General features: G+C 69.9%; 107 protein-coding genes, 1 other RNA gene and 1 pseudogene (1 of these 109 only partly in view). 51 read left to right on the top strand and 58 right to left on the bottom strand.

Annotation, left to right across the window (positions count from 1 at the left end):
- The 3 genes in view from ACYVBN_RS13210 to ACYVBN_RS13200 are tightly spaced (at most 45 nt apart) and all read left to right on the top strand, a layout consistent with a single transcriptional unit that may run on beyond the window.
- Positions 1-287 carry the 3' portion of a GNAT family N-acetyltransferase gene (locus tag ACYVBN_RS13210; RefSeq protein WP_440280673.1) on the top strand. The gene continues 235 nt to the left of window position 1, outside the view, so 287 of the gene's 522 nt are visible here — the last part of the coding sequence; its start codon lies beyond the left edge, outside the window; its stop codon occupies positions 285-287.
- Positions 288-332: 45 nt separating this feature from the next.
- On the top strand, positions 333-836 hold the full coding sequence (locus ACYVBN_RS13205) for a GNAT family N-acetyltransferase (RefSeq protein ID WP_440280672.1): 504 nt from the start codon (positions 333-335) through the stop codon (positions 834-836).
- Positions 837-879: 43 nt separating this feature from the next.
- Complete coding sequence (locus ACYVBN_RS13200) at positions 880-1,458, top strand: cysteine hydrolase family protein (protein WP_460600936.1); 579 nt, start codon at positions 880-882, stop codon at positions 1,456-1,458.
- A 78-nt stretch (positions 1,459-1,536) separates the two neighbouring features.
- Here the strand turns inward: ACYVBN_RS13200 and ACYVBN_RS13195 are convergent, their stop codons facing one another.
- A complete protein-coding gene (locus ACYVBN_RS13195) occupies positions 1,537-3,366 on the bottom strand; it encodes a bifunctional metallophosphatase/5'-nucleotidase (RefSeq protein WP_460600935.1) in 1,830 nt (609 codons plus the stop codon).
- Between the two features lie 118 nt (positions 3,367-3,484).
- Complete coding sequence (locus ACYVBN_RS13190; RefSeq protein WP_460600934.1) at positions 3,485-4,714, bottom strand: homogentisate 1,2-dioxygenase; 1,230 nt, start codon at positions 4,712-4,714, stop codon at positions 3,485-3,487.
- 103 nt (positions 4,715-4,817) lie between these two features.
- On the opposite strand from ACYVBN_RS13190, the gene ACYVBN_RS13185 reads away from it, so the two are divergent.
- Positions 4,818-5,006, top strand: a complete 189-nt coding sequence (locus ACYVBN_RS13185; RefSeq protein ID WP_460600933.1) for a hypothetical protein — start codon at positions 4,818-4,820, stop codon at positions 5,004-5,006.
- Between the two features lie 11 nt (positions 5,007-5,017).
- Complete coding sequence (gene fahA / locus ACYVBN_RS13180) at positions 5,018-6,244, top strand: fumarylacetoacetase (RefSeq protein ID WP_460600932.1); 1,227 nt, start codon at positions 5,018-5,020, stop codon at positions 6,242-6,244.
- Here the strand turns inward: fahA and ACYVBN_RS13175 are convergent.
- Together ACYVBN_RS13175 and ACYVBN_RS13170 are read right to left on the bottom strand one after the other, a co-directional pair.
- The gene (locus ACYVBN_RS13175) at positions 6,216-7,127 is read right to left on the bottom strand and encodes an RDD family protein (protein ID WP_460600931.1); all 912 of its coding nucleotides are present in this window, start codon (positions 7,125-7,127) and stop codon (positions 6,216-6,218) included. The genes fahA and ACYVBN_RS13175 overlap by 29 nt on opposite strands.
- Positions 7,128-7,228: 101 nt before the next feature.
- The gene (locus tag ACYVBN_RS13170) at positions 7,229-8,932 is read right to left on the bottom strand and encodes an APC family permease (RefSeq protein WP_460600930.1); all 1,704 of its coding nucleotides are present in this window, start codon (positions 8,930-8,932) and stop codon (positions 7,229-7,231) included.
- 213 nt (positions 8,933-9,145) lie between these two features.
- Here ACYVBN_RS13170 and ACYVBN_RS13165 point away from each other — a divergent pair, with 213 nt between their 5' ends.
- Genes ACYVBN_RS13165 through ACYVBN_RS13150 form a run of 4 tightly spaced genes read left to right on the top strand, consistent with a single transcriptional unit; the run spans position 9,146 to position 10,415 of the window.
- Entirely contained in the window at positions 9,146-9,619 is a 474-nt protein-coding gene (locus ACYVBN_RS13165; protein WP_460600929.1) for a DUF2269 family protein, read from the top strand.
- 15 nt (positions 9,620-9,634) lie between these two features.
- Positions 9,635-9,937, top strand: coding sequence for a hypothetical protein (locus ACYVBN_RS13160; protein WP_460600928.1), 303 nt, complete (start codon positions 9,635-9,637; stop codon positions 9,935-9,937).
- 53 nt (positions 9,938-9,990) lie between these two features.
- Positions 9,991-10,242, top strand: a complete 252-nt coding sequence (locus ACYVBN_RS13155; RefSeq protein ID WP_460600927.1) for an addiction module protein — start codon at positions 9,991-9,993, stop codon at positions 10,240-10,242.
- Positions 10,239-10,415 carry a hypothetical protein gene (locus ACYVBN_RS13150; protein WP_460600926.1) on the top strand — a complete coding sequence of 59 codons (177 nt, stop codon included), beginning with the start codon at positions 10,239-10,241 and terminating at the stop codon, positions 10,413-10,415. Before ACYVBN_RS13155 ends, ACYVBN_RS13150 begins: the two co-directional genes overlap by 4 nt.
- A 22-nt stretch (positions 10,416-10,437) precedes the next feature.
- On the opposite strand, the gene ACYVBN_RS13145 is transcribed toward ACYVBN_RS13150, so the two are convergent.
- A complete protein-coding gene (locus ACYVBN_RS13145) occupies positions 10,438-10,737 on the bottom strand; it encodes a type I restriction enzyme endonuclease domain-containing protein (protein ID WP_460600925.1) in 300 nt (99 codons plus the stop codon).
- Here ACYVBN_RS13145 and ACYVBN_RS13140 point away from each other — a divergent pair.
- From ACYVBN_RS13140 to ACYVBN_RS13130, 3 genes are all read left to right on the top strand, one after another.
- Positions 10,712-10,975 (top strand): hypothetical protein, encoded by a 264-nt coding sequence (locus tag ACYVBN_RS13140; protein WP_460601176.1) that lies wholly within the window; start codon positions 10,712-10,714, stop codon positions 10,973-10,975. The two genes, ACYVBN_RS13145 and ACYVBN_RS13140, sit on opposite strands and share 26 nt — an antisense overlap.
- Before the next feature lie 104 nt (positions 10,976-11,079).
- Positions 11,080-12,393 (top strand): HNH endonuclease, encoded by a 1,314-nt coding sequence (locus ACYVBN_RS13135; RefSeq protein WP_460600924.1) that lies wholly within the window; start codon positions 11,080-11,082, stop codon positions 12,391-12,393.
- Between the two features lie 83 nt (positions 12,394-12,476).
- Positions 12,477-13,325: a class I SAM-dependent methyltransferase gene (locus tag ACYVBN_RS13130; protein WP_460600923.1), complete on the top strand. Its 849-nt coding sequence runs from the start codon at positions 12,477-12,479 to the stop codon at positions 13,323-13,325.
- Between the two features lie 6 nt (positions 13,326-13,331).
- Here ACYVBN_RS13130 and hppD read toward each other — a convergent pair whose 3' ends face one another.
- Complete coding sequence (gene hppD, locus ACYVBN_RS13125) at positions 13,332-14,537, bottom strand: 4-hydroxyphenylpyruvate dioxygenase (RefSeq protein ID WP_460600922.1); 1,206 nt, start codon at positions 14,535-14,537, stop codon at positions 13,332-13,334.
- Positions 14,538-14,638: 101 nt separating this feature from the next.
- On the opposite strand from hppD, the gene ACYVBN_RS13120 reads away from it, so the two are divergent.
- Positions 14,639-15,112, top strand: coding sequence for an Lrp/AsnC family transcriptional regulator (locus tag ACYVBN_RS13120; protein ID WP_460600921.1), 474 nt, complete (start codon positions 14,639-14,641; stop codon positions 15,110-15,112).
- Between the two features lies 1 nt (position 15,113).
- On the opposite strand, the gene ACYVBN_RS13115 is transcribed toward ACYVBN_RS13120, so the two are convergent.
- Genes ACYVBN_RS13115 through ACYVBN_RS13100 form a run of 4 tightly spaced genes read right to left on the bottom strand, consistent with a single transcriptional unit; the run spans position 15,114 to position 19,307 of the window.
- On the bottom strand, positions 15,114-16,868 hold the full coding sequence (locus ACYVBN_RS13115; RefSeq protein ID WP_460600920.1) for a DEAD/DEAH box helicase: 1,755 nt from the start codon (positions 16,866-16,868) through the stop codon (positions 15,114-15,116).
- A gap of 50 nt (positions 16,869-16,918) precedes the next feature.
- The gene (locus ACYVBN_RS13110) at positions 16,919-17,230 is read right to left on the bottom strand and encodes a DUF3039 domain-containing protein (RefSeq protein WP_460600919.1); all 312 of its coding nucleotides are present in this window, start codon (positions 17,228-17,230) and stop codon (positions 16,919-16,921) included.
- 43 nt (positions 17,231-17,273) lie between these two features.
- Complete coding sequence (locus tag ACYVBN_RS13105; protein WP_440281215.1) at positions 17,274-17,843, bottom strand: YqgE/AlgH family protein; 570 nt, start codon at positions 17,841-17,843, stop codon at positions 17,274-17,276.
- Positions 17,844-17,888: 45 nt separating this feature from the next.
- Positions 17,889-19,307 (bottom strand): DEAD/DEAH box helicase, encoded by a 1,419-nt coding sequence (locus tag ACYVBN_RS13100; RefSeq protein ID WP_460600918.1) that lies wholly within the window; start codon positions 19,305-19,307, stop codon positions 17,889-17,891.
- 9 nt (positions 19,308-19,316) lie between these two features.
- Here ACYVBN_RS13100 and ACYVBN_RS13095 point away from each other — a divergent pair, with 9 nt between their 5' ends.
- Positions 19,317-19,949 (top strand): hypothetical protein, encoded by a 633-nt coding sequence (locus ACYVBN_RS13095; protein WP_460600917.1) that lies wholly within the window; start codon positions 19,317-19,319, stop codon positions 19,947-19,949.
- A 254-nt stretch (positions 19,950-20,203) separates the two neighbouring features.
- Here the strand turns inward: ACYVBN_RS13095 and ACYVBN_RS13090 are convergent, their stop codons facing one another.
- The 6 genes from ACYVBN_RS13090 to ACYVBN_RS13065 form a co-directional block, all read right to left on the bottom strand.
- Positions 20,204-21,622: an NAD-dependent malic enzyme gene (locus ACYVBN_RS13090; RefSeq protein WP_460600916.1), complete on the bottom strand. Its 1,419-nt coding sequence runs from the start codon at positions 21,620-21,622 to the stop codon at positions 20,204-20,206.
- Between the two features lie 7 nt (positions 21,623-21,629).
- Positions 21,630-23,054 (bottom strand): NAD(P)(+) transhydrogenase (Re/Si-specific) subunit beta, encoded by a 1,425-nt coding sequence (gene pntB / locus ACYVBN_RS13085; protein WP_460600915.1) that lies wholly within the window; start codon positions 23,052-23,054, stop codon positions 21,630-21,632.
- Complete coding sequence (locus tag ACYVBN_RS13080; protein WP_460600914.1) at positions 23,051-24,580, bottom strand: NAD(P) transhydrogenase subunit alpha; 1,530 nt, start codon at positions 24,578-24,580, stop codon at positions 23,051-23,053. The genes pntB and ACYVBN_RS13080 overlap by 4 nt, the downstream gene beginning before the upstream one ends.
- Before the next feature lie 117 nt (positions 24,581-24,697).
- Positions 24,698-25,065: a transfer-messenger RNA gene (gene ssrA / locus ACYVBN_RS13075) on the bottom strand.
- A 106-nt stretch (positions 25,066-25,171) separates the two neighbouring features.
- Positions 25,172-26,458 carry a class I SAM-dependent methyltransferase gene (locus tag ACYVBN_RS13070; protein ID WP_460600913.1) on the bottom strand — a complete coding sequence of 429 codons (1,287 nt, stop codon included), beginning with the start codon at positions 26,456-26,458 and terminating at the stop codon, positions 25,172-25,174.
- Positions 26,455-27,852, bottom strand: coding sequence for an FAD-binding protein (locus ACYVBN_RS13065; RefSeq protein WP_460600912.1), 1,398 nt, complete (start codon positions 27,850-27,852; stop codon positions 26,455-26,457). The genes ACYVBN_RS13070 and ACYVBN_RS13065 overlap by 4 nt, the downstream gene beginning before the upstream one ends.
- A 172-nt stretch (positions 27,853-28,024) precedes the next feature.
- Between ACYVBN_RS13065 and ACYVBN_RS13060 the strand changes: the two genes are divergently transcribed.
- The 6 genes from ACYVBN_RS13060 (at position 28,025) to ACYVBN_RS13035 (ending at position 33,197) form a co-directional block, all read left to right on the top strand.
- Positions 28,025-28,657: a TetR/AcrR family transcriptional regulator gene (locus ACYVBN_RS13060; protein ID WP_460600911.1), complete on the top strand. Its 633-nt coding sequence runs from the start codon at positions 28,025-28,027 to the stop codon at positions 28,655-28,657.
- Positions 28,658-28,855: 198 nt separating this feature from the next.
- Complete coding sequence (locus ACYVBN_RS13055; RefSeq protein ID WP_460600910.1) at positions 28,856-30,409, top strand: efflux MFS transporter permease; 1,554 nt, start codon at positions 28,856-28,858, stop codon at positions 30,407-30,409.
- A gap of 57 nt (positions 30,410-30,466) precedes the next feature.
- Complete coding sequence (locus ACYVBN_RS13050; RefSeq protein ID WP_460600909.1) at positions 30,467-30,751, top strand: biotin/lipoyl-containing protein; 285 nt, start codon at positions 30,467-30,469, stop codon at positions 30,749-30,751.
- 114 nt (positions 30,752-30,865) lie between these two features.
- Positions 30,866-31,606, top strand: a complete 741-nt coding sequence (locus tag ACYVBN_RS13045; RefSeq protein ID WP_460600908.1) for a hypothetical protein — start codon at positions 30,866-30,868, stop codon at positions 31,604-31,606.
- Positions 31,603-32,433: a hypothetical protein gene (locus tag ACYVBN_RS13040; protein WP_460600907.1), complete on the top strand. Its 831-nt coding sequence runs from the start codon at positions 31,603-31,605 to the stop codon at positions 32,431-32,433. Before ACYVBN_RS13045 ends, ACYVBN_RS13040 begins: the two co-directional genes overlap by 4 nt.
- Positions 32,430-33,197 (top strand): hypothetical protein, encoded by a 768-nt coding sequence (locus tag ACYVBN_RS13035; protein ID WP_460600906.1) that lies wholly within the window; start codon positions 32,430-32,432, stop codon positions 33,195-33,197. Before ACYVBN_RS13040 ends, ACYVBN_RS13035 begins: the two co-directional genes overlap by 4 nt.
- Positions 33,198-33,200: 3 nt before the next feature.
- Here the strand turns inward: ACYVBN_RS13035 and ACYVBN_RS13030 are convergent, their stop codons facing one another.
- On the bottom strand, positions 33,201-33,623 hold the full coding sequence (locus tag ACYVBN_RS13030) for a hypothetical protein (protein WP_460600905.1): 423 nt from the start codon (positions 33,621-33,623) through the stop codon (positions 33,201-33,203).
- A 310-nt stretch (positions 33,624-33,933) separates the two neighbouring features.
- Between ACYVBN_RS13030 and ACYVBN_RS13025 the strand changes: the two genes are divergently transcribed.
- Positions 33,934-34,182: a WhiB family transcriptional regulator gene (locus ACYVBN_RS13025; RefSeq protein WP_123270792.1), complete on the top strand. Its 249-nt coding sequence runs from the start codon at positions 33,934-33,936 to the stop codon at positions 34,180-34,182.
- A 1-nt stretch (position 34,183) separates the two neighbouring features.
- Here the strand turns inward: ACYVBN_RS13025 and ACYVBN_RS13020 are convergent, their stop codons facing one another.
- Entirely contained in the window at positions 34,184-35,653 is a 1,470-nt protein-coding gene (locus tag ACYVBN_RS13020; protein ID WP_460601171.1) for a sensor histidine kinase, read from the bottom strand.
- A gap of 33 nt (positions 35,654-35,686) precedes the next feature.
- Positions 35,687-40,513, bottom strand: a complete 4,827-nt coding sequence (locus tag ACYVBN_RS13015; protein ID WP_460600904.1) for an NAD-glutamate dehydrogenase — start codon at positions 40,511-40,513, stop codon at positions 35,687-35,689.
- Positions 40,514-40,711: 198 nt separating this feature from the next.
- Here ACYVBN_RS13015 and ACYVBN_RS13010 point away from each other — a divergent pair, with 198 nt between their 5' ends.
- Together ACYVBN_RS13010 and ACYVBN_RS13005 are read left to right on the top strand one after the other, a co-directional pair.
- On the top strand, positions 40,712-41,305 hold the full coding sequence (locus ACYVBN_RS13010) for a hypothetical protein (protein ID WP_460600903.1): 594 nt from the start codon (positions 40,712-40,714) through the stop codon (positions 41,303-41,305).
- Between the two features lie 49 nt (positions 41,306-41,354).
- Complete coding sequence (locus ACYVBN_RS13005) at positions 41,355-41,846, top strand: DUF2505 domain-containing protein (RefSeq protein WP_460600902.1); 492 nt, start codon at positions 41,355-41,357, stop codon at positions 41,844-41,846.
- 137 nt (positions 41,847-41,983) lie between these two features.
- On the opposite strand, the gene ACYVBN_RS13000 is transcribed toward ACYVBN_RS13005, so the two are convergent.
- From ACYVBN_RS13000 to ACYVBN_RS12975, 6 genes are all read right to left on the bottom strand, one after another.
- Positions 41,984-42,886: an endonuclease domain-containing protein gene (locus ACYVBN_RS13000; protein WP_460600901.1), complete on the bottom strand. Its 903-nt coding sequence runs from the start codon at positions 42,884-42,886 to the stop codon at positions 41,984-41,986.
- 416 nt (positions 42,887-43,302) lie between these two features.
- Positions 43,303-48,810 carry an ATP-binding protein gene (locus ACYVBN_RS12995; RefSeq protein WP_460600900.1) on the bottom strand — a complete coding sequence of 1,836 codons (5,508 nt, stop codon included), beginning with the start codon at positions 48,808-48,810 and terminating at the stop codon, positions 43,303-43,305.
- A gap of 112 nt (positions 48,811-48,922) precedes the next feature.
- Entirely contained in the window at positions 48,923-49,363 is a 441-nt protein-coding gene (locus tag ACYVBN_RS12990; RefSeq protein ID WP_460600899.1) for a DUF6912 family protein, read from the bottom strand.
- Positions 49,360-50,811, bottom strand: coding sequence for a WS/DGAT/MGAT family O-acyltransferase (locus tag ACYVBN_RS12985; protein WP_460600898.1), 1,452 nt, complete (start codon positions 50,809-50,811; stop codon positions 49,360-49,362). Before ACYVBN_RS12985 ends, ACYVBN_RS12990 begins: the two co-directional genes overlap by 4 nt.
- Positions 50,812-50,829: 18 nt before the next feature.
- Positions 50,830-52,167, bottom strand: a complete 1,338-nt coding sequence (locus ACYVBN_RS12980) for an AAA family ATPase (protein ID WP_460600897.1) — start codon at positions 52,165-52,167, stop codon at positions 50,830-50,832.
- Positions 52,167-52,853, bottom strand: coding sequence for a CpaB family protein (locus ACYVBN_RS12975; protein ID WP_460600896.1), 687 nt, complete (start codon positions 52,851-52,853; stop codon positions 52,167-52,169). Before ACYVBN_RS12975 ends, ACYVBN_RS12980 begins: the two co-directional genes overlap by 1 nt.
- A 245-nt stretch (positions 52,854-53,098) precedes the next feature.
- On the opposite strand from ACYVBN_RS12975, the gene ACYVBN_RS12970 reads away from it, so the two are divergent.
- Entirely contained in the window at positions 53,099-53,317 is a 219-nt protein-coding gene (locus ACYVBN_RS12970; RefSeq protein ID WP_440283595.1) for a helix-turn-helix domain-containing protein, read from the top strand.
- Positions 53,318-53,342: 25 nt separating this feature from the next.
- On the opposite strand, the gene ACYVBN_RS12965 is transcribed toward ACYVBN_RS12970, so the two are convergent.
- Positions 53,343-53,915: a hypothetical protein gene (locus ACYVBN_RS12965; protein ID WP_460600895.1), complete on the bottom strand. Its 573-nt coding sequence runs from the start codon at positions 53,913-53,915 to the stop codon at positions 53,343-53,345.
- A gap of 111 nt (positions 53,916-54,026) precedes the next feature.
- Between ACYVBN_RS12965 and ACYVBN_RS12960 the strand changes: the two genes are divergently transcribed.
- Complete coding sequence (locus ACYVBN_RS12960; protein WP_460600894.1) at positions 54,027-54,845, top strand: LysM peptidoglycan-binding domain-containing protein; 819 nt, start codon at positions 54,027-54,029, stop codon at positions 54,843-54,845.
- On the top strand, positions 54,842-55,381 hold the full coding sequence (locus ACYVBN_RS12955; protein WP_460600893.1) for an Rv3235 family protein: 540 nt from the start codon (positions 54,842-54,844) through the stop codon (positions 55,379-55,381). Before ACYVBN_RS12960 ends, ACYVBN_RS12955 begins: the two co-directional genes overlap by 4 nt.
- Positions 55,382-55,392: 11 nt before the next feature.
- Here the strand turns inward: ACYVBN_RS12955 and secA are convergent, their stop codons facing one another.
- Positions 55,393-58,122: a preprotein translocase subunit SecA gene (secA, locus tag ACYVBN_RS12950; RefSeq protein WP_440283591.1), complete on the bottom strand. Its 2,730-nt coding sequence runs from the start codon at positions 58,120-58,122 to the stop codon at positions 55,393-55,395.
- A 122-nt stretch (positions 58,123-58,244) separates the two neighbouring features.
- Between secA and ACYVBN_RS12945 the strand changes: the two genes are divergently transcribed.
- Both ACYVBN_RS12945 and ACYVBN_RS12940 read left to right on the top strand, forming a co-directional pair.
- Positions 58,245-59,945: a GNAT family N-acetyltransferase gene (locus tag ACYVBN_RS12945; protein WP_460600892.1), complete on the top strand. Its 1,701-nt coding sequence runs from the start codon at positions 58,245-58,247 to the stop codon at positions 59,943-59,945.
- The gene (locus ACYVBN_RS12940; protein WP_460600891.1) at positions 59,942-61,648 is read left to right on the top strand and encodes a GNAT family N-acetyltransferase; all 1,707 of its coding nucleotides are present in this window, start codon (positions 59,942-59,944) and stop codon (positions 61,646-61,648) included. The genes ACYVBN_RS12945 and ACYVBN_RS12940 overlap by 4 nt, the downstream gene beginning before the upstream one ends.
- Before the next feature lie 21 nt (positions 61,649-61,669).
- Here ACYVBN_RS12940 and ACYVBN_RS12935 read toward each other — a convergent pair whose 3' ends face one another.
- The 6 genes from ACYVBN_RS12935 to mtrA all read right to left on the bottom strand — a co-directional run bounded on the left by ACYVBN_RS12935 (position 61,670) and on the right by mtrA (position 68,357).
- On the bottom strand, positions 61,670-62,317 hold the full coding sequence (locus tag ACYVBN_RS12935; protein WP_460601170.1) for a transcriptional regulator: 648 nt from the start codon (positions 62,315-62,317) through the stop codon (positions 61,670-61,672).
- 111 nt (positions 62,318-62,428) lie between these two features.
- Entirely contained in the window at positions 62,429-63,070 is a 642-nt protein-coding gene (gene hpf / locus ACYVBN_RS12930) for a ribosome hibernation-promoting factor, HPF/YfiA family (protein WP_440283587.1), read from the bottom strand.
- 138 nt (positions 63,071-63,208) lie between these two features.
- Entirely contained in the window at positions 63,209-64,021 is an 813-nt protein-coding gene (locus ACYVBN_RS12925) for a ComF family protein (protein ID WP_460600890.1), read from the bottom strand.
- A gap of 105 nt (positions 64,022-64,126) precedes the next feature.
- Entirely contained in the window at positions 64,127-65,971 is a 1,845-nt protein-coding gene (locus tag ACYVBN_RS12920) for a GerMN domain-containing protein (RefSeq protein ID WP_460600889.1), read from the bottom strand.
- Complete coding sequence (mtrB, locus tag ACYVBN_RS12915) at positions 65,968-67,659, bottom strand: MtrAB system histidine kinase MtrB (RefSeq protein WP_440283584.1); 1,692 nt, start codon at positions 67,657-67,659, stop codon at positions 65,968-65,970. The genes ACYVBN_RS12920 and mtrB overlap by 4 nt, the downstream gene beginning before the upstream one ends.
- A gap of 11 nt (positions 67,660-67,670) precedes the next feature.
- The gene (gene mtrA, locus ACYVBN_RS12910) at positions 67,671-68,357 is read right to left on the bottom strand and encodes an MtrAB system response regulator MtrA (RefSeq protein WP_460601169.1); all 687 of its coding nucleotides are present in this window, start codon (positions 68,355-68,357) and stop codon (positions 67,671-67,673) included.
- A gap of 111 nt (positions 68,358-68,468) precedes the next feature.
- Here mtrA and ACYVBN_RS12905 point away from each other — a divergent pair, with 111 nt between their 5' ends.
- Positions 68,469-68,834 carry a pyridoxamine 5'-phosphate oxidase gene (locus tag ACYVBN_RS12905; protein WP_440283583.1) on the top strand — a complete coding sequence of 122 codons (366 nt, stop codon included), beginning with the start codon at positions 68,469-68,471 and terminating at the stop codon, positions 68,832-68,834.
- A gap of 234 nt (positions 68,835-69,068) precedes the next feature.
- On the opposite strand, the gene ahcY is transcribed toward ACYVBN_RS12905, so the two are convergent.
- The 3 genes from ahcY to ACYVBN_RS12890 form a co-directional block, all read right to left on the bottom strand.
- Entirely contained in the window at positions 69,069-70,505 is a 1,437-nt protein-coding gene (gene ahcY / locus ACYVBN_RS12900) for an adenosylhomocysteinase (RefSeq protein WP_460600888.1), read from the bottom strand.
- Positions 70,506-70,608: 103 nt separating this feature from the next.
- The gene (locus ACYVBN_RS12895) at positions 70,609-71,151 is read right to left on the bottom strand and encodes a DinB family protein (protein WP_460600887.1); all 543 of its coding nucleotides are present in this window, start codon (positions 71,149-71,151) and stop codon (positions 70,609-70,611) included.
- Entirely contained in the window at positions 71,141-71,695 is a 555-nt protein-coding gene (locus tag ACYVBN_RS12890; RefSeq protein WP_460600886.1) for a TetR family transcriptional regulator, read from the bottom strand. The genes ACYVBN_RS12895 and ACYVBN_RS12890 overlap by 11 nt, the downstream gene beginning before the upstream one ends.
- A 65-nt stretch (positions 71,696-71,760) precedes the next feature.
- Between ACYVBN_RS12890 and bioB the strand changes: the two genes are divergently transcribed.
- The 4 genes from bioB to bioD are packed head-to-tail and all read left to right on the top strand — an operon-like array spanning position 71,761 to position 75,980.
- Positions 71,761-72,843, top strand: coding sequence for a biotin synthase BioB (gene bioB / locus ACYVBN_RS12885; protein WP_460601168.1), 1,083 nt, complete (start codon positions 71,761-71,763; stop codon positions 72,841-72,843).
- On the top strand, positions 72,836-74,185 hold the full coding sequence (gene bioA, locus ACYVBN_RS12880; RefSeq protein ID WP_460600885.1) for an aspartate aminotransferase family protein: 1,350 nt from the start codon (positions 72,836-72,838) through the stop codon (positions 74,183-74,185). The genes bioB and bioA overlap by 8 nt, the downstream gene beginning before the upstream one ends.
- The gene (locus tag ACYVBN_RS12875; RefSeq protein WP_460600884.1) at positions 74,182-75,315 is read left to right on the top strand and encodes an 8-amino-7-oxononanoate synthase; all 1,134 of its coding nucleotides are present in this window, start codon (positions 74,182-74,184) and stop codon (positions 75,313-75,315) included. The genes bioA and ACYVBN_RS12875 overlap by 4 nt, the downstream gene beginning before the upstream one ends.
- On the top strand, positions 75,312-75,980 hold the full coding sequence (gene bioD, locus ACYVBN_RS12870; RefSeq protein WP_460600883.1) for an ATP-dependent dethiobiotin synthetase BioD: 669 nt from the start codon (positions 75,312-75,314) through the stop codon (positions 75,978-75,980). The genes ACYVBN_RS12875 and bioD overlap by 4 nt, the downstream gene beginning before the upstream one ends.
- Here the strand turns inward: bioD and ACYVBN_RS12865 are convergent.
- Positions 75,977-76,822 (bottom strand): alpha/beta hydrolase, encoded by an 846-nt coding sequence (locus ACYVBN_RS12865; protein WP_460600882.1) that lies wholly within the window; start codon positions 76,820-76,822, stop codon positions 75,977-75,979. The two genes, bioD and ACYVBN_RS12865, sit on opposite strands and share 4 nt — an antisense overlap.
- A 66-nt stretch (positions 76,823-76,888) precedes the next feature.
- Here ACYVBN_RS12865 and ACYVBN_RS12860 point away from each other — a divergent pair, with 66 nt between their 5' ends.
- The 4 genes from ACYVBN_RS12860 to ACYVBN_RS12845 all read left to right on the top strand — a co-directional run bounded on the left by ACYVBN_RS12860 (position 76,889) and on the right by ACYVBN_RS12845 (position 79,660).
- Complete coding sequence (locus tag ACYVBN_RS12860) at positions 76,889-77,260, top strand: nuclear transport factor 2 family protein (RefSeq protein ID WP_460600881.1); 372 nt, start codon at positions 76,889-76,891, stop codon at positions 77,258-77,260.
- A 10-nt stretch (positions 77,261-77,270) separates the two neighbouring features.
- Positions 77,271-78,296 carry an aminoglycoside phosphotransferase/kinase family protein gene (locus tag ACYVBN_RS12855; protein WP_460600880.1) on the top strand — a complete coding sequence of 342 codons (1,026 nt, stop codon included), beginning with the start codon at positions 77,271-77,273 and terminating at the stop codon, positions 78,294-78,296.
- A 71-nt stretch (positions 78,297-78,367) separates the two neighbouring features.
- Positions 78,368-78,742 carry a GNAT family N-acetyltransferase gene (locus ACYVBN_RS12850; protein ID WP_460600879.1) on the top strand — a complete coding sequence of 125 codons (375 nt, stop codon included), beginning with the start codon at positions 78,368-78,370 and terminating at the stop codon, positions 78,740-78,742.
- A 54-nt stretch (positions 78,743-78,796) separates the two neighbouring features.
- A complete protein-coding gene (locus ACYVBN_RS12845; RefSeq protein WP_460600878.1) occupies positions 78,797-79,660 on the top strand; it encodes an NUDIX domain-containing protein in 864 nt (287 codons plus the stop codon).
- Positions 79,661-79,665: 5 nt separating this feature from the next.
- Here ACYVBN_RS12845 and ACYVBN_RS12840 read toward each other — a convergent pair whose 3' ends face one another.
- Positions 79,666-80,592, bottom strand: a complete 927-nt coding sequence (locus tag ACYVBN_RS12840; protein WP_460600877.1) for a DUF808 domain-containing protein — start codon at positions 80,590-80,592, stop codon at positions 79,666-79,668.
- A 41-nt stretch (positions 80,593-80,633) separates the two neighbouring features.
- A complete protein-coding gene (locus ACYVBN_RS12835; protein WP_440283933.1) occupies positions 80,634-82,004 on the bottom strand; it encodes a mycothione reductase in 1,371 nt (456 codons plus the stop codon).
- Between ACYVBN_RS12835 and ACYVBN_RS12830 the strand changes: the two are divergent.
- Both ACYVBN_RS12830 and ACYVBN_RS12825 read left to right on the top strand, forming a co-directional pair.
- Positions 81,916-82,791: pseudogene (locus ACYVBN_RS12830) on the top strand (MFS transporter); the annotation flags it as partial. The gene ACYVBN_RS12835 and the pseudogene ACYVBN_RS12830 sit on opposite strands and share 89 nt — an antisense overlap.
- A 65-nt stretch (positions 82,792-82,856) precedes the next feature.
- Positions 82,857-83,297, top strand: coding sequence for an MFS transporter (locus ACYVBN_RS12825; protein ID WP_460600876.1), 441 nt, complete (start codon positions 82,857-82,859; stop codon positions 83,295-83,297).
- On the opposite strand, the gene ACYVBN_RS12820 is transcribed toward ACYVBN_RS12825, so the two are convergent.
- Genes ACYVBN_RS12820 through ACYVBN_RS12805 form a run of 4 tightly spaced genes read right to left on the bottom strand, consistent with a single transcriptional unit; the run spans position 83,291 to position 86,490 of the window.
- A complete protein-coding gene (locus tag ACYVBN_RS12820; protein WP_460600875.1) occupies positions 83,291-84,472 on the bottom strand; it encodes an SIS domain-containing protein in 1,182 nt (393 codons plus the stop codon). The two genes, ACYVBN_RS12825 and ACYVBN_RS12820, sit on opposite strands and share 7 nt — an antisense overlap.
- Positions 84,473-84,491: 19 nt before the next feature.
- On the bottom strand, positions 84,492-84,701 hold the full coding sequence (locus ACYVBN_RS12815) for a Trm112 family protein (protein WP_440283936.1): 210 nt from the start codon (positions 84,699-84,701) through the stop codon (positions 84,492-84,494).
- Positions 84,698-86,116: a phosphomannomutase/phosphoglucomutase gene (locus tag ACYVBN_RS12810; RefSeq protein WP_460600874.1), complete on the bottom strand. Its 1,419-nt coding sequence runs from the start codon at positions 86,114-86,116 to the stop codon at positions 84,698-84,700. Before ACYVBN_RS12810 ends, ACYVBN_RS12815 begins: the two co-directional genes overlap by 4 nt.
- An 11-nt stretch (positions 86,117-86,127) precedes the next feature.
- Complete coding sequence (locus tag ACYVBN_RS12805) at positions 86,128-86,490, bottom strand: DUF3499 domain-containing protein (protein WP_440283938.1); 363 nt, start codon at positions 86,488-86,490, stop codon at positions 86,128-86,130.
- A 90-nt stretch (positions 86,491-86,580) separates the two neighbouring features.
- On the opposite strand from ACYVBN_RS12805, the gene ACYVBN_RS12800 reads away from it, so the two are divergent.
- Positions 86,581-86,964, top strand: coding sequence for a metallopeptidase family protein (locus ACYVBN_RS12800; RefSeq protein WP_440283939.1), 384 nt, complete (start codon positions 86,581-86,583; stop codon positions 86,962-86,964).
- Complete coding sequence (locus ACYVBN_RS12795; protein ID WP_460600873.1) at positions 86,964-87,797, top strand: SDR family oxidoreductase; 834 nt, start codon at positions 86,964-86,966, stop codon at positions 87,795-87,797. Before ACYVBN_RS12800 ends, ACYVBN_RS12795 begins: the two co-directional genes overlap by 1 nt.
- A 20-nt stretch (positions 87,798-87,817) precedes the next feature.
- Here the strand turns inward: ACYVBN_RS12795 and ACYVBN_RS12790 are convergent, their stop codons facing one another.
- From ACYVBN_RS12790 to ACYVBN_RS12780, 3 genes are read right to left on the bottom strand one after another with little or no spacing between them, the layout of a single operon-like run.
- Positions 87,818-89,230, bottom strand: a complete 1,413-nt coding sequence (locus ACYVBN_RS12790) for a DUF5719 family protein (RefSeq protein WP_460600872.1) — start codon at positions 89,228-89,230, stop codon at positions 87,818-87,820.
- A complete protein-coding gene (locus tag ACYVBN_RS12785) occupies positions 89,227-92,445 on the bottom strand; it encodes a glycosyltransferase (RefSeq protein ID WP_460600871.1) in 3,219 nt (1,072 codons plus the stop codon). The genes ACYVBN_RS12790 and ACYVBN_RS12785 overlap by 4 nt, the downstream gene beginning before the upstream one ends.
- Positions 92,446-92,501: 56 nt before the next feature.
- On the bottom strand, positions 92,502-92,783 hold the full coding sequence (locus ACYVBN_RS12780) for a WhiB family transcriptional regulator (protein ID WP_440283943.1): 282 nt from the start codon (positions 92,781-92,783) through the stop codon (positions 92,502-92,504).
- A gap of 200 nt (positions 92,784-92,983) precedes the next feature.
- Between ACYVBN_RS12780 and cofD the strand changes: the two genes are divergently transcribed.
- The gene (gene cofD, locus ACYVBN_RS12775) at positions 92,984-93,964 is read left to right on the top strand and encodes a 2-phospho-L-lactate transferase (RefSeq protein WP_460600870.1); all 981 of its coding nucleotides are present in this window, start codon (positions 92,984-92,986) and stop codon (positions 93,962-93,964) included.
- Positions 93,961-94,995, top strand: a complete 1,035-nt coding sequence (locus ACYVBN_RS12770) for a coenzyme F420-0:L-glutamate ligase (protein ID WP_460600869.1) — start codon at positions 93,961-93,963, stop codon at positions 94,993-94,995. Before cofD ends, ACYVBN_RS12770 begins: the two co-directional genes overlap by 4 nt.
- A gap of 3 nt (positions 94,996-94,998) precedes the next feature.
- Here ACYVBN_RS12770 and ACYVBN_RS12765 read toward each other — a convergent pair whose 3' ends face one another.
- Positions 94,999-95,937, bottom strand: coding sequence for a DNA-3-methyladenine glycosylase family protein (locus ACYVBN_RS12765; RefSeq protein ID WP_460600868.1), 939 nt, complete (start codon positions 95,935-95,937; stop codon positions 94,999-95,001).
- On the bottom strand, positions 95,934-96,683 hold the full coding sequence (locus ACYVBN_RS12760) for a hypothetical protein (RefSeq protein WP_460600867.1): 750 nt from the start codon (positions 96,681-96,683) through the stop codon (positions 95,934-95,936). Before ACYVBN_RS12760 ends, ACYVBN_RS12765 begins: the two co-directional genes overlap by 4 nt.
- Before the next feature lie 63 nt (positions 96,684-96,746).
- On the opposite strand from ACYVBN_RS12760, the gene ACYVBN_RS12755 reads away from it, so the two are divergent.
- The 3 genes from ACYVBN_RS12755 to ACYVBN_RS12745 are packed head-to-tail and all read left to right on the top strand — an operon-like array spanning position 96,747 to position 98,805.
- Positions 96,747-97,382 (top strand): TIGR03089 family protein, encoded by a 636-nt coding sequence (locus tag ACYVBN_RS12755; protein WP_460600866.1) that lies wholly within the window; start codon positions 96,747-96,749, stop codon positions 97,380-97,382.
- Positions 97,383-97,405: 23 nt separating this feature from the next.
- Positions 97,406-98,179: a CoA transferase subunit A gene (locus ACYVBN_RS12750; protein WP_440283949.1), complete on the top strand. Its 774-nt coding sequence runs from the start codon at positions 97,406-97,408 to the stop codon at positions 98,177-98,179.
- Positions 98,179-98,805 (top strand): CoA transferase subunit B, encoded by a 627-nt coding sequence (locus ACYVBN_RS12745; protein ID WP_460600865.1) that lies wholly within the window; start codon positions 98,179-98,181, stop codon positions 98,803-98,805. Before ACYVBN_RS12750 ends, ACYVBN_RS12745 begins: the two co-directional genes overlap by 1 nt.
- A gap of 4 nt (positions 98,806-98,809) precedes the next feature.
- Here the strand turns inward: ACYVBN_RS12745 and ACYVBN_RS12740 are convergent, their stop codons facing one another.
- Positions 98,810-99,748, bottom strand: a complete 939-nt coding sequence (locus ACYVBN_RS12740) for a glycosyltransferase family 2 protein (protein ID WP_440283963.1) — start codon at positions 99,746-99,748, stop codon at positions 98,810-98,812.
- Between the two features lie 106 nt (positions 99,749-99,854).
- On the opposite strand from ACYVBN_RS12740, the gene ACYVBN_RS12735 reads away from it, so the two are divergent.
- Entirely contained in the window at positions 99,855-101,111 is a 1,257-nt protein-coding gene (locus tag ACYVBN_RS12735) for an LCP family protein (protein ID WP_460600864.1), read from the top strand.
- A 16-nt stretch (positions 101,112-101,127) separates the two neighbouring features.
- On the opposite strand, the gene ACYVBN_RS12730 is transcribed toward ACYVBN_RS12735, so the two are convergent.
- From ACYVBN_RS12730 to ACYVBN_RS12720, 3 genes are all read right to left on the bottom strand, one after another.
- Positions 101,128-102,297: an acyl-CoA dehydrogenase family protein gene (locus tag ACYVBN_RS12730; RefSeq protein ID WP_460600863.1), complete on the bottom strand. Its 1,170-nt coding sequence runs from the start codon at positions 102,295-102,297 to the stop codon at positions 101,128-101,130.
- A 59-nt stretch (positions 102,298-102,356) separates the two neighbouring features.
- On the bottom strand, positions 102,357-103,166 hold the full coding sequence (locus tag ACYVBN_RS12725) for a hypothetical protein (RefSeq protein WP_440283953.1): 810 nt from the start codon (positions 103,164-103,166) through the stop codon (positions 102,357-102,359).
- A gap of 119 nt (positions 103,167-103,285) precedes the next feature.
- On the bottom strand, positions 103,286-104,293 hold the full coding sequence (locus ACYVBN_RS12720) for an LLM class F420-dependent oxidoreductase (RefSeq protein WP_440283954.1): 1,008 nt from the start codon (positions 104,291-104,293) through the stop codon (positions 103,286-103,288).
- A gap of 64 nt (positions 104,294-104,357) precedes the next feature.
- On the opposite strand from ACYVBN_RS12720, the gene ACYVBN_RS12715 reads away from it, so the two are divergent.
- The gene (locus ACYVBN_RS12715; protein ID WP_460600862.1) at positions 104,358-105,539 is read left to right on the top strand and encodes a nucleotide sugar dehydrogenase; all 1,182 of its coding nucleotides are present in this window, start codon (positions 104,358-104,360) and stop codon (positions 105,537-105,539) included.
- Here ACYVBN_RS12715 and purE read toward each other — a convergent pair.
- Together purE and ACYVBN_RS12705 are read right to left on the bottom strand one after the other, a co-directional pair.
- A complete protein-coding gene (gene purE / locus ACYVBN_RS12710) occupies positions 105,536-106,051 on the bottom strand; it encodes a 5-(carboxyamino)imidazole ribonucleotide mutase (protein WP_440283956.1) in 516 nt (171 codons plus the stop codon). The genes ACYVBN_RS12715 and purE overlap by 4 nt on opposite strands.
- Positions 106,048-107,229, bottom strand: coding sequence for a 5-(carboxyamino)imidazole ribonucleotide synthase (locus ACYVBN_RS12705; protein ID WP_460600861.1), 1,182 nt, complete (start codon positions 107,227-107,229; stop codon positions 106,048-106,050). Before ACYVBN_RS12705 ends, purE begins: the two co-directional genes overlap by 4 nt.
- 58 nt (positions 107,230-107,287) lie before the next feature.
- On the opposite strand from ACYVBN_RS12705, the gene ACYVBN_RS12700 reads away from it, so the two are divergent.
- Positions 107,288-107,776, top strand: coding sequence for a GtrA family protein (locus ACYVBN_RS12700; RefSeq protein WP_440283964.1), 489 nt, complete (start codon positions 107,288-107,290; stop codon positions 107,774-107,776).
- Between the two features lie 34 nt (positions 107,777-107,810).
- On the opposite strand, the gene ACYVBN_RS12695 is transcribed toward ACYVBN_RS12700, so the two are convergent.
- The 3 genes from ACYVBN_RS12695 to ACYVBN_RS12685 are packed head-to-tail and all read right to left on the bottom strand — an operon-like array spanning position 107,811 to position 111,292.
- A complete protein-coding gene (locus ACYVBN_RS12695; RefSeq protein WP_460600860.1) occupies positions 107,811-108,797 on the bottom strand; it encodes a sensor histidine kinase in 987 nt (328 codons plus the stop codon).
- Between the two features lie 6 nt (positions 108,798-108,803).
- Positions 108,804-109,481: a response regulator transcription factor gene (locus ACYVBN_RS12690; protein WP_440283959.1), complete on the bottom strand. Its 678-nt coding sequence runs from the start codon at positions 109,479-109,481 to the stop codon at positions 108,804-108,806.
- Positions 109,478-111,292: a biotin--[acetyl-CoA-carboxylase] ligase gene (locus tag ACYVBN_RS12685; RefSeq protein WP_460600859.1), complete on the bottom strand. Its 1,815-nt coding sequence runs from the start codon at positions 111,290-111,292 to the stop codon at positions 109,478-109,480. Before ACYVBN_RS12685 ends, ACYVBN_RS12690 begins: the two co-directional genes overlap by 4 nt.
- Positions 111,293-111,588: 296 nt before the next feature.
- On the opposite strand from ACYVBN_RS12685, the gene ACYVBN_RS12680 reads away from it, so the two are divergent.
- Positions 111,589-112,206: a TMEM165/GDT1 family protein gene (locus ACYVBN_RS12680; RefSeq protein ID WP_440283961.1), complete on the top strand. Its 618-nt coding sequence runs from the start codon at positions 111,589-111,591 to the stop codon at positions 112,204-112,206.
- Positions 112,207-112,275: 69 nt separating this feature from the next.
- Complete coding sequence (locus ACYVBN_RS12675; RefSeq protein ID WP_460600858.1) at positions 112,276-113,097, top strand: serine/threonine-protein kinase; 822 nt, start codon at positions 112,276-112,278, stop codon at positions 113,095-113,097.
- A gap of 27 nt (positions 113,098-113,124) precedes the next feature.
- Here ACYVBN_RS12675 and ACYVBN_RS12670 read toward each other — a convergent pair.
- Positions 113,125-113,340: hypothetical protein (locus ACYVBN_RS12670; RefSeq protein ID WP_460600857.1), on the bottom strand; the 216-nt coding region annotated here is incomplete at its 5' end.

Here is a 113,340-nt window from a genome sequence, read left to right as displayed (position 1 = left end):
TGGTGGCGCGCACGCTGCCCGAGCTGCCGGCCGAATGGGTGCGCGATCACTTCGAACTCGTCGAGCTCGCTGTCGATCCCGGAGCCCGCCGGCAGGGCATCGGCGTCGGGTTGCACGATGCTCTCCTCGACGGCCTGACCGGCCGTGCGCTGCTCGGCACCACTCTTGCGGTGGACGACCCGGCGCTGCGGCTCTACAAGTCGCGCGGCTGGAGCACACTGGGCCATCTGCAGGACAACCGCCAGGTCATGGGCGCCTACCTCCCGCTGCCCCGGCACGCTCGCTGATCGAGCAGCAGGCGCGCAGATCGACTGCCCGGCCACGGACTACGCATGACCCGCATCGAGACCCTTGGCAGCGCCGCCGCCGAGCCGTATGCCGCACGCGTGTTCGCCTTGTACGACGCAGTGTTCGGCGATGTCTCGGACGAGGCGGAGTGGCGCGAGCAGATGTACGACCGACACCGGGCACGCGACGGTTACCGGCTCGCGGTCGCGGTCGAGGCCGACCGACTGCTTGGTTTCGCGTGGGGCTATCGCGGCGACCGGGGTCAGTTCTGGCCGGACCTGGTCGCCAATGCGCTGCCGGACGTGGACCGGGACTGGATCGGCGGGCACTTCGAGTTCGTCGAACTCGCGGTGGACCCGGCCGCGCGCCGGCGGGGTCTGGGTGGCCGGCTGCACGACGCGCTGCTCGAGGGGGTCACCGGCCGCGCCCTGCTCGGCACGACCAGTGACGGGGACGACCCGGCCGTCCGCCTCTACCGCGCACGCGGCTGGCGGACCCTCGGGCAGCTGGACGCCGAGCACCAGGTGATGGGCCTCCACCGCAACTGACGTCGTGTCCGGCCGGCTTGCGGCGCGGTCGTAGGCTGCACAGATGGCACGCGCGCTGGTGATGGTCGATGTCCAGAACGACTTCTGCGAAGGGGGCTCCCTCGCCGTCGACGGCGGCATCGGCGTCGCCGAACGCATCGCCGCGTATATCGACGGCCACGGCTCGGACTACGAGCACATCGTGGCGACCGCCGATTGGCACATCGATCCGGGCACCCACTGGTCGCAGACGCCCGACTTCGTCGACAGCTGGCCGGTGCACTGCGAGGTCGGCACACCCGGGGCGGACTTCCGGGTCGAGGTGCAGACCGTCCTCGCGCAGGCGTCAGCCGTCTTCCGCAAGGGACAGTACGAGGCGGCATACAGCGGTTTCGAGGGCGCGACCGAGGACGGGTCCGACCTGGCTGACTGGTTGCGCGAGCACGAAATCACCGACATCGACGTCGTCGGCATCGCCACGGATCACTGCGTCCGCGCGACCGCCCTGGACGGCGCGAAGTCCGGCTTCCGCACGCGCGTCCTGGTGGAGTTGACCGCGGGCGTCGCTCCCGAGTCGACCGCGCGGGCCGTGACCGAACTCCGCGCAGCCGGCGTCGAAATCGTCGAGCCGCCGGGGGCCTGAGCCGCGACGAGAGGTCGACGGATGTCGTGAAGGCACGTTCTCACGACATCCATCGACCTCTCGGTGGCACGCCGGTGGTCAGGAGACCGTGATCGGGGTGCCGCCCGAGACGAGCTGCCAGTCGATCGTGTGGAACGTCGACGGATCGATCACCTTGTTGGCGGTGACCCAATCGATGATCAGCTGCCGGATCTCGCGCTGCTCGTTGTAGACGACGGGCGCGGTCGTCACGTCCGGGAAACCGCCACCGCCGGACTGGCGGTAGTTGTTGATCGCAATGATGAAGGTGTCCTGATCACCGACGGCCTTGCCGTCATACGCCAGGTTCTTGATCCGGTTGCCGGGCGCGACCGTCACATCGATGTCGTAGGTGAGCCGCGCGTCGAGGCCACCCATGACGTCGTAGTTGTAGTCGGGCGTGCCGTTCGGCGCGGTCGGGGTCACCGCGTTCGTCAGATCGTCGATCGAGAACGGTCCGCTTCCCGAGACCTGCTTGAAGTACTCCGCGGACTTCTCCAGGTAGGCCTTGACCTGCGTGCCGGTGAACTTGATGCCCAGCAGCGTGTTGTCGTAGATGTAGAGACCCGCCACGTCGCGCACCGTCACGTCGCCCTTTGGGATGATCGCGGTGCGGCTGAACGGCGCCGCGATCGACAGCACCGGCGTGTTCGCGTCGGCGGTGCCCGCGAGCGCCGCCTTCACCGCTTCGGCCTGCACCTCATTGATTAGGTCAACCGCGGCGGCGTCCTCGACCACTGCGCGGGCACCGCTCATGTCCTCCAGGCAGGTGCCGATCACGCTGTTGACGTAGGTGCGCACCTTCTCGTGCGGGGTGCGCAGGATCCTGGCGATGGTCGGGTCCTCGGGTGCGGTGTTGGAGTTGAGCAGGGTCGCCGCCGAGCTCGCGACCTCCCACTGGCCGCGGTTCTTGCGCAGGTTGAGATCCATCACCGTGACGCGCTCGCCGAAGCACAGCGGCTCCGACAGCAGCACCTGCTTGCCGGTCTGCTCGTTGGTGACGAACCGCTGCGGGATCTCCACGTGCGCGTGTCCGACGAGGATCGCGTCGATGCCCGGAACTTGTTGCGCCAGCAGGGTGCTGGCGTTCTCCGGGAACGGCAGCGCGTCACCGTAGGACGACGACGTGTCGGCGCCGGAGTGGCACGACACCACGACGATGTCGGCGCCGCGGCGCTTCACCTCCGGTATGACGAGCTTCGCCTGCTCGACGATGCCGTTGAACTTGATCCTGCCCTCGACGTTGGCCTTGTCCCAGATGGCGACACCGGGGGTGACCAGCCCGACGATGCCGACGGTCACCGGCTTGTGACCGGGCACGTGCACGCGCTTCATGGTGTATGGCGGGAAGACCGACTTCCCGGTCTGCCAGTCCAGCGCGTTCGCTCCGAGCAACGGGTGGTGCAGCTGGCTCTGGAAGGTCCGCAGCAGATCGATGCCGTAGTTGAACTCGTGGTTGCCGAGCGCCGCGGCGTCATACCCGATCTGGTTCATCGCCAACGCCATCGGGTGTATGACGCCCTTGCCGATCGGCTCGATCTTGGCGTAGTAGTACGCCAGCGGAGTGCCCTGGATGGTGTCGCCGGCGTCCAGCGTGATGCAGGTGTGCGCGCCGCGCTCGGCGCGCACGGCCTGGATCAGCGTGGCGCACTTGGCGGCGCCGACGTCGTTGTGCTTCGCGTCGTCGTACTCGGTGTCCTTGAAGTAGTCCCAGTTGTAGACGTGCCCGTGCAGGTCGGTGGTGCCGAGCACCGTCAGCCGCAACTCCTTGCCGCCGGGAGCAGCGTCGGCCCGGGGCGCCGTGGCGGCGCCGACCACCCCCGCACCCCCGATCATCGTCATCGCCAGCAGTTGGCGGCGGCTCGTGGCATGTCGGACGACGGGGTGCATGGGATCTCCTTCAGGGGTGGGACGCCGGGCGGGTCACGCCCGGTAACTGCACCACGCTAGCGACCTTCGAAGGCGAAATGCCGGCAAACGCCGGAGGTCTTTGCGAGGAGTGTTCGGATCAGCGTCCGCCGACCCAGCTCCAGGCGTACTTGCCGTCGTCGGTGGCGGTGCCGGCCTCGCCCAGCTCCATCGGCCGGAAGGTGTCGACCATGACCGCCAACTCGTCGAACTGGTGCACCCCGATGGAGTTCTCGTAGGCGCCCGGCTGCGGGCCGTGCGCGTGACCGCCGGGATGCAGGGAGATCGAGCCCTTGCCGATGCCGGAGCCCTTGCGCGCCTCGTAGTCGCCGTCGACGTAGAACATGATCTCGTCGGAGTCGACGTTGGAGTGGTAGTAGGGCACCGGGATCGACGCCTCGTGGTAGTCGACCTTGCGCGGCACGAAGTTGCAGACCACGAAGCCCGTGCCCTCGAAGACCTGGTGCACGGGCGGGGGCTGATGCACCTTGCCGGTGATCGGCATGAAGTCGGCGACGTTGAACGCGTAGGGGTAGAGACAGCCGTCCCAGCCGACCACGTCCAGCGGGTGGTAGGGGTAGGTGTACACGGTGCCGACGATCTGCCCGCTGTTTCCCCGGTGCTTGACGTACACCTCTGTCGGCGTGTCGGATTCGGCACCGATGTCCTCGGCGAGCAGCGGACCTTGCGGGCCGCGCAGGTCGCGTTCGCAGTATGGCGCGTGCTCCAGCAACTGGCCGAAACGCGAGAGATACCGCTTCGGCGGCGCGATGTGCGAGTTGCCCTCGATCGCGTAGGCGCGCAGCGGCTCGGTGAAACCTTCGTCGCCGGCGGCCACCGGCAGCCACCGGTGGGTCGTCGCGCGCGGCACGATCAGGTAGTCACCCTCGGCGACGTCGAACGCGCCGAAGACCGTCTCCACCCGCGCCGCGCCCCGCTCGACATACACGCATTCGTCGCCGATCCCGTTGCGATACCAGGGACTCGGCGCATCGGCCACGACATACGAGATGCGCACGTCGCCGTTGCCGAGCACCAGCCGCCGACCGGTCACGACATCGACCCCGGTGTCGCCCTCGTCGAAGAGATCGTGCAGCTTCAGATGCCGCGGCAGCAACGGGTGGTTCGGTTGTGTCCGGAGCGACCAGCGGAAGTCCCACGCCTTCGCGTCGGAGATCGCCGACGGCAGACCCCGGTGATAGAGCAGCGACGAGTCGCTGGAGAAGCCCTCCTCCCCCATCAACTCCTCGTAGTAGACGCTGCCGTCAGGCCGACGCAGCGCGGTGTGCCGCTGACGTGGCAGCTGTCCCATCGATCGGTAGAACGCCATTGTTCTTCCCTCTTCCCCGTCGTGCTTCGGTTCGTGCCTCGTGCGCCGTTGCCGGCCGGTGACCCGTGGCGAGCGCGGCCGGGTTGCTGACTACGGTGGCACCATGGCCAGTCTGCCCACCCGAACGCTGTTCACGCAGTTGGTCGACGACGCTGCCGTCTTCCCTCCGGGAAACTTCTCGCTCACCGAGGCTATCGACCGCCGCTGCGCGCGTCGCGGCACCCCGGCGTCCGATGTCGCGGCCGACATCGGTGCTGCCATCCGTGGCCTGCCCGCGCTCGACCTGATCTGAGAGAGGACCAAATGAACGCCCCTGACGTGCACCCCGCCGGCGGACATTCCGATGGCGGGCTCTGGAGCATCGACAACCTTCCGTACGGTGTGGCCAGCACCGCCGACGGCAGCACCCAAGTGGTCACCCGGCTGGGCGACGACGTCATCCGGTTGGCGACGCTCGCCGCGTCCGACGGGGTGCGCAAATGGGCTCGCACGTTCGACCACAGTTCGCTCAATCCCTTCATCGGACAGGGCCGTTCGTCCTGGTCGGCCGCGCGCAGGTGGTTGCGCACGATCCTGCAGGACGACGCGCGCCGGGCCCTCGTGGCGGCGGCGACCACGCCGCTGGCCGACGTGACGCTGCACCTGCCGGTCCGGATCGCCGACTACGTCGACTTCTACGCCAGTGAGCAGCACGCCACGAACGTCGGCTCGATCTTCCGTCCCGGCGGCGCGGCGCTGACGCCCAACTGGAAACACCTCCCCATCGGTTACCACGGTCGGGCCGGCACCGTGGTCGTCTCCGGCACCGACATCGTGCGCCCGGTCGGGCAGCGCAAGGGCACGGAGGATGCGGCGCCGGTCTTCGGCCCCAGCGTCCGGCTGGACATCGAGGCGGAAGTCGGTTTCGTGGTCGGCGGCGAGACGGAGATCGGCACCCGCGTGTCGGTCGACGAGGCCGCCGAGCACCTCTTCGGTGTCGCGCTCTTCAACGACTGGTCGGCCCGCGACATCCAGGCCTGGGAATACGTGCCGCTCGGTCCGTTCCTCGGCAAGTCATTCGCCTCGACGCTGAGCGCCTGGATCACCCCGATGGAGGCCTTGCAGGAGGCGAAAACCGCTCTGCCCGCCCAGGATCCGCAGCCGTTGGAGTATCTGCGGGGCGAGGACCTCTTCGGTCTGGACCTGCAGCTCGAGGTGCGCCTGAACGACACCGTCGTGTCCCGGCCGCCATACAAGACGATGTACTGGAGTCCGGCGCAGATGCTCGCGCACCTCACCGTCAATGGCGCCGGCCTGCGCGACGGCGACCTCTTCGCCTCCGGCACGGTCTCCGGCGACGAGCGCGATCAGCGCGGCAGTCTGCTCGAACTCTCCTGGAGCGGCAAGGAACCGGTGGAGCTGTCCGACGGCACCACTCGCAGTTTCCTGGAGGACGGTGACACGGTGACGATCACCGCGGCCGCCCCGGCGGCCGGCGGCCGTCGTCTCGCGCTCGGCGAGGTCAGCGGCCGGATCCTCCCCAGCCGCTGACATCGGTCTTGCTGCGGCGCGCCGGGACGACATACGTCTGAGCGGCCTTGTCGTGCAACGCCTGGGCGCTGCGGTCGCCCAGCGGGATCAGACCGTCGACCAGGGTGAAGATCGTGCCCAGTGGCCCCAGGATCGGCAGCAGCGAGGTGATGTTGCCGACGCCCTTGACCACGGCGCGTATCGCCGCGGCACGCAGCGACGGCCTGGTGCTCGTGGCGGCCCCGCGCACCCGGATGCCGCAGATCAGGTGGCCGATGGTCTGCCCGCGCCAGGCGACGAGGCCGATCTCGTAGACCAGGTAGAGCGCCAGCGCGACAACGGGGAACTGCCACGGCACGTGATAGAAGCTGCCCGGGAGCGGAGGCTGCGACCGGCCGTCCTGTGCGGCGGCGATCGCGTCGTCGTACCAGTTGATGATCGTGCTGATCCACGGATGCAGCCAGCTCCACGAGATGGCGAAGGCCAGCAGTGACAGCAGCACGTTGTCGATCAGGTAGGCGAGCAGCCGGCGCCACCACGACGCCGTCGGCTCGCCGTCCGGGGCCGTCTTGACCGGCTGCGGCACATACGGCTGGCGGCTGTATGGCGACTGCTGCCCGCCCGCGTAGTGCTGTGAGGCCTGCTGGTGCGGCGCCTGCTCGTAGGGACGCAGCTGCGGCCGTTGTCCCTGGCGTTGCCCGTAACGGGCGGCCTGCGCCTCCTCGGCGGCGCGACGGCGTTCCTGCTCCTCTTCGTACTGCCGGCGGGCGTCGCCGATGCGGGACTGGTCGAGGTTCGGCTTGACCTTCGGCATGGTCCGGTCACTCCACAGGATGCCGTCCCAGTAGCGAAGCTGACTCGGGTCCTGGGGGTCGTCATACCAACCCGACGCTCGTTCGCTCATGATGACCCATCCTCTCATCACGACCGTCAACGACCGTCAACGACCACGCGCCTCCCTCCCCGTTGCCCGGGGAGGGAGGCGCGTGGTGTGAGGGGAGTGTGTCAGACCCCGGGGGCCAGCTTGCCCTCGTCCTCCTCGATGATGTCCTCGGTCTCATTGAGGATCGCCTCGACGCGCTCCCCCGGCAGCTGGCACTGCCAGGCGAGGGCGAGGATCACGGCGGTCAGGACGATGTTGGCCAGGATGCCGCCGTTGAAGCCGTAGACGTTGGCCTCGCCCGCGTCCTTGGCGCTGGTGCCGGAGTAGCTGCCGAGGTAGCTCACCAGCAGGATGCCGGCGAACCAGACCAGCACCCACCAGCCGTGCTTGAAGTCCAGCTGCGGCGAGCGGCCCTTGTCCATGGCCTCGAAGATGGCCAGGAACACGTAGCCGATGGCCACTGCCGCCATCATCTTCCAGACCTGGTCCCAGCCGGCCCAGTACATGATCAGGTTGGTCGCCAGCAGTGCCAGCGGACCGACGACCCACGGCATCCGGCTCTTGTAGGGGCGCTCCATGTTGGGCAGCTGCTTGCGGAAGGTCAGCAGCGCGATCGAGCCGCTGCCGAACGACAGCACGGTCAGCGAGGTGACGACGCCGACCAGCGCCTGCCAGCTCGGGAACGGCAGGAAGAAGATCGCACCGACGATCCAGGCGAGGATCAGGCTCGGCCACGGCACGCCGTTCTCGTTGACCTTGGCCAGCACGGCCGGGGCGTTGCGGTTGCGGCCCATGGCGTAGGACATACGTGCGGTGACGCTGGTGTAGATCAGGCCGGTGTCCCCGGGGCTGATGAACGCGTCCGCGTAGAGCAGACCGGCCAGCCAGCTCATCCCGAGCACGGTGGCCATCGAGGCCAGCGGGCTGAAGTTACCGGCGTCGCTGCCGGTCTTGATCGCGTTGCCGACGTTGGCCCAGCCGTCGTTGGCCAGGTGGGTCGGGTCCAGCCCGCCGATGAAGGCGACCTGCAGCAGGATGTAGAGCACACCGCAGATCAGTATCGAGCCGATCAGGGTCAGCGGGACGTTGCGCTTGGGGTTGTCGGTCTCACCGGCCAGCTCGATGCCCTGGCGCCAGCCGAGGAACGAGAAGGCGATGCCGGCCGCAGGGATGGCCTCCATGGCGCCCTTGATGCCGTTGGGGGCGAATCCGCCGCCGCCCTTGGCGTCGATGGTGAAGTTCCCGCTGTGGAACGACGCGATCATGATCGCGACGATCACCAGGACGATCATGAACAGCTTCCACCAGACCAGCACGTTGTTGATCCGGGCGAACCACTTCACGCCGAAGAAGTTGACCAGCACGAAGACGCCGAGCATCAGGATGGCGATGACCAAACCGGCGGGTGTCAGGGTGCCGTCGCTGTTCTCCAGCCAGCCGGCGTATGACGTGGCGTAGGTCAGCACGGCCGACACCTCGACGGCTGCGACGGCGGCACAGGCCAGCCAGGTCACCCAGCCGAAGGAGTAGCTGGCGAACGAACCCCACGCGTAGTGCGGGTAGCGCGCGACACCACCGCTACGCGGCATCATCACCCCGAGCTCGGCGTAGCTGAGGCCGATGAACAGGAACATGATGGTGCCGACGATCCAGGACAGGATCGCGGCCGGGCCGGCGAGGCTCGAGGCGTGCAGCGAGCTGAACAGCCAACCGGACCCGATGATCGAGCCGATGGCGGTGAAGAGCAGGCCGAGTGTGCCGAACTCCTTCTTGAGATGTGGGTCATCTCCGGCGACGTTGTTTACCTTGTCGGTATCGACGCTCATAGTTGTGCATCATCCCTTTCGGTTGCCATGCACGGTGCGATTTTCATGTCATGCTCCGCCGAGCACCACAACCTGTGAACTGTGACACACTCCGAGAGCGTTAGCACGCTAGTCCCGAAAAGTCCTGAAAGGTCAAGCGGCACACCGAAGTTCTGCCAAATTGAGACCTGGCAGCCGCGGGCCGCCGGGTGACCGGCGAGTAGGGTCACCCTCATGCTGAAGTTGATGCTCTTCCTGCACCTGTTGACCGCCATCTTCGCGGTCGGGCCACTCGTGCACGCGGTCACCACCGCCTCCCGCGGCCTGCGCACCGCCGACCCGGTCGCGATCGAGTCGTCGGCCCGGACGGCGAAGATCTATTCGATGGCGTCGGTGCTGGTGGTGATCTTCGGCTTCGGGCTGATGTCGCAGAAGCGTCGCGGCAAGGAGCTCGGCTCCTTCGGCGACACCTGGATCTGGCTGTCCCTGCTGTTGTGGGTGGTCGCCGTCATTATCACGTTCGTGGTCCTGGTGCCCGCCCTGGAGCGCGCGTCCGACGCGATCCGCGCCGGCTCCGAAGGCTCGGGCGCCGGCGATCTGCAGACCGCCGTGAAGTCACAGACCGCGCGCGTCGCCGCCGGCGGCGGCGTGGTCGGCGTCCTCTTCGCCGTCATCGTGGTGCTGATGGTCTACCGGCCGGGTAGCTGAGTCCGGTCCGCTGCGATGACGCCGGACGAGGTCGCCGACTTCCTGGCCACGCTGCCCGGCTGCAAGCGCAAGGGCACGAGGCGGGTGCCCGCCTGGTATGTCGCGGGCCGCATCGTCGCCCGCCTGGTCGCACCCGATGAACTGATGATCCGTTGCGCGTTCGAGCTGCGCGAGCGGCTCGTCACCGAACACCCGCAGACGTTCGGCATACCGCCGCGCTACGAGGCGCACCTGAAGGTGCAGGCGATGTTGGATGGCGACGCCGGCGCCATACAACACGCGCTGCGGGCGGCGTGGGAGCTGCAGCGGAAGCGCTGATCGCCGACTGTGGATAAGCCGCGATGGTCAGCACGCGGTCGTAGACTCGCCGCATGGCTCCCCAAGTCGCCGGGGTCGAACGCGCATTGCTCGCGCTAGCTCCCAAGGAGCGCGCGGCCGTCGTCGAGCGCGGTCTGCTCAGTCCTGATGATGTTGACGACGTGGATCAAAACGAAGTCGAGGCAGCATGGTCAACCGAGATCACTGGTCGAGTCGACGAATACACCAGCGGTGATGCCGAGCTGGTGGATCTCGATGACCACTTCGCGCGCCTCCGGGCGAAGCTGACCGCACGCGATCAGTGAAGCTGCACCGGCGCGAACTCTCCGAGGCTGCAAACGAACTTGACGCCGCCGTCGACTGGTATGCCGGCATCCGCAGCATTGTCTACCTCGTAGATGGCGAAACGCTCGTCATCGTGGCGTACACGCACCACAAACAGCGCCCCGGCTACTGGAAGCAGCGCCTCGACGGATGAGCACTCAACGCAACCACTCCTGTCAGGCCGACTGCTTTCGCTCCTCCGCGAACGTCGGCGCCATGGCCTCCATCTGCTCGATGACCAGCTTGATCGCACGGGGCTGCTCGTCGGGCGGGTAACCGTTCCTGACCAGCAACCGCTTGATCGACGACCGCACCTTGGCCTTCACGTCATCACGCACGGTCCAGTCGGTGCGGGTGTCGCGACGCATCACCGCGACCAGGTCAGGGGCGATCTGGGCGAAGGTCTTCGAGACGAGCGGTTGCAACGACTGGTCAAGGCGGTGATACACCGTGGGACGCAGGCGACGGCCGGGCAAGTGCCGACGCCGTCGTCGGCTGCGCGGTCACCGAGCACGTGATGTCGCCCGATGCGTCGCATCCGGCAAGGTCTGCTTCCCGGACACGGCTTCGGCCCAGAGGGCACTGGACGAGGCCCAGGTGGCCCGCGAATTCATCGCCGGCTGGTTCGGCAGTCCGACATGGAGCAACCGGCAGGAGCGGCGGATGTATCACTGCGGCGACTGCCACCAGTGGCACCTGACGTCGACGCCGTGAAGTGCCACGTTGTCCACATCCCCTGCCCGCCGAGAGGGGATGTGGACAACACTCGTCAACGAAAACCGTTGCATACCAGATGTTTTCGGGATATCATCGAACACATGAACGATGCACAGATGGATACGGTCGAGGGCGGGAACGCCGCGTTCGACGCGTCCACGGTGCGCGCGTTCCAGGATCGGCTCGACGCAGCGATCACGAGCGACGACATGCTGACCGAGATACGCGCTCTGGAGGAAGCCAAGAACGCGATCAGTGCGCGGCAGGCCCGGTTGGCCGTCGCAGCGCACCACCGGCAACGGCAGTTGGACATCCCGCGCGGGATCAACCGCGCGACCACCGCACGCAAGGTCGGATCCGACATCGCCCTCGCCCGGCGGTCCTCCCCGCACCTGGGGTCCCGGTTGCTGGGCCTCGCTCACGCCGTCGTGGAGGAGATGCCCCACACCTGCCAGGCGCTGACCGCCGGAGTGATCGGCGAACGCGACGCCACCGAGCTGGTGGCCGCGACGGCCTGTTTGAGCCGAGAGGATCGCGCGAGCGTGGACGCCGCGATCGCCGACGAGCTGGGCACCGTGTCCCACCGGCGACTGGTCGCCGCAGCACGGGCAGTCGCCTATGAGGTCGACCCGCAAGCGGCCACCGCACGCCGCGCCAGAGCCGAAAGTGAGCGCCGGGTCAGCCTGCGGCCCGCCCCGGACTGCATGACCTGGCTGACCGCGCTACTGCCGGTCAAGGACGGCGTCGCCTGCTACGCCGCACTCACAACCGAAGCCGACGCGACCGCCACCGCCGACCACCCCCGCGGTCAGGTCATGGCCGACACCCTCGTCCAACGCGTCACCGGACGCGACTCCGCCGACGGCATCGACGTCCACGTCAACCTGCTCATGCCGATCGACACCCTCACCGGCGACACCCCGGCCGAGATACCCGGTTACGGGCCCGTCCCCGCCGACCTGGTCCGGGCCTGGGCCACGGATCCGAGCAAGGTGGTCCAGGTCCGGCGCCTGTTCGCCTACCCCGGCACCGGTGACCTGGTCGGCATGGAGTCAACCTCCCGCTGCTACACCGGCCTGCTCGCCGACTTCATCGCGCTACGCGACCGGACCTGCCGCACCCCCTACTGCGACGCGCCGATCCGCCATACCGACCACATCACGGCCCACACCGAGGGCGGCGCCACCACCGAACGCAACGCCCAAGGCCTCTGCGAACGTTGCAACTACACCAAGGAACACCCCGACGTCAGCGTCACGGGCAATGCCGGCGGGACCACGACGACAACAGGCACGCTGCGTATGACGAGCCGTCCTCCGTCGCCGCCGGGGCTGCCGCCTCCCACCCGATCACATGTCGAGCGCACCCTGGTCGACCTGACCTGGCAGCACAGCCTCCGCCGCCCACGCAGGTGAGGCTCGTCGGCGCCTGCAACAAGTCGACGTGGGCACCGATGCCGGTGCTACCGTCCGCCGATCTGCAGCGATGGACGGGGAACATGACGACGGAAGATGCCCCGGTGGGGTTCGACGCGGAGGGCATGTGGGACTCCGTGGCGGAGGCGTGGGACGCACGCGGCGACTGGCACGCCGGCGTCACGCGCGAACTGACCACGACGATGATCCGGGCGCTCGACCTCCGGAACACCGACAGCGTCGTCGAACTCGCCTGCGGCCCGACCGCCGACATCGCCACCGCCGTGGCGCAACGCCCCGGATTCACCGGCACGGTCCGTGCGGGCGACCTGTCCGCGCGGATGATCGAGGCGGCCGAGCGCCGTGCTCGACGTGATGGCCTTCCGGTGTCGTTCGAGCAACTGGACGTGACCCGGCTGCCCTTCCCGGACGGCAGCGTCGACAAGATCGCGGCACGCTGGATCTACATGCTGCTGGCCGACCCGATGGAAGGCCTGCGAGAAGCGGACCGGGTGCTGCGTCCCGGCGGGCGGCTGGTGTTCGCCGTATTCGCTGCGGCCGCAGAGAACCCGTTCTTCATGCTGCCCGGGTCGGTGCTGGCCGAGCGCGGGCTGTTGCGGCCACCGTCGCCGGGACAGCCCAGCATGTTCGCTCTCGCCGACGTCGACGGCACCGGGCAGCTGGTGCGCGATGCCGGCTTCACCACCTGCTCGGTGCAGGACGTCCCATTGAGCTACCGGCTCGCCGATCCCGACGACCTGTGGTCGTGGGTGAGTGACTTCGCCGGTCCGATCTCGTTGGCGGTGCGCAGTCAGGACGAGCGCACCCGCGCCGACGTGCGCGCCGAGATCGAGCGGCGTGCCGAGCGCTTCCGTGACGGCGCCGGCTACGCGCTGCCCGGTCTGGCGAGAGTGGTCGCCGCGTCCCGGTGAGGTGCCTCAGAGGTTGCCGCGCTTGTCCTGCTCGCGCTCGATCGCCTCGAAGAGTGCCTTGAAGTTGCCCTTGCCGAAGCCCAGCGAGCCGTGCCGCTCGATCAGCTCGAAGAACACCGTGGGGCGGTCACCGAGCGGCTTGGTGAAGATCTGCAGCAGGTAGCCGTCCTCGTCACGGTCGACCAGGATGCCGCGCTTCTGCAACTCCTCGACCGGCACGCGCACCTCGCCGATGCGGGCGCGCAGCTCCGGGTCCTCGTAGTAGCTGTCCGGGGTGTCCAGGAACTCGACGCCGTTGGCACGCAGGCAGTCCACCGACGTGATGATGTCGCCGGTCGCGACGGCGAGGTGCTGTGCGCCGGCGCCGCGGTAGAACTCGAGGTATTCGTCGATCTGCGACTTCTTCTTGGCGACGGCCGGTTCGTTGAGCGGGAACTTCACCCGGTGGTTGCCGTTGGCAACGACCTTGCTCATCAGTGCCGAATAGTCGGTGGCGATGTCGTCGCCGATGAACTCCGCCATGTTCACGAAGCCCATGACGCGGTTGTAGAAGGCGACCCACTCGTCCATGTGGCCCAGCTCGACGTTGCCGACGATGTGGTCCAGTGCCTGGAAGAGCCGCTTCGGCTGACCCTCGCGGCGCTCGATGGTCGAGGACTGGGCGACATACCCGGGCAGGTAGGGGCCGTCGTACTTCGACCGGTCGACCAGGGTGTGGATCGTCTCGCCATACGTGGCGATGGCGGCGATGCGGATGGTGCCGTGCTCGTCGCTCACGTCCTCCGGCTCGCGCACCACGGTGGCGCCGGCCGTGCGGGCCTGGGCGATGCACTTGTCGACGTCGGGCACCTCGAGCGCGATGTCGACGACGCCGTCACCGTGCTTGCGGTGGTGCTCCACCAGCGGGCTGTCCGGGTCGACCGCGCCGTTGATGACGAAGCGGATCGAGCCGCTCTTGAGCACGAACGACTTGTGGTCGCGGTTGCCGGTCTCCGGACCGCTGTAGGCGACCAGCTCCATGCCCCAGGCGCTCTGGTAGTAGAGCGCGGACTGCGTGGCGTTGCCGGAGACGAAAACGATCGCGTCCCAGCCGGTCACCGGGAAGGGGTCCTTGTCGGCGTCGTAGTCGACGAGGCCGACGAGTTGCTTCAGCTGCTCCATGTCCTGGCCGGCAGCGAGTTCATCGGGCGTGAGGTTCACCGTCGTTGTCATGTGCTCACTGTGCGCGCGGTCACAGCACACCGCAATCGGCCCGCCACATCCTGATCATGATGCGCAATCTGCGCGGTACTGATCGTAGTATTCTGCACAACATGCCCACCATTGACGAGCTCGACGCCCGACTCATCGCATTGCTCACCGACCAGCCTCAGATCGGGGTGCTGGGCGCGTCGCGCAAGCTGGGCGTCGCGCGGGGCACCGTGCAGGCGCGGCTGGACCGGCTGATCGAGCGAGGTGTCATCTCGTCGCTCGCGCCCACGGTCTCGGCCGCCGCGCTCGGCTACCCGGTGATGGCGTTCTGCACCCTGCAGATCCAGCAGCGCAAGGGCCGCCAGGCCGTGGTGGAGCATCTGCGCGGCATCGCCGAGGTGCTCGAGGTGCACACCATCACCGGCGGCGGCGACCTGCTGGCCCGGGTCGTCGCCCGGGACAACGCCGACCTGCAACGGGTGATCGACCAGATCGTCGAGACGGGGCTGGTCGTGCACGCCTCGACCACGATCGCGCTGGCCGAATTGGTCGGGCACCGCACCCTGCCGCTCGTGCAGGAGACCGGCGGCCGCTGAGCTAGCGTTTGCGGCCGACGAACCAGTTGCGGATCATGGTGATCCGCTCACTGACCTCCTCGGAGGAGGCCCGGTCCAGCGCCGGCCCGCCGCACTTCACCCGCAGCTCGTGGTGGACGTGCGCGTGTGGCTTGCCGGACTTCGTGGAGTATGCCGCGACGAGCGAGTTGAGTTCCTTGCGCTGTGCCGCGAGGGCCCGGTGGGCCGCCACCGGCTGGTCGTCCTTCGGCCGCTTGCGACCGCTGCGCAACTGCTTGTCCTGACGTTGCCGCAGCAGGCTGCTGACCTGGTCGGGCTCGAGCAGACCGGGCAGGCCGAGGTATTCCTCTTCCTCGTCGCTGCCGACCACCGCGCCCAGGCCGAACTGCTGGGCGTCGAACATGACATGGTCGAACTCCGCCTCGGACTCCAGCGCCTCGAACTTGCCCTCCAGCTCGCCGAGCGCCTTCTCCTCCCGGTTGGCCTCCTCGATGAGGCCCTCTTCCTCGTCCCAGATCGAATCCTCAGCCTGCTCAGGCCGATCCAGCGCGTGGTTGCGTTCCTTCTCCATCGAGGCCGCGAGCTCCATGATGGTGGGCACCGTCGGCAGGAACACCGTGGCCGTCTCACCACGGCGGCGGGCCCGGACGAAACGCCCCACCGCCTGGGCGAAGTAGAGCGGTGTCGAGGTGGACGTGGCGAAGACACCCACCGCCAGACGCGGCACGTCGACGCCCTCGGACACCATCCGCACGGCCACCATCCACCGGTCCTCCGACTGCGCGAACTCCTCGATGCGGGTCGAGGCGCCGCTGTCGTCGGACAGCACCACCGTGGGTCGGATGCCGGTGATCTCGTGCAGGATCCGCGCGTAGGCCCGTGCGGCAGTCTGATGGGAGGCGATCACCAGACCGCCCGCGTCGGGCACGTGACGGCGCACCTCGGTCAGCCGCTTGTCGGCCGCCCGCAGCACCGCCGGGATCCAGGCACCACTCGGGTCGAGTGCGGTGCGCCAGGCGGCCGCCGTCGCGTCCTTGGTCAGCGGCTCCCCCAGCCGCGCGGCGATCTCGTCGCCGGCCGACGTGCGCCAGCGCATCGCCCCGCCATACGCCATGAAGAGCACCGGCCGCACGACACCGTCCCGCAGCGCGTCGGCGTAACCGTAGGTGAAGTCGCTGGCCGAACGGCGTATGCCGTCCGCGCCCTCCTCGTAACGCACGAACGGGATCGGTGCGGTGTCCGAGCGAAAAGGCGTGCCGGTCAAACAGATCCGGCGCACTGCCGGCTCGAAGGCCTCGCGCATCGCGTCGCCCCACGACTTGGTGTCACCGCCGTGGTGCACCTCGTCGAGGATCACCAGGGTGGGCTTGCTCATGGTGCGCTTGCGGTGCAGCGCCGGCCGGCTGGCCACACCCGCGTAGGTGACCGCGACGCCGTCGAAGTCGGCGGCGTGCTGCTCCTGCGCATTCGTGAACCGCGGATCGATGTGTATGCCGACCCGGGACGCCGCGTCGGCCCACTGCGTCTTGAGGTGTTCGGTCGGCGCCACGATGGTGATCTGCTCGACGATCCCCCGCTGCAGCAGCTCGGTGGCCAGCCGCAACGCGTAGGTCGTCTTCCCCGCGCCCGGGGTGGCCACCGCGAGAAAGTCGCGCGGCTGGTCGGTCAGGTAACGCTCCAACGCCGCAGCCTGCCAGGCCCGCAGCTTGCCCGCGGTCCCCCACGCCGCCTTGCCTGGGAACGCCGGTGACAGGTGCGATGCGGCGGAGGTACTCATATGGGGAACAGGTTAACCTCCGGCGCGGACAGTCCACGGAGGTGGGCAGGTCAGTCGTCGCCGCCGTCCTGCGGCGCGCGCAGCCCGTCGAAAATCTCCTTACAGGTGGGACACACCGGGAATTTCTCCGGGTCGCGGCCGGGCACCCAGACCTTGCCGCACAGTGCCGTCACCGGCTCACCCGACAGCGCGCTCTCCATGATCTTCTCCTTGCGCACGTAGTGCGCGAAGCGCTCATGGTCGCCCGGCTCCTGCAACTGCTCCTGGGCGTCGGTGCGCTCCAGCGTCGCGGTGGTCGTGCTCGGCGTGCTCGGCGCAGCCTCCGGGGAGGACAGCCGATCCGGATCGTCAACGGGGCTCATGCCGCCCAAGTGTAATTGGCACGGCTGGGGGCCAGGCTCCTCGTCAGTTCAGATCCGGGTCGGTCGGGAAGGTCGCCGCGAACGACATCGCGCTGCGCTGCCGGCGCAGCACGCGTGACCACAGCTGTCCGGGATCACCGCTGAAGGCGTCGCCGGTCTGCGCGTCGACCACGAACCACATGCCGTCCTCGATCTCTCCCTCGAGCTGGCCCTCGGCCCAGCCGGCATACCCGGCGTAGATCCGCAGGCTGCCGACAACCGGTGCGACGATCGGCGGTGGCGCGTCCAGGTCGACCAGACACAGATCGCCGAACAGCTTTCGGATGCCGAGGGATTCGTCCTCCGTGCGCTCGGCGACGGCGAGCGCCAGCGCGGTGTCCAAGGAGACCGGGCCCCCCTGGAAGATGCAGTCCGGGGTCGACACATGCTCCTGCCATCCCGGCAGGACCGAGTCGACCCCGGCGACCAACGGCCGGTTGAGGATCAGACCGTGTGCGCCGTCCCCGTCGTGGTGCAGAACCAGCACGACGCTGCGGTTGAAGACGTCGTCCTCGGCCGACTCGGACTCCTCGCGGGGCACTGCGACGAGGAGTCGTCCGGTCAGGTCGGTCACCCAGCCATTATGGGTGACCGACCCGGGGCTCTGCTGCGACCGGGGTCAGCGCCCCGCACGACCGTGCTGGAAACGGTCCCGCCCACCGTGGTGACCGCCGCGGCCACCCCGGTAGCCGTCGCGTCCGCCGCGCTCGCCGTACCGGCCCCGGCCACCCTGCCGGCCGCCGCGGTCGCCGTACGAACGGCCACCACGAGCCGCACGGGGCGGGCTGATCAGCCGCTGCAGATCGCTCTCGGAGATCGGCGCGCCGTCGGGAGTGCTGCCGCCGGCGGCACGGATCACGTCGTCGCCCGGACGGGCGCTCTGCAGCTCGGTGTCGACGCCCGCCGCGTCCAGCAGCCGTTGCATGGTCCGGCGCTGGTGCGGCAGTGCCAGGGTCACGACGGTGCCCTTCTCGCCCGCTCGCGCGGTGCGTCCGGCACGGTGCAGATAGTCCTTATGATCCGCCGGCGGGTCGACCTGCAGCACGACACCGACGTCGTCCACGTGGATGCCGCGTGCCGCGACGTCGGTCGCCACCAGCACCGGGACCTTGCCGTCCTTGAAGGCCGCCAGCACCTTGTTGCGCTGTCCCTGGCTGAGACCTCCGTGCAACGACGCGGCGAGAACGCCCTGGTCGCGCAACTCGCCGGCGACCCGGTCGGCGCCCAGCTTGGTGCGCACGAACACGACGGTGCGGCCCGGCCGATTGGCGACCTCCGCCGTCACGGTCTTCTTGTGGCGCGGCTCGATGAGCAGCGCGTGGTGGTCCATCGTCGCGACCGAGGCGGTGCCGTCATCGGTGGCGTGCTCGACCGGGTCGGTCAGGTAGCGCTCGACGACGGTGTCGATGCCGCGGTCGAGGGTCGCCGAGAAGAGCAACCGCTGACCGTCACCCGGCACCTGGTCCAGGATCTGCTCGATGGCCTCCAGGAAGCCCATCTCGGCCATGTGGTCGGCCTCGTCGAGCACGGCGATCTCCACCCGGGACAGGTCGGCGGCCCCCCGCTCCATCAGGTCGATCAACCGGCCGGGAGTTGCGATCAACAGGTCGACACCACGCTCGAGCGCGGACAACTGGGGCTCGTACGGCATACCGCCGGCGACCAGCTTGTGGCGCAGGCCGATGACGTGCACCAGCGGCTGCAGCGCATCGCTGACCTGCATCGCCAGTTCACGGGTCGGCACCAGCACGACGGCCCGCGGCTGACCCGAACGGGCCTTTCCACCCTGCGCCAGGCGAGTCAGCAGCGGCAGTCCGAAGGACAGGGTCTTGCCCGATCCGGTGCGACCGCGGCCGAGCACGTCACGGCCGGCGAGTGCATCGGGAATGGTCGCCTGCTGGATCGGGAACGGCGTCGTGATGCCGTCTCGTGCCAGCCGCTCCACGAGCGACTCGGGCAGACCGAGGTCGGCAAAACCGTTGCCGTCCAACGAGATCGGCTCCGCCGGTTGCGGCGCACGCTCCACGGGCCGGCTCACCTGGCTGCTGTGGCGGTCTTCGCGGCGCGGACGATCTTCGCGGTAGGGACGTTCGTCGCGGCGGGGCCGGTCGAACGAGCGGCGTTGCCGGTCCTCGTAGCGGTTGTCGCGGAAGTTGTCGCCTGTGTAGCTGCGGCGGCTGGGGCGATCGTCACGGCGTTCGTTGCGGCCCCGGTCGTCACGACGTTCGTAGCCGCCTCTGCGGTCGTCGCGGCGCTCGTAGCCACCACGTCGGTCGTCACGGCGCTCGTAGCCACCACGTCGGTCGTCACGGTCGCCGAAGGACCGTCGGTCGTCGCGACGCTCGTAGCCACCGCGTCGGTCCTCGCGGTCGCCGTAGGACCGTCGGTCGTCGCGGCGCTCGTAGCCTCGGTTGCCGCCACCCCGATGGTCACTACCTCGGCGATCGTCTCGCCGCTCGTTGCGCCGGTTCTCGCCGCGACCGTCACGGCTGAACTCGCGTCGGGCGTCACCGCGGTCGTCGCGGCGGGGACGGCGGTCCGTCTCCTCGCCGCGTTGCTTGCGGGCGCTCGAGCGCTTCACCTCGAGCTTCTGGGCACGGGTCCACCGCGCCTTCTTGCCGTCCATGGACTTCTTGGGCATGCGTCATTCCTCTGCATGTTTGCCTGGTGCAGCTGCTGAGCGCACCTCGCGAGGGTCGGGCACGACAGATCGTCCGCATCCAGCCGGTGAACGGCCGGCGGTTGTCGCTGCTCGAGAGTCCTCGGCGCCGGAAAGATCTCGGCGCTCACAAAAGAGGTCAGCAATGAACGCAAGATCGCGTGATAACCACCCCAAGGTAGCCGACCGGTGCGGCCGGCAGCAAAACGAAACGGCCCCGCGACGTGGTGACGTTCGTCGCATCACCGCTCGGAACGTGCTGCGCTCCGGGCGGCTCAGACCTTTTCGTCGGCCTCGTCCGACCGGACCGCGTCCGCAACCGCCTTGGCGACGACCTTGGAGACGTCGGGCTGGAACACGCTCGGGATGATGTATGCCGGGTTGAGTTCCTCGGGCTTGACCACGTCGGCCAGTGCGTATGCCGCAGCCAGCATGACGTCCATCGTGACGCTGCGTGCCGCCGCGTCGAGCAGACCGCGGAAGACGCCGGGGAAGACCAGGACGTTGTTGATCTGGTTCGCGAAGTCGCTGCGACCGGTGGCGACCACGGTCGCGTGCTCCGCCGCTGCGGTGGGGTCCACCTCGGGCTCCGGGTTGGCCAGCGCGAAGACGATCGCGTCCTCCGCCATACCGGCGATGTCCTCACCGTTCAACAGGTTCGGCGCGGACACCCCGATGAACACGTCGGCTCCGCGGACCGCGTCCTTCAACGTGCCGGTGAGTCGGTCGGGGTTGGTCGACGCCGCGAGCTTGGCCAGGTCACTGCCCGGAGCCGCCTTGATGTCGGCCCGCTCCGGCTCGACGACACCGTTGATGTCGGACAGCACGATGTCCTTGGCGCCGGCAGCCATGAGCAGCAACGCGATCGCCGTGCCGGCCGCACCGGCGCCGGACTGCACGATGCGGACGTCGGACAGTTCCTTGCCGACCACGCGCAACGCGTTGCGCAGCGCGGCCAGCACCACGATGGCGGTGCCGTGCTGGTCGTCGTGGAAGACCGGGATGTCCAACTCGTCACGCAGCCGCCGCTCGATCTCGAAGCAGCGCGGCGCCGAGATGTCCTCCAGGTTGATGCCGGCGAACTCCGGCGCGACGGCCTTGACCGTGCGGATGATCTCCTCGGTGTCCTTGGTGTCCAGGCACAGCGGGAATGCGTCGATGTCGGCGAACCGCTTGAACAGCGCCGCCTTGCCCTCCATCACCGGCAGCGCCGCGAGCGGACCGATGTCCCCGAGCCCGAGCACTGCGGTGCCGTCCGTGACCACCGCGACGGTGTTGCGCTTGATCGTCAATCGCCTTGCGTCCTCGGGGTTCTCGGCGATGTCGAGGCAGACCCGCGCAACACCCGGGGTGTAGACCATGGACAGGTCGTCGCGGTTGCGGATCGGGACCTTGGACTCGATCTTGAGCTTGCCGCCGAGGTGCGCCAGGAAGGTGCGGTCACTGACCTTGTGGATCTCCACACCCTCGACCGCGCGCATCGCCGCGACCAGCTCGGCGGCGTGGTCCGCGTCGCGCGCGGCGGCGGTGACGTCGATGGTCATCCGCGCGTTGTCGGAGTGGTTGATGTCCAGCGCGGTCACCAGTCCCCCGTTGCGCTCCACCGCGCCGGTGAGCTCGCTCACGGCGGTGGCCCGGCCGGGCAGATCGACGCGGACGGTGATCGAGTTGGACACAGAGGGCAGCGCAGTCATGCGGGCATCATTTCAGGCCGCTGATCACGGCGGCGACCTGGTCCTTCGCGTCACCGAAGAGCATCCCGGTGTTGTCCCGGTGGAAGAGCGGATTGGGGACACCGGCATACCCCGATGCCATCGATCGCTTGAGGACCACGACGTCCGCGGCCTCCCACACGCGCAGCACCGGCATCCCGGCGATGGGCGACCCGGGATCCTCGGCGGCCGCCGGGTTGACGGTGTCGTTGGCACCGATGACCAGCACGACGTCGGTGTCTCCGAACTCGTCGTTGATCTCGTCCATCTCCAGCACGATGTCGTAGGGCACCTTCGCCTCCGCCAGCAGCACGTTCATGTGCCCCGGCAGCCGCCCGGCCACCGGATGTATGGCGAACCGCACCTGTTTGCCGCTGTCCCGCAGCGTGGTGGTGAGGTCGGCGACGGCGTACTGCGCCTGCGCCACCGCCATCCCGTAGCCGGGCGCGATCACGACCGACGTCGCCGCGGACAGCAGGTCGGTCACCTCCGCCACGGTGGTTTCCCGGTGACCGCCCAGGTCCGCGTCGTTCGCCGGGCCCGCTTCGATGCCGAAGCCGCCGGCGATCACCGACAGGAACGACCGATTCATCGCCCGGCACATGATGTAGGACAGGTAGGCACCGGAGGACCCGACGAGCGCACCGGTGACGATCAGCAGGTCGTTCTCCAGCAGGAAACCGGATGCGGCGGCCGCCCAGCCGGAGTAGCTGTTCAGCATCGACACCACCACCGGCATGTCTCCGCCGCCGATGGAGGCGACCAGGTGCAGGCCGAGTGCCAGCGCGAGCACGGTGACCACGACCAGCAGCCACAGCTGCGGTTGTATGACGAACCACCCGGTCAGCGCGACGAAGACGGCCAGCGCGCCCAGATTGAGCAGGTTCTTGCCCGGGAGCACCAGCGGCCGGGACTGCATCCGCGCCGACAGTTTGAGGAACGCGATGATCGAACCGGTGAAGGTGACCGCACCGACGAAGACCCCGATGAACACCTCGGCGTGGTGGATGCCCAACGTGGACAGCGACTCCAGGCGGCGTGCTTCCGATCCGCGCGGGTCGTGCTCGACCTGCAGGTAGCCGTTCCAGCCGACCAGGACGGCCGCGAGGCCGACGAAAGAGTGCAGCAGCGCGATCAGCTCGGGCATGCCGGTCATCTCGACCACCCGGGCGCGCCACAACCCGATGGCGCCACCGATGACCATCGCCACGATCAGCAGCGCCAGGCCGGAGCCCTGGATGTCCCGGTCGACGGCGAGCGCGATGGTGGCGCCGAGCGCCAGCGCCATACCGGCGATGCCGTAGGTGTTGCCGGCTCTGGCGGTCTCGTGCTTGGACAACCCGTCGAGGGCGAGGATGAACAGCAGGGCGGCGACGATGTATGCCGCAGACGCGGCGGAAGCAACGGTGATCATGATCGCGCGAACATTCCGAGCATGCGGCGGGTGACCGCGAAGCCGCCGAAGATGTTGATCGACGCGACCAGGATCGCCATGCACGAGATCACCGTGATCGCCGAGCCGTGCTGCCCGATCTGCACCAGGGCGCCCACCACGATGATCCCGGAGATCGCATTGGTCACCGACATCAGCGGTGTGTGCAGCGCGTGGTGCACGTTGCGGATCACGTAGTAGCCGATCACGATCGCGAGCGCGAAGACGGTCAGGTGCACCATCAGGGCGGCCGGTGAGATCGCCAGCAGGACGAACAGCACGACCGCAGCGCCGAGCACGCCGCCCATGCGGCGGGCCGGCGAGACGGGTTGCCGCTCCGGCTCGGGTGGTCGCGGCGGCGCGGCGGCCGGCGGCGGTGAGGGTGCGGCGGACACCGGCACGGCGGGTGGCGGCCAGCGCGACTCGCCGTCGCGGACGACCAGCAGGGAGCGCTGCACCACGTCGGCCTCGTCGAGCACCAACTGCCCGTCCTTGCCCGGGGTGAGCAGTTTCATCAGGTTGACCAGGTTGGTGCCGTAGAGCTGGGACGCCTGCGCCGGCAGACGGCCGGCCAGATCGGTGTAACCGATGATGGTCACGCCGTTGCCGGTCCGCACCACCTCACCCGCGACGGAGCCCTCCACGTTGCCGCCGTTCGCGGCTGCCATGTCGACGACGACGCTGCCCGGCCGCATGCTGGCGACCATGTCGGCGCTGATCAGCCGGGGTGCCGGTCGTCCCGGGATCAGTGCGGTGGTGATGACGATGTCGACGTCCTGCGTCTGTGCGGCATACAACTGCGCTTCGCGAGCCTGGTAGTCCTGCCCCATCTCCTGTGCGTAGCCGGTCGCAGACACCTCGGCGCCCGGGTCCTCGATCGACAGGTATTCGCCGCCGAGGGACCTGACCTGGTCGGCGACCTCCGGGCGCGGGTCGGTGGCCCGCACCACCGCACCCAGCGACACGGCGGTTCCGATGGCCGCCAGGCCGGCGACACCCGCACCGCACACCAGCACTTTCGCCGGAGGGACTTTGCCTGCCGCGGTGACCTGACCGGTGAAGAACCGGCCGAACGTGTGCGCGGCCTCCACGACCGCCCGGTAACCCGCGATGTTGGCCATCGAGGACAGCACGTCCAGGGACTGTGCGCGGGAGATGCGCGGCGCCGCATCGAGCGCGAGCGCGGTGATCGGCCGCCGGGACAGGTCCGCGACCAGCTCCGGACGGATGCGCGGCGCGAGGATGCCGACGACCGTGGCGCCGGGACGCAGCCGGTCCAACTGTGCGGCGCTGAGCGCGTCGACGCCGAGGACGATGTCGGCGTCGAGGGCATCGCCCAGCGCGGCACCGGCGGCGGCATACGCCTCGTCGGCGAAGCCGGCACGTTCCCCGGCGCCGGGATCGACCACGACGGCATACCCGAGCTTGCGCAGTTGTCCCACGGTGGCCGGCGTCGCCGCGACACGCGCCTCCCCCGCCGCGGCCTCCGTGACAACTCCGATCCGCATGGGGACCCTCTCGCTCGGTTGTCGTCATCGTAGGATCCGGACCGACCCCCGGAGGAGAAACGAGAACACCGCAGCCGGACCAGGATCCGGCTGCGGTGTCTGGTGATGATGGGTCTCGCGTGGAGGTGGCGGGAATCGAACCCGCGTCCGCTGGTGTCGAGGTAAGGCTTCTCCGGGCGCAGTGCGCTGTGGATTTTCTCGGCCCCAGGGCTCGCACGCACACGTTCCCTGACAGGCCCAGCCGAGTAAGAGTCCCGTGTCGCCCCTCGGCGTGACGACACAGCAAGTCCTCTAGCTGACGCCAGACACTGAGTCGAGAACTAGCTCAGGCTGACGGACTTCGAAGCTCGCTCAGGCGGCGAGGGCGAAGTCGGTGCGCTTTGAGTCGGCACCTATTGGTTTTGCACGGAGCGTTCACGAGATAACCGTGCATCCTCGGCCCGCTTCCCCTACAACGGCGATCAACGTCGAAACCGATCACCCCCGTTGGATTGCTTACCGGACTGACTTTCGCCGGTCTGCGAACCATCATCACTGTTCAGTTGTCCGCCGAAGCATACGGTGCAACGCCGACCGGCGCGAACCCATTCCTCAGACGCCGAAGTCGGGGCGCAGCGGGTATGCCGCCTGCCCGTCGGCTGAAACCTTCTCACCGAGCACCTGGTGCAGCTGGATGTGGTTGCGTTCGAAGCCGATCGACGAACCGGCCAGGTAGAGACCCCAGACGCGCGCGATCTGCTCGCCGGCGTCACGCACGCACTCGTCCCAGTTGGCTGACAGGTTCTTGCACCAGGCCCGGGTGGTGCGCGCGTAGTGCTCGCGCAGGTCCTCGGCGTGCCGGATCTCGAAGCCCTCGTCCTGCATCGTCGACACCACGGTGCCGACACCGGTGATCTCACCGTCGGGGAAGACGTAGCGGTTGATGAATCCGCCGCGGGTGAGCGCCGGCGCCTTGTTGTCCGGTCGGGTGATGCAGTGGTTCAGCATGCGTCCGCCGACCTTGAGCCGGTCGTAGTTGAACTTGAAGTAGCTCGGGTAGTTCTTCACCCCGATGTGCTCGGTCAGGCCGATGGAGCTGACCGCGTCGAAGCCGTCCTCGGTGATGTCGCGGTAGTCGCCGTGCCGGACCTCGCCACGGTCGTCCAGGCCGCACTCCTTCAGGTGCTGCTGCGCCCAGGAGGCCTGCTCGGCCGACAGGGTGACCCCCAGTGCCGTGACGCCGTAATGCTGCACCGCGTGCTTGACCATGCCGCCCCAGCCGCAGCCGATGTCGAGCAGCCGCATCCCGGGCTTGAGGCCCAGCTTCTTGCACACCAGGTCGAACTTGTGCTCCTGCGCCTGCTCGAGCGTCGCGTCCTGCGTCGGGTAGCAGGAGCAGGTGTAGGCCATCGACGGGCCGAGCACCAGCTCGTAGAAATCGTTGCTGACGTCGTAGTGGTGATGGATCGCCTGGGCGTCCCGCTTGCGGGAATGGCGCAGCCCGCGCAGTCCTTCGGCCATCCGGCGCCACTGCGGCGCCGACTCCTGCGCCGGCAGCTCCGGCACCCGGAAACTCCGCAGCCCCAACGACGTGGCGATCTCGGCCAGCTCGCCGACCGGTGGGCGACGCGGTGCAAAACCGTCCAGGAAGAGCGACAGGAAGTCGTAGGGGTCGCCCGGATCGATGCCCTCGACGATGAGGTCGCCCATGATGTAGGCGCGCGCCAGCCCGAGCTCACCGGGTGCCGTCACCAGGTAGCGCAATGCCCGTTCGTTGGAGATGTCGATCGTGACGACGGCGTCCGGGTTGCCGCCGCGGGAGCCGTCATACGCCTTCACCGCGAACGGCACGTCCGCGCCGAAGATCCGGTCCGAAATCTCCCCAATACTCAGCGTCACCGCCGCTTCACCGCCTTCGTGTAGAGATCGGGCAACCGCCCGTCCGGGTCGTACTGATGCTTGACCTGCTCGAGCGTGTCGCCGCCGTAGAGGGACCAGAAGGTGTCCTCGTCGTAGTAGGCGTCGCTGTAGAGCGACTTGTGCCCACCCAGCTCGTGCACGACACGTTCGATGTCCTTGTTGACGTCGCCATCGGCCCGGCCGGGTGTGATCTCGACGGTCGACCAGAAACCGACGTTGACGTACTGCTCCCCGCGCTTGAGCGGGTAGAGCGGCCAGGGCTGCTCTCCATGATCCACGTCGCGAACCGCCAACGGGCACAACCAGATCGGCTCGATCGGCACGTTGTCCAGGAACCAGTCGAGGAAGTCCTCCGTGCGATCCAGCGCGATCTCGACGTCCTGCACGACGCGTTCCCGGGGCAGCTTGCCCTTCGTGGCGTCCAGCTTGGCGACGTAACCGTGCTTGTTCTCCCAGCGGATCACTTTGCTGTAGACGTCGCTGCGCAGGTAGCGGCGGGGAACCAGCCGCCGCAGCAACGGTTTCTGCAGGCCGAGCGCCCGGTTGCACCAGAACCAGTCGGTGTCCCAGCGCCACAGATAGTCCAGCACCGTCAGGTAGTCCTCGCTGCGCTGCTGGATCGAGCGGTAGTAGATCTGCTGGCCCGTGTAGTCCGAGGTGTATGGCGCGGAGCTCGCCCAGCTGCCCAGCACCAGGTAGCACTCCGCGCGCGAGAAGACGACGCCGTCCACGAAATCGACGTCCTCGCCGTCGTACGAGCGGTCCTGCAGCACCTGCCGCAGCGTCCCCAGCAGTTCACCGGTCGCGCCGAAGCGCACGTGCCGCAGATGGACGTATGGCGCCACCCGCTCCAGTGCGATCTTCAGCCGCACCGAGTAGCCCAGCGACCCGTAGGAGTTGGGGAAGGTCCGGAACAGATCCGCGTGCTCGTTGTCGTCGCGCGCGGTGACGATCTCACCCGAGCCGGTCAGCACGTCCATCTCGATCAGCGACTCGTGCGGCAATCCGTTGCGGAAAGACGACGACTCGATGCCGAGACCGGTCACGGCGCCCCCGAGCGTGATCGTCCGCAGCTGCGGGACGACATACGGCATCAGCCCGTAGCGCAGGGTGGCATCGACCAGGTCCTCGTAGGTCGTCATGCCCTGCACATCCGCGGTCCCCGCCCGCGGATCCACCTCGACAACACCACTGAGGCGTGAAACATCAAGTCCCGGAACGGGATTGGCTTCGCGTGGGCGGAAGAGGTTGGACGTCCGTTTGGCCAGCCGGACCGGCGCCCCGGCAGGCATGGCCGCCAGCTGCCGTTGCAGATCCTCGACCGCCGCTCGGTGCTTGGTCCAGCCGACGATCTCCCCGCGTGCGCGCGCCACGTTGCCTCCAACCGGTCCTGTCAGGGTGCGCCCAGCAACCTACCCCTTGGCGCCACTTGCGTCGGCAGGCGGTGCGGGTCTACCTTAGCGATAGAACGAAACAGTTTCGTTTCATCGAAGATCAGGGAGACTGGTCCTCGATGACCTACTCCTCCAGGGAAGGAAGACGACCATGAACGCCTCAGCGACCACCAGCGAAGTCGGCAGCAAGCCGCGCGTAGAGGGTGACCGCGAGGCGGAGATCCTGGAAGGCGTCATCGCCACCCTGATCGACGTCGGCTACGACCGGATGTCTTTCGATGCAGTGGCCGCAAAGGTTCGCGCCAGCAAGGCGACTCTCTACCGGAAGTGGCCGACCAAGGCCGATCTGGTCGTCAGCGCGTTGGAGCATCTCAAGGCACAGGGCGGCGAGGATCCGCACGGCCTGCCCGACACCGGCAGCCTGGCCGGTGACCTGACGTTCCACTTCTGCGACGACCAGGAATTCAATGAGAAGTCGACACTGCTGTTCGGTGCCGTCGTCTCGGCGATCCACCGCGACCCGGAGCTGACCCAGGTCTTCAACGAACGCTTCATGAAGCCGCGCATGGGACAGCTGCGTGAGGTCATCGTGCGTGCTCAACAACGAGGCGAGGTCGGCGCGGACGCCGACGTCGACCAACTCGCCGGAATCCTGCCGTCGGCCATCGCCTACCGCGTGATGACCACGGGTGAGTGCCCGGACAAACCCTTCATCACCTCAACGATCGATCAGGTCCTGCTCCCCGCGTGCCGGGCGAGCGTGACCGACAACGGACAGCGGTAGTCCGCAAGACCCGCTTTGCTTCTGTTTGTCGAAATGGAGCGGCTCCGCTCGACATATCTGTAACAGCAACCACGACCGCCATCCGGCGGCCGGCTGACCGAACACAGCCAACAGTCACCCGACGATCGCACCCGGTCGCCGGCCGAACACTCCTGTGCCTGCTCACGGCCGGCACCCATCCTCAGAAGGGACCACCTGATGACAACAGTCGTCGACGCGGTGTCCGAGGAGCAGTCCACCCCGAGGAAGACCAACCTCACCGTGGCTCTCATCGTGATCGCCATGGCGCAGCTGATGATCGTGCTGGACGGCACGATCGTGAACATCGCCACACCGCACATCCTGACCGACCTGGACTTCACGCAGTCGAGCGTGCAGTGGGTCGTGACGGCATACGCCCTGGCCTTCGGCAGCCTGTTGCTGCTCGGCGGACGCCTCGGCGACCTCTTCGGCCGCCGCCGGATGTTCGTGCTCGGTGTCGCGGTCTTCGCGATCGCCTCACTGATCGGCGGCATCGCACCCAGCGGCGCGTTGCTGCTGGCCGCCCGTGCGCTGCAGGGCGCCGGTGCCGCACTGGCCTCCCCCGCCGCACTGGCACTGATCAACACCACCTTCCCGGCCGGCAAGGAGCGCAACCGCGCGATGGCCGTGTATGCCGCGATGTCCGGCGCCGGCGCAGCCGTCGGCCTGATCCTCGGCGGCCTGCTCACCGAGGCCGACTGGCGGTGGACGTTCTTCATCAACGTGCCGATCGGTTTGGCGGTCGCGGCGCTGGCGCCGCGTGTGCTGATCGAGTCGGAGGGCAGCGACGGCACCCTGGACATCTGGGGCGCGGTGACCGGCACGGTCGGTCTCTTCGGGATCGTCTACGGCCTGTCCCACGCCGGCCAGCAGGGCTCGTCGTGGGGTGACTTCCAGACCCTCTTCCCGCTGCTGGGCGGGCTGGTCGTGGTCGCCGCGTTCGTGCTCATCGAGAGCCGGGTGAAGCACCCGCTGCTGCCGCTGCGGATCCTGGCGGACCGCACCCGTGCGGTGTCGCTCTTCTCGATGCTGCTGATCGGCGCGGGAATGTTCTCGATGTTCTTCTTCCTCGGCCTGTTCATCCAGCAGGTGCTGGGCTACTCCCCGGTGAAGTCGGGCTTCTCGTTCCTGCCGTTCAGTGTCGGGATCGTCGCGGCGGCGGGCGTCGCCTCCAACCTGGCCGGGCGGGTGGACCCGCGGTGGCTGGCCGGCTTCGGCGGAGTGCTCACCACCGTCGCCATGTGGGGCTTCACCCAGCTGTCCACGGACAGCGGCTACGCATCGCACCTGCTGCCGTGGGTGGTCGTGATGGGCTTCGGCATGGGCTTCCTGTTCATCCCGCTGACGCTGACCGCGACGGCCGGCGTGAGCAAGGACGACTCGGGAGCGGCGGCATCAGCGCTCAACACCGCACAGCAAATCGGAGGAGCTGTCGGCATCGCCGCGTTGACGACCGTCTTCACCCACTTCGCCACCCAGAAGGGCACCGAGCTCGCCGCGAGCGGGCAGGCCGCCCTGGAGCGGGCGACCGCAGCCGGCCAGGCGCCGACCAAGGGCCAGATCGCCGAGGCCACCCACCAGGCCGCACTGCAGGCGCAGACCTTCGGTTCGACGCACGCCTTCTGGTATGCCGCCGGCATGCTGCTGGTCGGCACCCTGCTGGTGATCGGGCTGCTCAACATCAAGCACACCGAGTTGGCCTCCGAGGAGGCCGCGGTGCACGTCGGCTGAGCCGGCTGCCCGACGGGTCATGCCCCGACGCCTGCGGTGTGCCCGTAGGGTCGGGGCATGACTCGTTCGCTGCGCGCCGTCCCGCGGTCGTTGGCCGTGGCGCGGGTCAGCGGCCGGATCGACCCGGCGACCTCGGGCGGTGTCACCGCACCGTTCGGCGGTGTGGTGACCTTCTGCGTCGCCGGCGGGGACCCGGTGCAGGCCGGGGACGTCGTGGCGGTCATCGAGGCGATGAAGCTGGAGGCGGCCCTCACCGCACCACGCACCGGAACGGTGCGCCGACTCGCCGTACCCGATCAGACACAGGTCGAGGGCGGCGCGGTGCTGCTGGAGATCAGCTGACAGCAGGTGGAACCCATCGGCTCCGGCTCGGGTCATAATGTCCGTCGTGGTCGGCTGCATTCAGCTGCGCCGCGAGGCCGACCGCCGAGGGGATCGCTGAGGGGAGTGCAACGCATGGCCAGGGCACGAGTTGCGTATGCCGCGGCCGCCGGGATGGTCGCCGCCGGTCTGCTGGCCGGGTGCGGCGGCAGCAGTGGGGGCACCGCGTCGGCGCCGCCGTGGACCGAGGGCGCCGGCCAGGAGGGCCTGGTCAGGGCGACGGTGCCGGGCAACGGCTCGGACCGCAAAGTCGTCGACGGCGGCGACGTCTGGACCTTCACCCTGGCCACGCCGGACGACCCCAACGTTCCCTCCACCCAGTGGCCCAGCGCCGACACGGTGCTGACGTCCGACCAGCTCAAGGGCGCGATCCCGGAAGCGTCCGCGGTCACGCTCGGCAGCTGCGTCAAGGGCGACAGCGGTCTGGAGAAGACCGCCAAGAACGCTTCGTGCACCTGGTCGGTGTCCCTGCAGGACGGTCGTGGCTACTCCAACTCGGTGCAAGTCAGCATCGTCAGCATCGGTGCCGACCAGCGGGTCACCGAGTCATGGACCTCCGAGCGCAACAAGAACTTCGCCAACCACAAAGCCGGTGAGCGCTTCTTCGCCAGCGGCTCGTTCAGCGCCAAGGGCAGCTACTACCTGGACAACGACCAGTCGTCGGTGCTGGTGTCGGACGGCAACATGGCGGCCTGGATCAATCTGACCTTCCGCGGTTTCAACTCGCTGCACGACTCCCGCAACACCCTGCTCACCGGCATCTTCCCGGTGCTGGCCAAGGACCTTGCCGACCGGATGCCGAGGAAATACGCATGAGACGAACAACCGCCCTCGCGGCCGCTGTCGCCGCCGCCGTCACGGTGAGCGTGCCGGCATACACCGCGTATGCCGCGGGCGGTGCGGGCGGCGTTCCGGCCAAGCCCGGCACGTCGACCAGTGCGCCCAAGACGTCGCGCTCCGGCAAGTCGCCGGCCAGCACGCCGGCGTCGGTGACGCCATACACTCCCCCGGCGGCGCCCGGCGATGCGGCCACACCCACGGCCAAGCGCATCACGCCGTCCGGGCATTTCGCGGTGCAGGTGGACCGCACCGGCAAGCAGCCGATGGACCAGACGTGGCCGGCCGCGGCGGAGATCTTCACCCAGGCGGAACTGCGGCAGGTGCTGCCCGGTCTCACCGGTATGACGGCCACCCAGTGTGCCACCGGCAACCTGCCCGGCGGCGGCTCGACGGCGAAGTCGACCACGTGCACCTTGGAGCTGCGGATCTCCGGAGAGCCCGACGACGACCGCAGCAAGCTGATGATCAACATCCGCGGGTTCGGCCTGCCGCAGCAGATCGGCAAGCAGTGGACCCGGGACCTGACGCAGGACCGCGCGCGATCGGCGAAACGTCCGGGGCTCTACACCTTCTATGCCAATAAGGCGCTCGGAGTCTCCGCGGCATACACCGACGGCACCACGACCAAGGTGTTGCTGCAGCACGGCGACGTCGCGGGTGAGGTGTGGTTCAGCGGCATCGGCTTCACCACGCTGACGAACGACTATCTGGCGTCCCGGCGCCTCTACCGCACGACCATCGTGCCGTCCTTGGTCCAGCTGCTCGGGGCCAAGCTCACCACCACCGCGAAGGCCACCGCATGAAGCGCCTCGCCGTCGTGACCGCCGGCGTGCTGGCCCTGTCGGTGCTCACCGGGTGCGGGGGCGGCAGCGGCACCTCCGCCGCGACGAGCACCACCACCGGCCCGAAGCCGCACGAGCCCTACAAGACCGAGCAGCCCGGCCAGTGGGACTCCCCCGGCGTCGTCGTCGCCAACAACGCCGGCCGCAAGGTCGTGCTCGACAAGAGCCTGCCGGTCTTCGACCCGCCGATCACCGACGGCGGCGTCGCACAGTCGGACTGGCCGGAGGCCGGGCGGCTGCTGTCGATCAAGGAACTGATCGGTGTCTTCCCGGACGCCACCAAGATCGGCTTCACTCCCGACGGCCCGACCAAGCTGGTCGTCACCCCGTCGTTGCAGGGTGACTCCAACTCCGAGAACGTTCCCGACAATTCCATCACCATCACCGTCGACTCGGTCGGCACCGAGAACTCGGTGCTGGCGGCATACGACAGCAAGCGCTCGAGCGACCGGACCGTCTACACCGACGCCGGCGGCAAACCGCAGGACAGCCGCGTCTACTACAAGGACGGCTCGTTCCGGACCCAGCGGCTGAGCATTGCGCCCGGCAACGGGGGGTCGCCGACGTACGACATCGTGATCGGCAACGGCCGCACCGCCATGCGGCTGACCATGACGTATGACGGCTTCTTCTCACTGAGCGGCGACGACTTCGGGTCCTATAAGGACGTGCTGCAGCAGCAGATCTTCCCGCTGATCTTCCAGTTGCTCGCCGCGCGGATGTAGCGACTACTCGTTGTTGTTGTCGTCGTCGTCCTTGTGGTCGTCGTCGAGGTCGTAGGTCGGCACCCGCAAGGTGGCCAGGAACGTGATCGCCCCGACCAGGATCACCAGCACGCCGGGCAGCGGGGCGCCGGACGTCGCGACCGTGATGCCGACGATGACCGCCAGGGCGTTCCAGAGCAGCGAGGGTGTGCGGGCCAGACTGCGTTCGCGCCAGAAGCACCAGGACAGCAACCCGCTGCAGACCGCGAGCGCCAGCACGGTGCCGCCCTCGGTCGCGGCGCGGCCCGCGTCGTCGCTGCTGCCGGAGATCGCGACGACGACCAGCACCACCGCGAAGACGACCAGCACGGCGGTCTGCACGGCCAGCAGCAATGCGGGCAGCCGCCAGGTCGAGTGCGGGCGGGTCGTCGGAGGGCGGGTCGTCACGGCATGCACCGTATGCCGCTGCGCGTTCCGCGGCAGCGTCGCCCCCGCGCCGACGACGCGGATGTGACGGACGACTCACGACTGACGCGGAAATTCTTGGTCAAAGCGCTTGTGGATTGTTGTTTGGATCTGTGAAGGTTGGGAACAGCGTATGGCGCACCGACGTTACCCAAGACGAACCCTTGGCGACGTCATGGTCCGCCACCACCGAACGTCCGCACCCGGTGACCCCCGTCGCGGACTGTCACACCACCGATTCGTTGACGTACGTGCCTGCGACACGTGCGTCTGGAGCAAGGAGCAGAACCACATGGATTGGCGCGATCGCGCTGCATGCCTGGACGAGGACCCGGAGCTGTTCTTCCCCATCGGCAACACGGGACCCGCCTTGCAGCAGATCGAGGACGCCAAACAGGTGTGCCGTCGCTGCGAGGTCATCGACACCTGCCTGAAGTGGGCCCTGGAGTCCGGCCAGGACGCCGGCGTCTGGGGCGGTCTCTCCGAGGACGAGCGCCGCGCCCTGAAGCGCCGCAACGCCCGCGCCCGCCGCGCCGGATAACTCACGGCTCCTCGCGCAACCGGGCCACGAAGCGCACCTGCGTGCCGTGCGGCTCCCTCCGCGACCAGCTGATCTCGCCGCGCAGGTCCTGCACGAAGGACCGCACGATCTGAATGCCGAGTCCGGACCGCGCCGGATCGAAGTCGCCCGGCAGCCCGGCACCGTCGTCGGTGACCGTCACCCGCAGCACGCCTTCACCGTTGGCATTGGTCGAGCGCTCGGCGTCCAACGTCACCTGTCCCCCGTGATCCGCGAACCCGTGCTCGATGGCGTTCTGGACCAACTCCGCCACGATCATCGCCACGGCGGTCGCGTCCTCGGCGTGCAATGACCCGAACGTGCCGGTCAGCACGGCGGTCACCCGCTCCTGCGAGCGGTTGCTGATCTCGACCGCCGACCGCAACGAACTGCTGGCGATCTCGTCGAACGGGGTGGTGTCGTCCCAGCCGCCGCTGAGCGTCTCGTGCACCGCGGCGATGGTGCCGACGCGCCGCACCGCACCGTCGAGTGCGGCCCGAGCCTGCGGATCGTCCAGCCGTCGCGCCTGCAGTCGCAACACGGCGGCGACGGTCTGCAGATTGTTCTTGACCCGGTGATGAATCTCCCGGATCGTCGCGTCCTTGCTGAGCAGCTCGCGCTCGCGGCGGCGTACCTCACTGACGTCCCGCACCAGCAGCACCGCACCGGTGCGCCGGCCGCCCTCCGACAGCGGGATCGAGCGGGCGCTGACGTAGGCACTGCGCGACTCGATCTCGGTGCTCCACGGCACCCGGCCGGTCAGCACCATCATCAGCTCCTCGTCGACCGGCCCGCCCTCCGGCAGGACCTTGCCGAGCGCCGAGGCGAGCCGCACCCCGACCAGCTGATCGTCGTGACCCAGCCGGTGCAGCGCGGACACGGCGTTCGGGCTTGCGTAGGTGACGCTGCCCTCGGCATCCAGCCGCAGCACGCCGTCGCCGACCCGCGGCGCGCCGCGCCGGCTGGCCGGTGGTGCCGCGGCGTTCGGGAACTCACCCGAGGCGATCATCCGCGACAACGCGTCGGCGGTGGCCAGGTAGGTCACCTCCAGCCGGCTGGGCGTGCGCATCGAGGCCAGGTTGGTATGGCGCGTCAGCACGGCGACCGCCTCGCGGCGCTGCACGACCGGGATGGCCTCCTCCCGCACCGGCAGCTCGTCGCGCCAGGTGGTCGAGTGCGAGCGGATGATCTGCGGGCCGTCATACGCCTGCGTGACCGTCCGCTGCCGGGTGTGGTCGATGCGGCTGCCCACGACGTCGTTGACGAAGACGCCGACGCCGGTGGTCGGTCGCACGTGCGCTGCCGCGACCCAGCTGCGGTCGCGGGTGGGCACCCACAGCACCAGGTCGGCGAAGGACAGATCGGCCAGCAGCTGCCAGTCGCTGACCAGCAGGTGCAGCCAGTCCCAGGCCGACTGGTCCAGGTCGGTGTGCTCGCCCAGCACGTCGTTCATCGAGGGCACGTGCCGAGCCTAATGCGGGCTATCTTATCGAGCGGAGCCGGAGCGCACCACCGAACGCAGTGTCCGCAGCGCCACCGACAGCGGCGCCAGGCCGGCCTCGTCCAGCTCGGCGACACCCACCAGCGCCTGCTGGGCGCGGTTGATCGACTCGGCGTTCTCGGTCGCCCAACGGTCCAGCCGCTGCTCGGCCGACTCCGACGCCGGGGTGTCGGCGATGACGGCCGCCGTGAACGAGTCGAGCACGGCATACAGGTCGTCGCGCACGGCGCCACGGGCGAGCGCGTCCCACCGGTCGTCACGCGGCAACCGCGAGACGGCCTGCAGGATGCGGTCGATGCCCAAGCGTTCCGACAGCATGAAGTAGACCGCGGCCACGTCGGCCACCGGTGTGTCGGTGCTGATGGACTGCTCGGTGATGTCCAGCAGCGAGTAGGAGTCCAGCAACGCCGCCGCCCAGCCGGTCAGCGAGTCGGGCGCGCCGCCTTCGCTCATCTCCTGCTGCCGGGAGCGCCACCGCTCATGCTCGGAGCCCTGCAACAGCTCCGGCAGCTTCGGCGTCAGCTCGCGCACCACGGGGGCGAAGCGCTCGATCTCGCTGGCGATGTCCAGTCGCGCCGGACGGCTGTGCACCAGCCACCGGGTGGCGCGGTCCAGCAACCGCCGGAACTCCAGGTAGAGCGTCGTCTGCGCCTCCGTGGGCACCTTGTTGTCCAACGCCTCGACCTGCGTGACGAACTCGGTCAGGCCGAACACCTCGCGGGCGATGACGAACGCGCGGGCGATCTGCTCGGGTCCGGCACCGGTCTCCTCCGCGACACGGAAGGCGAAGGTGATGCCGCCCCGGTTGATCATCGAGTTGACGACCTGGTTGATGACGATCTCCCGGCGCAGCGGGTGGTCGGCCAGCTCCGCGGCGTAGTGCTCGCGGATCGGCTCCGGGAAGTAGCCCGCCAGCCGTTCCTCGAACCACGGGTCGTCGGTCAGCTCGGACTTGCTCAGGTCCGTCTTGAGGGCCAGCTTGGAGTAGGCCACCAGGACCGAGAACTCCGGTGACGTCAGGCCGTCGCCGGTGCTGGCGCGCTGGCCGATCTCACCGTCACCGGGTAGGAACTCCAGGCCGCGGTCGAGTTCGCCACGCTGCTCCAGCCAGTGGATCAGCCGCTGGTGCACGGGCAGCATCGCATGCGTCTGGGCGCGGGCGTTGCCGAGCAGGACGTTCTGCTCGTAGTTGTCCCGCAGCACCTGGACGGCGATCTCGTCGGTCATCGAATGCAGCAGCGTGTTGCGCTGCTCGAGGTCGAACCGGCCCTTGCGCATCAGGTCGGTGACCAGAATCTTGATGTTGACCTCGTGGTCGGAGGTGTCCACCCCGGCCGAGTTGTCGATGGCGTCGGTGTTGATCCGCACCCCGTGCTGGGCCGCCTCGATGCGGCCCAACTGGCTGGCGCCCAGGTTGCCGCCCTCACCGACGACCTTCACCCGCAGCTGGTCGCCGTTGACCCTGATCTGGTCGTTGGCGCGGTCGCCGATGTCCGCGGCGGTCTCCCCCGACGCCTTGATGTAGGTGCCGATGCCGCCGTTCCAGAACAGGTCGACCGGCGCCAGCAGCACCGCCCGCATGAGTTCGTTCGGGGTCAGTTTGGTGACGTCGTCGCCGAGCCCCAGCGCCGTGCGCACCTGGGGCGTGATCGGCACCGACTTGGCGGTGCGCAGATAGACCCCGCCGCCCTCGGAGATCAGCGACGTGTCGTAGTCGGCCCACGACGAACGCGGCAGCTCGAAGAGCCGGCGACGTTCGGCATACGAAGTGGCGGCGACCGGGTCGGGGTCCAGGAAGATGTGCCGGTGGTCGAACGCCGCGACCAGCCGGATGTGCTCCGACAGCAGCATGCCGTTGCCGAAGACGTCGCCGCTCATGTCGCCGACGCCGACGACGGTGAACTCCTGCGTCTGGGTGTCGGTGCCCATCTCGCGGAAGTGACGCTTCACCGACTCCCAGGCGCCGCGGGCGGTGATGCCCATCGCCTTGTGGTCGTACCCGGCGGAGCCGCCGGAGGCGAACGCGTCATCCAGCCAGAACCCGTAGGACTGGGCGACACCGTTGGCGATGTCGCTGAAGCTGGCGGTGCCCTTGTCGGCCGCGACCACCAGGTAGGTGTCGTCACCGTCGTGCCGCACGACATCCTTCGGCGGCACGACCTCACCGGAGACCAGATTGTCGGTCACGTCCAGCAGCCCGGAGATGAACAGCTTGTACGACGCGATGCCCTCGGCCAGCCAGGCCTCCCGGTCGCTCGGGTCGGGCAGTCGCTTGGCGACGAAGCCGCCCTTGGAACCGGTCGGCACGATGACGGCGTTCTTGACCATCTGCGCCTTGACCAGACCGAGGATCTCGGTGCGGAAGTCCTCGGGCCGGTCGCTCCAGCGCAGGCCGCCGCGGGCCACCATGCCGAATCGCAGGTGCACGCCCTCGACCCGCGGCCCGTAGACCCAGATCTCGAACTTCGGCTTCGGACTGGGCAGCCCGGGCACCGACGCGCAGTCGATCTTGAAGCTGAGCACCGGGCTGGGCTCGCCGTGCTCGTCACGCTGGTAGGCGTTGGTGCGCAGCGTGGCCCGGATGACGCCCATCATGGTGCGGATGATCCGGTCGTGGTCGAGGCTGGCGACATCGTCCAGCGCGGTCTCGATACGCGCGACGATCTGCTCCTCGGCCGCGTCACGTCCCGCCGCGTCCCGCTGCGGGTCGAAGCGGACCGCGAAGAGTGCGGCGAGGTCGCGCGCCAGGTCGGTGTTGGCGCGCAGCGCCTGCTCGATGTAGGCCTGGCTGAAGGTGAACCCGATCTGGCGCAGGTATTTGCTGATCGCGCGCAGCACCGTCACCTCACGGGAGCTGAGGCCGGCGTGCAGCACCAGCGCGCCCAGGCCGTCGCTCTCGGCGTGGCCCTCCCAGGCGTCGCTGAACGCGGTCTGGAAACGGTCCCGCACCTCGGCGGTCGATGCCTCGTCGGTGCCCCAGTCCGACTCGCCCTGAGCACGCAGGCCGAAGTCGTAGACGTGGACCACGACCCCGTCGGCACGCTTCATCGAGTAGGGCCGTTCGTCGGTGACCTTGACGCCGAGGTTGGTGAAGACCGGCAGCACGTCGGTCAGCACGACCGGGTCGCGTCGGAAGAGCTTGAACCGGCGCTCCCGCGCGTCCGCGGTCGGGTCGCGGTAGAGCGTCAGCAGCGTGTCGTCGTCGGACTTCAGCGCCTCGATGCGGCGCAGGTCGGCGACGCCCTGGCGTGGGGTGAAATCCTCCTTGTAGGCCTCGGGGAAGGCTCGCGAGTAGAGGCTCATCACCCGAGCGGCGGCGTCCTCGCCGTCCTCTTCGTGCGCGACGGCACCGAGTCGTTCGCCCCATGTCCGGCTGCTCTCCAGCAGCTGCTCCTGCAGCGTGTCCTCGTCGACCTCGGGCACGTCGGCGCCCTGGTGCAGCCGCACGACGAAGTGGATCAACGCGAGCGTGGACTCGGCGATGCGCGTGGTGTAGTCGATGGCCTCGGCGTCATACGCGTCGCGCAGGATGCGCTCGATGCGCAGCCGGACGCCGGTGTTGTAGCGGTCCCGCGGCAGGTAGACCAGCACGGACACGAAGCGGCCGAACTCGTCGACCCGGCGGAACATCTGCGCCTGACGGCGCTCCTGCAACCGCAGCACACTGGTCGAGATCTCGTAGAGCTCGTCGCTGGAGGTCTGGAAGAGCTCGTCGCGCGGGTAGGTCTCCAGGACCTCCAGCAGGTCCTTGCCGGAGTGGCTGTCCGGTGAGAACCCGGTGCGGGCCAGCACCTTGGCGACGCGTTCGCGCACGACCGGCACGCGGCGCACCGACTCGGTGTAGGCGCTGGAGGTGAACAGCCCGAGGAAGCGCTTCTCCCCCACCACGTTGCCCTGGGCGTCGAAGGTGCGGATGCCGATGTAGTCCAGGAACGAGGCACGGTGCACGGTGGCGCGTGAGTTGGCCTTGGTGATGGTCAGCAGCTGCGGCGTGCGGGCGATGGCGCGGCCGCGGGGGCTGAGCCGGCCGAAGGACTGCGAGGACGGCTTGTCGTAGCGCAGGATGCCCAGCCCCGAACCGGGTTCGGTGCGCAGCACGTCCTCGCCGTCGACCGTGTCGAGGGTGTATTCGCGGTAGCCGAGGAAGGTGAAGTGGTCATCGGCCAGCCAGCGCAGGAAGCCCTGCGCCTGCTCGACCGCCTTGGCCGGCACCGACCCCGGGCGGCTGCCGTCGAGGTCGGCGATGACCTTCTCGCACTCGCTGTGCATCTTCGACCAGTCGTCGACGGCGACCCGCACGTCCCCGAGCACCCGCTCGATGTCGGCGACCAGATCCTGGTCGGCGGCCTCGTCCGGACCCAGGTCGATCTCGAAGTGCATCCACGACTCGCTGATCGGTGCCAGTTCGTCGACGTCGGTGTGCGGGAGGCCGTCGGTGTCGTAGACCTTCTGCAGCCGGCCGGCGGCGTCGCGTTGCACGAACAGCTGCGGGTGGATCAGCGCCCGGACGCTGCGATCGTGCCGGGACAGCTCGGCGATCACCGAGTCCACCAGGAACGGCATGTCGTCGGTGACGATCTGCAGGATGGCGTATGGCGCCGACCATCCGTCGGTCGCGGCGTTGGGGTGGGAGATGCGCACCTTGGTCGTGCCCGGCGCGCGCTCGGCGGCCAGTTGCTTGTGGGACTCCAGTGTCCCCACCAGCCGGTCCGGTCCGTAGCCGACGATGTCCTCGTCAGCGACGTGGCGGTAATAGCGCTCGAGCAGCCACGGCGGAGTCGCCGCCTCGTGCTCGGCCGCGCATTCACGCAAGATTTCTGAACGGGAATTGCTGTCCACGGACATAGATGTTCTTCGGCCCTCGTCGTGACGTGTCGGCAGCGACGTCGTTGTCGCTCCACGGCTCACAGTAGACCCGGGCGTGGTGAAGAACACATCGGGGAGAGGTTGTCGCGTCGGCCTGTGGGCAGGAGTCGGCAGATCAGCGCGTACGGCGTTAGTCTGCCGAGGATGCAGACCAGCGACCGGACCCGAGGAGTAGCCCTCCTGGTCCCCCGATTGCTGAGCATCCAGACCGATCCGGCCGAGTTCGAGACGGCCGACGCGATCGCCGAGGCGGTCGAGCGCTCCGCCGAGGCGCTGCTGCGCTGGCACGACGAACTCGCCGAGATCCAGCACCGTCGCAGGCCCCCGGCCGGCGCACCCGACCCGGTGCTGGTCGAACCGCCCGCGGACGGCCCGGCACACGCCAGTGCCCGGCTTGCCGAGCGCATCCGCGGCGGCAGTATCCCGGCCGATCCGGCGGGCCTGGAACAAGCGGCCAGCGAACTGCACAGCATCGCCCGGATCGTCGCACGCGTCGCCGACAACTGCTCGACCGAACACTGCGTGGTCCAGGGCCAGGAGATCGCCGAGGCGCTCTCCCGCCTCTCGGTCGCACTGCGCACGCTCGCCGACACGCTGCGGACCGAATCCCGGCGCCTGGGCGACATCGGCGCGGCCGGCTCCGACGGTTCGGTCGACCTGATCGACCAGTTGCTGGGGCGCGTCGTGCGCGCCGAGCACGCGGCACGACTTGCGGCGGCGACGACGCTGCCGGGGTGACGCTGCCGGGGTGACGCTGCCGGGGTGGCCGCCGACTACTGTGCGCCCTATGAAGATCGAGGAGACGTGGAGCTATGCGGCTCCGGCCGACCGGGTGTTCGCGATGCTGCTGGACCCGCAGTTCCAGGAGGCCAAATGCGCCGCCACGGGAGCTCTGAGCCACTCGGTGAAGGTGGAGCAACAGGGCTCCTCGGACGTCATCGAGACCCGCCGTGAGATGGCCACCGACGGCCTGCCGGACAACGTCGCGCGCATCGTCGGCCGGACCCTGCAGGTCATCGAGCTGCAGCACTGGGCCGCGCCGACCGCCGACGGCTCACGCACCGCGGACCTCGACGTGTCACTGGGCGGCCTGCCGATCAACTTCAGCGGGCGGATCCGGATGACGCCCGACGGCGACACAACCACCATGCACGTGCTGGGCGACCTGCGGGCACGGATCCCGTTGGTCGGCAAGAAGGTCGAGACCGCAGCAGCCCCGGCGATCGCCGGAGGGGTGCGCATCGAGGCGCACACCGGCCAGGAATACCTCGCCGGCTGACGCCGTCGCTCGGTGCGACGTGTGCCGCACGACAAAGTCGCTACTGTCGCGACTTACTCCCTCTCCGAGGCGTTTTCGAACGACGTAATCGCTACTGTCGCGAGTTATTAGCCTGAAGCGGGCTGTCTGTCCGGGCGTCAGGCCACGAAATGCCGACGCCAACCGAGGCTGAGGTCGGGCACCGGGCAACCGGCATCGCGCAGTGCGATGGCGATGCGGTGTATGACGCCGGCCGGGTCGCGGAACAAGTCCGCAGCCGTCACGATCACGAAGCGCCACCCAGCCCGCTCGAGTTCCTCACGACGGGCGAGGTCGGCACGCCACTGGTCTTGCCGATCGATGTGATGACGTCCGTCGTACTCCACGGCGATCTTGTAGTCCTCGTATCCGAGGTCGAGTCGCCGGACCATGCGGCCAGCACCATCGAAGACGGGCAAGTTCACGGTGGGCTCCGGAAGATTGGCCGATACGACGAGCAGTCGCAGCCGGCTCTCGTTCGGTGACTCGACCCCGGCCCGCACCAACGCGGCGGCCTCTCGAGCACGTCCTACACCGTCAGCCGATCGCTCATTGCAGAATCGCCGCAGCGCCTCCGGCGTGACACTTCCCTGGTGCACCAGGGAGTCACCGAGGACCAATAGGTCGATCAGCTCGAGCGGACGCGCAAGATTCAGGAACGTCTGCGCGGCCGTCGTGATCGGCGTCCCCTGGAACCAGATGATTTCCGGCGTGTGGGTGAAGAAGTGCAGACGCAGGCCATGGGACGTCGCGCGCCTTCTTTGAAACGTACCGAGGTGCACGTCGGAACTCTCAGGAACGACGCCACCCAGACAGATGGCAGCCGACTGGTGGGAGCCGAACCTTGCCGCCGGAAGGGCGCGCAACGCCAACGAGAGCTTGTCGCGGTGGGTGACCTTCGTGTCAGCTTTCGCATAACCGCCGCGGAAGAGTCGCTGAAACTTCGGCCCGCTCAATTCGTACGGTTGCAGACCCGCAGCTCGCGCCTCGGCGGCAGTGAAGGTGCGTCCTAGATTCGTCATACCGGCGACGGTCCGCCGCGCGTGAGCCCGAGCGCACCCGCGAGACGGTCGGCTGTGGACGGTGTCCGCGGCCTGGTGGGGATGTGGGCCACCCGAGGGGGCGCCGCTGCACGAATAACTCGCGACAGTAGCGATCCACTCGCCCGAAACCCACACCCGGGACGTCTAACTCGCGACAGTAGCGATTCACTCGCCGGAAACCGACGACTCGAACGAGCAAGTCGCGACAGTAGCGATTTTTTCGCCCGGCGCGACGTCGTCGTGCGCCCCGGCTGATCCTCCAGCTGGTCGGTCAGTGTGCAGCCGGCAGAACGCAGCTCGGTGTGACTGTATGAGGTTGGCCCGACGAAGGGACGACGGTAGCGGCGGCCGGGACGCATGTGCGTGCGTCGCGGCCGCCCGCCGTACGAGCGGGGTCAGTCGACCCGCAGACCACGCTCCAGCGCGCGCACGATCTTCGGGCGCAACTCGCCCGCGGCGACGACCTCGTCGACGGAGCCGACCTCGACCGCCCGGTGGATGCTGTGCACGCCGTCGAACTCAGCGGCCACTTCGGCGATCTTGGCGGCCCGCAGGCTCGCCTGCAACTCCTCGAGTGCGACCCGCAGGGCGGCGCGTTCGGCACCTTCGGCGGTGTCGAAGCGTTGCTGCAGCTGTGCCAGCTCCGGGTCGGCGGCGGCTCGCTTGGCCACCTCCGACGCGAAGACGACGGCCGCGGCCGGAGCACCACCGAGCACCGATGCGAACGACCCGTCGACGGCCAGCACCGTCATCTGCGGGTTCAGCCGCTTGGAGAACACCACGAACGCCCCGCCGTGGTAGCGCGAGATCACGCAGAAGACGATCGGACCGCGGAAGTTGACGATCGCCCGACCGATCTCCGCGCCGTACTCCAGCTGCAGGTTGCGCATCGACTCCGGGGAGCCGTCGAAACCCGACAGGTTGGCCAGCACGACGACCGGCCGGTTGCCGGACGCTGCGTTGATGGCGCGCGCCACCTTCTTCGAGGACCGCGGGAACAGCGTGCCGGCGGTATAGGTGTCCGGGCCGTCGGTGGGCGGAAAGCCCTGCCGTGCAACGGGTTTGGACTCGATGCCGATCAGTGAGACCGGATAGCCGCCGATCCGGGTGTCGACCGTGACGGCGGTCTCGGCATCCGCCATACTCCCCCACCGCTCGAGCATGATGTGGTCCTGGTCGGCGACCGCACGCATCACGCTGCGGATGTCGAAGGCACGCTTGCGGTCCGGGTTGAGCTCCCGGGAGAAGACGTCACCCACGTTGTCGAAGTCGCCGTCGTGCGGGCTGTCGCAGATGTCCCGGTCCACCGGGTCGGCGGACGGCGCACGCCGCGGCCCCGGCTCACCGGGTACGACATACGTGTGGTCGTAGTGCTGCATCAGCACCACGAGCGCTTGCGCCAGATCCGGCACCCAGTACTGGGCCTGACCGTTGGGTCCCATCACGCGGTCGTAGCCGCCGATGCCGTGGTTGTCCTCGGCGGACACGCTGCCGGCGAAGTCGAGCGTCTGCTTGCCGGTCAGCACCATCGCGCTGTCCGGGGTCATGATGAGGATGCCCTTGGTATGCATCAGCATCGTCGCCTCGGCGTTCCAGTAGGGCTGCGCCCCGACGTTGATGCCCGCGACGACGATGTTGATCTCGCCGCCCGCCTGGGTGAACTCCACGATGCGTTTGAGGGCAACAGCCACCCAGTCCATGTTCTCGGTGCCGCTGGTCATCGACACCCGCGCACCGGCGGAGACGGCGAACCACTCGACCGGGACGGCCAGCTGCTCGGCCAGGTCGATGGCCGCGACCACCCGGCTGCACTCGGCCTCGGACAGCGCGCCCAGGGACTTGATCGGGTCACCGGCCAGCACGACCCGCCGGACACCCTCCGGGTAGAGCTCGGTGGGCGTGGTGACCACGCCGACGATGATGCCCGCGGTGTTCTGGCCGCGTGGCCGGTCGACCGGCACCAGCGCTCCGCCGTCGTCGAAGTCGTACTCCACGAACGACCCGGCGCCGGCGAGCGTCGGCTCCAGCTCGTAGGGGTAGACCAGGCCGCGCCGACGAGCTCGCAGCACCTTGGCGGCGTAGTCGTCCAGCGGCGCCAGCGGCTCGGTCGGGGGTTCGATCACGTCGGCGGCGACACCCGCTCCCGGCGTCGCGTGGAAGCGTATGGCGATCTGGGTCGGGGTGCCGTCGGGGCTCTCTACCCGTCCCTGGGCCAGCACCTCCTCGATGCCGGCTCCCTCGGTCAGCGGCGTGATCTTCGACTGCAACGCCGCCAGGTGCGCGATGTCCGCCTCGACCGGCGGCCAGACGGTCACCCAGACGTGGTTGACGTCCAGCGGGGTTCTGCCACCGCCGTGCGAGGCCCGGACCCGGCGGATCGCCTCCAGGCAGTTCTCGACCGCCCGCTCGGCGTGCGGCAGCGCGACCACGTTGCCGTCCTCGTCGCGCACGACGGCCAGCTGCCGCACCTGCGCCAGGGCCACCAGACGACGGTCGGCCGGGTTGCTGCGTGCGACGCAGTCCAGCAGCAGCACGTCCTCGGGCGCCTCCAGCCGGGTGACGTCGAACTCCCGCAGCCGCCAGAGGTTGAGCCGCCGGCCGACCATCGGGTGCATGCCCCGGACCAGGTCGTCCTCGACCCAGCCGGCGTCGGCGGGGCGGAAGGTGAAGTAGTCCACCGCGTGCGGAGCCGCCGGACAGACCGCGAACGAGATCCGCCGCACGGTGTGCGCGAACGACCGGTGCGCCAGCAGCTCCAGCAGCTGGTCGCGGGCCTGCTCGGGCTGCCCGGGCAGGTCCGCCCACCGCAGGTAGATCTCGACGACGCTGTCGTGGTCGGTGGCCAGCTGGTCGTCCACCGCTGCCCACAGCGAGCCGTCCGGCGCCTGCCCGATGTCGCCGACCGTGGTCACGACCCGCGTCTGCCCGTGGGTCTCGGAGACGTATTCGGCTCGCGCGACCGGACGGCCGTGGACCTGCGCGGCCTGCAGGTCGTGCAGGTCGTACTCCAGGTAGTGACGCCGGATCAGCACTTCCAGCAACGGCTCGTAGGCGCTGTCGATGGTGCTGGGTTCGGCATACAGCCGGTCACGCAGGAAGCCGACCAACTGCTCGGGTATGGCGGTCAGCGCCCCGATCCGGGCCTCTCGGTCCGGCGCCGACGGGTCGGTCAGTGCGGCGACCTCGTCGGCGACACCACCCAGGATGCTGGATCGTTCGTCGTCGACGATCGGCTGGTCGAACCAGCGGAACCGCACCGAACGGGCCAGGTCACCGACCACCGAGAAGCGTCGCTGGGTCGCGCGCACCACCCGCTCCAGCAGCGCCCGCGCGCTACTGGTGTCAGTCGGTGCCGGGACCGACAACCAGCTGCGCAGCAACTGCACCGCGATGTCGACGTCCCCGACCTCCTGCTGCGCCAGGAAGATCCGGAACAGCGCCTGCTCCAGGGCGGGCGTGCGGTCCAGCTCGGTGATGCCGTAGTGCCGCAGCACGCGCAGCAGCTTGTCCCGGAACGACTGCGGCAGGTCACCGCGCTCCAGATCCAGCGTCCGCAGATAGGTCTGGAAGTGCTCGCGGGAGCTGTGCACCCGCAGCTCCGAGTGCGACTCCTCACGGGCCGGCCGGTTGCGGCTCAGCTCGGCGAAGTCGGCGAACATGTCCAGCAGCGCGAGCTCGTCGTCGCTGGGCGCGGCCGTGGTGTCCCGCTCGTCCAGGTAGGCGTGCAACGTGGCCAACCGGTCCTGCGGGCTGACGTCATACCCCATGAGCGCGGAGCGCAGCGTGCTCATCGCGGCCGCGTCACGCTCCGCACGGGTGCGGACCCGGCCGTCGGTGGGCAGTCCGAGGTCGGCCCCGGAGGTCTCCCGCTCGACCTCGGCGTCGTCGCCGGTGGGCTCGAGCCGCACCAGCGGTGCACCGGTCTCCACCTGGGTGCCGGCGCGCACCAGCAACTCGCGGACCCGCCCGGTGAACGGCGCGGGCAGCACCGTCTCCATCTTCATCGACTCCAGCACGAGCACCGGCTCACCGGCATTGACCTCGTCCCCCACGGCGACCGGTGTCGCGACCACCAGCGCCGGCGCGGGCGCGCGCATGACGCCGCCTTCGTCGCGGCTGATCCGGTGGGTGACACCGTTGACCTCGATCAGCTGGACCGGACCGTGCGAGGCGCTGACCACCCGGAAGGCCTCGCCGTCGACCAGCAGCCGGCTGTGCACCTCGTCCAGGCGTTCCAGGGACGCGCTGACGGTCTGCGTCGTGGTCCCGCCGGACACGCTCACCGAGTAGTCGCTGGGGCTCACCCGACGCACGGTGACCGAGAACGTCTCGCCGCGCAGCTTCAGCTCGGTCGTGCCGTCGGGGTCGTGGTGCAACTGCGGGCGGCCACCGTATGCCGTGTCCAGGAACCCGGCCGTCTCGGCGCGCTCCCGCTCGGCATACCCCTCGATGGCGGCGGCGACCAGCGCGACACCGGCGTGCGGGTGATCCGCGAGCCGGCCCTCGGCCCGCATCCGGTCGATCCAGCCGGTGTCGGCCCAGGTCGGTTCGCCGCGGGTCACCTCGGACTGACCGAGCAGCTCCAGCACGAAACTCTTGTTGCTCACCCCGCCGTCGATGATGACGGTGGTCTCCTCCATCGCGCGGCGCAGCCGGGCCAGGGCCTCCTCGCGGGTGGAGCCGTGCGCGATGATCTTGGCGATCATCGAGTCGAAGTCGGCCGGGATGGTGTCGCCTTCGCTGACCCCGGTGTCGACGCGGATGCCCGGCCCGGCCGGCAGCTCCAGCCGGCTGATCCGGCCGGGAGCGGGTGCGAAGTCGCGGTCCGGGTCCTCGGCGTTGAGGCGCGCCTCCACGGCGTGGCCACGCTCGGCCGGGCGCTCCCCCGTCAGCGGGACACCCGCCGCGACCTGCAACTGCAGCGCCACCAGGTCCAGACCGGTCACCGTCTCGGTGATCGGGTGCTCGACCTGCAGCCGGGTGTTGACCTCCAGGAACGCGAACGTCCGGTCCTGCGGGTGGTAGAGGAACTCCACGGTGCCGGCGCCCCGGTAGTCGACCGCGAGGGCCAGTCGCTCGGCCGACGCCTTGAGTTCGTCCGCCTGCTGGGCGTCCAGCAGCGGGGACGCCGACTCCTCGATGATCTTCTGGTTGCGGCGCTGAACCGAGCAGTCCCGGACGCCGACCGCCCAGGCGGTGCCCTGCCCGTCCGCGATGACCTGGACCTCGACGTGCCGTGCGCCGGTGACCAGTTTCTCCAGGAACACGACGCCGCTGCCGAATGCGCGCTCCGCCTCGTCGCGGGTGCGCTGGTAGGCGTCCTCGAGCTCGGCCGGCCCGGTGACCTTGCGGATGCCGCGGCCGCCGCCGCCCGCCGTCGCCTTGAGCATCAACGGGTAGCCGATGCGGTCCGCCGCCGCGAGCGCGTCGGGCAGCGTGTCGACGCCGCCGCGGCTCCACGGCGCGACCGGGACCCCGACCTCCTCGGCGATCAGCTTGGAGCCGATCTTGTCGCCCAGCCGGCGCATCGCCTCGGCGGACGGGCCGATGAAGGTGATGCCGAGACGCTCGCACAACTCCGCGAACGCCGGGTCCTCGGCCACGAAGCCCCAGCCCACCCAGCAGGCGTCCGCACCGGTCTCGGTCAGCGCACGCTCCAGGGCGGCGAGGTCGAGGTAGGGCCGGTCGGCCGCGGCACCCAGCAGGTATGCCTCGTCGGCTTCGCGGACGAACGCCGCGCCGGAGTCCACGTCGGTGTGGAGGGCGATCGTGCGCAGTGGTGCGCCGTCACCGTCGAGGGCGCGGCGGGCGTTGACATCGCGCACGGCGTGGATGAGGCGCATGGCGGCCTCTCCCCGGTTGACGATGGCGATGCGGGTCAGGTTTCGTGGGGCGGATTGCACAGGCCTGACTCTGCCACTTCCGAGGGGTTACTCCACAGTCCCCACACCGAAAAGCGGTGTTCGAGGACCGATCGGCCGGACAAATCCCGGACAGACCGCGAGCGATCGCGGATCAGGCTGTCCCGTTGCCGTCGTCGATCACCCGGAGCACCAGCGCCAGCTCGGTGGCGTCGTACCAGGACAACTCGAGATCGGCGTCGACGTCGCGCTCACCGGCCGGGTCGAGCAGGTGGAAGCTGGCCACCCGCCGCTTCGGTGGCGCACCGGTGACCGCCACGGCGGATGCTGCCGGCGACTCCGACCGGTCGGTGACCCGGTCGCCGTCGACGTCCACCGAGGCGACGACCCGTAGGTCGCGCGCGGCGGCGTCGGTCGCGGCGTCCTGGGTGGCCAGGTATTCCAGGCCCTCGTCGTCCTCACCGGGTGCGGCGGTGCGTAGCCGGTCGGTGACCGCGAACGCGGCGCGGGTCCGGTCCGGCAGCGCCCCGGTCCCGGCCAGCGCGCGCAGCTCGTCGCCGTCCAGCGGCACGTAGGTCCTGATCAGCTGCGTCATAGTTCGCGCGCCTCCGTTTCGTCCAGTAGCTCCGCCAGTGCGTCGACCAGGCACTGGCCGAACAGGTCCAGGTCGGACATCGCATCACGGTCGGCGTTCAGGCCGAAGTCGACGCGCCCGTTGTATGACGTCAGCCCGATCGACAACGTCTGCCCCTTGGGCAGCGGGATCACCGGATAGGTCTCGACCATCGGCGCTTCTCCGGCATACAAGGTGCGTTGTGGTCCGGGCACGTTGGTGACCACCAGGTTGAACATGCGCCGGGACATGGCGTTGCCGACCCGGGCACCCAACGAATGCAGGGTCGGCGGCGCGAAGCCGGCAAGGCCGGCGATGGACGCGGCGTCGATGGCCGCACCACCGCCGTCGAGGTGCTGGCTGGTCGCGTAGCCGATCTGATGCAGCCGCATCACCGGGCGGGCCTCGCCGACCGGCAGGTCCACGAACATCGGTGAGACCTGCTCTCCCATCTGGCCATCCGCGTCCTCCGGTTGCACGCTCAGCGGCACGAGGGCACGGACCTTCTCGCCGGCGGGGACGACCTCGCCGCGAGCGAGCAGCCAGCCCCGCAGGGCCCCGGTGATCGTGGCCAGGACGACGTCGTGGACGGTGACGGTCTGCGCGCTCAGGGACCGGACCCGCCGGTAGTCCTCCAGCCGGGTGGAGACCATGACGAAGCGACGGTGGACGCTGGCGGTGCGGTTGAGCGGGCTGTCCGGCGCGGGGCGGGTGGCGGCCCGCGCCAGCACTCCGGCCGCCGAGGTCAGCCCGGCAGTGCCGTGCCGGGCCAGCCGCCGCGCACCCGAGGTGACCCCGCGCACGCCACCGGCCGCGAGGTGCGCCACCGCGAGCGGGTTGCGCACCACCTCCACGGCGGCGCCCAGCGCCAGGTCCAGACCACTGGGTGTGCGGGCCGCCCGCCAGGTCTGCGGGATGGGGTGCTCGCGGGTCGCTTCCGGGTCCACGATGATCTGGCCGATGTCGATGGCGTGTATGCCGTCCACCAGCGCTATGTGCGTCTTGGTCACGATCGCGAAGCGGCCGCCCTGCAGCCCTTCGATCAGATAGAGCTCCCACAGCGGACGCTGCGGGTCCAGCGAGCGCGCCTGGATCCGGCCGACGAACTCCTCCAGTTGGGCGGCGGTGCCCGGCCTCGGCAGTGCCGACCTGCGGACGTGGTAGCTGACATCGAACTGTTCGTCGTCGGCCCACACCGGCGGCAGCACACGCCCCGGGAACTGCTGCACCCGCTGCCGGTAGCGCGGCACGAACGCAATGCGGTTGCTGACCAGGCTGACCAGTTGTTCGTACTCGAAGCCGCCGTCGAGCGGGTCGGGCCGGTCGCGGCCCGGTCCCTCGAAGATCATCACCGACCCGACGTGCATGGGCGTCGAACGGTCCTGCAGATAGTAGAAGGACGCGTCGAGGGCACTCAGTCGGTCAGCCACGGCCACATGCTCGCACGATCACGACCTGCGGGCGGCGAACCAACTGCGGCGGCTGGTCGCGGTGACACCCGTCAGGTCCGCCGCCAGCGCGGCGATCGCCTTGCGGGCCGCCGAACCGGGGGCGTGCTCGGCGAGGACCCGACCCGCCAGCAGCGCACCGTCGAGCGCCGGCCGGTCGTCCGGGACGATGACCGGCGAGGTGACGGCGGCGAACCGCTGCAGCGCCTCGGTGACCCGCTGCTCCGGTCCGGCACCGACCGCGGCGGCCCGGACCTTGTTCGCGACGACCCTCGGCGGTTGCGAGCGCACGGCGCGCAGTTCGTCCAGACCGCGCACCAGCCGCTGCAGGCCGACCGGGTCCGCAGCACCGACGGCGAGGACCGTGTCCGCGGCACCGAGCGCCGCCAGGGTCGCGGCGTTGCGCCGCGGCGCCGCGGTGTCGTAGCTGAGTTCCTCGTCCTGCTCCAGCGGTGCGGCGACATCGACGACGACCAGCCTGACCAGCTGCCGGCACTGCTCCAGGACCGCCTGCAGCGCGTCGTCGCGCAGCTCGGGCCATCGGTCCGCCCGGGGCAGGCCGGTGAGCACGCGCAGCCCAGTGCTCACCTCCGGGGCAACCGAGGCCAGCGATCGCAGGTCCAGGTGGCCGGCGTCCGCCAGCCGGGTCGCCGCGGCGACGCCCGGAGCCTCGTCGAGCAGGGCGAGATGCTGCGCGATCGACGCGGCATACGTGTCGGCGTCGACGAGCAGCGTCGGCACACCCAGCCGGGCCGCTTCGGCCGCCAGGTTGACGGCGACGACGGTGCGCCCGGGCGCGCCGAGCGGACCCCACACGGTGACGACGGTGGCGCCGCCGCGTGGCGGGCGCTCCTCGTGCTGCTCCCCGCTGGACACCGGCTCGCGCGGCAGGTAGGGGCCGTCGCCGGACAATGCAGCCAGCTCGGTCTCCAGCGACGCGGTGGGATCGGCGTCCGGGTCCGGTGCGTCAACCGCCGACGGGTCCGCGTCGGTGACGGCGAGGGCGGCCGCCGCGAAGTCCCCCGGCGTCGCGCCGACCGCGACCTGGGTGCGCACACCCCACTGCTGCAGCACCCGCTGCTCGTCCTCCGCGCCCGGCCGGTGGACGCCGACCACGCCGACGCCGGCGGTCCGCAGGGCAGCGATGGTGCTGCGGTCCATGCCGTTGAAGTCGGCCGAGATCAGCGCGACGTCGGCGCGGCCGGCCGTGCAGATCGCCAGCAGATCCGCGACGTCCGCGCACCGCCGGATCAGCCGCACGTCCCGCGCTTGCCCGAGCGCGGCCGCCACGGCGGCCTCGTGCGCGGCACCGATCGCGGTGACCGCCGAGGTGGCCATCAGTCGCCCTTGAGCGGCGAGCCGGCGGCCGGCACCAGGTCGACCTTCGCCCCCTGATTGACCGCGCCCAACACTGCGGCGACCTTGTCGTCGGGCACGAGCACGTGCACCGCACCACTGTCGGACGCGACCGAGAAGCCACCGCCCTTGCCGGGGACCCGGGCCACGACGGCCCGGTTGATGAGTCGGGTCGGGGCGGCATACGAGTCCTTCCCGACGTTGTTCTGCTGCTGGGGCGAGATCCACACGTCGACGATCGAGCCCTTGACGAGATTGGCCGACTGGGCGGCGTCGACCGGAAGGGCGACCGCCTTGACCCGGACCGTGCCACCGGCACCGACGGCGGATCGCGGCACGAGTTCGCCGGAGCGCACCTCGCGCAGCACCTCACCGGTGGGCAGCGGGTCGTCCGCGCGCAGGTAGGTGCCGTCGGCCTTGTCGATGCGGACCTTCACCGCGTGCACGTCCGAGGCGGCGACCCGCTGGCCCGGCACCAGCGGATGTGCCGCCTGCAGGACCTCGATCGAGTTGTCGTAGTGTCGCAACGCCGCGGCACCGCCGATGGTCGCGACCAGCACCAGCAGCACGCCGACGACCAGTCGGCTGTCACGCCAGGACGGTCGCTGCAGCCGATGCGCGGCCGGTGTGGGCAGCTCGTCCGCTGCGGTATGACGTCGACTCTCCACGTGCTCTCTCCCCTTGCCTCCGGAGCAGTACCTCCGTTGTGTCGCACCGGGTGGTCCGATGACAGCGGCCGGGACGACTGCAAGCACTGTAAGGACTCCGGTCGGGCTGCGGGTCGTTTGTCCACAGGCAGTCCGCGGACGGCAGTCGCGAATGCGCCACAATGGACGTGCGCCACCTCACCTCGCACACCCGCCGCACCGTCATCCGCACCGCCACACCCACTCGCACCACAAGGAGGGCATCCGTGCCAGCGCGCTTCGTCTCCATCGCCGACGTCGCCGAGACCCTCGCGATCTCCTCCCGCCAGGCCTATGGACTGGTGACCAGCGGGGAGCTGCCCGCGATCAAGGTCGGCAAGTCGTGGCGCATCGAGCTCACCGAGCTCGAGTCCTACATCCAGCGGCAATACGCCGATGCCCAGGCGCGGGTCGCCGCCGGCGACTTCGGCGACGAGGAGAGCTGACAGCGGTCAGGTCGCGCAGACGCGGCTAGGCCCGGCGAACGATCCCGATGGCTGGGAAGGGCACGATCCGGTGCCCGGTGAGCGCCCGCTGCCGGCGCACCGCGTCGGCGGGGTGCTCGGCCAGGTCCAGGTGATCCGCACCGACCTTGTCGATCGTCCCGGTCGCCAGGCCACCGGCGATGTCGTGGATCGCCACCGGTGCCCGGTCCCTGGCGACCGCGCGGAGCGCCACACCGATCCCGAACCGCCGGCCCCATCCCCGATCGTCGTCGCTGCGCGCCGCCAGGCCGATGATCGCCGTCACCGCGCCCATCGGCACCAGAGCCGCGTGCCGTCCCTGCTCCTGCAGCAACAGCCAGTCCTTACCCAGGTCGTCCAGCGTGCCGCGCACCGCGCCGGCCCCGGTGACGACGGTCACCACGCCACCGAGCGACCGTGCGGCGCGGTCCAGCACCGTGACCTGGGCCCGCTCTCGGCGGGTGCGGTCGGCGACCTCGGCCTGCAGCTCCCGCCGTTGCTCGGCCAGCAGCTGGGCCTCCAGATCCGCGAACAACTCCTGCCAGCGCACGCCGCCACCGTAGCGGGCCACGCAGGTCATCGATGGACAACAGCAGATAAATGTGCTTGAGTGCATTCAATGTCACTTGATGTTGTTTGATGCATTTTAATGCTTATTGGGTGCATTCGGTCATCGGCGAGGGAGGACGGCATGGACGGGACAGCGACGAAGGACACGACGGGGCGGCACCGGGTGCGCGCCGCTGCGCTCGGCGCCGCCGCGGCCCTGGCGGCGGTCGTCGCGGCATACGTCGCGTGGCACGGCATGCTCGGGGAGCTCCACCGCCTGGACCACCGCAGCACGGTGCGCACCCTCGACGCCCTGCCGGTGCTGCTGTGGGCGGCACTGGTGCTGGCTCTGCTGTGGGCGGCGCTGCTGGTCGCGCTGGCGGCCGGCACCGTGCTGCGCGGCGCGACCGGCTCCGCCGGCGAGGCGGCGTGTTCGGGGCCGCCGGCGGGCGGCCGCGCCGGTGGCCTGGTGGCCCGGGTGGCCGGCGTTCTGCTCGCACTGACCACGCTGTCCGGCCTGTCCGCCGCGGCACCCGCGCTGGCTGCCACGACACCGACGACGGCCACAGCCTCCGTGCAGGTGCCGCCGGCAGCACCCACCGTCCAGCACGCCGGCGTCGTCGCAGGCGGCGGTCCGTGCGCGGAGCCGGAGGTGCCGGCACCGGTCTGGGTGCCGGACAAGCCGGCCCGCACCGACCAACTGGCCCGCGACTGCGCACCTCTGGTCACCGGGCGCCCGGTCGCCGACGACTCGGGTGAGGTCGTCGTCCATCGCGGGGACACGCTCTGGTCGATCGCCGCCGCGCAGCTCGGACCTCACGCGGACGCTCGGGCGATCGCCGCCGAGTGGCCCCGCTGGTATGCCGCCAACCGCGACACCATCGGCGACGACCCCGACCTGCTGCAGATCGGCACCCGCCTGCAACGGCCGCAGCCCGCACTGGAAGGAAGCGACCGATGAGCCTCGCCGCCACCGGGCCGCTGCACCTGTCCCCCGCCTCCGGATGGCAGCCGCCCGCGCTGGACGAATGCGCGGTCGACACGCTGTACGACGACGTCGTCGCGGCGTCGCGCAACCGGCATCGCAGCTACTCGCAGCCGGCCCTGCGGGTGGTGCTGGGCGCCGGGGACACCGACCCGCAGTTCGGTCCGCAGGCCACCCGCAGTCAGTCGCTGCCCGAGCCGGGCGCCTGGCTGCAGCGGATGGCCGGCGCCCTGCTGGAATGCATGACGGGCGTGCGCTCACCCGCTCAGATCGCGCGCTGGGTCAGCCCGCTGATCTACGAACGTGTCAACGCCCGCTCGGTGATCGCCAAGCGACGCGGCGCGCGACCGCTGCACCGGTCCCTGGTCCGCCGGGTGCACCTGTGCGAGCCGGACGACGGGGTCGTCGAGGCCAGCGTGGTGGTGCAGCACGACGGCCGGGTGCGCGCCATGGCGGTGCGCATGGTCGGCGTCGACGGCCGCTGGATGGTCACGGCGATGGAGCTGGGCTGACGGCGACTGCCTCAGCTGCTGGACTTGGCCTTCGCCTTGCCGGACTTCTTCTTCGCCTTCTTCTTGGCGCGACGCTGGGCGCGGGGCAGCTTCGAGTCGTCCTCGCCGACCACCCGGCCGTCGTCGTCGACCTCGTGCGCGGTGGCCGTCCCGTCCTCACCCGGTGCGGAGAAGGTCATCTTCTCCTTCGGCGCGGGCAGCGACGCCGCGATCTCCTCGGGGTCGACCTGCACGTGGAACAGGTGCTGGACCGACTCCTCCTTGATCGCGTCGTTCATGGCGCCGAAGAGCGCGAAACCCTCGCGCTGGTATTCCACCAGCGGGTCACGCTGGGCGTACTGCCGCAGGTGGATGCCCTCCTTGAGATAGTCCATCTCGTAAAGGTGCTCGCGCCACTTGCGGTCCAGGACCGTCAGGACGACGCGACGCTCGACCTCACGGCTGACCCGCTCGCCCAGGTCCTTCTCCCGGGCGTCATACGCGTGCTGGGCGTCCGAACGCAGCTCTTCGGCCAGCAGATCGGCCTGCAGGCCGGCGCGGCCGCCGACCTCCTCCTCGATCTCGGCCTCGGTGATCGAGACCGGGTAGAGCTCACGCAACGCCTCCCACAGCTTGTCGAGGTCCCAGTCGTCGGAGAATCCCTCGGCGGTCGCCCCGTCGACATACGCATCGACGGTGTCGTTGATGAAGTGGCGCACCTGGGTCTCCAGGTCCTCGCCCTCCAGGACCTTGCGGCGTTCGCCGTAGATGACCTCGCGCTGGCGGTTCAGGACGTCGTCGTACTTCAGGACGTTCTTGCGGATCTCGAAGTTCTGGGCCTCGACCTGGCTCTGCGCGCTGGCGATCGAGCGGCTGACCATCTTGGACTCGATCGGGACCTCGTCCTCGATCTTGGCGGTCTGCATGAAGCGGTCCACCATCGCGGCGTTGAACAGCCGCATCAGGTCGTCCTGCAGCGACAGGTAGAACCGGCTCTCGCCCGGGTCGCCCTGGCGCCCGGCGCGACCGCGCAACTGGTTGTCAATGCGGCGGGACTCGTGCCGCTCGGTGCCGAGGACGTAGAGGCCACCGAGTTCGACGACCTCCTCGTGCTGCTTGGCGACGGCCTTCTCGGCCTTGGCCAGCGCGTCGTCCCAGGCGTCTTCGTACTCGTCCGGGGTCTCCTCGGGCGACAGACCCTTGCGCTTCAGCGCCGCCATCGCGATGAACTCGGGGTTGCCACCGAGCATGATGTCGGTGCCGCGGCCGGCCATGTTGGTCGACACGGTGACCGCACCCTTGCGACCGGCCTGCGCGACGATCGCGGCCTCGCTCTCGTTGTGCTTGGCGTTGAGCACCTCGTGCGGGACGCCCTTGCGGCGCAGCTGCTCGGAGAGGTATTCGCTCTTCTCCACGCTGGTGGTGCCGACCAGCACCGGCTGACCTTCCTTGTGCCGGTCCACGATGTCGTCGACGACCGCCTTGAACTTCGCCTTCTCGGTGCGGTAGATCAGGTCCGGCTGGTCCTTACGGATCATCGGCTTGTTGGTCGGGATCGTCACGACGCCCAGCTTGTAGATCTGGTAGAGCTCCGCGGCCTCGGTCTGGGCGGTGCCCGTCATACCGGAGAGCTTGTCGTACATGCGGAAGTAGTTCTGCAGGGTCACCGTCGCGAGCGTCTGGTTCTCGTTCTGGATCTCGACGCCTTCCTTGGCCTCGATCGCCTGGTGCATGCCCTCGTTGTAGCGCCGGCCGGCGAGCATACGACCGGTGTGTTCGTCGACGATGAGGATCTCGCCGTTCATCACGACGTAGTCCTTGTCCTTCTTGAACAGCTCCTTGGCCTTGATGGCGTTGTTCAGGTAGCCGATCAGCGGGGTGTTCTCCGCCTGGTAGAGGTTGTCGATGCCCAGCAGATCCTCGACGATCTCGATGCCGGACTCCAGCAGGCCGACGGTCTTCTTCTTCTCGTCGACCTCGTAGTCGCCGTCGCCGGGCAGGGAGTTCTCCTTCTTCGGCGAGCGCTTCAGGTGGGTGACGATCTTGGCGAACTCGACGTACCAGCGGGTCGCCTCGTCGGCCGGGCCGCTGATGATCAGCGGGGTGCGGGCCTCGTCGATGAGGATGGAGTCGACCTCGTCGACGATGGCGTAGTGGTGGCCGCGCTGCACCAGCTCGGCGTCCGACCACGCCATGTTGTCGCGCAGGTAGTCGAAGCCGAACTCGTTGTTGGTGCCGTAGGTGATGTCCTTGGCGTATTCGACGCGGCGCTCGTCCGGGGTCATCGACGCCAGAATGCACCCGGTCTCCAGCCCGAGCGCCCGGTGCACCCGGCCCATCTGCTCGGCCTGCGTCTCGGCCAGGTAGTCGTTGGTGGTGATGACGTGCACACCCTTGCCGGTCAATGCGTTCAGGTATGACGGCAGGGTCGCCACCAGCGTCTTGCCCTCACCGGTGCGCATCTCGGCCACGTTGCCGAGGTGCAGCGCCGCACCACCGGCCAGCTGCACGTCGAAGTGCCGCTTGCCGAGCGTCCGCTTGCTGGCCTCGCGCACCGCCGCGAACGCCTCCGGCAGCAGGTCGTCCAAGGTCTCACCATCGGCCAGCCGCTTCTTGAACTTGTCCGTCTCCTCGCGCAGCTCCGCGTCGGTCAGCGCCGCGAAGTCGTCCTCCAGCAGATTGACCTGCGCGGCATACGCCTGCAGCTTCTTGAGGGTGCGGCCCTCGCCGGCACGCAGAACCTTCTCGACAACCTTCGGCACGAAAACTCCAGATCAGCTTGACGGCGCTGCGGCCGTCATGACGTGTGGACAGACTCACCCATGCTAATGGTCGGGACCGGGTGATGGGTTCCCGTGTCGGAGCATGTGGTTTGCTGCGCGTCATGGCGGTCTTCCCCGATGACGTCCCGGAGCTCAGCGACGGCGTCGTGACCCTGCGCGCACACCGTGAGTCGGACCTGCCGCGCATCGTGGAGTTCGCGAACGACCCGCGCAGCCGGGCGGGGGTGCCGCTGCCGGCGCCATACGGGATGGACCAGGCGCGGGAGTTCTTCGACACGGTGCGCACCACCTGGGAGGCCGGCACCCGGCAGGGCGCCTGGGCGATCGAGGTCAACGGCCGCTGGGCCGGTTCGATCAACCTGCATCCGCGCGCCGACCGCACCACCGAGATCGGCTACGGCGTGCATCCGGACGTGCGCGGCCGCGGCGTCACCACCGCGGCGGCACGCCTCCTGGTGACGCACGCGTTCGACACGCTCGGGATGCGCACCATTGTATGGCGCGCCGCCCGCGGCAACTGGGCCTCGCGCCGGGTGGCGTGGGCGCTCGGCTTCACCGTCGACGGCAGCTGGCCGGGCACCCACCCGGGGCCCGACGGCACGGTGGTCGGCACCTGGTTCGGCCATCTGCACGCCGCCGATCCGCTGGAGCCGCAGCTGCCCTGGCGTGCGCCGGCGCCGTTGGCGGGATCCGGTGTGCGGTTGCGCGCGTGGCGCCCGGACGACCGGCCCGCGGAGCCGCAGGACGAGGCGCTGGCGCACTTCCTGCTCGGCTCCGCGCCGGCCGCCGACGACTTCGCGGAGTGGTTGCTGACCCGGCGGGAGCGGATGGCGGCCGGTGAGGCGGTCGTCTGGTGCATCGCCGACGCGGCCACCGACCGCGCCCTCGGCGGCATCCAGCTCTTCCGGATGAACGTGCCGATGCTGCGCGGCAGCGCGATGCTGGCCTACTGGCTGCAGCCGACGGCCCGCGGCCGCGGCGTGATGCGCGAGGCCGTCGAACTCGTCGTCGCTCATGCGCTCGCGCCCGGTGATGCCGGAGGGCTCGGTCTGCGCCGGCTGGCGGCGTATGCCGACACGACCAATCTGGCGTCGCTGCGGGTGCTGCGCGGAGCCGGCTTCCGCCAGACCGGCATCGACCGGTCCACGATCACCTTCCCGGACGGCACGGTCGGTGACGAGTACTGCTTCGAGTTGCTCGCCTCTGACGACCGCGACGCCCAGCGCGCCACGGCGCTGCCGGTGCCGGTGCTGCACACCGACCGGTTGCGGCTGCGCGCCTGGTCCGACGGCGACGCGCCGGGGCAGGAACCGGTCCCGGACCCGCAGGCCGCCGGCGCCATGGGCGTCGAACCCCGGCCGCCGGCGGCCGCCTACGCCGAGTGGTTGGCGCAGGAACGCGCCGGCCGACTGGACGGCACCTCGCTCAGCTGGTGCATCGTCGATGCCGCGACCGACCGGCCGCTGGGGTCGATCGGCGTGCGTGGACTCGGCACCCCGTTGCGCAGCGGGACCGTCGGCTACTGGCTCTACGACCACGCACGCGGACGCGGCCTGGCCGGCGAAGCGCTCAAAGCCGTGGTGGCACATGCCTTCTCGCCGGACGGCCTCGACCTGCTGCGGCTCGATGCGGCCACCGTGGACGGCAACCACGCCTCCATGCTGACCCTCGCGGCGGCCGGCTTCCGCCAGTACGGCCAGGACCACGACTCGTTCACGACGTTCGACGGCACGACCACCGACACCGCCTACTTCGAACTGCTGGCGGTGGAGCACTCCCGACGCCCTGGGGATCCGGCGTGACGCCTCGGCCCGCCCTCGAACCGGTGGTCCTGGCGGCGGCCGACCTGCGGTTGCGCCCCTGGCGCGAGGACGACGCACGCTGGCTGGAGGAGCCCGACGCGGCCGGCGGGCTGATCGTGACCGACCTGCAGCCGGCACCTCACGAGTTCGCCGAGTGGTTGCGTGGGCGGCGCGATCGGATGGCAGCCGGTCAGGGCGTGTACTGGTGCGTCGCCGATGTCGGCACCGACAGTCCGCTCGGACACATCCAGGTGCACCACCTGGACGTCGACTTCACCCACGGCAACGGCGAACTCAGCTACTGGCTCTCTCCGCATGCGCGGGGCCGCGGCGTGATGGGGACGGCGATCGACCTGGTGCGGCGGCACGCCTTCGCGCCACGCACCGACGGGGGCCTCGGCCTGCGTCGCCTGCAGGCCGGCACGGACATCGCCAATCGTGCCTCGGCCCGGGTGTTGCGCCGCGCCGGTTTCCGGATGTGGGGCGTGGAGCGGTCGGTGCTGGCCCGCGACGACGAGCCGGGTCGCGACGCCCTCAACTGGGAACTGCTGGCGACCGACGACGTGGACGCCCAGCGGGTGTCGCCGGCCGTCATACCGACACTGGAGATCGACGGCCTGCGGCTGCGGCCGTGGCGCGACGCCGACGTCGCGTGGATGCCGGACGAGCCGGACGAGCTGGCCCGGCGTTATCTGCCCGCCGGGGCACAGCTCGGCAAGACGTCGTATGCCGCCTGGCTGGCCCGCCAGCGGCGGTTCGCCGACGAATCGCACTCGGTCTCCTGGTGCATCGCCGACGCGGGGAGCGACGCGGCCCTGGGTAGTGTCGCCATCTTCAACATCGGCGAGGCGACGGCCACCTCGGCGGAGGTCGGCTACTGGCTGCTGCCGGACGCGCGCGGCCGCGGAGTCCTGCCGCGCGCCCTGGAAGCGGTGGTGGCTCACTCGTTCGCGCCGCGCACGTCCGCAGGTCTGGGCCTCACCCGGCTGTATGCCGAGACGGACCTGGACAACCACGCCTCCCAGGCGCTGTTGCGCGGGGCGGGTTTCCGTCGCTGGGGCGAGGACCGGCAGGCCTACACGGCGGCGGACGGGCGGATCACCGACGGTGCGTACTTCGAACTGCTGGCGACCGATGACCGCGAGGCGCAGCGTGCGACGAAGCCGCCCGTGCTGGATTTTCCGGAGGTGCGGCTGCGTGGACTGCGTCGCGGTGATGCGGATGCGCTGGCGGCGACCTGGGCCGACCCGCAGGTGCGGCAGTGGCTGGCCGTGCCGCAGGAGGACCTGGGCGCCCGCGCCGGCGCCTACGTGGCCCGCAAGCGGTATGCCGACGCCGCGTCGCACGGGAGCTGGTGGGTGATCTGCGGCCCGGACGGCGACGAGTTCTGCGGGGTGATCGGGTTGCAGAACGTCGCCGACGGCAGCGCCGAGGTCGGCTACTGGCTGACCGCGACGGCCCGCGGGCACGGGCTGGCGACCCGGGCCCTGGAAGCGGTCTGCTCCTACGCCTTCATGCCTGCTGCGCGTGGCGGCCTCGGTTTGCGCCGCCTGTCGGCGGGTGTCGCGGCCGGCAACGAGGCGTCGGCCCGCGTCGCCCGGCGCTGCAGGTTCCAGCAGATCGGTCGGGCCCGCTCGGCCGAAGTGCTCGGCGACGGCAGCGTCGTGGACCTGCTGCTGTTCGACCGGCTCGCCGGCGACTGACCGGCGACTGACCGGCACGGGTCAGTCGGTCGGGTCGATGAGACCGCCGCGGACGGCATACATCGCGGCCTCCATGCGGCTGCGCAGCTGCAACTTGTCCAGGATGTTGCGGACGTGGTTCTTGACGGTGTTCTCGGCGATGAAGAGCTCGCCGGCGATCTTGCGGTTGGACCAGCCACGGGCCACCAGGCCGAGCACCTCGCGTTCGCGCTCGGTCAACTCCGCGACGGCCTCGTCCTCGTGCGTCGGTGCGCCGCGCACCAGCGCCGAGAACTTCGCGAAGAGCGTCGCGCCGAGCTCCGGTGCGAGCAGCGCGTTGCCGTCGGCGACCGTGCGGATGGCCTTCGGCAACTGGTCGGGCGCGATGTCCTTGAGCAGGTAACCGGTCGCGCCGGCCCGGACCGCCTCGACCAGGTCGGCGTCGTCGTCGGACGCGGTGAGCATCAGCACGTGGGTGCCCGGGAAGCGTTCCACCAGCTGCCGGCACACCCGCAGGCCGTTGCCGTCGGACAGGAAGATGTCCAGGACGACCACGTCGGGCGACGAGGACGCCGCGAGGTCCAGCGCCTCCACTGCGCTGCCGGTCTCCCCGACCACCACGATGTCGTCCTCGAGGTCGAGGATCATCCGCAGCCCGTGCCGGTAGATCGTGTAGTCCTCGACCAGCATCACGCGCACCGGCTCGGGACGCGCAGGAAGCGGGGCCGATGGTGCATCGGCCCCGCTTCGCGTGCGTGGAAGGTCAGTCACGTGTCGTCAGGTGCATGGTCATTGCGGTGCTCATGCGGTGCTTGCGGCCGGCGGCTCCTCCACGACGTCGAGCTGTATGACGCCGTAGGACCACCCACGACGACGATAGACCACAGACGGTTTGCCGGTTTCGGCGTCCTGGTAGAGGTAGAAGTCGTGGCCGACGAGCTCCATCTCGTTGAGCGCCTGGTCGACGCCCATCGGTGCGCTCGCGTGGACCTTCTCCCGCAGCTGGATCGGGCAGTCCTCGTCGCCGCCGACCTTGGCGATGTGCGCGGGCAGCGGCTTGTCCTCCACCGCTGCGTCGCTGACCGGCACGGTGAGTGTCGAGGTCGCGTCGTGGACGGAGGTGGGTTGCTTGCGGCCGCGGTGCACCCGCCGCTTGTCGCTGGTGCGGCGCAGGCGCTCGCCGAGCCGTGTCATCGCGACGTCGAGCGCGCCGTAGACGTCGTCCGCGCACGCCTCCGCACGGATCACCGACCTCTTGGCGTGACAGGTGATCTCTATGCGTTCCGCTTCCTTGGCCTGCCGTGGATTGGCCTCGTGCGTGACCACGACGTCGCACCGACTGACCCGCGGGTCGAGCTGAGGAACCTTGCTCAGCTTCTCTTCGATGTGCCGACGAAAACGCTCGGGGACCGTGACATGACGTCCGGTAACGGTGATCTCCATGGTGCACTCCTGGTGTCGACTGCAGTCGGTGAGGCGGGTCGGCATCCCTTAGCGGCCGGTCGGACACCTCCTCCGGGAGGGCGGGCGGAGCACCGTGACGCGGTGTGTCGATCGCACGAAGTGCTCCATGCACCGACGTTAAACCACCGGACCCACACCCGTAAATGGCCCGTCAGGGGGACACCCTGCCGGCACCGCGGCGCTCGCGCCGACATGCCGCTGGGTGGCGGCGACGGTCGCGGCCAGGACGTGCTCCGCTCCCCCGTCGACGAGGGCGGCACGGGCCTCGGCGAGCGACGAACCGGTGGTGACGATGTCGTCGATCACCACGCAAACCCGGCCCGGGACGAGGCGACGGCCCGCGACCGACAGCCGCATCGCACCGCTGATGTTGCGGGTGCGTTCCACCGCGCTCAGCCCGGCCTGGTCGCGTCCGGTGCGCGCCACCCGCAGCACCCGACGCAGCGCCAGCGGGGGCAGCCGGGCCAGGGCTCGACGCCCCAGCTCGAGCGTGGGCTCCCGGCCTCGCGCCCGGGTCGAGGACGCCCGGCTCGGCATCGGCACCACGAGCAGGCGCCGCCCGGCCCGCAGGGCCCGGGCGGCGCCATCATCGTGGGCGACCGCAGCGGCGAACGCGGAACGCAGCAGCAGCGCCAGCGGTGGCCCGACGTCGGCGCGGCCGGAGTCCTTGAAGGCGCGAAGCAATGCGGCGACGACTCCGTCATACGGGACCTGGGACCAGGTGGCGGGGAACCCGGGCGGCCATGGCCTGGGCCGGGCGACGAACGCCGGCTCGGCGAGCGCATCGGCCAGTGCGGCACGACACCGCCGGCACAGCGCGACACCGGAGGCGTCACAGCCGGCACAGGACCGTGGCAGCGCCAGGTCGCCGATCGCGTGCAACGCGGCGCGACAGTCGGAGCTGCGCAGGGCGGCCGGTGGAGCGAACACCGGACCATCGTGCGCCAGGTCCCGGTCGGGTCGCCCTACGGGACCGGCCGGCGGTGGACGGAGCGTGCCGCCGGGCGGGGATGTGGACGGCGGCGCGACCGGACCTCAGGTGCCGGAGGCGATCATCGCCGTGACACCGGGCACCTTCTGCCAGCTGGCGCCCACCCGCGTCAGCACCGTGTCGGCGTCGGTCTCGACGTACAGCGAGCTGGCGCCGCCACCGGTGGCCACCAGTTGCTCGCCTCCGGGCGTCTCGCCCAGGTCGCTGCTCAACCCGCCGATCGGCACGCTCAGCGGCTGTACGGTGCCGGACTGGTCGTCGCGGCACAGCACCGCCAGGGTCGCGTAGTCGATCCAGCCGACGTCGAGCACGTCGGTGACGCTGGGCGCGACCCGCAGCGGGGTGGTCAGCGACTGCGCGTGCCCGTTCCTGCCACGCACGACCCCGGCGACGTAGACCTGATCGGCGCCCTTCGGGGTCCGCACGGCCACGGCGATGCGCTCCCCGTCCGGCGACAACCGGATGGCGATGATCCGCTTGTCGCGCAGCCACGAGGCCTCGACCGGTTGCGGCTGGGCGTCCGCGACCGGTAGCTCGGTGTCGACGACCCACAGCGTGCCGTAGGCCGACTTGCCGCCGGAATCCTTCGGAGTGGACCGGCCGGCGACCCACAGCTCGTTGACCGCGTCGCCGGAGTCGGAGCGGGTGGAGGAGAAGCTCGGGGCGACCAGGTCGGTGCCGAAACCGCTGATCCGGCTCAGGTGGCCGTTCACCCAGCGGCCCAGGACGGCGTTGGCTCCGTCGATCGCCGCGACCTGTTTCCCGTCACCCGAGACGGCCAGGCGGTACCAGTTGCGGTTGATCGTGGGCAGCGTCGGCCGGTCCTTGACGCCGCCCTTGTTACGCAGGTCCACCCCGGGGTTGCCGCTGTCCATCCACTGCAGCTGGGTGGGACTGGTGCGGCCGACCAGCTGAGCCGGGTTGCCGCTGACGGCGGTGTAGCCGAAGTCCGCGGGCGTGTTGGGACTGTCGGGCAGTTGGGGTGTCTGCAGCCTGGCACCGTCGACCAGCACGACCACCCGCCGCACCTCACTGACCTGTCCCAGGGTGGCCAGCATGCTGGCCCACAAGGCGGTTCGCTGTGCGGGGGTGGCGGACAGCACCTCCTCGCTGACGTTCACCGAGGCGACGCCGTCGTTGTCGATGGACACCGACGATCCGGTCAGCTCACTGCCCCGCGGCAGCGCCGGGAGGGTCATACCGTTCATCCAGGCGGGGGCACCGCGCACCACGGCGGCGGCCAGCGAGCTGACCAGCCCGGTCTGGGTGTACCACTGGGTGTCGGGCACCAGCGTGTGACCGGTGGCGGCCGCGTAGTAGACCTCCTGCGGCTGGTAGATGCGTTTGAACTGCTCGACGTTCATCCACAGCCCGAAGTCCGCCGGCAGCGTGGAGATCCGCCATTCGCCGTCGACCTTGCTCAGCCCGAACTCCGCGGTGGTCGTCGCGCCCTCGGGTCGCTCGGTCAGGTGTGCTTCGGCGTCGAGGGAAGCGGCGCTCTCGGCGGTCGCGGTGATCGTGTTGCGGCCGCTGATCATCAGGTCGCGGGTGCCGGAGGTGACCGCGACGGTGCGCGGCGCCCATGCCCGGCTGGCGGTCTTGGTCAGGTATTCGCGGGCGCGCTCGTAGTTCTGGTTGGTGCCTGCCGTGGCGTCCAGGAACCCGCCGACGATGTCCTTCTGGCTCGCGCCGGGCGACGGTCCGGGGTATTCGATGTTGCCGATCGTCGGCGCCGCGTGGTTGTCGATCGCCTGGCCGGCGTGAACACTGCTGCTGGTGGGCAGCCCGCTGCAGCCGGCCATCGCGAGTGCGACCAGCAGCACCAGGGCGGCCAGCACCGGCCGATGGCGCGCGCCGGGCCCAGGCGCCGACCGCATCCCGGATCTCACGTGAACCTCCGCGAACCGTCCCCCGGCCGCGGCGCACCGGCCACCCGCGTGCCGATGGTCAGGCTGTTGCCGCTGGGCATGGCCAGGCCGATGCTGGAGTCGTCGGGTGCGAGGGTGACCGGCGACCGGCCGATCGGCTGCCCGGCGTGCACGGGCAGCGTCAGCCGGAAGCACGAGCCGTTGCCGACCTCGCCCCATGCCTGCAGCCAGCCGTCGTGCAACCGGGCGTCCTCCAGCGCGATCGACAGGCCCAGGCCGGTGCCGCCGGTGGTGCGCGCCCGCGCCGGGTCGGCCCGCCAGAAACGGTTGAAGACCTGCTCGGCGTCGCCGGGCCGCAGCCCGACGCCGTAGTCACGGACCGCCACCGCGACCGCTGTGGGATTGGCGCCGACGGTGATGTCGACGGGCTTGTGTTCGGCGTGCTCGATGGCGTTGGTGACCAGGTTGCGCACGACGCGCTCGATGCGCCGGGCGTCCATCGGCGCCACCGCCGCACGCCGGGAGTGCACGCGCAGCTTGACCCCTTGCGCCTCCGCGAGCGGCTCACAGGCGTCGACCACCCGGCCGACGATGTCCCGCAGGTCGATCTGCTCGGTGCCGGCGGCGGTCGCGCCGGCGTCGAACCGGCTGATCTCCAGCAGGTCGGTCAGCAACGACTCGAAACGGTCGAGCTCGCGGCTGAGCAACTCGGCGGACCGGGCGACCGGCGCCGCGAAGTCGGCCCGGCTGGCGTGGATCATGTCGACCGCCATCCGGATGGTGGTCAACGGGGTGCGGAGTTCGTGGGAGACGTCGGAGGTGAAGCGTTGCTGCAGCTTGGACAGGTCCTCCAGCTGGCGGATCTGTCGTTGCAGACTGTCCGCCATCGCGTTGAACGACGTCGCCAACCGGGCCAGGTCGTCCTCGCCGCTGACCTGCATGCGCTCGTTGAGGGCGCCGGCGGTCAACCGCTCCGAGACGTGCGCTGCGTCCCGCACCGGGGTGACGACCATCCGGGTGACCAGGTAGGCGATCCCGGCCAGCAGCAGGATCAGCGCCAGCCCGCCGAGCAGGAACGACGTGCGCACGATGCCGAGCATCTGCGACTCGGCGGTCATCGGCGCGATCAGGAAGTAGTCGTAGTTGCCGGCGTTGGGTATGGCGATCCGGGCGCCCACCACGACCGCCGGCACCTTGCGACCGTCGACCCGCATCGAGCCGATCTGCAGCTGGGCGTGTGCCGGGTCCTTCTGCACGGCGGCACGCAGCGCGTCCGGGATGAGCTTCTCGTCGCCCTGCTGGGTGGAGATGGTGCCCAGCGGCTGGAAGGTGTTGCCGGGCGCCCGCACGATCACCACGCGGACGTTCTGGTCCCCCACCTTGGTGCCGGCGCTGGAGGCCAGCTGCTGCGCGATCGCACGCAGCGAGGAGATGTCGGTGCGCGGTGCGTTGTTGAACTGGCTCTGCGCGTCGCTGCGCTGGTTGAGCGCCTCGTGCTCGGCGATGTTGGTGGCCCGCGACGCCAGCCCGCTGGCGATCCGCTGATACATGTAGGTGCCCAGCCCGAGGGCGACGAACGTGCCCAGGAACACCGTGATGGTGACGACCCGGAAGTGCAGCGAGCGCCGCCAGAGGCGAGCGATCGCAGCGCCGCCCCGGACGGCGAGGCGTTCGGTGCGGCGCCAGATCTGCTCGATCGAACCGTGCAACGAGTGCTCCGTCAGGCCGGTCCGGCTTTGTACCCGACGCCGCGCACGGTGAGCACGATCTCGGGGTTCTCCGGGTCCTTCTCGACCTTGGAGCGCAGGCGCTGCACGTGCACGTTGACCAGGCGGGTGTCACCGGCGTGCCGGTAACCCCACACCTGCTCCAGCAGCGTCTCGCGGGAGAAGACCTGCCACGGCTTACGGGCCAGCGCGACCAGCAGGTCGAACTCCAGCGGCGTCAACAGGATCGGTTCACCGGCCCGCTGCACCGCATGGCCGGACACGTCGATGGACAGATCACCCAGGGTCAGTGCCTCCGACTCCACGTCGTCACCGCGGCGCAGCCGGGCACGCACCCGGGCGACCAGCTCCTGCGGCTTGAACGGTTTGGTGATGTAGTCGTCCGCTCCGGACTCCAGGCCCAGCACCACGTCGACGGTGTCGGTGCGGGCGGTCAGCATGACGATGGGGACGGTCGACTCGGCACGGATCTGGCGGCACACCTCCACACCGTCGATGCCTGGGAGCATCACGTCGAGCAGGACCATGTCCGGCTTGGCGTCGCGGAACGCCTCCAGCGCGTGGTCCCCGGTGGCGCAGAAGGTCACCTCCAGGCCTTCGCCCTGCAGGATGATGCCGAGCATCTCGGCCAGCGATGGGTCGTCGTCGACGACCAGAACGCGTCCGTTGGTCACGTGTATGGGTCCTTTCACGAGCAGAGCCGCACCCCCGGTGTCGGCGGCATGACGTCCAGCGTATGTCGTCAGCGGACCACCGGCCCGCACCGCCGCGGCCACAGTACGGTGGGATGTATGAGTACGTCGGTCGATCTCGCAGCTCTCGCCGAAACCATTGGCGGTTACGGCACCGCCTATGTATTGACCACCACCGACGCCCGCGTGCGGGCTGTTGCGGTCGACCCGGTCCTGGTGGACGGCGTCTTCCGACTGACCTGGAGCAAGCGGACCGCTGCCAACATCGCGGCCAACCCGGTGGTGACGCTGCTCTTCCCACCGCTGGAGCCGCACGGCTACTCCCTGATCGTGGATGGCTCCGCCGAGGACACCGGTGACGCCCTGCACGTGTCGCCGACCGCCGCGGTGCTGCACCGCCCCATGGCTCACGCGGACGGCGGCGCGGCGGACGAGGACTGCGCCGACGACTGCCGGCGCATCTGAGCGTCGCGAGCCGGGCGACAGGCAAGACCCGGCGACCGCACGACAAGCCGAGCCGGGCGACAGGCAAGGATCAGCCAACCGAACGAGAAGTCGAGCCGGGCGACAGGCAAGGATCAGCCAACCGCACGACAAGCGGACGCCCGACGGAGCGACGTAGACGAGTAATGGGCCAGGTCCCGCGAGCTCGCTCGCGGACCTGGCCCATTACTCGTCGGAGGAGCGGAGTCCAAAGACTCAGTAGCGGTACATCTCCGGCTTGTAGGGCCCGGCGACGTCGACACCGATGTATTCGGCCTGCTCCTTGGTGAGTTCGGTGAGCTGGGCGCCGAGTGCCGGCAGGTGCAGGCGGGCGACCTTCTCGTCGAGGTGCTTGGGCAGCACGTAGACCTGCTTGTCGTATTCGCCGGGCTTGGTGAACAGCTCGATCTGCGCGATGGTCTGGTTGGCGAACGAGTTGGACATGACGAAGCTCGGGTGGCCGGTGGCGTTGCCGAGGTTCATCAGCCGGCCCTCGGACAGCACGATGATGGAGTTGCCGCCCGGGAAGGTCCACTCGTGGACCTGAGGCTTGATCTCGGTCTTGGTGACACCGTCGACCTTGGCCAGCCCGGCCATGTCGATCTCGTTGTCGAAGTGTCCGATGTTGGAGACGATCGCCTTGTTCTTCATCTGCTGCATGTGCGCGGCGGTGATGATGTTGAAGTTGCCGGTGGTGGTGACGAAGATGTCCGCTTCGCCGACCACGTCGTCCAAGCGGGCGACCTGGAAGCCCTCCATGGCGGCCTGCAGGGCACAGATGGGGTCGATCTCGGTGACGATCACCCGGGCGCCCTGGCCGGCGAGTGCGGCGGCGCAGCCCTTGCCGACGTCGCCGTACCCGCAGACGACGGCCACCTTGCCGCCCACCAGGACGTCGGTGGCGCGGTTGAGCCCGTCGAGCACGGAGTGGCGGCAGCCGTATTTGTTGTCGAACTTGCTCTTGGTGACCGAGTCGTTGACGTTGATCGCCGGGAAGAGCAGTTCGCCGGCCTTGGCGAGTTCGTAGAGGCGGTGGACGCCGGTGGTGGTCTCCTCGGTGACGCCCTTGACCTGGGCGGCGACCTTGGTCCACTTCTGCGGGTCCTGCTCGAGGGTGCGGCGCACCAGTGTCTTGAAGACCTGGAACTCCTCGGCGTCGGCGTCGGTCGTGGGCGGGACCTGACCGGCGCCTTCCCACTCCTTGCCCTTGTGGACGAGCATGGTGGCGTCGCCGCCGTCGTCGAGGATCATGTTGGGGCCGTCGCCCTCGGGCCAGGTCAGCGCCAGGTCGGTGCAGTCCCAGTACTCCTCGAGCGTCTCGCCCTTCCAGGCGAAGACTGGGACGCCCTGGGGGTCGTCCGCGGTGCCGTGGGGACCGACGACGACAGCGGCCGCGGCCTCGTCCTGGGTGGAGTAGATGTTGCACGAGGCCCAGCGCACCTGCGCGCCGAGCGCGGTGAGGGTCTCGATGAGGACGGCCGTCTGCACGGTCATGTGCAGCGAGCCGGTGATCTTGGCGCCCTTGAGCGGCTGGCTGGCGGCATACTCCTCGCGGATCGCCATCAGGCCGGGCATCTCGTGCTCGGCCAGGCGGAGTTGGTGACGTCCTGCCTCGTGCAGGCTCAGATCCTTGACCTTGAAGTCGAACGACATGGGTGTCCGTTCCCCTTAATGGTTGCTGTCAACTGTCCGAGCCGGCGCGCCCCTCTGGGCTGCTATTGGCACAAGGGTCATCACCCACGCCGGTGCCGGCAGTCTACTCGCCGGCCGCCGGCGCGCCCACGTCGCGCAGGTGGTGGACGAGGTCGTGCAGGCAGTACCGCCCGAGGGTGAGCACGGTGAAGGTGGAGCCGCCCGCGCGGCGGCCGGTCCGTCGCCAGGCGTCGTCGGGCACCGTGTCGAACCGGGTGGCGAGGGTGTCGGCGGCGGGGCCGATCTCCGCGGCCACGGTCGACGGCGACTGTTCGGCATACGCGCCCTCGACCGCGGCGGCGTCCTGGTCCCAGTTGTCGAAGGGCGGGTCGTCGCGGTCCAGCATCAGCCGCAGCCGCCGATCGAACACCCGGCAGACGTCGCGCACGTGGGCGCCGTATTCCAGGTCGGACCAGACACCGGGTCGGTTGCGTCGGGCCGCGCCGGGTCGCCGCAGCACCTCGGGCCACGGCTCGACCGCTTGCAGGATCCGCGCACCGAGTGCCGCACCGGGTATGGCGCCCGCCTCGAATCCACATTCAGGACAAGGGCGTTCGAGTACCCACGTCCAGTCCTTGCTATCGGGGACGATCTCGTCAGTTGCCATGGGCGCTCCTTCGGGCGGTGGCAGGGATGATCGGGGCCAGGGCGAGATCGAGGCCGCGCTCGAAGGCGGCGCCGGCGCCGTGCACGTCGAGGCCGGCGGCGCGGCGATCCTGTTCGTCGCTGACCGAGCCGAGGACGTGGTGGGCGATCAGGTCGGTGGCGGCGGCGGTGTCGGCGGGGGTTTCGGTGAGCCGGCCGACCAGTCTCCGGAGGCGGACGAAGGCGGGCACGGAGTCCGGGTCGAGGGCGTAGCCGAGGGCGACGACCGCGGAGCCGTCCGGGACGGGCAGGACCGCTTCTCGGATCCCCCGGGCCAGGTGCCGGATGCCGGCGACCGGCTCGGCACCGGCTGCCGTGGTGACGTCGGCGAGCATGCGTTCGGCGACGCGGATCAGCAGGGTCTGCTTGTTGTCGACGTGCCAGTAGAGGGCGCCGGGCTGCACCTGGAGTTCCCGGGCGAGCCGGCGCATCGTCAGGTCGGCCAGGCCGTGTGCGCGCAGCAGTCCGACCGCGGCATCGATGACCTCGTCATGGGTCAACGGCATGGACTCGCACCTCCGGGTCGCGCGCGTGGCGGTCGTCGCGGCATACTTGAACGGTGTTCAAGGATATGTCGTTCATCGACCATCGTGTCACCGAAATCCTCGCAGGTGAGCAGGCGACGCCGCAGGACGCTCTCGCGGTGCTGTCGGCTCCGGACCCGGAGGTGCTGCAGTTGACCGCTTCGATCGCGCGGCTGCGGCGCGCGCACTTCGGCAACACGGTCAAGGTCAACTACCTGGTCAACCTCAAGTCCGGATTGTGTCCGGAGGACTGCCACTACTGCTCGCAGGCGCTCGGGTCGGACGCCGACATCCTGAAGTACAAGTGGCTGCAGACGGACGAGGCGATCGCCCAGGCCACCGCGGGCGTGCGCGGCGGCGCGACGCGGGTGTGCATGGTCAGCAGCGGGCGCGGGCCGACCAACCGTGACGTCGACCGGGTGTCGGCGATGGTGACCGCACTGAAGGACGAGCATCCCGATGTCGAGGTCTGCGCCTGCCTGGGCCTGCTCAAGGACGGCCAGGCCGAGAAGTTGCGCTCGGCCGGTGTCGATGCCTACAACCACAACATCAACACCGCTGAGTCGCACCACGATTCGATCGTAACGACCCACACGTACGCCGACCGTGTGGATACCGTCGAGCGTGCCAAGTCGGCCGGGCTGTCCCCGTGTTCCGGGCTCATCGCGGGACTCGGCGAGAGCGACGAGCAACTGGTCGAGGCGTTGTTCGCACTCCGTGAGATCGGCTCCGACTCAATCCCGGTGAACTTCCTGATGCCCTTCGACGGGACGCCGTTCGAGGACACCTGGGAACTCACGCCGCTGCGCTGCCTGAAGATCCTGGCCATGGCGCGCATGGTCTGCCCCGACAAGGAGATCCGCATCGCAGGCGGCCGCGAGATGCACCTGCGGTCACTGCAGGCGCAGGCCCTGCACCTGGCGAACTCGATCTTCCTGGGTGACTACCTGACCTCCGAGGGACAAGCCGCCAAGGATGACCTCGCGATGATCGAGGACAACGGCTTCGTGGTGTTGGGCAGTTCGAGCGAGTCGCGCGACGGCGAGGAACCAGCCGCGTATCGAGACCACGTCGCCGATCCGACGATCCGCCGCCGCGGCGCGGGGACCGAGCTGCAACCGAATGCGTGAGGTCGCCGCACTCGCCACCCGCCACGCCGGCGGGGACCTCGCCACGCGCGACCGCGGCCTGGTCTGGCACCCCTACGCACCGCTGAACGGCCCCGTGCCGTATGCCGTTTCGGGTGCCTCCGGAGTGCGGCTCTCGTTGGAGTGTCCGGACGGCGGCACCACCGAGGTCGTCGATGCGATGGCGTCCTGGTGGTGCGCGGTGCACGGTTACCGCCACCCGGTGTTGGACACGGCGGCACATCGGCAGATCGAGGACTTCAGCCATGTGATGTTCGGTGGGTTGACCCACGAGCCGGCGGTCGAGCTCGCGGAGCGACTGGTCGCGATGGCGCCGGGGCCGATGGCGCACGTCTTCTTCGCCGACTCCGGATCGGTGTCGGTGGAGGTCGCCCTGAAACTCGCGCTGCAGTATCAGGCAGCTACGGGTTCCCCTGGGCGGCAACGGTTTCTGACCATTCGCGGCGGCTACCACGGTGACACGTTCGCGGCGATGAGCGTGTGCGATCCGGTCGACGGCATGCACTCTGCCTTCCCGGGTGTGCTCGCATCGCACCTCTTCGCGCGCCGGCCGCCGCTGGCGCAGCTGGATGCCGATGGTCGCTGGACCACCGACGAGACGGCATTCGCGCAGTGGGTGGCGGACTTCCGGTCGCTCGCTGCGGAGCACGCACGGGAACTCGCGGCCATCGTGATGGAGCCCGTCCTGCAGGGTGCCGGCGGCATGTATCCCTACGACCCGCGATGTGTCCGGGTCATGCGCGAAGTGGCCGACGAGCACGGTCTGCTGCTGATCGCCGACGAGATCGCGACCGGGTTCGGCCGCACCGGAAGGCTTTTCGCGTGTGAATGGGCCGACGTGGCACCGGACGTCATGTGCGTCGGCAAGGCGCTGACGGGCGGCTACCTGTCGCTGGCGGCCGTGCTGATGTCGTCCCGGGTCGGTGCCGCCATCACCGAGTCGTCCTTCGGCGCGCTGCTGCACGGACCGACCTTCATGGCCAATCCACTGGCCTGCGAGGTGGCGTCGGCATCGCTGGACCTGTTGCGGGACTCCTGGTCGCAGAACGTATCTCGGGTCGACGCCGGGCTGCGGGCCGGGCTGTCGGCCGCGCTCGAGCTGGACTCGGTGGTCGGCGTGCGGACGGTGGGCGCGGTTGGCGTCATACAGCTGGACCGGCAGGTCGACGTCGCAGCCGTGACGGCCGCCGCCGTGCGACACGGCGTGTGGGTCAGGCCGTTCCGCGATCTGGTCTACACGATGCCGCCATACGTCTGCACCGACGAGGACGTCGCAATCATCTGTGCCGGGATGGTCGCCGCCGTGCGCGAGGTGCACGGATGACCTGGGATCAATGGCTCGCCGAACGCGCGGGACTGCGTCACGAGCGCGGTGTCGACCGCATCGATCCCGTGCTGCGCGACGACTCGATGATCGACCTCGCGTCGAACGACTACCTCGGCCTGGCTCGCGACGCACGCGTCGTCGAAGCAGCTGTGGCGGCGACCGAGCAGTATGGCGCCGGCGCGGGTGCTTCACGGCTCGTGACTGGCACCCTCCCGGTCCACCGCGAGCTCGAGTCCGCATTGTGCGAGTTGACCGAATGGCCCGCCGCACTTGCGTTTTCGAGCGGTTATGCCGCCAACCTGGGCGCCGTGACAGCACTGACCGGACGTGGTGCGCACATCCTGCTCGATGCACACGCGCACGCTTCGCTGCACGATGCGGCCCGCATGTCGCGGTCGCCATACGACGTCTTCGCGCACAACGACCCGGCTGATCTCGATGCGCGACTGCGTCGACTCGACGGTGCGCGCGTGCTCGTGGCGGTGGAGTCGATCTACTCCGTCCTCGGGGACGCCGCTCCGCTGGCTGAGCTGCATGCCGTCTGCCGACGCCACGACGCCTTGTTGCTCGTCGACGAGGCCCACGGGATCGGGGTCGCCGGCGACGGTGGCGGGCGGGTCCGAGCACTCGGGCTGGCGGGCACAGCCGACCTGGTGGTGACGGTCACGCTCTCCAAATCGCTTGGCGCGCAAGGCGGGGCCGTGCTTTCCGCGAGACCGATGCGGGATCATCTCGTCAACTCGGCACGATCCTTCATCTTCGACACCGGCCTCGCACCTGCGGCTGCCGGAGCCGCGACCGAGGCTGCGCGGATCATCGGGACCCGACCCGAGCTGGCGGAGGCCGTACACGTGCGCGCGGCGGTGATCGCCGAACAGTGCGGCATCGCACCCGCGGCCGGTGCGGTGCAGTCGGTGCCGATGCCAGGTCCGCTCGAGGCAGTCGCTGCACGGGAGGAGTTGCGTTCGGCCGGAGTGCTGGTCGGCTGCTTCCGGCCACCGAGCGTGCCGGACGGGGTCTCCCGCCTGCGGATCACGGCGCGAGCGGATCTGCCGCTGGACGTCGTCGAGTCGGCGGCGGCACAGGTGCGAGCTGCGTCCGCGCGGACCGAGCGGGTCACGACATGACCGCCCTCGTCGTCACCGGGACCGACACTGATGTGGGCAAAACCATTGCCACGGCCGCGATCTCGGCAGTGCACACTGCTGCTGGCCGGAGCGTGGCGGTGTACAAGCCGACCCAGACCGGCGTCACCGGCGGCGAACCCGGTGACGTCGCGAAGGTCGAACGTCTCACCGGTGTCCGTGGCGAGGACGGCGTGCGCTTGGTCGCCGCAATGGCACCGAGACCTGCCGCAGCGCTCGAGTCGGCCACACTCCCCCGCCTCGACGATCATCTGGGCCGGATCACCGAGCTGGAGCGCGCCTTCGACGTCGTGCTTGTCGAGGGCGCGGGGGGCCTGCTCGTGGAGCTGACCGAAGGCGGCGAGACGATCGCCGATCTCGCGATCGCGCTCGACGCACCCGTCGTGGTGGTGGTGCGGTCAGCGTTGGGCACCCTGAACCACACCGCGCTGACGCTGGAAGCGTTGCAGGCCAGGGGGAGTCAGCCGCTCGGCATTGTTCTGGGTTCCTGGCCGGTCGATCCCTCCGCGGTGGAACTCAGCAACCGAGAGGCCTTCGAGAGCGGTGCGGTGCCACTGTTGGGCGCCATACCGGCTGGAGCAGGCGGACTGCCACGCGACGAATTCGTGGCAGCCGCGCGTGGTTGGCTGCCGCTGGTCCCCCGCTAGTTCCGCCAGAGCCAGCGAAGCGCGTCCGGCAGGAGGACGCCGCCGTGGTTGCCGGCGTGCTCGCCTTCGCCGAGGACGAACCGGAAGTCGTATGCCGCCTCCGCGAGCGCCGCTGCGGTGCGGAGGTTTTCGGCGAGCCAGTTGTCCTCCGGCTCGTCCCAGCGGAGGTCTCGATGGCTCTCCTGCAGGAAGAGCCGCAATGGCTTGCGCGGTGTTGTCGCGAGCAGTCGCGGGTAGGGGTTGCCACCGGGGATCTGCGCGAAGCTGGAGACCAGGGCGATCACCTTCCGGAACACGTCCGGCCGGTGCCAGGCAGCGGTGATGGAGCAGTTGCCACCACTACTGCCGCCACAGAGTGCACGCGCGTCGGGGTCGTCCGTCGTCGGCGCAATCTCGTCCACCCGAGGCAGCACCTCCTCGAGCAGGAACGTGGCATATCGGACGTCGAACGCGTCGTACTCGGCATTGCGGTTCTTGCGCTTTCGAGCGTCGTCGGTGCCCGGGAATACGCCGGGCTCCACGAATACGCCGATCATCGGCGGTATGGCGCCGGCGTGGATCAGGTTGTCGAGCACGATGGCGCCCCGCACGTCGGCGTCCGGATCCAGGTACCACCAACCGTCCTGAAAGACGATCACCGGCAGCGGATCACCGGAGGCGTCATGCGGCGAGTGCACCCAGACCGTGCGCTCGGTGCCCGGATAGATCCGGCTGTCCTCGAGGGTGAATTCGGTCGTCACCCCAGGCGGGACGTCGTCCCGCCGCTCCGAGTCCGGCCCGTGCTCGTAGAGCACATCGGACTGATCGATCGGCAATGGCGTGTACGGGAGCCGGGTCGACATGTCGCTCAGCCTATTGCGCTCCGTCGGCCGCGCTCGGCTGTCGGTGCCGTCACCTACCGTCCACTCATGGCAACCGCTGAGACATTGCTACGAGACCTGTGCGACCGGATCGACGCTTGTGCCTGGGACACCCTGGGCGAGCTGCTCCATCCGGACTTCGTCTGCCGATATGCGCACACCGGGGAGACGCTCGGCGGGCCCGAGTGGGTGCGGCTCAACGCCGAGTATCCGGGATTTCAACGCCTTGAGGTCCTCGACGCCGTGGCTTCCGGGGATCGTGCGGTTGCACGTGCGCTCATCGTCGGCGGACCGGACGGCGCGGACCAGGAGTTCCAGGTCGCGAGCTTCGTCACCGAGCGGGACGGGTTGATCGCCGAGCTCACCGAGGTCTGGACCGATGTCGGCCAGGTCGCTCCGGAGGGCACCCGCCCGGAGTAGAAAGGAGCACGTGCTGAGCGACGACACGGCGGAGCGGCTGCTCGGCGGGTTCGGGCTGACGCCGCAGGTGCTCGCCATCGAGGAGGTCGGGCGCGCCTGGTCCAACCGCGTGTGGTCCGTGCGCACCGCCGGCGGCCACTACGCGGTGAAGGAGATGCTCAACCCGTGGGGCGATCCGTCGTGGCGCGAGTGGCTCGACGAGGCGATCCGTTTCGAACGGCGGGCGGTCAAGGCCGGTGTGCGTTCCCCGCGCCCAATCGCGAGCCCGGCCGGCGAGGTTCTGCTCGACGTCGACGGGCGGACCTTCCGTGCGCACCAGTGGATCGGGCACGCCCGGCCGTGCCCGCCCGGACCGGTCCGGAAGTCCGTCGCGTGCGCCGTCGCCCGTGACTTGGCGACGATGCACGCCCTGCACGTCGTGCCGACGCGCGAGGACGTCTTCCCGACGCCGACGACTGCGACGTGCGACGGCTGGCCGGATCTGGTCGCGGAGTTGCGGCGACGCGGTTCGCCATACGCCGAGGACGCGGAGCGGGTCGCTCCCGAGATCGCGACCGTCCGGGCGTGGTTCACCCGCCGTCCTGGTGGCCGCCGGGTGATGTCACACGGTGATGTCGATCCGAAGAACCTCCTGCTGCTGGCGGACGGCTGCCCCGTGTTGGTGGACTGGGACGTTGCGGCGCCGTGGTTGCCGGCCGAAGAAGCGATGCGCACCGCCATGTCGCTGGCGAACTGGACCGATCCGGCGATCGCCCGGACGTTCCTGTCCACCTACTTCCGCGCGGGCGGCGAACACTTCGAACCCCACGCCGCCCTGCTGGCGCACGATCTGCGCATCAGCATCGACTGGCTCGACCGTTGCCTGCGCATCGCCTCAGGTCTGCTGTCCGCCGGTCCGCGCCGGACGACGGAGGCATCGGAGCAGGCGGCGGCCGAGTTGCACAATCTCCCCGCGCGTGTCCGAATTGCGGCAGATCTGCCTCATTGGTCAACAAAGCCTCACGCAACGCGTCAGTCCCATACGTTTGGTGCGTGACTCTCAGCTCCCTGCACGGTGTAGACGTCGTTCTCGTTCGTGAGGTAGCTCCCGAACTACACTCTGCTGCCGTGCAATTGGTTGCTGAACTCTCCTCCTCGGCGCCATCGCTGCGGTATGACGCACTCGAGGCCCTCGTCGCGCACGACGCCATCGATCTCTTCGTGGCGACGCGGGACGACGATGCCATCGGCATGCTGACGCTGGCGACATTTCCGATCCCCACCGGGGTCCGGTCCTGGGTCGAGGATGTCGTCGTCGCCTCCGCGGCCCGCGGCTCCGGGGCAGGCAAGGCGCTCTTGGACGCGGCAGTCAACCGGGCACGAGAGTTGGGCGCGCGCACCGTCGACCTGACCTCCAGGCCCAGCCGAGAAGCCGCAAACCGGCTCTACCAACGCGCCGGCTTCGAACTGCGCGACACCAACGTCTACCGCCTGCAGCTCTGACACCCTCCCATCGGGATCGATCAGCTTCCGCACGGTGCGCCGTACGGTGAACCCATGAGCCACTGGAGCAGCAGCGACGACCGGGTCATGGCACTACCGTCCGGACGACTGATCCGTGGCCGTGGACTGAGCGCGCACCCGGAGCTTTCGCCGGATCCTGAGTTCGGCCTCTACCTGCTCGCGACCCCCGTGAGCGGTGTGCCCTGGGAGCACACGTGGGTCGAGTGGACGGATTTCGGGCTGCCGATCGATCCGATGGCTGCACGCCGGGCGCTGGCCGCGGCGTGGCAACGAGCGGCACGCGAGCGCGTCGAGATCGCATGCCTGGGCGGATTGGGCCGCACGGGAACGGCACTCGCCTGTCTCGCAGTGCTCGATGGCCTGCCGGCCGATACGGCGATCACTCTCGTCCGCACCCGGTATGACGCGCGCGCCATCGAAACGGCCGAACAGGTCGACTACGTCACGGAATTCGCGGAGCAATCCTCCGGCACTCGACCCGCGAGCGACGCGCGAGCAGTCCGGGTCGGCGCCTACGCCGTGTGCGTCCGCGACGGCTACATCCTGCTAACGCACCAGCTGTCGCCCGGCCCAGCACAAGGGAAGTGGACATTGCCCGGTGGTGGCGTCGACTTCGGCGAGGACCCGGCGGACGCCGCTTTCCGCGAATGCCGCGAGGAGACCGGTCTCACACCGACGATCGGCCGGCCGCTGGGGGTGCACTCCTCCACGGTCGACGCCTTCGGCGAGTTGTGGCACAGCGTGCGGCTCCTCTATGCGGCGTCGTTCCCCGACGGACGCCCCGAACCCACCAGCCCGCAGGACGGCGAGATCGACAGAGTCGGCTGGTTCCCGACCGACCGTTTACCGGAGCCGGTCACCGATTGGGTGACGCTCGCGGTGCGCTCGGTCGCCTGAACCGGTCAGCCGTGTGCGGCCGTTCTCCGCGGCAGCACGTGCAGCACCGCGACCACGATCGCGCCGACCACCGCTCCCAGCACGGCCGAAAAGAAGGTGTTCACAACCCATCCGAACGTCGAACCCAGCGCACCGGTGGCGTCGTGGACGGCGTTCTCCAGGTGGTGCACCAGACCGTATGGCGCGTGCCACCCCAGCTCGTCGAAACCGTTCAGCAGGATGTGACCGCCGACCCAGAGCATGGCCACGATGCCGACGGTGGACAGCGCCGCCATCACCTTCGGCATCCCCATCACCATGCCGCGGCCGATCGCCTCTCGGACGCCCGTCGCTCCGTCCGCCAGCGCCAACCCGATGTCGTCCATCTTCACGATGAGCGCCACGACGCCGTACACGAGGGCCGTGATGACCAGAGCGACGACGATCAAGATGATCGTCCGCGCGACGAACGGCTCGTGGTCGACCTCGTTGAGGGCGATGACCATGATCTCGGCGGACAAGATCAGGTCGGTGCGAATGGCACCCGCGACGACCTTCCGCTCGTCCTTGGGCTCGCCGTCCGACTCCTCATGGTGGCCGGCGAGCGCCTCCCAGATCTTCTCCGCGCCCTCGAACGACAGATAGGTGCCGCCCACCATCAGGATCGGGGTCAGCGCCCACTCCGCGAACTGACTGAGGATCAACGCAATAGGCAGGATGAGCAACAGCTTGTTGCGCAGTGAGCCGACGGCGATCTTCTTGATGATCGGCAGCTCCCGATGTGCCGAGAGCCCCTCGACATACCGCGGCGTCACGGCGGTGTCGTCGACGACCACACCGACCGCCTTCGCACTCGCCTTGCCGGTGGCCGCACCCACGTCGTCCAGTGACGCCGCAGCGAGTTTCGCGAGGGCCGCGACGTCGTCGAGCAGCGCTACCAGTCCACCTGCCATGCGCAGAGTCTATGCAGCAGACGCTCAGCAGCCGGTCGGTGTCAGTCGAACTCGAGTCCCAGCAGCGCGTTCTCGACGACCTCCGCGAGGGCCGGGTGGATCCAGTATTGTCCACGGGCGACATCGGGGGCCGGCTGACCGAAACTCATCGCCTGGATGATCGGCTGGATCAGTGAGCTCGACATCGGGCCCATCACGTGGGCGCCCACGATCAGCTGGGTCCGGCGGTCGGCGATCACCTTGAAGATGCTGGTGGTGTCCTCCATCGCCCAGCCGTATGCCGTGTCGCCGTACTGCTGCACCTTGACGGTCACGTCGATGCCGGCGGCCCGCGCCGCGGCCTCGGTCATACCGACCGACGCCAGCTGCGGGTGCGTGAACACGGCCGAGGGCACGAACCGGTGGTCGAACGCCTGCAGATCCTGCGGGTGCACCAGGTTGTGCGCGACGACCCGCGCCTCGTGATTGGCCACGTGCTTCAGCTGGTATGCCGAACTCACGTCACCGAGCGACCACACCCCCTCGGCACTGGTGCGGCCGAACTCGTCGACCCGCACCCGGCCGTCCGAATGCGTCGCAACACCAGCCCTTTCCAGCCCGAGGCGTTCGACGTTCGGGCGGCGCCCGGTGGCGACGAGGAGGAGCCCACCACTGATCAGCTCGCCGGAGTCCAGCTCGAGCACGACCTCGCCCTCTGCCTCCTTGACCCCGACCACCTGCGCACCCAGATGCACGTCCCACTGCCGGACCGCCAGCGCGGTGAAGGCCTTGCTGATCTCCTCGTCCTCCTTGCGCAGCAGCTGCGGTCCGCGGTTGACGATGTGCACCTGGACCCCCAGCGCGCTGAAGACGTGCGCGAACTCGGCGGCAATGAAGCCACCGCCGAGGATCACCATCGACGCCGGCAGCTCGTCGATGCGCATGATCGTGTCACTGGTGTGGAACGGCACGCCCGCCTGCGAAACCACCTCGGGCACAAAGGAATGCGCGCCCGTGGCGATCACGATCTGGTCGGCGGTGACGGTCTCGACCCGGTCCCGGACCTGCACCCGCAGTTCGCGCGGGCCCACGAACTCCGCGTGCCCCTCGTAGGCGGTGGTGTTCGCGCCGTTCTCGCGGTAGGCGCGGCCGCCGGCCTCGATGGGGTCGATCCGGCCGAAGACACGGTCCCGGATGTCGCGCCAGCGCACTCCGTCCAGTGTCGCGTCCACGCCGTACGTCGCGGATCCGCGGACGGCGTCGGCCACCTCGGCGGCATACACGAACATCTTGGTGGGGATGCAGCCGACGTTGAGGCAGGTGCCGCCGAAGAGGCCCTCTTCGATGACAGCGACACGCTTGTCGTCGAAGTCGGGCGTCACGAGGGAGTTGCCGGAGCCGGTGCCGATGATGGCCAGGTCGAAATGTGTCACCAGGAAAGGGTATGTCGGGCGTGCTCTCGACACGCGCCTCCCCCGCGGCGCCCCTCCGGCGCCCCGGACCGACGCGTGCTCACAATGCGAGAAGCGCGTTCACACTTCGGACAGACAGGGGCAGGCTGGCGGAATGGCCGAGAGCACCCACTGGCGACGCAATCTCGTTGTCTGCGTGGGCGGTTCGTTCACCACCATCGTCGCGATGACGATGCTCATCCCCTACCTGCCGATCTTCGTCGAGCAACTGGGCGTGCACGAACGCGCCGCGGTGCTGCGCTGGTCCGGCATCGCCTACAGCGCGACCTTCTTCGCGGCCGCGCTCACCGCGCCGCTGTGGGGTGCGCTCGGTGACCGCTACGGCCGCAAGTCGATGTTGATCCGCGCGAGCCTGGGCATGGCGGTCGTGATGTCCTGCATCGGTCTGGCACAGAACGTCTGGCAGCTCGTCGGACTGCGACTGCTCACCGGCCTGCTCGGGGGTTACTCCTCCGGGTCGACGATCCTGGTCGCGGCCCAGACCCCGAAGGAGCGCAGCGCCTGGGCACTGGGCGTGCTCTCCGGCGGCGTCATGGCGGGAAACATCGCCGGACCGCTGATCGGCGGCTTCGCCCCGGCTCTCATCGGTGTGCGCACGACCTTCCTGCTGGCCGGCGCCCTCATCTTCCTGGCCTTCCTGGCGACCACGACCTTGCTGCACGAGGAGCGGGCGACCGCCTCGGCGCGGCAGCCGCAGCACCGGCCGGTGTGGTCCGAGCTGCCGCATCGCGGCACGGTGTTGGTGCTGCTGCTCACCTCTTCGTCGGCCAACTGTCCGGCACCGACCATGCGTCCTTCGCGGCAGGCGTCATCATGGCGCTCGGTGCCGCGGGCAGCATCGCCTCGGCACCCCGGTTGGGCCGGCTCGGCGACCGGATCGGCCATCTCGGCGTCGTCACCGGCTGTCTGGGCGTCGCCGGACTGGCGTTGCTCGCTCAGGCGGCCGCCCCGAACGTCGCCGTCTTGGCGATCCTGCGTCTGCTGATGGGTATGGCGCTCGGCGGGCTGATGCCCGCCCTCACCGCGGCGATCCGGCACCGGGTGCCGGACGCGGTCGTCGGGCGGGTCCTCGGGGTGTCGGTGTCCGCGCAGTACGCCGGGCAGGTGACCGGGCCGTTGATGGGCGGGTATGTCGGCGCGCACCTCGGGCTTCGTCCGGTCTTCGTGATCACGGCGATCGTGCTGCTCGCCGTGGCCGCGGCCGATTTCGTGCTGCTGCGACGCAGCCCGGCGCGCAGCGGCACCAGCTACTGACCGGAGGTGCGGTCGCGCAGGTCGGCCACGTGCGGTGAGACGGCCGGGTCGACGCCGAGCCCGAGCGCGAGGTAGGTCGCCGCGAAGTCGGTCAGCGCCATCAGTTCGGCCAACCGGACCACCGGATGTCCGGCGGCTGCGGTGGACTCGATGACCTTGGCACCCGCCGCCCGAGCGGTGCCGAGCACCGCATCGGTGAGGGCCTCGGCCGCGTCGCTGTCCGGAGTCGGCGGCCGGACCGGCGCATCTCTCAGCATCATCAGGCCGAGCTTCGGCTGCGCCGGCGCGTCGAGGAACGGGTCGGCGAAGATGTCGGCCTGCCGGCCGGTGTTGGCTCCTGCTCCGCCGCCGGCGGTGAAGGGCCCGTCGAAACAGGCAACGACCTGCGACGCCGCGTCCGGCAGCTCACCCCACGTCGCGGGGATACGCGCGGTCTGCGCCAGCATGGCCGCCGAGCGGCGTGCCGCCACGCCGGCGAGCGCACCGTCGCCCAGCACGACCGGAACCGTCTCGGCCAGTTGCACGGCCACCAGCTTGGCCGGATTGACGAACGACTCCGACGACGGACGGCACGCGTCCGCCTGCTCGTCCAGCCGAGCCGCCACCTCGCCGAGGACGTGCTGCGGCACGTCGATCAGGCCCAGCCCCTCACCGGCCATCAGCACCGGGGTCAGCAGCGACCAGAGCGAGGTCCGCGACGACGCGCGCCCGCGTCCGACGCCGATGTGCACGCCGCGCGCACGATGGCTGATCTCCGACAGCGGCGAGTCCTCGGCACCGACGGTCAACAGGGCGGCGCCTCGGCGCGCCGCCTCGCGGGCGACCGCGACCGGTCCGTCCGCACGTCCGGACAGCGACACGGCGATGACCAGGTCCAGCGGGCCGACCCAGCCCGGCAGGGGCAAATTGCGCCGCACCGTGACCGGCACCGGCGAGGATGGTTCCGCGAGCATCTCCAGCACGTCCGCGACGACGGCGCTGCCGCCGAGTGCCGCCACCACGACCGAGCGGGGCCGCTCCCCGTAGGCGACCCGGTCGATGCCACCCTCGGTGGAGAGCGTCACCGCCTCGCGGACCTGGGCGCCGGCGGTCGCCAGCGCGCGCAGCGTCTCCCGAGTGTCCCGGCGAGCCAACTCGTCGGGATCGTCGAGACCGGACTCGTCCAGGTAGGGCATCAGCTTCCGTGTCGGCGCGTCAGACGGTGAACACGCGGGACTCGTCGGCCAGCAGCACCGGCACACCGCCGTCGATGCGATAGCCACGCCGCTGACCGGGCCCACCGCAGTCGGCCGCACACTGCAGCTCCGCAGCACCGTCCGGGCCTGTGGCGTCGATCAGCTCGTGCAGACCGACCGGGCACCGCAGGATCTCCCGCAACCAGGGTTCGATCGTCGTGCTGCTCATGGGTTCTCCTCACGAATCTGCTGCAGGGCGCCGTCGCGCACGCGTTCCATCGTCGCACGGTCGGCCGCTTCGACATTGAGCCGCAGCAACGGCTCGGTGTTGCTGGCGCGGACATTGAGCCACCACATGGGCTCGCCGCGGTGGGTGATCGTCAGACCGTCGAGCGTGTCCTGCTCGACCTCGCCCAGCCGCTGGGCCCAGTCGCGCACCCGCTCGGTCGCGGCGGCACCGTCGCTCACCCGGGAGTTGATCTCGCCCGAGGCGGCATACCGGCTGTATGACGCCGCCAGCTCCGACAGCGGCCGGTCCTGCTCCCCGAGCGCGGCCAGCACGTGCAGTGCGGCGAGCATCCCGGTGTCGGCGTACCAGAAGTCCCGGAAATAGTAGTGCGCAGAGTGCTCACCACCGAAAATCGCCTGGTGCGAGGCCATCTCGGCCTTGATGAAGGAGTGCCCGACGCGGGTCCGCACCGGGACCCCGCCCTGCTCGGCGATGATCTCCGCGACCGCGCGCGACGAGATCAGGTTGTGCACCACCGGCACGCCGGCGCCTGCCTTGGCGATCTCGCGCGTCGCGACCAACGCCGTCACCGCGGACGGGCTGACCGGCTCGCCGCGTTCGTCCACGACGAAGCAGCGGTCGGCGTCCCCGTCGAAGGCGAGCCCGATGTCGGCGCCCTGCTCCACGACAGCTCGTTGCAGGTCTCGCAGGTTCTCCGGCTCCAGCGGGTTGGCCTCGTGATGGGGGAAGGTGCCGTCCAGCTCGAAGTAGAGCGGCACCACCTGCAGCGGCAGCTCCGGCAGACCGGCGCCGGTGCCGAGCACGGCGGGAACGGTGTGGCCGCCCATGCCGTTGCCCGCGTCGACGACCACCGTCAAGGGACGGACCTGCGACAGATCGACCAGGCCGCGCAGGAAGGCTGCATAGTCGCCGAGCAGATCGCGTCCGGTGACCGTGCCCTCCGCCGCCGCGCCGGCCGCAGCGGCCGGCTCGTCCAGACGGCGCTGGGCGAGTTCGGTGATCTCGGCCAGCCCGGTCTCGCGGCTGACCGGGCGCGCCCCGGAGCGACACAGCTTGATGCCGTTGTACTGGGCGGGGTTGTGGCTCGCGGTGAACATCGCGCCGGGCAGGTCCAGCGCCCCGCTGGCGTAGTAGAGGCCATCGGTGGAACACAGGCCGACCTGGACCACGTCGAGACCGGCCGATGCGGCGCCACGAGCGAAGGACCCGGCCAGCTCGGGCGAGCTGGGCCGCATGTCGTGGCCCACCACGATCGCCGGGGCGCCGTCCGGGATCGCGACGACCTGGGCGAAGGCCGCCCCGATCGCGGCCGCCACATCGGAGTTCAGCTGATCGGGCACGAGGCCGCGGACGTCATACGCCTTGCAGAAGTCGGCGAGTCGGGGCGAGGTCACAGGTCGGGAGCCTACCGGGGCGACTGCATGCCGGGCAGGACGGTCAGCACCGGCCGTCCGCCGGCCGCCGGCGGCTGTTCCCGCACCGGCGGCGGTGCCGCAGCGGCACGCACGGCGTCCGCCAGCGCGAGCAGGTCGTCCGGTGTCGGCTCCGGCTCGGTCAGGTCGATCGCCAGCCGCACGACGTCCCACCCGCGCGGGGCGGTCATCCGGGTCGTGTGGTCGGCGCACAGGTCGTAGGTGTGCGGCTCCGCGTAGGTCGCCAGCGGACCGAGCACGACCGTCTGGTCGGCGTGCACATAGGTGAGGGTGGCGACGGCGGCACCCTTGCAGGCGGTGCGGGAACACAGGCGCTTCACTCTCGGACCAGTCACGATGCTCGACTCTAGGACACCGCAGCGCTGCCGCCCGTCCGGCACGCCGCGTGCTGGGTGAATCCCGTTGTGCTGACTAGAGTCGGGCGTATGAGTGACCGACACGGCCGAGGGTTCCGGGGGCCGCTGGCGTGGCCGCCGGTGCCGGCGATGCGCAGCCGGTCGGCGCAGTTCGACGAACTCGTGCTCGACGGCGTCGAGAGCCTGGAGCGGCGGCTGCAGCGCAGCCTGGCCGGCATCGAGTTCGCCGTCGAGGACGTGCCCTCGACCGACCCGCCGCCCTGGGAGTCCGACCTGGCTCTCGGCCGCGCCTACCCCGAGCAGCGTGGCCGGTCGGCCCGGGTGGTGCTCTACCGGCGCCCGATCGAGTCGCGCGCGACCGAGGACGCGGACCTGACCGACCTGGTGTGGGACGTCCTGGCCGAACAGGTCGCGCACATCCTCGGCATACATCCCGACGATCTGGAGGACTGATGGCACGGGCCACCGACCCACCCCCGTTGATCCCGGGCCTGCCGGGTGTCACCCGCCGCCCGGTGCTGGTCACCGGCGGCACCGGCACCATCGGCACGCAGGCGGTCCGGGAGCTGCTCCGGTCCGGGGTGCCGGCGACGGTGCTGACCCGGGTGCCGGGCCGCGCCACCACCGGCGCGCACGAGATCGAGGGTGACCTGGCGACGGGGTCCGGGCTCGCCGCGGCCGTCGACGGCGTGCACGCCGTCATCCACTGCGCGAGCAATGCCGCGCAGAGCGAGCAGGTCGACGTCGACGGCACCGCCCGGCTGTGTGCCGCGCTCGCCGAGCACAACCCCACCGCACGGCTGGTCCACCTGTCGATCATCGGCTGCTGGGACAACCCGCTGCCCTACTATCGTGCCAAGGCGGCCGCGGAGACTGCGGTCACCGCATCCGGGCGTCCGCACGTGATCGTGCGTGCGACGCAGATCCACGAGCTGGTCCACCGGTTGGTGGCCAGCCAGTTCGCCGGTTTCGGCGTCGGCATGCGTGGCCTGCGTTTCGCACCGGTCGACGCCCGTTGGCTGGCAACACAATTGGTCGATCTCGCGCTCGACGAGGCGCTGGCGCCGACACCGCCGATGGAGTATGCCGGGCCGGAGCTGCTGTCCGCTCGCGAGCTGGCCGTGCTGACCGCGCACGTGGCGGGGCGCAGGGCGCCCCGGTTGCTGCGACTTCCCGCCGTCGGCGGCACCATGCGCCGCTTCGCCGAAGGATCCAACCTGCCGGGGCCGCAGGCGATCCGCGGCGGAGCGACCTACGCACAGTGGCTGGCCGAGCGCCGAGCCTGACGGCGGGAAGGTGCGGTGACTCAGCCGCGGGCCGGCACCAGCCGGCTGGTCGACTGGCGGAGCGGGGTGGCCTGCAACGGCACGGTCGCCAGGAAGTCGGCGTCGCCGCGACGGCCGCCGATGGTCACGGACGCCTGCACCCTGCCACCGTGCTGCGGCCGCACCCAGACAGCGACCGCGCCGCCGACATCGGCCACCACCGGCCGATCCGCCGGAACGGTGACCGTCTGGGTATGCGTGCCCGTCGCGCTGACCGTCACCACGTCCGCGGTGGTGGCGGCCGGTGCGCAGAGCATCAGCTCGGCGGTCCCGCCGGGGATCCGTGCCGGCAGGGCGATGCCGGCCGGTGTCTCGGTCGCCGGTAGCGCCGGGGACCAGGTCAGATCGGTCGGGCCGGAGGAGGCGGTGCGGCTCATCACCGAGACCGCCACGGGCACGTCCGCGGTGACCTGCACGTCGTAGCGGCCCGGCTCGAGCCCGGTGAGCGTCGTCGCGGCGGCTGTCCCGGCGGCCACGGTCTGCACCGTGTCGGCCTTCACCGCGCCGGTGACGTCCACGGCCCGGACCCGCACGATCGCCTCCTCCTTGCCGGGCACCACCACCCGGACCTCAGGGGCGGCGCCGGTCGCGGAGACTCCACTGATCAGCAGTTTGTCGGCGGGCGTGACGGCAGCGGTGGTGGTGGCCTCGCCGACCGGCGTCTCCCCGTCCATCCACGCGTCGGTCAGGGACGCCGAGACGCCACCACCGGTGGCGGTCAGGTGGATCGCCGGAGCCGACAAGGACGGCCCGAGGTCACCCAGCAGCAGCACCTTGCGCTCGCCCGGTGCGAGGACGGTGCCCTTGACGGAGGCGCCGGCATCGATGCCCCGGGAGCCGACCACCGTGGCGTCGACCGTGGTGGCGCTGGCCCCGGTGTTGACCAGGGTCAGCCGCGCGACCCGCCCTGGTGCGTCGCCGCCACCGAAGTACCAACCGTCCTGGACCGGTGAGCCGCAGGCGCTGACGTTGAGCCCGCGGGCTGTGCTGCTGTCGTCCAGGTGGGTCTGGGTGGCGACCAGGCCGGTGGCCAGAGCGCCCTTGCCGAGCACCGTGCCGGCGCTGCCTGCCGGCAGCTCGGAGCCGGCCACGCCGCCGCGGTGCAGGGTCAGCGGTGTCGTGCCGTGCGCGACCAGGCGCACCGAGCCGCCGCTGCGGTGACCGGACAGCCAGACCGCCGGCAGCGAGGCGGCCTGCACGGTGCCGGCGGTCGGCGCGCCGGGACACGACAGCGACACGTCGTCCAGCGTGCTGGAGGTGGTGTCGCCGGCCAGCCGGTGCACGTCGGCGGGGCGCGTCGCGTCCGCGGTCTCACCGACCTGGGTCGCTCCCCAGACCAGCCCGGCGCCGGCGACGACGGCGAGGGTGGCGCGCACCGGGCCGAAGAGCTTCACGACGCCCTCCGCGAGGTGCTGGCGGCGGTCCGCCGGGACCGCCGGTTGCCGAACGGTATCGCCAGGAAGATCAGCAACGCCGCGAGCGCGGCCTGTCCGAGCACCACCCGGGGGTGCTGGACACCCGGGTCGATGATCAGCCGGCCGCCGTCGGCAGGCATCGGGTAGGTGAGCCGGCCGTCCGCCACCACCGGCTGGACGCGATGTCCGTCCACCGTGACGGTGCCGTGCTGGCGCCAGCCCAGCCCCTCGGCGATCACCAGCGAGCGGCCCGCCGGGCCTGCGGCGATCCGGGTGTGCGACCGGGCATGCGCCACGGTCGACGGCACGGCGTCGACCGGTTGGCCGTGGTACTCCAGCCACACCCGGCTGCTGGCGACGACGTCGGAGCCGTTGTCGCTCGTGGCGGGGTTCACGCGCCATACGGCGGCGCGCGCGGCGCGGGAGATCTGGGTCAGGTCGGCCACGCTCTGCAGATCGTCGGTGACAGCCGCGCGACTGCCGGTCCCGTCGACGATGACGAAACCGACGCCCAAGGCGCGCAACTCCGCCGCCGCCGTGCCGGCCCGGTCCGGCTGCAACAGCGCGGCGGCAGCCTCGGCCGTGCGGTCACCGCCGCTGGGGACCGGTGGGTGCAACCCGGTGGCGGGCGGGCCGGTCTCCCGGCCGGTCAACCGGTAGGTGATCGTGCCGGAGTCGGCGACCGTCAGCCGCAGCAGGCGCACCGCGTTCGGGCCGGTGAGTTGACCCGACACCACGCTCGGTGGCCCGGCCGGCGTGGGACGCAGGGACGGCGTCGGCTGCGCCTGCCAGGCGACCAGTCCGGCGACACCGGCGAAGACGACGCACGCGCCCGCCGTCGCGCCGACGGCAAGCCGGTGGGGCAGCCGCGGGGCCCGGGCGGGACGTTCGGCCAGCAGGCCACGCAGCCCGAGCAGGCCGGCGCCGAGGAGGGCGGCGGCGAAGACGTCGAGGCCGAGCCCGGCCCAGGGGGTGCGCGGACCGTCGGACCACTGCACGAGGTGCAGGTGTCCGGCCGCGAGGCCGGCGGCCAGGCCCAGCAGGCCGACGAGGGCGAGACCCGTGGAGGCCTTGCCGAAGCCGGACCGGACCAGTCCCAGCACGCCGACGAGCAGCACCGGGATGCTCGCCCAGACGCTGTAGGAGCCCGGTCCGCCCGGGTGCAGCAGCAACAGCTGCCAGGCGGGTATGGCGTGCACCGTGTCGAGTCCGCCCGGCCCGGCGAGCACCGCGCGCCAGTCGGTGAACAGGTCGCGGGTCCACCAGCCGAGCACCACCCACGGCAGCACGGCGACGACCAGGCCGCGCAGCCGGGCCCAGCCCGGCCCCAGCACCACGATCGCGAGCGCGATCACCGAGGTCATGACGAGCAGCGCGGGTGCGAACGACCCGACGACCGCCGTGACCAGCACGGTGCCGCAGGTGACCGGGGTGCTGGCGCGCCGACGGCCGACCTCGAACAGGCCCGCGAGCACGAACGGGAAGAGGATGTGGGCCACCACCGGGCCCAGCCTTCCGGCGGCGACCGCCGTGGTCAGCGTCGGCAGCGTCGCCCAGGCCAGCGCCGCCGCGGCGCGCGGCCAGCGGGCGTGCGTGGCGCTGCGACCGGCCCGGTAGGCGACCGCACCGGACAGCGGCATCGCCAGCACCAGCAGCCAGGTGACGACTGCGGCTGCCGATGCGGAACCGTGGACGCCGGGCACCTGCTGGGCGACCCAGGCGAGCGGTGCGAGCAGCACCAGGTAGGGCGTCGGGGTGCCTGCGGCGCCCAGTCCCGGCCCGGTCCAGGCGTCGCGCCACATCCGCCATACGCCGGCGGCATCGGTGGTGAAAGGTTGCAGTGCGCCGCCGACCAGACCGTTGCCGGTGCCCCGCAGCGCTCCCCCGGTGATCAGGTCGCGCCAGCAGAATCCGGCGGCCACCAGCAGGGCGAGCACCGCCCACAGCCCCGGGTTGTGCAGCACGTTGCCGCGTCCGGCGACCGGTGCCGGCATCGGCTCGGCGTCGTCGGCGACCGGTCCCGTCTCCACCGGTGTCGTGGCGGGTATGTCGTTGCGCGACGGCTCCAAGGTGATCGCGTCGCCGAGGGTGCCCAGGGCGTGATCCAGCGCCTCGCGCCACGGCACGAAGAGGGTGCGCAGGTTGCGACGCCGGGTCGTGGCACGGCCCACGAACCGCCAGCGCGCACCGATGATCCGGAAGATGGCCAACGGGGCGGTCGCCTGCGCGAACTCGGCGAAGGACCGCCGGGGCCGCTTGAGCAGCAACATCACCACGCCGAGGACGGTGCAGCTGAGGAGGACCCACAACGCCATGAACGGCAGTCCCAGTAGCGAGCACCGGGCGAGGGCCACCTGGCGGTGCCGGCGCAAGGTGCGGGCACCGCGCGGCGCCGGGCGGTCGACGTCGCTGTCCTTGCCGACCAGCTCCTGGTGCGCGCGGGCGGCGGGTACGACGATGACCTGCCGGCCGACGAGGTGGGCGCGCCAGGACAGGTCGAGACCGTCACCGTCACCGTCGAACGCGGGGTCGAAACCGCCCAGGCCGAGGTAGACGTCACGCCGGATCAGCATGCCGGCGCTGCTCACGCCGAGGACGTCCCGGCGGTTGTCGTGCTGGCCCTGGTCGGGCTCACCCTGCATCCGGGAGCCGACGTGCCGGCCGGTGCGGGTCAGGTCGATGCCGACGTTGACCAACCGGGTGGGGTTGCCACTGTCCAGGATCTTGCAGCCGGCGATGCCGATCCGGTCGCTGCCCGCGGCCACCGTGACCAGCTCGGCGAGAGCATCGGGGTGGGGGGCGCTGTCCTCGTGCAGCAGCCACAGCCACTCGTCGCGGTCTCGTGGGCGCACCGGGCGCTTGCGCGCCCGCCGTCTGGGACGCAGGGCGACGACGGCGTCCTCGCCGGGCTCGGGCATCGCGGTGACGGCGGTGTCGACGATCTCCGCGAACGGCGTGCCCGGCGGCACCGTGACCACCGACATCGCCCAGTCGTCACGGGCGGCATCGGGGTGATCGGCGAGCATGCCGGGAAGGTCCCGGCCGGGTGTGGCATCGATGACGATCAGCCGGTCGGGTCGGCGCGCGGAGGAGACGAGCGCCTGCAGGGTGTCGAGGAGTCGCGGGTGATCGCCGTGTTGCACCACCAGCAGGGCGGTGACGGCGAGCTCGACGAGGTCGTCGTCGGTCGCCAAGAACCCGGCACTGGTCAGCTCGGCTGCGTGCCGGGTGGGCCGGGCGTGCGTCGTGGTCAGACCGCCCGCTTCTTCAGCTTGCGTCGCTCACGCTCCGACAGACCGCCCCAGATCCCGAAGCGTTCGTCGTGCGCGAGGGCGTATTCGAGGCACTCGGCCTTGACCTCGCACCCAATGCAGACCTTCTTGGCCTCACGGGTGGATCCACCCTTTTCAGGGAAGAACGCCTCGGGGTCGGTTTGTGCGCACAGCGCACGCTCCTGCCACGACAGCGCAGTCTCTTCGTCTTCCTGCTCGAGCCCCTCGTGCAAGAAGGTCAAGACAGTGAACTCCTGCACGGCTCCTCCTCATCCGTCTGCATGACCTGACGGTGCTAATTACACGCGTGTCATTCCGATACGTCAAGCCCGGGAGTCGGTTGCTACCGTTCGCAGTCCTCCGTAGCGGCAACGGTTTTCGCGACCGTCCCGTCGCGGGGGCCCGGCCGGCCCGGGGACACGCCCGGCGGCGCGCGGCGCGCCCGTGCGACGATGGACGAATGCGCATCACCGCTCTCGCCGGAGGGGTCGGCGGAGCCCGATTCCTGCGCGGCCTCCTGCAGCACCTGTCCCGCCGTAGCGACGGCCCGCACTCGCTGACGGTCATCGGCAACACCGGCGACGACATCACCCTCTTCGGACTGCGCGTGTGCCCGGACCTCGACACTCTCCTCTACACGCTGGGCGGTGGCGTCCACGAGGGGCAGGGCTGGGGCCGGGCAGACGAATCCTTCGTGGTGCAAGGCGAGCTCGCGGCATACGGCGCGCAGCCCCAGTGGTTCGGGCTCGGCGACCGCGACTTCGGCACGCACATCGCGCGCAGCCAGTGGCTGGGCCAGGGTATGACGCTCAGCGCCGTCGTCGAACGGCTCGCCGCACGCTGGGGACTGCCCGACCAGGGCGTCACGCTGTTGCCGATGACCGACACCCCCGTCGAGACCCACGTCGTGGTGGACGACCCCGACGGTGCGGGCGATGGCGAGCGCGCCATCCACTTCCAGCAGTGGTGGGTGCAGCATCAGGCCGCGCTGCCGGCCAAGCGGTTCGTCGTCGCGGGGCTCAACCAGGCAGCGGCCGCGCCCGGAGTGCTCGACGCGATCCGCACCGCCGATCTGGTGCTCCTGCCACCGAGCAACCCGGTGGTCTCCATCGGCATCATCCTGTCGGTGCCAGGCGTGCGCGATGCGATGCGCGGCACGACCGCGCCGGTCGTCGGCGTCAGCCCACTCGTCGGCGGTGCGCCGGTGCGCGGTCACGCGGACGCCTGCCTGTCGGCGATCGGGGTGCCGGTGACACCGGACGGCGTCGCCGGGCTCTATGCCGACTTCCTCGACGGCTGGCTGGTGGACAAGGCCGACGAAGCGGCCATGGCCGGCGCCGAGGTGAGCGTGCGCGCCGTGCCGCTGCTGATGACCGACATCGACGCCGCCGCCGACATGGCATCGGAGGCAGTCGAACTCGGTCTCTCGCTGCGCCGATGATCGCGATCCGTCCCGTCGGCTTCGCTGCCGAGGTGACGCCCGAGACGGACCTGCCGGCACTGCTCGCCGAGCTCCTGAGCCCGCACCTGGCGACCGGTGACGTCGTCGTGGTCACCAGCAAGATCGTCTCCAAGTGGCTCGGGCTGTATGCCGCTCCGGGCGTCGATCGCGCCGAGCTGGTGCTGCAGGAGTCCCGCGCCGTCGTCGCCGAACGCGCCACCGAGACCGGTGTCACCCGGGTGGTGCACGCGGCGGCCGGGCCGGTGATGGCAGGTGCCGGCATCGATGCGTCCAACTCGGACGACGAGCGGCTCCTGCTGCTCCCCCGGGACGCCGACCGGGTCGCGCGCCGGCTGCGCCGCGAGATCGCCGCGCTGCTGCACCGCGCAGCCGACTTCGCGGTCGTGCTGTCCGACACCTCCGGCCGGGCCTGGCGGGCCGGACTGACCGACTTCGCGCTCGGCGCCGCCGGCCTGCGACCGGTGGACGATCTGCGCGGTCTGCCCGACACCGCGGGCCGTGACCTCGCGGTCACCATCCGCAACATCGCCGACGAGGTCGCCGCAGCGGCGGACCTGGTGAAGGGCAAGATCGACCGGGTCCCGGTGGCCGTGGTGTCCGGGCTCTCCTCTCAGGTCATCGCCGACGACGGGCCGGGCACCGGCGGGCTGGTGCGCACCGGCCCGACGGACTGGTTCGGCCTGGGGCGCGCCGAGGCCGTGCGGGCGGCGCTGGGTGTCGATCCCGGCACCGTCCTGGCGGTGCAGGTCGGTCTCGAGTCCGTCGCGCCGGAGCCGTCCGCCGCACGCGCGGCGCGCGCGGTCCGCGTCGCGCTCGCCAGCGGCGACCCGGTGTCGGTCGACACCTCCGAGTCCGTCGACGGCTCGGTGCTGCTGCGACTGCACGGTGCGGACCCGGTGGCGCTCGGGCGGGTCTGGGCTCGCCTGGAGGTCGCCCTCGCCGGTGAGCGCCTCGCCTGCCGCGGCCGCCAGGACGGGGCAGGCGGCGTCACCATCACCGTGCCGGACTGAGCTTCAGCCGGGCAGGTGCGTCGGTACGGCGAGCCGGGGGCCACGCCGCGGCGCGCCGAGACGCCCGGCCATCACCAGGTATTGCACGCGGTAACGGTGCCCGGCATACGGACGCAGCAGCGCTGCCAGCTCCCGGTCGTCGACCGGTGCCCCGGTCAGGGCGTGGCCGATGTCCTTGGCCACGTGGTAGTCGCCGAAGCTGACCGCGTCGGCGTCCCCGGCCGCCCGCTGCATCGTCTCGGCCGCCGTCCACACACCCACGCCGGGGATGGATCGCAAGCGCCGCCAAGCGTTTTCGCGCGGGATGGCGCAGCATTCGGCCAGCCGGGGCGCGACCTGCAGGACGCGTTGCACGGTGTCCGCGCGCTGCCCGTCGACGCCGGCCCGCAACCACTCCCAGGAGGGGATGCGGCGCCACCCGGCGATGGCCGGCGTGACCATCAGCCGGAGTGCGGCGATGGCCTCCGCCGGGCCGGGTGCCGGCTCCCCGTAGCGCCGAACCAGCTGCCGGTAGGCGCCGAACGCCTGCTTCCCGGTGACCCGTTGCTCGATGATCGCCGGGAGCAGGCTGTCCAGCAGCAACCCGGAGCGGGTCACCCGCCAGTGCTGCTGCTCCCGCGCGACGCGCTCGAGCACGGGATGCCGGACCTGGAACCCCGTCGGGTCGTCCGCCGCTCCGAGCAGCTCCGGCAGGCCGGTCAGTGCCCAGTCGGCCCCGGGACCCCAGGCGCGTGCGACGATCCGGTCGCCCTCCGGCGCCGGCTCCCGGTGCAGCCGGAGCGTGACCGGACCGTCCGGGGTGCGCGCCGTGCGCCATACGGCATCCGGCGCAGCATGGAACGTCGGATCGCCCGACCCGCGACGATAGGTCGCCAGGATCGCGCCGAGCGGGACCGGACGTCCCGGCGCGAAGTCGGCGGTGACCGCTGCCGGGGTGGTCAACGCCGGCGGAAGGTCAGCAATGCCAGCCCGAAGTTGCCGCTCTCCCCTGCCGCGACGGTGTTGGCCTGTCGGCCTTCCTCGAGCGCCAGGTCACCGACCAGCGACAGCCCCTGCTCGTCGGCGCGGGCGACCAGTGACCGCACGTCGGCGACGGCGACGCCACCGGCGTCACGGGGGCCGAGCCGCAGCGAGACGATGATCAACCCCCCGCGCCGCAACGCAGCGGTGCCCCGGGCGAGGTCCTCGTCGACGGTGGCCGGGTCGCTGGAGTGCGGGTGCAGGCGGACCACCAGGTCGACCGAGCCCGGGTCGATGTCCGTGCCGACCACGTCGGGGCGCATCACGTCGATGCCCAGCGGTGCGAAGCCGATCCTGGTCACCCAGCGGGAGAAGACCGATCGCGGGCCTGCGGTGTCGACGACCACCGAGTGCCGGCGGCCGTCGTCGACGACACGCAGCAGCGCGGCCAGCGCACCGAAGGCGGCCCATGCGCTGGTGTCGTCCAGGGTGCGGGCGAGGCCGAGCCGGCGGGCGGCCTTGCGGGCGAGGCGCGCCTCGTCGCCGTCCAGCAGCAGGCCGGTGGTGCGCACGCCGCTGAAGTCGGCGGCGCGCAGCGAGACCTTCTGCTCGGCGGGGTGCGGAAGTTTGGCGGCGGTGTCCTTGGCGGCCTGCCGGGCGCGGCCGACGACACGTTGCACCGCGGGAGAACCGGAGATGCGAGCAGCAGCCGTGGAGTGGACCTTCACCCTTCGACTCTAACCGGAGACGACGACAGGCGGCGGCAGGTAACGGCCGACTAGGCTCCTCGGGTGAACTCCGATGAACTTCGCGCCGCATTGTTGGCCGGCGACCTGTCGCGCCCGCGGCTGACCTGGTATGACGACGGCCGGACCGAGCGGATCGACCTGTCCGGCAAGACGCTGGCCAATTGGGTTGCCAAGGCTGCGAACTGGCTGGAGTCGGAGATGGCGCTCACACCGGGCGACCTGGTCCGGCTGGATCTGCCGGCCGACCACTGGCGGGCCATCTACTGGACCCTCGCGGCATGGACGCGAGGGCTGACGGTGACCGCGAGCACCGACGCCGACGCTTGTGTCAGTCTCGACGCGGGCGCCGATCCCTCGGCCGATCTGGTCGAGCCGGCCGCTGCGCTGGCGGCCAGTCCGCTGCAGGCGATGCCGGACGTGATGCCTGCTCCCGTCGGGTCCGTGGACGAGGACCAGGAGGCCGTTGCCGGCACCGATCCGGCCACGTACGCCGACCTCAGCACCACCGTGGGCCAGCCCGGTGGCCGGGTGCTGCTCGCCGATGTCCCGACGCACCGGGTGCCGGTGGTCGTCGCCGGCCTGATCGGTCGTGGCTGCTCCGTGGTCGTGCTGCGTGATGCCGACGAGCAGACCCGCGCCGACCGCAGCGCTTCGGAGGCCGTCGACCTGGTGCTGTGATCCGGTCTTGTAATGTCCGTCACATGGACAAAGTCGTCTCCTCGGCAGCCGAAGCCGTGGCCGACATACCGTCCGGGGCATCCCTTGCCGTCGGCGGTTTCGGCCTGTGTGGCATTCCCAGCGTGCTGATCCACGCCTTGCACCAGACGGACACCACGGACCTGGAGGTCATCTCCAACAACTGTGGCGTGGACGACTGGGGGCTCGGGATCCTGCTGCGCGACAAGCGGATCCGGCGGATCATCGCGTCATACGTGGGTGAGAACAAGGAGTTCGCGCGGCAATACCTGCAGGGTGAACTGGAGGTCGAGCTGACCCCGCAGGGCACGCTTGCGGAGAAGCTGCGCGCCGGCGGCGCCGGCATACCGGCCTTCTACACCGCCACCGGGGTCGGCACCCAGATCGCCGACGGCGGGATGCCGTGGCGGTACGCCGCCGACGGCACGGTCGCGGTCGCGTCACCGGTGAAGGAGACTCGCGACTTCGACGTCGCCGGCACCAGCAAGCCGTATGTGCTGGAGACCTCGATCGTGGCCGACTACGGCCTGGTGCGCGCCGCCAAGGGCGACCGGCACGGCAACCTGGTCTTCCATCAGTCCGCCCGCAACTTCAACCCGCTGTGCGCCATGTCCGGCAAGATCACCATCGCCGAGGTCGAGCAGCTGGTCGACCCCGGCGAACTGGACCCCGACCAGATCCACCTGCCCGGCATCTACGTGCACCGCGTGGTGCCGTTGACCGCCGAGCAGGCCGCAGACAAGCGCATCGAGAAGACCACCACGAGGGAGGCCGACTGATGGCGCTCACCCGCCACGAGATGGCAGCCCGAGCCGCGCGCGAACTGTCCGACGGCGACTACGTCAACCTCGGCATCGGGCTGCCGACACTGGTGCCCAACTACGTGCCCGACGACGTCGAACTGGTGCTGCAGTCCGAGAACGGCCTGCTGGGCGTCGGCGCGTACCCGACGGCGGACCAGGTCGACCCGGACCTGATCAACGCCGGCAAGGAGACCGTCACCCTCCGCCGCGGTGCCTCGATCTTCGACTCCGCGACCAGCTTCGGGATGATCCGCGGCGGCAAGATCGACGCCGCGATCCTGGGCGCCATGCAGGTGTCGGTCGCCGGCGACATCGCCAACTGGACCATCCCCGGCAAGATGATCAAGGGCATGGGCGGTGCGATGGACCTGGTCCACGGCGCCCGCAAGGTCATCGTGCTGATGGAGCACGTCGCCAAGGACGGCACACCCAAGATCGTCACCGAGTGCACCCTGCCGCTGACCGGCCAGCGCGTCGTCCAGCGCATCATCACCGACCTCGCCGTCATCGACGTGACACCCGAGGGCCTACGACTGGTCGAGACCGCACCCGGCGTCACCCAGGACGACGTACGCGCGGCAACCGGCGCCGACCTGGTCTGAGGTTTCAGTCCTCCAGCCGGATCCGGCTGGTCAGGAAGCCGTAACCCCAGGCCAGGTGCATGGTCGCCAACACCGGCGGCACCCGCCACCGGACCGCCGGGTCGGATCCGGCCGAGATGACCGCACCGCCGACCGTCACCGCGCCGAGGTAGCCGGCCGGGATCGCCCACAGCGGGCGCCATACGAAACCGCCGACCGCGCCGACGGCGATCGCGGCCAGTGCGGTGGGCGGCGCGAGGTACCGGGCGTTGATCGAACCCCTGTGGCGGCGGGCGACCACCCGGCGCCACTGGCCGTACTGCTTGTACTGGCGGGCCAGGGTCCGGAACGACCCGCGCGGCCGGTAGGTGACCTTGAGCTCCGGGGTGAACCACACGATGCCGCCGGCGTCACGCAGCCGGAAGTTCATCTCCCAGTCCTGGGCACGCGTGAAGCGCGCGTCGTACCCGCCGACGCGGCGCAGCCAGGAGCGCCGGAAGACGCCGAGATAGACCGTCTCGGCCGGGCCGGGCCGCCCGCCGAGCTTGAACTTGACCCCGCCCACGCCGATCTTGGACTTCATGGCCACCGCCACGGCCCGCTCGAAGTCGGTGGTGCCCTCGGCGTCCATGATGCCGCCCACGTTGGCGGCACCGGTCTGCGCCAACACGCGCAACGCCGTGGCCAGGTAGCCGTCGGACAGGATGCCGTGCCCGTCCACCCGGGCGACCACGTCGTATGACGACGCCGCGATCGCGGCGTTGAGCGCGTCGGGGGTGCGTCCGGTGGGATTGGGGACCAGCTTCACCCGGTCGTCGTCGGCGTGCAGGTGCGCCGCGACATCGTCCGTGCGGTCCGTCGACGGGCCGAGCGCGAGGATCACCTCGACCGGGCACGGCAGTTCCTGCCGCAGTATGGCGGTCACGGACTCGGCCAGATGCCGCTCCTCGTCGAGGATCGGCATGATCACCGAAACGCCGTCGGTCGAATGCGGTCCGGGTGCTGGCACGCGAGGCAGATTACACGTCGCATCCACAGTGGCACCCATGCAGCCGGGTTACCCTCGTGCGGTGCCAGACGACGACGAGCCGATCACCATCGACACCCGCAAGGGCGGCAGCGGGCCCGTTCGGCCGCGCCGTCAACCGGCGCAGGAGCCGCAGGAGATTCCCGTCCGCGCGGACCGCAGCGGTGGCGCCCGGCTCCCCGGCCCGCGCAGCACCGCCCCGCACAGCGCCGCGTCCGCCGCCCAGCCGGGTGGCGACTCGACCCGGATGATGCCGGCCGGCCCGCGTGGACCCAGAGGCCCGCAGCAGACTGCGCCGCGCCCGGCACGCCCGGCGCGTCCGAGACGGCGCAAGCGCACCTGGCTGCGCGTGCTGATCGTGATCGTGCTGATCATCGCGCTGTGGATCGGCCTGCTGGTCTGGGCCGGCCTGTCCGCCTGGGGCAAGGTCACCAAGGTCGACGCGTTCCCCAGCGGCAACCGACCGGCCGGCGGCAAGGGCACCAACGTCCTGCTGGTCGGCTCCGACTCGCGGGCCGGGCTCACCAGCGCACAGGGCCGCGCCCTGGGCACCGGCGGCAGCAGCGTGGGCGGCGGCACCGGCCGCACCGACTCGATCATGGTGCTGCACATGCCGGACAGTGGGAAGCCGACACTGGTCAGCTTCCCCCGCGACTCCTGGGTGAGCATCCCCGGCCACGGCCAGGGCAAGATCAACTCCGCCTTCACCATCGGCGGCCCGAAGCTGCTGGTGCAGACCATCGAGCAGGCGTCCGGCCTGCGCATGGACAACTACATGGAGATCGGATTCGGCGGGTTCGCCGGCGTCGTCGACTCCGTCGGCGGTGTCCGCATGTGCCTGAAGCAGGACGTCAACGACAAGGACGCCCACATCAACCTCAAGAAGGGCTGCCAGGTCCTCGACGGCAAGAACGCGTTGGGCTATGTGCGGTCCCGGCACGCCTTCGCCACCGGCGACCTGGCCCGCGCCGAACACCAGCGGGAGTTCCTCGGGGCACTGATGAAGAAGATCGCCAGCCCGAGCAACCTGCTCCTGCCGTGGAAGCTGAAGAGCATCGGCAGCGCCGGCGCCAAGGGCGTCGCGGTCGACAAGGGCATGTCGCCGATCCAGGCGCTGAAGATCATGTGGGCGCTCAAGGGCATCAGCAACGGCGGCGTGTCGGTGCAGGTGCCGATCGCCAACCCCAACTACTTCGTCGCCGGGCAGTCGGCGGTGTTGTGGGACAAGACGCGCGCGCTCCAGCTCTTCGACGACCTGAACAACGACCGGCCGGTGACCGCCCCCACGACGGGTTCGTGACCCGGGCTCGCCGGGCCTACTTGCCCTTGAGCAGCTGGCGCGCCATCACCATGCGCTGGATCTGATTGGTGCCCTCGTAGATCTGGGTGATCTTCGCGTCGCGCATCATCCGCTCGACCGGGTGGTCGACGACATAACCGGCACCGCCGAGCAACTGGACGGCGTCGGTGGTGACCTCCATCGCGACGTCCGAGGCGTAGCACTTGGCAGCTGCACCGAAGAACGGCAGGTCGGCGTCGCCGCGCTCGGACTTGGCCGCGGCGACATACACCATCTGACGCGCCGCCTCGAGCTTCATCGCCATGTCGGCGAGCATGAACTGCAGACCCTGGAAATCGGCGATGGCCTTGCCGAACTGCTTGCGCTCCTTGACGTAGCCGAGCGCGTAATCGAGCGCGCCCTGCGCGATGCCGACGGCCTGTGCGCCGATGGTGACCCGCGTGTGGTCCAGCGTGCGCAGCGCGATCTTCAGCCCCTCGCCGCGGTCGCCGATCATCCGGTCGGCCGGGATGCGGCAGTTGTCGAAGTGCAGCTCGCGGGTCGGGGAGCCCTTGATGCCGAGCTTGCGCTCCTTCTCCCCGAAATCGAAGCCGGCGTCGGACTTCTCCACCACGAACGCGCTGATGTTGCGACCGCGCTCGCCGTCGGGGTCGGTGACGGCCAGCACCGTGTAGAACTGCGACTCCCCGGCGTTGGTGATCCACGACTTCTGCCCGTTGAGCACGAACTCGTCGCCGTCCTGGGTCGCCTTGCAGCGCATCGAGGCAGTGTCGGAGCCGGCCTCTCGCTCGGACAGGCCGTAGGAGAACATCGCCTCGCCGCGGGCGACCGGCGGGAGGTACTTGCGCTTGATCTCGTCGTTGGCCGCGAGGATGACCGGCATGGAGCCGAGCTTGTTGACCGCCGGGATCAGCGAGGACGACGCGCACACCCGTGCGACCTCCTCGATCACGATGCAGGTCGCCAGCGCGTCAGCGCCCACGCCGTCATACTCCTCGGCGATGTGCGGGGCGTGGAAGTCCGACGCGACCAGCGCGTCCAGTGCCGCGCGCGGGAACTCACTCTTCTGGTCCACCTCGGCGGCGTGCGGCGCGATCTTGTCCTCGGCGACGGCCCGCACGGCTTCCCGCAGCGCCTCGTGGTCCTCGGAGATCTTGAACAGGTCGAAGTCGTTGTCAGCACTCACGGTCGAAATCCTACTCGTCGGTAACAATGGTGCGGGTTCGGCACTCATTCCACCACGAGTCAGCCCAGCACCCACCGCCTGCGGGTCCACAACTGCCACCGCTCGAGCACTTCGGCGCCGAGTGCGGTGTGCAACCGCTCCCCCGCCTCGGTGGCGTTGAAGAGTACCGGGCGCGGTGGCTCGAAGCGGGCCGCGGCGTCCAGGCCGAACTGCACCAGCGACAGGGCGGCGCGACTGCGGCGCCGCGACGGACGCACGCCCATCCCCCACGCGCACAAGGCGCCCGGCCCGATGGTGCCGAGGCCGCAGCCGACCAGTTCGCCGTCGGGGTGGAAGATGCCCCAGCCGCATGTGTCGTCGCGGCTGAGCACCGTCTCGTTGAACAAGGCCCGGCCCAGACTCTCGGGCCCGCCGAACGCGTCCATCACGCAGGCACGCGCGGCCGGTATGTCGTCCAGCGTCAACTCCCGGACGTTCGGATCGCGATCACACCGGTGGGCGTGCTGCCGCATGAACGGCACGTCGCGCACGTGGGACCAGCCGGCCGCGGCGAGCACGTCGGCAGCGACCTCCGCACCGGGCGGCAGGAACACCATGGCCGGGATCCGGTGTCGGGCCACCGCTTCGAGCACTTGCTCGGCCCGGACCGCGGCGTGCGGTCCGCCGAGCATCGCCAGGTTGTAGTCGACATTGTCGATGCCCGAGAACATGCACCAGGCGTCGTCGTCCTGCCAGAACTCCAGGCCGGCCAACGGCCGAGCCGCCCCGCCGAGCGCGTGGCGCAGCCGGCGCAGCTCGTCGGTGTCGGGCGAGGGCGCGTGGCCATCCCGTGTCCGGGCGACAGTCTCGAACGTCGTCGCGACCCGCATCGTGCACCTCCCGCGACCGGACGGCGCAGCCTCCGCACCTGCGCACAGCCGATGTGTAGCAGTTCCCGGTGGTGCCGGCGAGACTATTGCGACGCGGACCGGGGCCTGGCGGTTATCCGTCAGGCCAGCTGCGGAATGATCTCGCGTTCGAAACGCTCGATGGTGCCCAGGTCGTATGCCGCGTCCGGGAAGTAGGTGATCGCGTAGGACAGACCCGCCTGCTGCATCTGCTGCAGCGCCTCGGCGACCTGCTCCGCGGTGCCGACCGTCGCCTGGTCGCGCAGGGAACCTTCCACGTGCGCGGTGGCGTCGGCCTCCGACATACCGCCGGCGACCATCCGTGCGCCGATCGCGCTCAGCTTGTCGTCCAGCTCCGCCGCGTTGTCGGCGATCACCACGTTGGTGTTGCCGGTCAGCGTGATCTCGTCGAAATCGCGGCCGACATCCCGGCAGTGTCCCCGCAGGATCTCGGTCTTGGCCGCGAACTGCTCCGGGTCACCGAAGTAGTTGGTGTAGTCGGCGTACTGGGCCGCGATCTTCAGGGTGACCTTCGGACCGCCGCCGGCCACCCAGATCGGGATCCGGTTCGCGGGGCTCGTGGTCTGCAGCGGCTGCGGGAAGCACAGCGCCCCGTCGACCTGGTAGTGCTTGCCGTCGAGCGTGGCCGAGCCGGTCGTCCACATCTGCCGGAAGATCTCGACGCCTTCCCGGAGGCGGCCCAATCGTTCACCGGCAGAAGGGAATCCGTAACCGTAGGCACGCCATTCGTGCTCGTACCAGCCGCCGCCGATGCCCATCTCGATGCGTCCGCCGCTGATGTGGTCGATCGTCGCGGCGACCTTGGCCAGATAGGTCGGCTCGCGGTAGCTCATGCACGTGCACATCTGCCCGAGCCGCACGCGGGAGGTGATGGCGGCGAACCCGGCCATCAACGACCATGCCTCGTGGGTCGCCTCATGGGACGGTTCCGGTGTGGTGTGGAAGTGGTCGTAGACCCACACCGACTCCCAGGCCGGCTTGCTGTCGGCGTGCCGTACGACGGCGCTCATCACCTCCCAGTGCCGGGCGGGGTCGATGCCCACCAGGTCGTAGCGCCAGCCCTGCGGAATGAACAGTCCGAACTTCATCGACTCTCGTGGTCCTCTCGGGTTGCGGGCCTACATGCGACAGGCAGCCGGTAGCGTGAGCGCCATGTCAACGCGCACCAGGATCACCGTAGTCGGCACCGGGTACGTCGGGCTGTCGATGGCCGTACTGCTCGGCGGCGTCGCCGACGTGACGGCCTTCGACATCGATGCCGACCGGATCGCGCTGTTGCAACAGCACCGCAGCCCGATCAGCGACCCCGAGATCGAGGACCACCTGGCGCATCGTCAGCTGTCGTTGGACTTCACGCTCGACAAGCAGCAGGCGTATGACGGAGCCGACTTCGTGATCATCGCCACACCCACCGACTACGACCCGGACACCAATTACTTCGACACCTCGACCGTCGAAGGGGTCATCGCCGACGTGGCGCAGCTCAACCCGACCGCGACCATGATCGTGAAGTCCACCATCCCGGTCGGGTTCACCACCGACGTGCGCAAGCGGCTGGGCACCGAGAACGTCGTGTTCTCACCGGAGTTCCTGCGCGAGGGCAAGGCCCTCTACGACAACCTGCATCCGTCGCGGATCGTGGTCGGCGAGATCAGCGACCGCGCCCGGCGTTTCGCGGACCTGTTGGTCGCGGCGGCGGAGGACACCGACATACCGGTGCTGTTGACCGAATCGACCGAGGCCGAGGCGATCAAGCTCTTCGCCAACACCTACCTGGCCATGCGGGTCGCCTACTTCAACGAGCTGGACACCTTCGCCTCGCTGCACGGTCTCAACACCCGGCAGATCATCGAGGGCGTCGGCCACGACCCGCGGATCGGCAAGCACTACAACAATCCGTCGTTCGGTTACGGCGGCTACTGCCTGCCCAAGGACACCAAGCAGTTGCTGGCCAATTACCAGGAAGTGCCGCAGACGCTGATCAGCGCGATCGTCTCGGCCAACACGACCCGCAAGGACTTCGTCGCCCGCGACATCCTGGCGCGCGGTCCCAAGGTGGTCGGGATCCACCGGTTGATCATGAAGTCCGGATCGGACAACTTCCGCGCCAGCAGCGTGCAGGGCATCATGAAGCGGATCAAGGCCAAGGGTGTCGAGGTGCTGGTCTACGAACCGGAGCTGGACGCCGAGACGTTCTACGGCTCCCGCGTCACCCACGACCTGACCGAGCTCAAACGCGAGGCCGACCTCATCGTCGCGAACCGGCGCACCGAGGAATTGGCTGATGTCGCCGAAAAGGTCTACACCAGAGACCTGTTCGGCAGCGACAGCTAGTCGCCGGCGACCTCTGCCCGCAGCGCAGCGCCCTTGGCGTGCGCCTGGTCGCGCAGCTCGACCTGGAAGTCGGACATCGCCGACCGCAGCCGCTCGCCCTCGGCACCCGGAGCGCAGGCCAGGATCCGGGCCGCCAGCAGGCCCGCGTTGCGCGCGCCGCCGATCGAGACCGTCGCCACCGGGACACCGGCGGGCATCTGCACGATCGACAACAGCGAGTCCATGCCGTCGAGGTATGCGAGCGGGACCGGCACACCGATCACCGGCAGTGTCGTCACGGAGGCCAGCATCCCGGGCAGATGGGCGGCTCCGCCGGCGCCGGCGATGATCACCCGGATGCCGCGTGCGGCGGCTTGTTCGCCATAGGCGATCATCTCGGCCGGCATGCGGTGCGCGGACACCACGTCGGCTTCGTAGGGGACGCCGAACCCCTCGAGCGCCTCGGCCGCCGCACGCATCACCGGCCAGTCGGAGTCGCTGCCCATCACGATGCCGACAACGGGGGCACTCATTCGGTCACTGTCCCTTCCAGGTAGTCGGCGGCATGCCGGGCACGCGCTCGCAGGTCCTCCAGGTCGTCGCCATACACATTGACGTGACCGATCTTGCGCCCGGGCCGCACGCCCTTGCCGTAGAGGTGGATCTTCAGGCCCGGGTCACGCGCGAGCAGGTGCCGGTAGGTCGGGTAGAGCTGGTCGTAGTCGCCGCCGAGCACGTTGCCCATCACGGTCCACGTCGCGCGCGGGCCGACGTCCCCGAGCGGCAGGTCGAGCACCGCTCGCAGATGCTGCTCGAATTGCGAGGTCACCGACCCGTCGATGGTCCAGTGACCGCTGTTGTGCGGACGCATCGCCAGCTCGTTGACGACGTATGACGGCGCGCTGCCGTCCGTGCCGGGGATCTCGAAGATCTCGACGGCGAAGACGCCGGTGATGTCCAGCTCACCGGCGAGCCGCAGCGCGGTCTGCGACGCGTCCGCCGCCAGCGAGGGATCGAGGTCGGGCGCGGGCGCCAGCACCTCGGTGCAGATGCCGTCGGTCTGGACGGTCTGCACGATGGGCCAGACCGCGGCCTGGCCCGAGGGGCTGCGGGCGACGAGGACCGCCAGTTCACGACTGAACGGCACACACTCCTCGGCGAGCAACGCGCCGCCCCGTGCGAACCAGTCGGCGGCCTCCGATGCGGCGTCGATCACCCGCACGCCCTTGCCGTCATACCCGCCGCGTGGTGTCTTGAGCACCACCGGCCAGCCGTGCAGATCACCGAACGCAGCCAGCTCCGCCTCGTCGTGCACCGTCGCCCACGCCGGGCACGGAAGACCCAAGTCGGTCAACCGTTCCCGCATCGCTACCTTGTCCTGGGCGAAGCGCAGCGCTTCGGGTTTGGGGTGCACCGGCACCCCGGTCGCCACCAGGGCCTGCAGCACGTCGGCGGGCACGTGTTCGTGGTCGAAGGTGACCACGTCGCACTCCTTCGCGAACGCCAGCACGTCGTCGATCTCGAGGTGCGAGCCGACCGGCGCCGAGGGCACGACCAGCGCCGCCGCGGCGTCCGGCCCCTCGGACAACACGTTGAGAGTGAGGGACAGATTGACCGCCGGCGGCTGGCACATGCGGGCCAACTGGCCGCCGCCGATGATGCCGACCACAGGGAAGCCGCCCGGAGCACGCCTTGGGGAAGTCACCCGCATACCCTAGCGAGCCCTCACAGCCCATCATCAGGCCCGGACCCGTAGGCTGAAAGACGTGATGGGGGCGAGATTGGTCGAGCTGGTCCGCTCGCTGTGGCGCGAGCTGGCCAAGTTCGGCGTGATCGGCGTCATCAACATCATCATCGACCTGGGTCTGTACAACCTGTTGATCGCCGGACCGATGCCCACCAAGGTGACCACGGCCAAGATCATCAGCGGCACCGTCGCCACCCTGTTCGCCTGGATCGGCAACCGGTACTGGACCTTCCGCCATCGGCGCAACCGGCCGGTGCACCACGAGGTGGTGCTGTTCTTCGTCGTCAACGGCATCGCACTGGCGGTCTCGGTGCTGTGGGTGGCGTTCGCGCACTACGTGCTCGGCCTGAACGGCAGGTTCTGGCTCAACTTCAATGCGATGTTCGGCATCGGCCTGGGCACGATCATCCGCTTCTGGGCCTACAAGCAGTTGGTGTTCCGCAACGAGCCGCTCACCCGGGAGCCGGCCGGTCAGGCAGTGACCGAGCCGTTGCAGGGCGAGCCGCACTGATGCTGCGCTGATCCGGCGGCCGACGCCGGCGGCGTCAGTTGCCGTGTCGTGGCAGCGCCGACGGCGCCGCCTCACCCTCGGACAGGAACAACGCGAAGACTGCCGGCTGCGCGCTGCGCAGTTCCAGTCGGCCGCCGTTGGCGCCGGCCAGGTCACGAGCGAGGGCGAGGCCGAGTCCGGTGCCGCCCGTGGTGACCCGGCGCTTGAAGATGTGCGGGGCGATCGCCGCATCGACGCCCTTGCCCTGATCGCTGACCTCGACGACGACGGAGGGACCGTTGCGGCGGGCCATCACCTCGACCGTGCCGGTGCCGTGCTGAAGGGTGTTCTCCAGCAGGGTGGCCAGGATCTGGGACAGGCCGCTGCGGCTGGCGACGACCTGCAGGCCGCGCTCACCGCTCACCTTGACACTGCGGCGGGCGTCGGCGAACGCCGGCTGCCATTCGCGCTGCAACTCGGCGATCACCGAGTCCAGCGAGATCGTCGGCAGCGGCCCGGAGGGCGTCTCCCGCGCCCGCTGCAGCAGCTTGTCGACCACGGTGGTCAGCCGCTCGACCTGGGCGATGCCGACGGTCGCCTCCTCGTGGATCTGGTCGATGTCGTCACTGATCGAGATCTCGTCCAGCCGCATCAGCAGCGCCGTCAACGGGGTGCGCAGCTGGTGGCTGGCGTCGGAGGCGAATTCGCGCTCAGCAGCCAGCGTCGCCGTGAGTTCGGCTGCCCGGCCCTCGAAAACCTGTGAGATCCGGTCGATCTCATCGATACCGCTACGCAGCGGCTCGAAGATGACCGGGCCGTCCTCGGCCCGCTCAGCGCGCCGGGTGAGCTCCTCGACAGGTCCCGCAGTGCTGTCCGCCTCCCGGCGGTTCAGCCACCAGACCAGAGCGGCGCCGAGCCCGGCGCAGACCACCAGGACCACGCGGTGCCACCACGCGGACACCAGCACCAGCGCGGGGATCAGGACGAGCAGCACCGCAGGTGCGGCGATGCGGGGACCGGCCCGCAGCAGCCTGGCGCGCAAGGCCGGCTAGCTTCCGCCGGTGGGTTCGAAGCGGAAACCCACGCCGCGCACGGTGGTGATGAAGCGGGGCCGGGTGGCGTCGTCGCCGAGTTTGCGGCGCAGCACCGAGACATGCATGTCGAGGGTCTTGGTCGAGCCGAGCCAGGCGGTCTCCCAGATCTCGTGCATCAGCTGCTCGCGGGACACGACCTTGCCCTGCTCGCGAACGAGCACCCGCAGGAGTTCGAATTCCTTTGCCGTCAGCTGCAACTCGTTGTCCCCGACGAACGCGCGGCGCGCCTCGGCGTCCAGCCGCACCAGGGGTGCTGCCTCGGCCTCCTCGGGTGGGGTACGCCGCAGCAGTGCACGGGCGCGCGCCAGCAGCTCCGCCAGCCGGAACGGCTTGGTGACGTAGTCGTCGGCACCGGCGTCCAGTCCGACGACGGTGTCGACCTCGTCGGCGCGTGCGGTCAGGATGAGCACCGGCACGGAACTGCCGGAGTTTCGCAGCCGGCGACATACCTCGAGACCGTCGATCGACGGCAGGCCGAGGTCCAGGATGACCAGGTCCGGCCCGCTCTGGGCCCCGTCCAACGCGGCCAGCCCGTCTTCACGGACGTCGACGGTGTATCCCTCCCGCCGCAGCGCACGGGCGAGCGGCTCGGAAATTGCGGGATCGTCCTCGGCCAGTAAGACACGGGTCATGGTGGCGATAGTAGTTCTCCTGGACGCCTGGATAGGACCCACGAGGTGATTTGTCCGATTCCTGGCAGGTGGATCGCCTCTCGCGCGACCGCTCTGACGTTGGCGTGTCCGCCCAGCGCGGCGGCCACATCCGAGTCGGCGAGCACGGTGCCGGGCTCGGCCGCTCCGGACAGCCGGCTCGCCCGATTGACCGTGTTGCCGTAGACGTCACCGAGTCGGGCCAGCACTCGTCCGGTCGCCAGCCCGACGCGCATGCGCGGGATGAGATCGTCGGCCGCAGCCTGATCGATCAGGTCGAAGGCGATCGCCGTCGCACCCTCGACGGTCGTGTGCGAGAAGAGCACCTCGTCACCGACCGTCTTGACGACGGCCCCGCCGTGCACCGCGACGATGTCGGAAGCCAGCGACTCGAATCGCTGCACCAGTGCGGCCAGTTCACGTTCGCCCAGCTGCCGGGTGAGCTGGGTGAAGTTGACCAGGTCGGCGAAGCCGATGGTCCGGATCACGCCGATGTGCGACTCCGGCTCGGAGTCGGCGATCATCCGCGAGATCGCGACAGCCAGCTTGCGGCGCCATACATAACTGATCAACGGGGTCAGTTCGCCGGCGACGTCGACGGCCCGCTCGGCCGCCAGCCGCGCGACCCTGCTGTCCACGCCCATGCCGTCGTGACCGGTGACCATGTCGGTGATGACCTGCAGGGACCACATGGCCAGTCGATCGGTCGACCGGCCGACGGCGCGGGCCAGCCCGAGCACGGTCTCCTCGTCGAGTTCGCCGTCGCGGACGGTGCGGGCGACGGCGCGCACGGCTTCGCGGTCGGTCTCGCTGAAGACCACGTCCTCGTCGCGGGCGCTGGCGAAACCGAGCGCACGCCACAGCCGGCCGGTCTGCTCGGCGGTGAGGCCCGCTCCCTTGGCGATGTCCGCCCGGCGCAAGGAACGCGGCGCCCCCAGCAGACGTTCCTCCAGGGCGTCGACGAAGGCCGCCCGGTCCTGCGGGTCGGGCTCGGGCAGCAGATCCCGCTCCCCCGGCCGGATGTGTATGACGTCCCCGACCGCGTGCGGGACGGGTCCCTCGGGTGTGTCGACCACCAGCCGGCCCATGTCGTCGATGTCGAGCGCGGCACCGGTGATCGATTCGTCCCCGGGCAGTTCGACCCGCACCTGTTGGCCGACCGTGACGCAGGCAGCGCGGTAGGCGCCATCCTCTGCCGGGCCGTTCCATTCCTGTTGCACCTGTGCCAGTTGCCGAAGGACCGCGACGATGAGGTCTTCGCAGCGGACGTCATACCCGATGAGGTGCAAGGAGGTAGCGGTGTCGACCGGCAGCTCGTGCGCCGCCTGGTGCACGTTGATGCCGATGCCGACGACCACGCTGGGTTCGGCGCCACCGGTGGCCTGGCACAGGATGCCGGCCAGCTTGGCCCACTGGGTGCGCGCGTCGGGCCGGGCGAGCACGTCGTTGGGCCATTTCAGGCCGACGGAGGCGCCGGTGAGGTCGCGGACCGCACGGCGTACGGCGACGCCGACCAGCAGCGGGACCCAGCCCCACCGAGTGGCGTCGTGCGGCAGAGGCAGGGTCGCCGACAGCGCGATCGACGTGCCGGCCGGTGCTTCCCAGGTGCGGTCCAGCCGGCCGCGGCCGGCGACCTGGTTGTCGGTGACCAGTGCGCGCCACGGCCGCGGACTGCGCAGGAGTTCGTCGTTGGTGGAGGCCACCTGCGGGCTGACATCGACGTCGCGCCACGGATTCCCGGGTATGTCGCGGAGTCGGTCGTTGATCTCGGACCGATCCAGGAAGTGGCTCACGTCACCCAGGCTAGTCGCCGTGCTCCCCGGGCCCGTCACGCCGTCGCTGTCCGCGTCGTCCCCGCGAAGCGGCTCGGATGTGCGCTGAGGACGTCCGGCCGTTAGCCTGGAGGCCGAACGGGAGTAGTCCCTCGACCGGATGTCGACATACTGGCGGTGCGCCGCCCGGTGTCCGGGGTCACCGACGGTGACCGGACGAGACGTTCGAACCATGCCAGCTACCCGCTGCCGGTTCGACGTGCTCGTCCTTTTTTTGTGCCCGGCACGGCGGATCGGCCCCGAAGCCAAGGATCCCCGTGCTCGACCTCGGAATCATCGTCACCGTCTTCGCTCTCGCCTTCGTGGCCGAGTTGCCCGACAAGAGCGCCGTCGCCGGTCTCGTGCTCGGCACGCGCTTCCCGTGGCCGTGGGTGTTCACCGGCATCGCGGCCGCGTTCCTCACCCACGTCGTGATCGCCGTCAGCGCCGGCCAGCTGCTGCGCCTGCTGCCCGGCCAGGTGCTCGAAGCCGTCGTGGCAGCACTGTTCCTGCTCGGTGCCTGGCTGATCTGGCGGGAAGGCGCCCATCAGGACGAGGTCGAGGCCGAAGGTGAGGCAGAGAGCGCCGACGCCATGTCCGGCACGTTCGACGGTGCCGGCTTCCTCAAGGTCGCTTCCCTCGGCTACGGCGTCATCTTCGTCGCCGAGTGGGGTGACCTCACCCAGATCCTCACCGCCAACCTGGCGGCGAAATACCACGACCCGTTGTCAGTGGGCATCGGCGCCACGCTCGGCCTGTGGCTGGTCGCGCTGCTCGCCATCCTCGGTGGCCGCACCTTGCTGAAGTTCCTACCGATCGTGTGGATCACCCGGGTGGCGGCCGTCGTCATGGTCGTGCTCGGTGTGGCCAGTGCGGTGTCGGCGATCCGCGGCTGAGGAGGCTCAACGCCGTCCTCGATGCCCGCAGCCAGCCGTGCAGACCGCACCATGGTCGATGATGAGCACGTGTCTGTCGCCAGGGAAAGCACCGAAGAGTCGCTGACGGACGTGGTGAACCGCGTCGGTGAGGTCTTCGCCGTCTTCGATGCCCGCACCCAGGACTCCGGCCACATCTCGTACGGCATCCGGGACGTGTCCGGGCGCCGTTGGTTCGTCAAGACGCCTGGGCTCGACGCCCCGAACTCCGGCGGTGTCGGGCGGGCAGAGCGTTCAGCTGCGCTCGAGCGGTCAGCTGCCTTGTGCACGGCGGTGGTGCATCCGGCGCTCATTCCGATGGAGCGGATGGTCGATACCGCAGAGGGCGTCCTGCTGGTGTCGGAGTGGTTCGGCGGCGAATTGCTTCGCGCACCAGCGCAACTGCGTGATGACCCCGATCAGGCGTTCAACCGGTTCAAGGCATTGCCGGTGCGCGAAATCATCGCGGCGCTCGATTCCGTGATCGATGTGCACGTGAGACTCGACGACGCCGGTTGGGTGGTCGGCGACTTCTACGACGGATGTCTCATGTACGACTTCCGATCGCGCACCGTCAAGGTGATGGATTTCGAGTGTTATCAGCACGGCTCGTACGTCAACCGGGTGGGCAGGCTACCGGGGTCGACGCGGTTCATGGCACCTGAGGAACTGACGGCGGGCGCGACCGTTGACGCCCGGACGACGGTGTTCAACCTCGCTCGGATGGTCCAGATCTTCCTGCTCGAGCGACACCCCGATCACCCGGCCCGCGAGATCGCCACTGCCGCAACACATCACGACCCGTCGGAGCGACCGGCGTCCGTGGCCGGCTTTCGGCAGGTGTGGAGGGAGGCGGCCGACGTCGCCGGCTAGCAGCGGCGGCCGCCACATAACGCACGCTCAGAATGGTGGGGGTGGCTCGGGGAACTCGATGCGGACCTCGCCGCGGGGGCGGAAGAGGTGCACCCGTCCGGGCGGCTTGGGGCGTGTCTGCGGATCCGTCTGCGGATCCGGCCGCGGATCCGGCCGCGGGCTGGTGTCGTGGATCAGTCGTAGGTCGGCCAGGTCGGTGAACACGTTGGGGACCACGTCGTGTTCGCGGCACAACGCCAACCG

It is taken from the genome of Flexivirga lutea (genome assembly GCF_054778955.1).
The sequence above is the reverse complement of the archived record's forward strand: the minus strand, read 5'-3'. Positions and strand labels throughout refer to the sequence as shown.

Coding starts and splice junctions, on each gene's coding strand:
- ACYVBN_RS13205 (WP_440280672.1), top strand. CDS start 333: ATGACCCGCATCGAGACCCTTGGCAGCGCCGCCGCCGAGCCGTATGCC.
- ACYVBN_RS13200 (WP_460600936.1), top strand. CDS start 880: ATGGCACGCGCGCTGGTGATGGTCGATGTCCAGAACGACTTCTGCGAA.
- ACYVBN_RS13195 (WP_460600935.1), bottom strand. CDS start 3,366: ATGCACCCCGTCGTCCGACATGCCACGAGCCGCCGCCAACTGCTGGCG.
- ACYVBN_RS13190 (WP_460600934.1), bottom strand. CDS start 4,714: ATGGCGTTCTACCGATCGATGGGACAGCTGCCACGTCAGCGGCACACC.
- ACYVBN_RS13185 (WP_460600933.1), top strand. CDS start 4,818: ATGGCCAGTCTGCCCACCCGAACGCTGTTCACGCAGTTGGTCGACGAC.
- fahA (WP_460600932.1), top strand. CDS start 5,018: ATGAACGCCCCTGACGTGCACCCCGCCGGCGGACATTCCGATGGCGGG.
- ACYVBN_RS13175 (WP_460600931.1), bottom strand. CDS start 7,127: ATGAGCGAACGAGCGTCGGGTTGGTATGACGACCCCCAGGACCCGAGT.
- ACYVBN_RS13170 (WP_460600930.1), bottom strand. CDS start 8,932: ATGAGCGTCGATACCGACAAGGTAAACAACGTCGCCGGAGATGACCCA.
- ACYVBN_RS13165 (WP_460600929.1), top strand. CDS start 9,146: ATGCTGAAGTTGATGCTCTTCCTGCACCTGTTGACCGCCATCTTCGCG.
- ACYVBN_RS13160 (WP_460600928.1), top strand. CDS start 9,635: ATGACGCCGGACGAGGTCGCCGACTTCCTGGCCACGCTGCCCGGCTGC.
- ACYVBN_RS13155 (WP_460600927.1), top strand. CDS start 9,991: ATGGCTCCCCAAGTCGCCGGGGTCGAACGCGCATTGCTCGCGCTAGCT.
- ACYVBN_RS13135 (WP_460600924.1), top strand. CDS start 11,080: ATGAACGATGCACAGATGGATACGGTCGAGGGCGGGAACGCCGCGTTC.
- ACYVBN_RS13130 (WP_460600923.1), top strand. CDS start 12,477: ATGACGACGGAAGATGCCCCGGTGGGGTTCGACGCGGAGGGCATGTGG.
- hppD (WP_460600922.1), bottom strand. CDS start 14,537: ATGACAACGACGGTGAACCTCACGCCCGATGAACTCGCTGCCGGCCAG.
- ACYVBN_RS13120 (WP_460600921.1), top strand. CDS start 14,639: ATGCCCACCATTGACGAGCTCGACGCCCGACTCATCGCATTGCTCACC.
- ACYVBN_RS13115 (WP_460600920.1), bottom strand. CDS start 16,868: ATGAGTACCTCCGCCGCATCGCACCTGTCACCGGCGTTCCCAGGCAAG.
- ACYVBN_RS13110 (WP_460600919.1), bottom strand. CDS start 17,230: ATGAGCCCCGTTGACGATCCGGATCGGCTGTCCTCCCCGGAGGCTGCG.
- ACYVBN_RS13090 (WP_460600916.1), bottom strand. CDS start 21,622: ATGACTGCGCTGCCCTCTGTGTCCAACTCGATCACCGTCCGCGTCGAT.
- pntB (WP_460600915.1), bottom strand. CDS start 23,054: ATGATCACCGTTGCTTCCGCCGCGTCTGCGGCATACATCGTCGCCGCC.
- ACYVBN_RS13080 (WP_460600914.1), bottom strand. CDS start 24,580: ATGCGGATCGGAGTTGTCACGGAGGCCGCGGCGGGGGAGGCGCGTGTC.
- ACYVBN_RS13060 (WP_460600911.1), top strand. CDS start 28,025: ATGAACGCCTCAGCGACCACCAGCGAAGTCGGCAGCAAGCCGCGCGTA.
- ACYVBN_RS13055 (WP_460600910.1), top strand. CDS start 28,856: ATGACAACAGTCGTCGACGCGGTGTCCGAGGAGCAGTCCACCCCGAGG.
- ACYVBN_RS13050 (WP_460600909.1), top strand. CDS start 30,467: ATGACTCGTTCGCTGCGCGCCGTCCCGCGGTCGTTGGCCGTGGCGCGG.
- ACYVBN_RS13045 (WP_460600908.1), top strand. CDS start 30,866: ATGGCCAGGGCACGAGTTGCGTATGCCGCGGCCGCCGGGATGGTCGCC.
- ACYVBN_RS13040 (WP_460600907.1), top strand. CDS start 31,603: ATGAGACGAACAACCGCCCTCGCGGCCGCTGTCGCCGCCGCCGTCACG.
- ACYVBN_RS13035 (WP_460600906.1), top strand. CDS start 32,430: ATGAAGCGCCTCGCCGTCGTGACCGCCGGCGTGCTGGCCCTGTCGGTG.
- ACYVBN_RS13025 (WP_123270792.1), top strand. CDS start 33,934: ATGGATTGGCGCGATCGCGCTGCATGCCTGGACGAGGACCCGGAGCTG.
- ACYVBN_RS13020 (WP_460601171.1), bottom strand. CDS start 35,653: ATGAACGACGTGCTGGGCGAGCACACCGACCTGGACCAGTCGGCCTGG.
- ACYVBN_RS13010 (WP_460600903.1), top strand. CDS start 40,712: ATGCAGACCAGCGACCGGACCCGAGGAGTAGCCCTCCTGGTCCCCCGA.
- ACYVBN_RS13005 (WP_460600902.1), top strand. CDS start 41,355: ATGAAGATCGAGGAGACGTGGAGCTATGCGGCTCCGGCCGACCGGGTG.
- ACYVBN_RS13000 (WP_460600901.1), bottom strand. CDS start 42,886: ATGACGAATCTAGGACGCACCTTCACTGCCGCCGAGGCGCGAGCTGCG.
- ACYVBN_RS12990 (WP_460600899.1), bottom strand. CDS start 49,363: ATGACGCAGCTGATCAGGACCTACGTGCCGCTGGACGGCGACGAGCTG.
- ACYVBN_RS12980 (WP_460600897.1), bottom strand. CDS start 52,167: ATGGCCACCTCGGCGGTCACCGCGATCGGTGCCGCGCACGAGGCCGCC.
- ACYVBN_RS12965 (WP_460600895.1), bottom strand. CDS start 53,915: ATGACCTGCGTGGCCCGCTACGGTGGCGGCGTGCGCTGGCAGGAGTTG.
- ACYVBN_RS12960 (WP_460600894.1), top strand. CDS start 54,027: ATGGACGGGACAGCGACGAAGGACACGACGGGGCGGCACCGGGTGCGC.
- ACYVBN_RS12955 (WP_460600893.1), top strand. CDS start 54,842: ATGAGCCTCGCCGCCACCGGGCCGCTGCACCTGTCCCCCGCCTCCGGA.
- ACYVBN_RS12945 (WP_460600892.1), top strand. CDS start 58,245: ATGGCGGTCTTCCCCGATGACGTCCCGGAGCTCAGCGACGGCGTCGTG.
- ACYVBN_RS12935 (WP_460601170.1), bottom strand. CDS start 62,317: ATGCTGGTCGAGGACTACACGATCTACCGGCACGGGCTGCGGATGATC.
- hpf (WP_440283587.1), bottom strand. CDS start 63,070: ATGGAGATCACCGTTACCGGACGTCATGTCACGGTCCCCGAGCGTTTT.
- ACYVBN_RS12905 (WP_440283583.1), top strand. CDS start 68,469: ATGAGTACGTCGGTCGATCTCGCAGCTCTCGCCGAAACCATTGGCGGT.
- ahcY (WP_460600888.1), bottom strand. CDS start 70,505: ATGTCGTTCGACTTCAAGGTCAAGGATCTGAGCCTGCACGAGGCAGGA.
- ACYVBN_RS12895 (WP_460600887.1), bottom strand. CDS start 71,151: ATGGCAACTGACGAGATCGTCCCCGATAGCAAGGACTGGACGTGGGTA.
- ACYVBN_RS12890 (WP_460600886.1), bottom strand. CDS start 71,695: ATGCCGTTGACCCATGACGAGGTCATCGATGCCGCGGTCGGACTGCTG.
- bioB (WP_460601168.1), top strand. CDS start 71,761: ATGTCGTTCATCGACCATCGTGTCACCGAAATCCTCGCAGGTGAGCAG.
- bioA (WP_460600885.1), top strand. CDS start 72,836: ATGCGTGAGGTCGCCGCACTCGCCACCCGCCACGCCGGCGGGGACCTC.
- ACYVBN_RS12875 (WP_460600884.1), top strand. CDS start 74,182: ATGACCTGGGATCAATGGCTCGCCGAACGCGCGGGACTGCGTCACGAG.
- bioD (WP_460600883.1), top strand. CDS start 75,312: ATGACCGCCCTCGTCGTCACCGGGACCGACACTGATGTGGGCAAAACC.
- ACYVBN_RS12865 (WP_460600882.1), bottom strand. CDS start 76,822: ATGTCGACCCGGCTCCCGTACACGCCATTGCCGATCGATCAGTCCGAT.
- ACYVBN_RS12860 (WP_460600881.1), top strand. CDS start 76,889: ATGGCAACCGCTGAGACATTGCTACGAGACCTGTGCGACCGGATCGAC.
- ACYVBN_RS12845 (WP_460600878.1), top strand. CDS start 78,797: ATGAGCCACTGGAGCAGCAGCGACGACCGGGTCATGGCACTACCGTCC.
- ACYVBN_RS12840 (WP_460600877.1), bottom strand. CDS start 80,592: ATGGCAGGTGGACTGGTAGCGCTGCTCGACGACGTCGCGGCCCTCGCG.
- ACYVBN_RS12825 (WP_460600876.1), top strand. CDS start 82,857: ATGGCGCTCGGTGCCGCGGGCAGCATCGCCTCGGCACCCCGGTTGGGC.
- ACYVBN_RS12820 (WP_460600875.1), bottom strand. CDS start 84,472: ATGCCCTACCTGGACGAGTCCGGTCTCGACGATCCCGACGAGTTGGCT.
- ACYVBN_RS12815 (WP_440283936.1), bottom strand. CDS start 84,701: ATGAGCAGCACGACGATCGAACCCTGGTTGCGGGAGATCCTGCGGTGC.
- ACYVBN_RS12800 (WP_440283939.1), top strand. CDS start 86,581: ATGAGTGACCGACACGGCCGAGGGTTCCGGGGGCCGCTGGCGTGGCCG.
- ACYVBN_RS12795 (WP_460600873.1), top strand. CDS start 86,964: ATGGCACGGGCCACCGACCCACCCCCGTTGATCCCGGGCCTGCCGGGT.
- cofD (WP_460600870.1), top strand. CDS start 92,984: ATGCGCATCACCGCTCTCGCCGGAGGGGTCGGCGGAGCCCGATTCCTG.
- ACYVBN_RS12770 (WP_460600869.1), top strand. CDS start 93,961: ATGATCGCGATCCGTCCCGTCGGCTTCGCTGCCGAGGTGACGCCCGAG.
- ACYVBN_RS12750 (WP_440283949.1), top strand. CDS start 97,406: ATGGACAAAGTCGTCTCCTCGGCAGCCGAAGCCGTGGCCGACATACCG.
- ACYVBN_RS12745 (WP_460600865.1), top strand. CDS start 98,179: ATGGCGCTCACCCGCCACGAGATGGCAGCCCGAGCCGCGCGCGAACTG.
- ACYVBN_RS12740 (WP_440283963.1), bottom strand. CDS start 99,748: ATGCCGATCCTCGACGAGGAGCGGCATCTGGCCGAGTCCGTGACCGCC.
- ACYVBN_RS12725 (WP_440283953.1), bottom strand. CDS start 103,166: ATGCGGGTCGCGACGACGTTCGAGACTGTCGCCCGGACACGGGATGGC.
- ACYVBN_RS12720 (WP_440283954.1), bottom strand. CDS start 104,293: ATGAAGTTCGGACTGTTCATTCCGCAGGGCTGGCGCTACGACCTGGTG.
- ACYVBN_RS12715 (WP_460600862.1), top strand. CDS start 104,358: ATGTCAACGCGCACCAGGATCACCGTAGTCGGCACCGGGTACGTCGGG.
- purE (WP_440283956.1), bottom strand. CDS start 106,051: ATGAGTGCCCCCGTTGTCGGCATCGTGATGGGCAGCGACTCCGACTGG.
- ACYVBN_RS12705 (WP_460600861.1), bottom strand. CDS start 107,229: ATGCGGGTGACTTCCCCAAGGCGTGCTCCGGGCGGCTTCCCTGTGGTC.
- ACYVBN_RS12700 (WP_440283964.1), top strand. CDS start 107,288: ATGGGGGCGAGATTGGTCGAGCTGGTCCGCTCGCTGTGGCGCGAGCTG.
- ACYVBN_RS12690 (WP_440283959.1), bottom strand. CDS start 109,481: ATGACCCGTGTCTTACTGGCCGAGGACGATCCCGCAATTTCCGAGCCG.